The sequence below is a fragment of the Vibrio sp. bablab_jr001 genome (assembly GCF_016464285.1).
GTDB classification, from domain to species: domain Bacteria; phylum Pseudomonadota; class Gammaproteobacteria; order Enterobacterales; family Vibrionaceae; genus Vibrio; species Vibrio fluvialis.
Map to the genome: position 1 here is coordinate 1 of NZ_JACDWZ010000039.1, position 115,343 is coordinate 115,343.

Annotated in this window: 101 protein-coding genes, 3 pseudogenes and 1 riboswitch (1 of these 105 running past the window's edge); of the genes and pseudogenes, 57 read left to right on the plus strand and 47 right to left on the minus strand. The window is 49.8% G+C overall.

Annotated elements, in window-relative coordinates; all coding sequences use genetic code 11:
• A pseudogene (locus tag JIG40_RS02765) lies at positions 1 to 1,086 on the minus strand (cadherin repeat domain-containing protein); the annotation flags it as partial.
• 360 nt (positions 1,087 to 1,446) lie between these two features.
• Between JIG40_RS02765 and JIG40_RS02770 the strand changes: the two are divergent.
• Together JIG40_RS02770 and JIG40_RS02775 are read left to right on the plus strand one after the other, a co-directional pair.
• Positions 1,447 to 2,724, plus strand: a complete 1,278-nt coding sequence (locus tag JIG40_RS02770; RefSeq protein WP_020330348.1) for a TolC family outer membrane protein — start codon at positions 1,447 to 1,449, stop codon at positions 2,722 to 2,724.
• Position 2,725: 1 nt separating this feature from the next.
• Positions 2,726 to 3,337, plus strand: coding sequence for an OmpA family protein (locus tag JIG40_RS02775; protein WP_020330347.1), 612 nt, complete (start codon positions 2,726 to 2,728; stop codon positions 3,335 to 3,337).
• Between the two features lie 66 nt (positions 3,338 to 3,403).
• Here the strand turns inward: JIG40_RS02775 and nhaA are convergent, their stop codons facing one another.
• The 5 genes from nhaA to JIG40_RS02800 form a co-directional block, all read right to left on the minus strand.
• Complete coding sequence (gene nhaA / locus JIG40_RS02780) at positions 3,404 to 4,552, minus strand: Na+/H+ antiporter NhaA (RefSeq protein ID WP_020330345.1); 1,149 nt, start codon at positions 4,550 to 4,552, stop codon at positions 3,404 to 3,406.
• 263 nt (positions 4,553 to 4,815) lie between these two features.
• On the minus strand, positions 4,816 to 5,865 hold the full coding sequence (locus tag JIG40_RS02785; RefSeq protein WP_225869443.1) for a lipocalin-like domain-containing protein: 1,050 nt from the start codon (positions 5,863 to 5,865) through the stop codon (positions 4,816 to 4,818).
• An 80-nt stretch (positions 5,866 to 5,945) separates the two neighbouring features.
• Positions 5,946 to 8,399, minus strand: coding sequence for an FtsX-like permease family protein (locus JIG40_RS02790; RefSeq protein ID WP_020330342.1), 2,454 nt, complete (start codon positions 8,397 to 8,399; stop codon positions 5,946 to 5,948).
• The gene (locus JIG40_RS02795) at positions 8,380 to 9,051 is read right to left on the minus strand and encodes an ABC transporter ATP-binding protein (protein ID WP_020330341.1); all 672 of its coding nucleotides are present in this window, start codon (positions 9,049 to 9,051) and stop codon (positions 8,380 to 8,382) included. The genes JIG40_RS02790 and JIG40_RS02795 overlap by 20 nt, the downstream gene beginning before the upstream one ends.
• A 123-nt stretch (positions 9,052 to 9,174) precedes the next feature.
• Positions 9,175 to 10,551 (minus strand): MATE family efflux transporter, encoded by a 1,377-nt coding sequence (locus tag JIG40_RS02800; RefSeq protein ID WP_020428601.1) that lies wholly within the window; start codon positions 10,549 to 10,551, stop codon positions 9,175 to 9,177.
• 100 nt (positions 10,552 to 10,651) lie between these two features.
• On the opposite strand from JIG40_RS02800, the gene JIG40_RS02805 reads away from it, so the two are divergent.
• Positions 10,652 to 12,088, plus strand: coding sequence for a DUF2867 domain-containing protein (locus tag JIG40_RS02805; RefSeq protein ID WP_143683242.1), 1,437 nt, complete (start codon positions 10,652 to 10,654; stop codon positions 12,086 to 12,088).
• A 38-nt stretch (positions 12,089 to 12,126) separates the two neighbouring features.
• Here JIG40_RS02805 and JIG40_RS02810 read toward each other — a convergent pair whose 3' ends face one another.
• The 3 genes from JIG40_RS02810 to rsuA all read right to left on the minus strand — a co-directional run bounded on the left by JIG40_RS02810 (position 12,127) and on the right by rsuA (position 14,860).
• Complete coding sequence (locus tag JIG40_RS02810) at positions 12,127 to 12,786, minus strand: DUF2913 family protein (RefSeq protein ID WP_020428605.1); 660 nt, start codon at positions 12,784 to 12,786, stop codon at positions 12,127 to 12,129.
• On the minus strand, positions 12,786 to 13,994 hold the full coding sequence (locus JIG40_RS02815) for a Bcr/CflA family multidrug efflux MFS transporter (protein ID WP_020330337.1): 1,209 nt from the start codon (positions 13,992 to 13,994) through the stop codon (positions 12,786 to 12,788). Before JIG40_RS02815 ends, JIG40_RS02810 begins: the two co-directional genes overlap by 1 nt.
• Positions 13,995 to 14,158: 164 nt before the next feature.
• A complete protein-coding gene (gene rsuA / locus JIG40_RS02820; RefSeq protein ID WP_020330336.1) occupies positions 14,159 to 14,860 on the minus strand; it encodes a 16S rRNA pseudouridine(516) synthase RsuA in 702 nt (233 codons plus the stop codon).
• Positions 14,861 to 14,946: 86 nt separating this feature from the next.
• On the opposite strand from rsuA, the gene JIG40_RS02825 reads away from it, so the two are divergent.
• The 5 genes from JIG40_RS02825 to rplY all read left to right on the plus strand — a co-directional run bounded on the left by JIG40_RS02825 (position 14,947) and on the right by rplY (position 19,725).
• A complete protein-coding gene (locus JIG40_RS02825; protein ID WP_143683241.1) occupies positions 14,947 to 16,683 on the plus strand; it encodes a DEAD/DEAH box helicase in 1,737 nt (578 codons plus the stop codon).
• An 80-nt stretch (positions 16,684 to 16,763) separates the two neighbouring features.
• The gene (locus JIG40_RS02830) at positions 16,764 to 17,153 is read left to right on the plus strand and encodes a PepSY domain-containing protein (protein WP_020330334.1); all 390 of its coding nucleotides are present in this window, start codon (positions 16,764 to 16,766) and stop codon (positions 17,151 to 17,153) included.
• Between the two features lie 9 nt (positions 17,154 to 17,162).
• Positions 17,163 to 17,822 (plus strand): response regulator transcription factor, encoded by a 660-nt coding sequence (locus JIG40_RS02835; RefSeq protein ID WP_020330333.1) that lies wholly within the window; start codon positions 17,163 to 17,165, stop codon positions 17,820 to 17,822.
• Positions 17,812 to 19,158: an ATP-binding protein gene (locus JIG40_RS02840; protein ID WP_020428608.1), complete on the plus strand. Its 1,347-nt coding sequence runs from the start codon at positions 17,812 to 17,814 to the stop codon at positions 19,156 to 19,158. Before JIG40_RS02835 ends, JIG40_RS02840 begins: the two co-directional genes overlap by 11 nt.
• Positions 19,159 to 19,446: 288 nt before the next feature.
• Positions 19,447 to 19,725, plus strand: coding sequence for a 50S ribosomal protein L25 (gene rplY / locus JIG40_RS02845; protein WP_004725590.1), 279 nt, complete (start codon positions 19,447 to 19,449; stop codon positions 19,723 to 19,725).
• Between the two features lie 142 nt (positions 19,726 to 19,867).
• Here rplY and JIG40_RS22815 read toward each other — a convergent pair.
• Positions 19,868 to 19,969 (minus strand): annotated as a pseudogene (locus JIG40_RS22815) (haloacid dehalogenase-like hydrolase); the annotation flags it as partial.
• 4 nt (positions 19,970 to 19,973) lie between these two features.
• On the opposite strand from JIG40_RS22815, the pseudogene JIG40_RS22820 reads away from it, so the two are divergent.
• The 7 genes and pseudogenes from JIG40_RS22820 to JIG40_RS02875 all read left to right on the plus strand — a co-directional run.
• A pseudogene (locus JIG40_RS22820) lies at positions 19,974 to 20,192 on the plus strand (hypothetical protein); the annotation flags it as partial.
• 206 nt (positions 20,193 to 20,398) lie between these two features.
• Positions 20,399 to 22,042, plus strand: a complete 1,644-nt coding sequence (locus JIG40_RS02850) for a BCCT family transporter (protein ID WP_199464723.1) — start codon at positions 20,399 to 20,401, stop codon at positions 22,040 to 22,042.
• A gap of 96 nt (positions 22,043 to 22,138) precedes the next feature.
• Positions 22,139 to 22,471, plus strand: coding sequence for a hypothetical protein (locus JIG40_RS02855; protein WP_020330330.1), 333 nt, complete (start codon positions 22,139 to 22,141; stop codon positions 22,469 to 22,471).
• Between the two features lie 358 nt (positions 22,472 to 22,829).
• The gene (locus tag JIG40_RS02860) at positions 22,830 to 23,042 is read left to right on the plus strand and encodes a cold-shock protein (RefSeq protein WP_020330329.1); all 213 of its coding nucleotides are present in this window, start codon (positions 22,830 to 22,832) and stop codon (positions 23,040 to 23,042) included.
• Between the two features lie 1,563 nt (positions 23,043 to 24,605).
• Positions 24,606 to 24,911 carry a hypothetical protein gene (locus JIG40_RS02865; RefSeq protein WP_038128281.1) on the plus strand — a complete coding sequence of 102 codons (306 nt, stop codon included), beginning with the start codon at positions 24,606 to 24,608 and terminating at the stop codon, positions 24,909 to 24,911.
• A gap of 196 nt (positions 24,912 to 25,107) precedes the next feature.
• Positions 25,108 to 26,238, plus strand: coding sequence for a 5-methyltetrahydropteroyltriglutamate--homocysteine S-methyltransferase (locus JIG40_RS02870; RefSeq protein ID WP_020428613.1), 1,131 nt, complete (start codon positions 25,108 to 25,110; stop codon positions 26,236 to 26,238).
• Positions 26,239 to 26,741: 503 nt separating this feature from the next.
• On the plus strand, positions 26,742 to 27,800 hold the full coding sequence (locus JIG40_RS02875) for a sensor domain-containing diguanylate cyclase (protein WP_199464724.1): 1,059 nt from the start codon (positions 26,742 to 26,744) through the stop codon (positions 27,798 to 27,800).
• Positions 27,801 to 27,861: 61 nt separating this feature from the next.
• Here JIG40_RS02875 and JIG40_RS02880 read toward each other — a convergent pair whose 3' ends face one another.
• On the minus strand, positions 27,862 to 28,173 hold the full coding sequence (locus JIG40_RS02880) for a YdhR family protein (RefSeq protein ID WP_020428617.1): 312 nt from the start codon (positions 28,171 to 28,173) through the stop codon (positions 27,862 to 27,864).
• A gap of 189 nt (positions 28,174 to 28,362) precedes the next feature.
• On the minus strand, positions 28,363 to 29,223 hold the full coding sequence (locus tag JIG40_RS02885; protein ID WP_020330321.1) for a DMT family transporter: 861 nt from the start codon (positions 29,221 to 29,223) through the stop codon (positions 28,363 to 28,365).
• A 363-nt stretch (positions 29,224 to 29,586) separates the two neighbouring features.
• Here JIG40_RS02885 and JIG40_RS02890 point away from each other — a divergent pair, with 363 nt between their 5' ends.
• The 5 genes from JIG40_RS02890 (at position 29,587) to JIG40_RS02910 (ending at position 34,524) form a co-directional block, all read left to right on the plus strand.
• Complete coding sequence (locus tag JIG40_RS02890; protein WP_038156473.1) at positions 29,587 to 30,843, plus strand: aromatic amino acid transport family protein; 1,257 nt, start codon at positions 29,587 to 29,589, stop codon at positions 30,841 to 30,843.
• Between the two features lie 253 nt (positions 30,844 to 31,096).
• Entirely contained in the window at positions 31,097 to 32,041 is a 945-nt protein-coding gene (locus JIG40_RS02895) for an HlyD family efflux transporter periplasmic adaptor subunit (RefSeq protein WP_020428621.1), read from the plus strand.
• Between the two features lie 8 nt (positions 32,042 to 32,049).
• A complete protein-coding gene (locus tag JIG40_RS02900) occupies positions 32,050 to 32,976 on the plus strand; it encodes an ABC transporter ATP-binding protein (protein ID WP_020428623.1) in 927 nt (308 codons plus the stop codon).
• Complete coding sequence (locus JIG40_RS02905) at positions 32,973 to 34,070, plus strand: ABC transporter permease (protein ID WP_020330317.1); 1,098 nt, start codon at positions 32,973 to 32,975, stop codon at positions 34,068 to 34,070. The genes JIG40_RS02900 and JIG40_RS02905 overlap by 4 nt, the downstream gene beginning before the upstream one ends.
• A 235-nt stretch (positions 34,071 to 34,305) precedes the next feature.
• Positions 34,306 to 34,524, plus strand: a complete 219-nt coding sequence (locus tag JIG40_RS02910) for a hypothetical protein (RefSeq protein WP_020428625.1) — start codon at positions 34,306 to 34,308, stop codon at positions 34,522 to 34,524.
• A 53-nt stretch (positions 34,525 to 34,577) separates the two neighbouring features.
• Here JIG40_RS02910 and JIG40_RS02915 read toward each other — a convergent pair whose 3' ends face one another.
• Positions 34,578 to 34,826, minus strand: coding sequence for a DUF1289 domain-containing protein (locus tag JIG40_RS02915; RefSeq protein WP_038156396.1), 249 nt, complete (start codon positions 34,824 to 34,826; stop codon positions 34,578 to 34,580).
• Between the two features lie 157 nt (positions 34,827 to 34,983).
• On the opposite strand from JIG40_RS02915, the gene JIG40_RS02920 reads away from it, so the two are divergent.
• The 6 genes from JIG40_RS02920 (at position 34,984) to JIG40_RS02945 (ending at position 40,614) form a co-directional block, all read left to right on the plus strand.
• The gene (locus tag JIG40_RS02920; protein WP_020428628.1) at positions 34,984 to 35,427 is read left to right on the plus strand and encodes an META domain-containing protein; all 444 of its coding nucleotides are present in this window, start codon (positions 34,984 to 34,986) and stop codon (positions 35,425 to 35,427) included.
• Positions 35,428 to 35,605: 178 nt separating this feature from the next.
• On the plus strand, positions 35,606 to 36,751 hold the full coding sequence (locus JIG40_RS02925) for an ABC transporter substrate-binding protein (RefSeq protein ID WP_199464725.1): 1,146 nt from the start codon (positions 35,606 to 35,608) through the stop codon (positions 36,749 to 36,751).
• 15 nt (positions 36,752 to 36,766) lie between these two features.
• Positions 36,767 to 38,467: a thiamine ABC transporter permease gene (locus JIG40_RS02930; RefSeq protein WP_199464726.1), complete on the plus strand. Its 1,701-nt coding sequence runs from the start codon at positions 36,767 to 36,769 to the stop codon at positions 38,465 to 38,467.
• Entirely contained in the window at positions 38,433 to 39,080 is a 648-nt protein-coding gene (locus tag JIG40_RS02935) for an ATP-binding cassette domain-containing protein (RefSeq protein ID WP_020330307.1), read from the plus strand. Before JIG40_RS02930 ends, JIG40_RS02935 begins: the two co-directional genes overlap by 35 nt.
• Positions 39,073 to 39,699 (plus strand): CDP-alcohol phosphatidyltransferase family protein, encoded by a 627-nt coding sequence (locus tag JIG40_RS02940; protein ID WP_199464727.1) that lies wholly within the window; start codon positions 39,073 to 39,075, stop codon positions 39,697 to 39,699. Before JIG40_RS02935 ends, JIG40_RS02940 begins: the two co-directional genes overlap by 8 nt.
• A 21-nt stretch (positions 39,700 to 39,720) precedes the next feature.
• Entirely contained in the window at positions 39,721 to 40,614 is an 894-nt protein-coding gene (locus JIG40_RS02945; protein ID WP_199464728.1) for a dihydrodipicolinate synthase family protein, read from the plus strand.
• A 73-nt stretch (positions 40,615 to 40,687) separates the two neighbouring features.
• Here JIG40_RS02945 and JIG40_RS02950 read toward each other — a convergent pair whose 3' ends face one another.
• Both JIG40_RS02950 and JIG40_RS02955 read right to left on the minus strand, forming a co-directional pair.
• A complete protein-coding gene (locus tag JIG40_RS02950) occupies positions 40,688 to 41,620 on the minus strand; it encodes a class I SAM-dependent methyltransferase (RefSeq protein ID WP_020330304.1) in 933 nt (310 codons plus the stop codon).
• A gap of 8 nt (positions 41,621 to 41,628) precedes the next feature.
• On the minus strand, positions 41,629 to 42,324 hold the full coding sequence (locus tag JIG40_RS02955) for a TIGR01621 family pseudouridine synthase (protein WP_024374346.1): 696 nt from the start codon (positions 42,322 to 42,324) through the stop codon (positions 41,629 to 41,631).
• A 346-nt stretch (positions 42,325 to 42,670) separates the two neighbouring features.
• On the opposite strand from JIG40_RS02955, the gene JIG40_RS02960 reads away from it, so the two are divergent.
• Positions 42,671 to 43,807 (plus strand): efflux RND transporter periplasmic adaptor subunit, encoded by a 1,137-nt coding sequence (locus JIG40_RS02960; RefSeq protein ID WP_081094801.1) that lies wholly within the window; start codon positions 42,671 to 42,673, stop codon positions 43,805 to 43,807.
• Positions 43,804 to 46,887 (plus strand): efflux RND transporter permease subunit, encoded by a 3,084-nt coding sequence (locus tag JIG40_RS02965; protein WP_199464729.1) that lies wholly within the window; start codon positions 43,804 to 43,806, stop codon positions 46,885 to 46,887. The genes JIG40_RS02960 and JIG40_RS02965 overlap by 4 nt, the downstream gene beginning before the upstream one ends.
• A gap of 54 nt (positions 46,888 to 46,941) precedes the next feature.
• On the opposite strand, the gene JIG40_RS02970 is transcribed toward JIG40_RS02965, so the two are convergent.
• Together JIG40_RS02970 and JIG40_RS02975 are read right to left on the minus strand one after the other, a co-directional pair.
• Positions 46,942 to 48,324, minus strand: coding sequence for a class II fumarate hydratase (locus JIG40_RS02970; RefSeq protein ID WP_199464730.1), 1,383 nt, complete (start codon positions 48,322 to 48,324; stop codon positions 46,942 to 46,944).
• A 167-nt stretch (positions 48,325 to 48,491) separates the two neighbouring features.
• Entirely contained in the window at positions 48,492 to 49,826 is a 1,335-nt protein-coding gene (locus JIG40_RS02975; RefSeq protein WP_047457559.1) for a sodium-dependent transporter, read from the minus strand.
• A gap of 341 nt (positions 49,827 to 50,167) precedes the next feature.
• On the opposite strand from JIG40_RS02975, the gene cls reads away from it, so the two are divergent.
• Both cls and JIG40_RS02985 read left to right on the plus strand, forming a co-directional pair.
• The gene (cls, locus tag JIG40_RS02980; RefSeq protein WP_199464731.1) at positions 50,168 to 51,622 is read left to right on the plus strand and encodes a cardiolipin synthase; all 1,455 of its coding nucleotides are present in this window, start codon (positions 50,168 to 50,170) and stop codon (positions 51,620 to 51,622) included.
• 82 nt (positions 51,623 to 51,704) lie between these two features.
• Positions 51,705 to 52,910: a cystathionine beta-lyase gene (locus tag JIG40_RS02985; protein ID WP_047457556.1), complete on the plus strand. Its 1,206-nt coding sequence runs from the start codon at positions 51,705 to 51,707 to the stop codon at positions 52,908 to 52,910.
• Between the two features lie 71 nt (positions 52,911 to 52,981).
• Here JIG40_RS02985 and JIG40_RS02990 read toward each other — a convergent pair whose 3' ends face one another.
• Genes JIG40_RS02990 through JIG40_RS03005 form a run of 4 tightly spaced genes read right to left on the minus strand, consistent with a single transcriptional unit; the run spans position 52,982 to position 56,760 of the window.
• The gene (locus tag JIG40_RS02990; RefSeq protein ID WP_199464732.1) at positions 52,982 to 53,725 is read right to left on the minus strand and encodes a DsbA family protein; all 744 of its coding nucleotides are present in this window, start codon (positions 53,723 to 53,725) and stop codon (positions 52,982 to 52,984) included.
• 10 nt (positions 53,726 to 53,735) lie between these two features.
• Positions 53,736 to 54,221 (minus strand): protein disulfide oxidoreductase, encoded by a 486-nt coding sequence (locus JIG40_RS02995; RefSeq protein ID WP_244662625.1) that lies wholly within the window; start codon positions 54,219 to 54,221, stop codon positions 53,736 to 53,738.
• Positions 54,218 to 56,320: a protein-disulfide reductase DsbD domain-containing protein gene (locus JIG40_RS03000; protein ID WP_199464733.1), complete on the minus strand. Its 2,103-nt coding sequence runs from the start codon at positions 56,318 to 56,320 to the stop codon at positions 54,218 to 54,220. The genes JIG40_RS02995 and JIG40_RS03000 overlap by 4 nt, the downstream gene beginning before the upstream one ends.
• Before the next feature lie 53 nt (positions 56,321 to 56,373).
• The gene (locus JIG40_RS03005) at positions 56,374 to 56,760 is read right to left on the minus strand and encodes a hypothetical protein (RefSeq protein WP_075988470.1); all 387 of its coding nucleotides are present in this window, start codon (positions 56,758 to 56,760) and stop codon (positions 56,374 to 56,376) included.
• A gap of 174 nt (positions 56,761 to 56,934) precedes the next feature.
• Between JIG40_RS03005 and JIG40_RS03010 the strand changes: the two genes are divergently transcribed.
• Complete coding sequence (locus JIG40_RS03010; protein ID WP_020428650.1) at positions 56,935 to 57,282, plus strand: carboxymuconolactone decarboxylase family protein; 348 nt, start codon at positions 56,935 to 56,937, stop codon at positions 57,280 to 57,282.
• A 31-nt stretch (positions 57,283 to 57,313) separates the two neighbouring features.
• Here JIG40_RS03010 and JIG40_RS03015 read toward each other — a convergent pair whose 3' ends face one another.
• The 7 genes from JIG40_RS03015 to pspA form a co-directional block, all read right to left on the minus strand.
• Complete coding sequence (locus JIG40_RS03015) at positions 57,314 to 57,874, minus strand: DNA-3-methyladenine glycosylase I (RefSeq protein ID WP_199464734.1); 561 nt, start codon at positions 57,872 to 57,874, stop codon at positions 57,314 to 57,316.
• Between the two features lie 60 nt (positions 57,875 to 57,934).
• Positions 57,935 to 61,039, minus strand: a complete 3,105-nt coding sequence (locus JIG40_RS03020) for an efflux RND transporter permease subunit (protein ID WP_199464735.1) — start codon at positions 61,037 to 61,039, stop codon at positions 57,935 to 57,937.
• The gene (locus tag JIG40_RS03025; protein ID WP_158150873.1) at positions 61,032 to 62,108 is read right to left on the minus strand and encodes an efflux RND transporter periplasmic adaptor subunit; all 1,077 of its coding nucleotides are present in this window, start codon (positions 62,106 to 62,108) and stop codon (positions 61,032 to 61,034) included. Before JIG40_RS03025 ends, JIG40_RS03020 begins: the two co-directional genes overlap by 8 nt.
• A 1-nt stretch (position 62,109) precedes the next feature.
• The gene (locus tag JIG40_RS03030) at positions 62,110 to 63,150 is read right to left on the minus strand and encodes an efflux RND transporter periplasmic adaptor subunit (RefSeq protein WP_024373995.1); all 1,041 of its coding nucleotides are present in this window, start codon (positions 63,148 to 63,150) and stop codon (positions 62,110 to 62,112) included.
• A gap of 127 nt (positions 63,151 to 63,277) precedes the next feature.
• A complete protein-coding gene (gene pspC / locus JIG40_RS03035) occupies positions 63,278 to 63,667 on the minus strand; it encodes an envelope stress response membrane protein PspC (RefSeq protein ID WP_020428657.1) in 390 nt (129 codons plus the stop codon).
• Positions 63,660 to 63,893, minus strand: coding sequence for an envelope stress response membrane protein PspB (gene pspB / locus JIG40_RS03040; RefSeq protein ID WP_020330281.1), 234 nt, complete (start codon positions 63,891 to 63,893; stop codon positions 63,660 to 63,662). Before pspB ends, pspC begins: the two co-directional genes overlap by 8 nt.
• Positions 63,894 to 63,925: 32 nt before the next feature.
• A complete protein-coding gene (gene pspA, locus JIG40_RS03045) occupies positions 63,926 to 64,591 on the minus strand; it encodes a phage shock protein PspA (protein ID WP_158150871.1) in 666 nt (221 codons plus the stop codon).
• Between the two features lie 255 nt (positions 64,592 to 64,846).
• Here pspA and pspF point away from each other — a divergent pair, with 255 nt between their 5' ends.
• The 7 genes from pspF (at position 64,847) to JIG40_RS03080 (ending at position 71,986) form a co-directional block, all read left to right on the plus strand.
• Positions 64,847 to 65,845 carry a phage shock protein operon transcriptional activator gene (gene pspF / locus JIG40_RS03050; RefSeq protein ID WP_199464736.1) on the plus strand — a complete coding sequence of 333 codons (999 nt, stop codon included), beginning with the start codon at positions 64,847 to 64,849 and terminating at the stop codon, positions 65,843 to 65,845.
• A 135-nt stretch (positions 65,846 to 65,980) separates the two neighbouring features.
• Complete coding sequence (gene sapA, locus JIG40_RS03055; protein WP_158147395.1) at positions 65,981 to 67,603, plus strand: ABC transporter substrate-binding protein SapA; 1,623 nt, start codon at positions 65,981 to 65,983, stop codon at positions 67,601 to 67,603.
• On the plus strand, positions 67,603 to 68,565 hold the full coding sequence (locus JIG40_RS03060) for an ABC transporter permease subunit (RefSeq protein ID WP_020330276.1): 963 nt from the start codon (positions 67,603 to 67,605) through the stop codon (positions 68,563 to 68,565). The genes sapA and JIG40_RS03060 overlap by 1 nt, the downstream gene beginning before the upstream one ends.
• Positions 68,552 to 69,439 carry an ABC transporter permease subunit gene (locus JIG40_RS03065; protein ID WP_020428661.1) on the plus strand — a complete coding sequence of 296 codons (888 nt, stop codon included), beginning with the start codon at positions 68,552 to 68,554 and terminating at the stop codon, positions 69,437 to 69,439. Before JIG40_RS03060 ends, JIG40_RS03065 begins: the two co-directional genes overlap by 14 nt.
• Positions 69,439 to 70,431, plus strand: a complete 993-nt coding sequence (locus tag JIG40_RS03070; RefSeq protein WP_020330273.1) for an oligopeptide/dipeptide ABC transporter ATP-binding protein — start codon at positions 69,439 to 69,441, stop codon at positions 70,429 to 70,431. Before JIG40_RS03065 ends, JIG40_RS03070 begins: the two co-directional genes overlap by 1 nt.
• A complete protein-coding gene (locus JIG40_RS03075; protein ID WP_199464737.1) occupies positions 70,431 to 71,219 on the plus strand; it encodes an ATP-binding cassette domain-containing protein in 789 nt (262 codons plus the stop codon). The genes JIG40_RS03070 and JIG40_RS03075 overlap by 1 nt, the downstream gene beginning before the upstream one ends.
• A complete protein-coding gene (locus tag JIG40_RS03080; RefSeq protein WP_199464738.1) occupies positions 71,219 to 71,986 on the plus strand; it encodes a DUF2927 domain-containing protein in 768 nt (255 codons plus the stop codon). The genes JIG40_RS03075 and JIG40_RS03080 overlap by 1 nt, the downstream gene beginning before the upstream one ends.
• On the opposite strand, the gene JIG40_RS03085 is transcribed toward JIG40_RS03080, so the two are convergent.
• Together JIG40_RS03085 and JIG40_RS03090 are read right to left on the minus strand one after the other, a co-directional pair.
• Positions 71,987 to 72,376, minus strand: a complete 390-nt coding sequence (locus JIG40_RS03085; RefSeq protein WP_020330270.1) for a DUF2750 domain-containing protein — start codon at positions 72,374 to 72,376, stop codon at positions 71,987 to 71,989.
• 88 nt (positions 72,377 to 72,464) lie between these two features.
• Positions 72,465 to 73,370, minus strand: coding sequence for a manganese-dependent inorganic pyrophosphatase (locus tag JIG40_RS03090; RefSeq protein ID WP_020330269.1), 906 nt, complete (start codon positions 73,368 to 73,370; stop codon positions 72,465 to 72,467).
• A 183-nt stretch (positions 73,371 to 73,553) separates the two neighbouring features.
• Here JIG40_RS03090 and JIG40_RS03095 point away from each other — a divergent pair, with 183 nt between their 5' ends.
• Complete coding sequence (locus tag JIG40_RS03095) at positions 73,554 to 74,753, plus strand: putative manganese transporter (protein ID WP_199464739.1); 1,200 nt, start codon at positions 73,554 to 73,556, stop codon at positions 74,751 to 74,753.
• 26 nt (positions 74,754 to 74,779) lie between these two features.
• Here JIG40_RS03095 and JIG40_RS03100 read toward each other — a convergent pair whose 3' ends face one another.
• The gene (locus JIG40_RS03100) at positions 74,780 to 76,519 is read right to left on the minus strand and encodes an alpha-galactosidase (protein WP_199464740.1); all 1,740 of its coding nucleotides are present in this window, start codon (positions 76,517 to 76,519) and stop codon (positions 74,780 to 74,782) included.
• A 303-nt stretch (positions 76,520 to 76,822) separates the two neighbouring features.
• Between JIG40_RS03100 and JIG40_RS03105 the strand changes: the two genes are divergently transcribed.
• Positions 76,823 to 77,497, plus strand: coding sequence for a transporter substrate-binding domain-containing protein (locus JIG40_RS03105; protein ID WP_348541333.1), 675 nt, complete (start codon positions 76,823 to 76,825; stop codon positions 77,495 to 77,497).
• Positions 77,498 to 77,511: 14 nt separating this feature from the next.
• Here JIG40_RS03105 and torA read toward each other — a convergent pair whose 3' ends face one another.
• The 3 genes from torA to torE are packed head-to-tail and all read right to left on the minus strand — an operon-like array spanning position 77,512 to position 81,409.
• Complete coding sequence (torA, locus tag JIG40_RS03110) at positions 77,512 to 79,974, minus strand: trimethylamine-N-oxide reductase TorA (protein WP_199464741.1); 2,463 nt, start codon at positions 79,972 to 79,974, stop codon at positions 77,512 to 77,514.
• Between the two features lie 24 nt (positions 79,975 to 79,998).
• Positions 79,999 to 81,183, minus strand: a complete 1,185-nt coding sequence (torC, locus tag JIG40_RS03115) for a pentaheme c-type cytochrome TorC (protein WP_158147392.1) — start codon at positions 81,181 to 81,183, stop codon at positions 79,999 to 80,001.
• Between the two features lie 49 nt (positions 81,184 to 81,232).
• Entirely contained in the window at positions 81,233 to 81,409 is a 177-nt protein-coding gene (gene torE, locus JIG40_RS03120; protein ID WP_020330260.1) for a trimethylamine N-oxide reductase system protein TorE, read from the minus strand.
• A 420-nt stretch (positions 81,410 to 81,829) separates the two neighbouring features.
• On the opposite strand from torE, the gene JIG40_RS03125 reads away from it, so the two are divergent.
• Positions 81,830 to 82,630 (plus strand): ABC transporter permease, encoded by an 801-nt coding sequence (locus tag JIG40_RS03125; protein ID WP_158150860.1) that lies wholly within the window; start codon positions 81,830 to 81,832, stop codon positions 82,628 to 82,630.
• A gap of 212 nt (positions 82,631 to 82,842) precedes the next feature.
• Here JIG40_RS03125 and focA read toward each other — a convergent pair whose 3' ends face one another.
• Positions 82,843 to 83,685, minus strand: a complete 843-nt coding sequence (focA, locus tag JIG40_RS03130; protein ID WP_020330258.1) for a formate transporter FocA — start codon at positions 83,683 to 83,685, stop codon at positions 82,843 to 82,845.
• A gap of 410 nt (positions 83,686 to 84,095) precedes the next feature.
• Here focA and JIG40_RS03135 point away from each other — a divergent pair, with 410 nt between their 5' ends.
• On the plus strand, positions 84,096 to 84,329 hold the full coding sequence (locus JIG40_RS03135; RefSeq protein WP_020330257.1) for a TIGR02647 family protein: 234 nt from the start codon (positions 84,096 to 84,098) through the stop codon (positions 84,327 to 84,329).
• A gap of 34 nt (positions 84,330 to 84,363) precedes the next feature.
• On the opposite strand, the gene JIG40_RS03140 is transcribed toward JIG40_RS03135, so the two are convergent.
• Positions 84,364 to 84,792, minus strand: coding sequence for a PACE efflux transporter (locus JIG40_RS03140; protein WP_158150857.1), 429 nt, complete (start codon positions 84,790 to 84,792; stop codon positions 84,364 to 84,366).
• Positions 84,793 to 84,877: 85 nt separating this feature from the next.
• On the opposite strand from JIG40_RS03140, the gene JIG40_RS03145 reads away from it, so the two are divergent.
• Genes JIG40_RS03145 through JIG40_RS03155 form a run of 3 tightly spaced genes read left to right on the plus strand, consistent with a single transcriptional unit; the run spans position 84,878 to position 87,220 of the window.
• A complete protein-coding gene (locus JIG40_RS03145; protein WP_158150855.1) occupies positions 84,878 to 85,768 on the plus strand; it encodes a LysR family transcriptional regulator in 891 nt (296 codons plus the stop codon).
• Positions 85,765 to 86,595, plus strand: coding sequence for an NAD(P)H-binding protein (locus tag JIG40_RS03150; RefSeq protein ID WP_143683224.1), 831 nt, complete (start codon positions 85,765 to 85,767; stop codon positions 86,593 to 86,595). The genes JIG40_RS03145 and JIG40_RS03150 overlap by 4 nt, the downstream gene beginning before the upstream one ends.
• Positions 86,588 to 87,220 (plus strand): YdcF family protein, encoded by a 633-nt coding sequence (locus JIG40_RS03155; protein WP_032082008.1) that lies wholly within the window; start codon positions 86,588 to 86,590, stop codon positions 87,218 to 87,220. Before JIG40_RS03150 ends, JIG40_RS03155 begins: the two co-directional genes overlap by 8 nt.
• A 59-nt stretch (positions 87,221 to 87,279) precedes the next feature.
• On the opposite strand, the gene JIG40_RS03160 is transcribed toward JIG40_RS03155, so the two are convergent.
• The gene (locus JIG40_RS03160; RefSeq protein ID WP_020428687.1) at positions 87,280 to 87,858 is read right to left on the minus strand and encodes a thymidine kinase; all 579 of its coding nucleotides are present in this window, start codon (positions 87,856 to 87,858) and stop codon (positions 87,280 to 87,282) included.
• Positions 87,859 to 87,988: 130 nt separating this feature from the next.
• On the minus strand, positions 87,989 to 89,764 hold the full coding sequence (gene aspS / locus JIG40_RS03165; RefSeq protein ID WP_020330251.1) for an aspartate--tRNA ligase: 1,776 nt from the start codon (positions 89,762 to 89,764) through the stop codon (positions 87,989 to 87,991).
• A 324-nt stretch (positions 89,765 to 90,088) separates the two neighbouring features.
• On the opposite strand from aspS, the gene JIG40_RS03170 reads away from it, so the two are divergent.
• The 6 genes from JIG40_RS03170 (at position 90,089) to JIG40_RS03195 (ending at position 96,243) form a co-directional block, all read left to right on the plus strand.
• Positions 90,089 to 90,955: a DUF72 domain-containing protein gene (locus JIG40_RS03170; RefSeq protein ID WP_199464742.1), complete on the plus strand. Its 867-nt coding sequence runs from the start codon at positions 90,089 to 90,091 to the stop codon at positions 90,953 to 90,955.
• Positions 90,956 to 91,106: 151 nt separating this feature from the next.
• Positions 91,107 to 91,835 (plus strand): carboxy-S-adenosyl-L-methionine synthase CmoA, encoded by a 729-nt coding sequence (gene cmoA, locus JIG40_RS03175; RefSeq protein WP_020330249.1) that lies wholly within the window; start codon positions 91,107 to 91,109, stop codon positions 91,833 to 91,835.
• 93 nt (positions 91,836 to 91,928) lie between these two features.
• Positions 91,929 to 92,900, plus strand: coding sequence for a tRNA 5-methoxyuridine(34)/uridine 5-oxyacetic acid(34) synthase CmoB (gene cmoB / locus JIG40_RS03180; RefSeq protein WP_020330248.1), 972 nt, complete (start codon positions 91,929 to 91,931; stop codon positions 92,898 to 92,900).
• Positions 92,901 to 93,013: 113 nt separating this feature from the next.
• Positions 93,014 to 93,751, plus strand: a complete 738-nt coding sequence (locus JIG40_RS03185; RefSeq protein ID WP_020330246.1) for an ATP-dependent zinc protease — start codon at positions 93,014 to 93,016, stop codon at positions 93,749 to 93,751.
• Between the two features lie 16 nt (positions 93,752 to 93,767).
• A complete protein-coding gene (locus tag JIG40_RS03190) occupies positions 93,768 to 95,276 on the plus strand; it encodes an inactive transglutaminase family protein (RefSeq protein ID WP_020330245.1) in 1,509 nt (502 codons plus the stop codon).
• Complete coding sequence (locus tag JIG40_RS03195) at positions 95,272 to 96,243, plus strand: alpha-L-glutamate ligase-like protein (RefSeq protein ID WP_171934077.1); 972 nt, start codon at positions 95,272 to 95,274, stop codon at positions 96,241 to 96,243. Before JIG40_RS03190 ends, JIG40_RS03195 begins: the two co-directional genes overlap by 5 nt.
• 345 nt (positions 96,244 to 96,588) lie before the next feature.
• Here JIG40_RS03195 and mukB read toward each other — a convergent pair whose 3' ends face one another.
• Genes mukB through cmoM form a run of 4 tightly spaced genes read right to left on the minus strand, consistent with a single transcriptional unit; the run spans position 96,589 to position 103,895 of the window.
• Entirely contained in the window at positions 96,589 to 101,049 is a 4,461-nt protein-coding gene (gene mukB / locus JIG40_RS03200) for a chromosome partition protein MukB (RefSeq protein ID WP_199464954.1), read from the minus strand.
• A gap of 2 nt (positions 101,050 to 101,051) precedes the next feature.
• Complete coding sequence (mukE, locus tag JIG40_RS03205; RefSeq protein WP_020330241.1) at positions 101,052 to 101,783, minus strand: chromosome partition protein MukE; 732 nt, start codon at positions 101,781 to 101,783, stop codon at positions 101,052 to 101,054.
• Complete coding sequence (gene mukF, locus JIG40_RS03210) at positions 101,764 to 103,101, minus strand: chromosome partition protein MukF (protein WP_199464743.1); 1,338 nt, start codon at positions 103,099 to 103,101, stop codon at positions 101,764 to 101,766. The genes mukE and mukF overlap by 20 nt, the downstream gene beginning before the upstream one ends.
• An 11-nt stretch (positions 103,102 to 103,112) precedes the next feature.
• Positions 103,113 to 103,895, minus strand: coding sequence for a tRNA uridine 5-oxyacetic acid(34) methyltransferase CmoM (gene cmoM, locus JIG40_RS03215; RefSeq protein WP_199464955.1), 783 nt, complete (start codon positions 103,893 to 103,895; stop codon positions 103,113 to 103,115).
• Between the two features lie 114 nt (positions 103,896 to 104,009).
• Here cmoM and elyC point away from each other — a divergent pair, with 114 nt between their 5' ends.
• The gene (gene elyC, locus JIG40_RS03220) at positions 104,010 to 104,819 is read left to right on the plus strand and encodes an envelope biogenesis factor ElyC (protein WP_024374256.1); all 810 of its coding nucleotides are present in this window, start codon (positions 104,010 to 104,012) and stop codon (positions 104,817 to 104,819) included.
• A gap of 64 nt (positions 104,820 to 104,883) precedes the next feature.
• Here elyC and torR read toward each other — a convergent pair whose 3' ends face one another.
• Positions 104,884 to 105,591, minus strand: a complete 708-nt coding sequence (gene torR / locus JIG40_RS03225) for a two-component system response regulator TorR (protein ID WP_020330237.1) — start codon at positions 105,589 to 105,591, stop codon at positions 104,884 to 104,886.
• A 222-nt stretch (positions 105,592 to 105,813) separates the two neighbouring features.
• Between torR and torD the strand changes: the two genes are divergently transcribed.
• The 5 genes from torD to JIG40_RS03250 all read left to right on the plus strand — a co-directional run bounded on the left by torD (position 105,814) and on the right by JIG40_RS03250 (position 109,836).
• Entirely contained in the window at positions 105,814 to 106,461 is a 648-nt protein-coding gene (gene torD / locus JIG40_RS03230; protein WP_199464744.1) for a molecular chaperone TorD, read from the plus strand.
• Positions 106,462 to 106,736: 275 nt separating this feature from the next.
• Complete coding sequence (gene purR / locus JIG40_RS03235; RefSeq protein ID WP_020330234.1) at positions 106,737 to 107,747, plus strand: HTH-type transcriptional repressor PurR; 1,011 nt, start codon at positions 106,737 to 106,739, stop codon at positions 107,745 to 107,747.
• Positions 107,748 to 107,906: 159 nt separating this feature from the next.
• Positions 107,907 to 107,991: riboswitch (cyclic di-GMP riboswitch) on the plus strand.
• Between the two features lie 117 nt (positions 107,992 to 108,108).
• Positions 108,109 to 108,699, plus strand: a complete 591-nt coding sequence (locus tag JIG40_RS03240) for a TfoX/Sxy family DNA transformation protein (RefSeq protein ID WP_020330233.1) — start codon at positions 108,109 to 108,111, stop codon at positions 108,697 to 108,699.
• Positions 108,700 to 108,826: 127 nt separating this feature from the next.
• A complete protein-coding gene (locus JIG40_RS03245) occupies positions 108,827 to 109,516 on the plus strand; it encodes a TVP38/TMEM64 family protein (protein WP_020330232.1) in 690 nt (229 codons plus the stop codon).
• The gene (locus JIG40_RS03250) at positions 109,513 to 109,836 is read left to right on the plus strand and encodes a DUF2007 domain-containing protein (RefSeq protein WP_020330231.1); all 324 of its coding nucleotides are present in this window, start codon (positions 109,513 to 109,515) and stop codon (positions 109,834 to 109,836) included. The genes JIG40_RS03245 and JIG40_RS03250 overlap by 4 nt, the downstream gene beginning before the upstream one ends.
• Here the strand turns inward: JIG40_RS03250 and JIG40_RS03255 are convergent.
• The 4 genes from JIG40_RS03255 to JIG40_RS03270 all read right to left on the minus strand — a co-directional run.
• Positions 109,833 to 110,633, minus strand: a complete 801-nt coding sequence (locus tag JIG40_RS03255) for an alpha/beta hydrolase (RefSeq protein ID WP_020428713.1) — start codon at positions 110,631 to 110,633, stop codon at positions 109,833 to 109,835. The genes JIG40_RS03250 and JIG40_RS03255 overlap by 4 nt on opposite strands.
• A gap of 144 nt (positions 110,634 to 110,777) precedes the next feature.
• On the minus strand, positions 110,778 to 112,232 hold the full coding sequence (gene glgA / locus JIG40_RS03260; RefSeq protein WP_024374258.1) for a glycogen synthase GlgA: 1,455 nt from the start codon (positions 112,230 to 112,232) through the stop codon (positions 110,778 to 110,780).
• Between the two features lies 1 nt (position 112,233).
• Complete coding sequence (gene glgC, locus JIG40_RS03265; RefSeq protein WP_020428715.1) at positions 112,234 to 113,451, minus strand: glucose-1-phosphate adenylyltransferase; 1,218 nt, start codon at positions 113,449 to 113,451, stop codon at positions 112,234 to 112,236.
• 349 nt (positions 113,452 to 113,800) lie between these two features.
• Positions 113,801 to 115,343, minus strand: the 3' portion of a protein-coding gene (locus JIG40_RS03270; protein ID WP_199464745.1) for a GGDEF domain-containing protein. Its footprint extends 155 nt past the window's final position; 1,543 of the gene's 1,698 nt are visible here — the last part of the coding sequence; the start codon falls outside the window, past its right edge; its stop codon occupies positions 113,801 to 113,803.

The window sequence follows — 115,343 nt, forward strand, 5'->3', positions numbered from 1 at the left end:
CACATTGGGGGCGGTTTCGTAATCGTTTGAGAACGCGGTGACGCCCGCCGCCGTCAGACTGATCGCACCGCTGACTGCGTCGATCTCAAACAAGGCTTCATTGGCATCGTTGTACACGTTGGTGGTAATGGAATACGTCACTGCCTCGCCGTCACCATCGGTGGCCGACACCGTACCAATCACATACTCATCGCTGCTGTTCTCATCATACGAGAACACATAACGGGGGCCGTCTTCATTATCCGGGTCATTCGGATCGAATACCGGGCCAAACTCATCCAGATTCAGCTCACTCAGCTCAACTAAAATGCTGGTAGAATTCTGAACTCCAAGACCATCAACCTCAGTTGCCGTAACAATGATGTCGTGTACATTTGGGGCTTGCTCAAAATCATTCGAAAACGCAACGACCCCAGCGGGGGTCAAACTAATTTCACCAGTGACTTCATCAATTTCGAACAGTGTATTGCCATTTGAATCAAATACATTAGTCGTGATGGCGTAAGTAACACTCTCCCCCTCTGCATCAGTTGCCTGCACGACGCCGATGACATCGCCATCACTACGATTTTCATCATAGGAGAAGCTGTAGCGTGGACCATTTACGTTTTCTGGGTCATTCGGATTAAATGCAGGTGGCGTATCTACCACCGCGATTTCTGCAACAAAATCAGTCAACGCTAAACTTTGAGTTGACGACAGACCCAAGCCTTGTAGACCTTGAGTTTCGAAATTGGTGGCTGCCAAAACTTCGTCACCCGTACGATCAACGCTTCCTGTCGCTGTAGGACTTGAACCATTTTGTCCTCCGGCAGCAGTGGCGAGTTCAGGGTTTTGCGTCGGGTCAGCACCTTGTTGAATTTGTTGCAAAATTTGTGCAATTTCACCATCGAGATTAGTTGGTGCAGCATTGCCGGGATTGACCAGTTCCGCTGTCACCTGAGGTGATGCATCATCACTAACCTGTACAACCACTTCTCCCGGTCTTAAAGGGGTGCCTGCGGCTTGTTCTCTGAATTGGCCATTGCGGTCAATGACAAGCGTGACGTTAGCTAACATAAAGGGGGTCAGAGTGCGAGTGTCCATGAGCGTATGTCCTTATATACATACGAAGAGGCGTTGGACTCCCACTGAACCCAACACCCATTTCGCCTATTCTCATGCTTTAAAACTAGTGATCCTGATATTGACAATCAAATCAATATCTAGAGTAGCGACTCAAAAATTCACTAAGGTATCAATAAGTAAGGAAATTAATCATTAGCACTTTTTTGAACTAATCTCTCACATTGATGATTTATCAACTAAGCTGTCAATAAACTTATGTTTGCCTGTGAATGCTCCATCCATCCTCTTTTCGGAGGACGCGCCTGAAGCAACAGATCATTAAAAAACCATAGGAGCCACCCTGTGAAACGGAACATTCCACTTCTAGCAGGATGTTTGTTGTTATTACCTTTTCAAGCGTCAGCTCAAACTCTGGAACAGGCTGTCGCACTTGCTTTAGCAAACAATCCTCAAATCAAAGCGAGCTACAACCAATTCGTTAGCAATGTCAAAGACAGTGACGCCGCGGGCGGTGCGTATCTGCCAACGATCGATTTAGATGCCGGCATCGGTTACGAGGGTATTCGTCCGGCTGATTCAACGGGTAATGACGACACCGATCTGACCAGAAAAGAAGCCAGCATCATTCTTAATCAACTTTTATGGGACGGTAACGCTACGCTGAACGATATGGATCGTACAGCGGCCGACGCAGAATCCGTTCGCTTACAACTTCTGGACGATGCTTCCAACCTTGCTTTGGAAGTCACCAAAGTGTATCTGAATGCCGTCAAAGCCAAGGAAGTTCTGGCGCTGTCAGAGAGCAACCTCGCCGTACATAAAAAAATCTACCGCGACATCAAAAAGCGCGTAGATTCCGGTGTGGGGTCAACCGCAGACTTAACGCAAGTTGAGGCGCGGATCGCCAAAGCTCAGGGCAACTTACTTGCAGCGCAAAACAATTTGTTTGATACCCACACTCAGTTCCGTCGTCTGGTAGGTCAGGAACCGTTGGGTCTGCTCTACCCGCGTGCGGATGTGTCTAAAATTCCGCTCTCTCTGACCGATGCTTTAGTGGACGCATTCGATAATCACCCCGTGATTAAGATTGCTTCAGCGGATGTCGACTCAGCCCGTTTTCAATACAAACAATCCAAAGGCCCGAACTACCCGACGCTATCTTTAGAAGCACGACAAACCTGGCGGGATGATGCCGGTGGTGACGAAGGCAGTGCCAGCGAAACCGTGGCAATGCTGCGCCTGAAATACAATCTGTACAATGGTGGCAGCGACAGCGATCGCACTGAAAGTGCCGCTTATCAGCTAAACAAAGCCAAAGATCTCCGTGACAACGCGTATCGCGAAATCGAAGAAAGTCTGCGTTTATCGTGGAGTGCTTTGGATTTGACCTTGCAACAGAAAAACTTCCTTGCTGACCACGTAGACTCTGCATCACAAACCGTTATTGCCTACGAAAAGCAATACCGCATTGGTCAACGTACCCTGCTTGATTTGCTCAACACCGAAAATGAGCTATTCGAAGCGCGTAAAGATTATCTGGATGCCAACTACGCCGAACAGTATGCCAAGTACCGAGTCATGAACGCGATTGGGGTACTGATTGATGCGCTATTGGTTGATGTTCCTGAAGAATGGACGAAGAAAGTGGAGTACTGATATGAAAATGAAACTATATTCACTCTCCCTTTTGATGAGTTTGATGTCCTACTCTGCGGTGGCGAGTGACCAATATGATTACATCGAAACGCCTAAAGCTGATCAGATTGCCGACTTGCAAGACGACGACAATGATGGAGTGGTCAATGCCCGAGACATCTGCCCGGGTACGCCAGAGGGCGCTGAAATTGACAATGATGGTTGTGGCGAAGTGGTGCGCAATTCTGCGAAGCGCCAGTTGCACATCTTGTTCGCAAACGACTCCTATGAAATTAACCCAGTTTTCGCAGACCAGATTCAGTCGATGGCTGAATTTTTGAAAACCTATCAGAGTGCTTCAATTGAGATTCAGGGCTACACCAGTAAAGTGGGTACTAATGAATACAATCAGGAGCTGTCACAAAAGCGGGCTGAAGCCGTTGAGAAGAAACTGCTCTCTTATGGCATTTCACCCAAACGTGTTCGCATTGTGGGTTATGGCGAAACTCGCCTGATCGATAATGGCGATAGCAACTCTGCACACGCCGTGAACCGACGTGTGACGGCCACGGTGGTTGGCCTTAAAGAAAAAGTCGTCGAAGAGTGGACCATCTTCTCGACACTGAAAAAGTAAACTTCCTGATGGCTCTAAAGAAAAAGGCCCCATTCTGGGGCCTTTGTTTATTAAAATTGCAGCAGGTTACTTGGCGACTTTCGGCAGCGACAGCCTTAACAACACATAACCCAATATCGCCGCGGTAGTAGAACCCATCAGGATACCCAGTCGTGCATAGGTATCGTAATCAACATTCGCACTGCCAAACGCCAGTGAAGAGATGAAGATAGACATGGTAAAACCGATACCACACAGGACAGACACCGCGAAGATATGCTTGAAGTTAATACCTTCTGGTAGCTTTGCTACCCCGGCTTTCACCGCTATCACACTGAAGCTGAAAATACCCAGTGGCTTACCAATTAACAGACCCAACGCGACACCCAATGGTAAGGTTGACGCCAAGCTAGAGAACGATACACCTTCCAGTGAGATACCCGCGTTAGCGAAGGCAAACAATGGCAGAATACCGAACGCAACATATGGATGAAGTGCATGTTCCAGGTGCTTCAGCGGCGAGTGTTCGCCTTTGTTACCTTTTAGTGGGATCGCAAAGCCAATCACCACACCCGCCAGTGTTGCGTGTACGCCCGATTTCAACACCGCCACCCACAGAATCAAACCCACAATCAGATACGCACTGAGTTTGGTGACGTGTTTGGCGTTCAGCATGAACAGGACAGCGGTCATGATGAAGCCAACGGTCAGAGCAATCGTCGATAAATCACTGGTGTAGAACAAGGCGATAATTACCACTACACCCAAGTCATCAATAATCGCCAGTGCCAGCAAGAACACTTTCAGGCTCACCGGAACACGCTTACCCAATAGCGCCATGATACCCAAGGCAAACGCAATATCGGTTGCCGCCGGAATCGCCCACCCCTGAATTGCTTCCGCATCACCAGAGTTGAACAGTACATAAATCAGTGCCGGAGCCAACATACCGCCCACGGCCGCGATCGCCGGGAAGATCGCCGTTTCACGCGACTTAAGTGCGCCTTCTAATAGCTCACGCTTTACTTCCAAGCCAATCAACAGGAAGAACACCGCCATCAAACCATCGTTGATCCAGTGAGATACAGACATGCCAAACACATAGCTGTGCAGTGCGCCCTGATAAATTTCGTTTAATGGTGAGTTAGCAATAGTCATAGCAATCGCGGCTGCGATCACCAGAAGAATCCCCCCAGCCGACTCCAGCTTGAAGAAGTCGCGAATCATGTCAGTCATTCAATCGCCCTTATAATTATGTTAGTTAACGATAAACAGAAGAATACGAAAGAGTGTAGCCACTCGCAGAATGGTTGAAAAATCGCTTGTAATGAACCTTTAACTCGGAATATCCGAAGTATTCAGCAATTCACCACGTAATTTCTTTCACCATTAACCAAACCATAAGTATAGGAAATAAAACACAATATTTGGTAAAACATGCATAACAAAAACGGGAACCGCTAAGCGATTCCCGTTTAATATCTGTCAGTTAGTAAAAACTAATAGCCGGTCAACTGCATAAAACCTTCCGCATTATGCGAACCAACGGTATAGATAGGCCCCTCCCAGTACGGCAGGGCAAAAGGCAACCAGAGATGTTGATTTAAAACACTGGTCGTGAGGTTAATGTTTTTACTCGGAATGGAAATATGCCACTGCAACGGAACCATCTTACCGTTGGCTAAGGACGTCAGATGAACAGGTGTAATGTTGATATCCGATTCGCGCAGTGACATCACTTTGCCGTCATTGGTTGCCAGAGTGCCAAACACATAAGGCAACTGCTGCGCATGACGATAACGGCTAACCGTCAGCGTAGTCTGCTTGTCAAGCTTGAGAACAAACCAGTCCCAGCCCTGCTGACCTTCCGCCAACAGGCCACTGCCCCACTCTTTACTGACCCAGGCAGAGCCTTCAACTTTCACTGGCGCTGAGTTTTTACTGAGCTGCAGCTCGCCACGCACCTGAATAAACGGTGCCTGCACATTGTATGAAGCAACCGGTAACAGATCGTGTTTGGTTTGATAACCCTTGTCGCCGGGCAGCACATAAGGCCCGGACGCCGTCATTTGCAACGACACACCAAATGAGTCAGTGACCACACTTAACAATCCGGGTAACGGTCCGTTACCTAATGATCGCCAGTCCCAGTTATCAATCCAAAGACGAAACGGTTGATTACTCATACCAGCCTGACCTATGCCACCGCGAGCCATTCGTTGCTCTCGCCAAACGTGGTCGCGAGTGGAAATGACGGTATGCGACAAATACAGTTGCGGGCTTTGCCAGCCAATGGTGTTTCGATCATCATTGGCAATGCGGAAATAGCTCCACTGAACACCATATTGCTGACCGCTGGCATCCTTCACATTGGCAAAGAAGTGCCACCATTCATGCTGAAATTGTGGGTGGAAAGCGAAATCGTCTGGCAGAATCACCGCTTTATTGGGCAGAACTGGTTCATAAACCTGATGTTGCTGTGAAGACAACGCCGCATGAATTTCATCGCTGCTCGATTGTAACTGCGTCGACAGATAAATCTCACGCATCAAGTAGCCAACGAGAGAAAAGACTAACGCAAAAAACAGCGTCGCCAGAATTAACCTCATCCCTTTTTTCATCGTCATCATTACAGCGCATCCCTTAACGACTTCATTGCTGGCTGCCTAACCAAACGAATAACGGGCAGTGCTCCTGCGATGATCAGCGCAAACATCGACCACAAAGCCGTATGTGCATAGGCGGCAGGGATCAATTGCAGTTCAATTGTCCAACCAAATGATTGCCGAATCACTACGTCCACCACCAGTTTTGCCAAAGCAATTCCGAGCGGCATCGCGATCATGAGCGTGATGGCACCAAACACAAACAGCTGCAACGCACCAATCACTACCAACTCTTTACCAGACACCCCCAAGCAACGCAGCAAAGAGATATGTCGTTGGCGAGAAACTTCACCAGCCAGCGTGGCGAAGAAAATGCCGCACACTGCAATCAAGAGAGTGATATTGCCCAGCGTACCAGCAATCGCAAAGGTACGGTCAAAAACGCGCATCGCCTGATTGTGAATACCCGTGTTGTCGAACACACGTTCAGAATCCAAACGGAAAACGGTATCCAGACGTTTTTTCAACCCTTCACCATGAATACCTTCTTTCAGTTTGACGGCCAGTGCAACGTTGCCCGTTCCGGCAAAGGCATACAGCCAGTTGCGATGAGACATCAGCACCTGATTGTAAGGGTTTCCGTAGTCGTAGTAGACGCCAACCACCAGCCAGCCCTGCCCCAGAGGCATCGAGAGATCAATATAGTCACCGGGGCGAATTCCCAGTTTAATGGCCATTGACTCGCTGATCATCACCCCACGTGAATGATGTAAATGGTACCAATAGTTCGGTACGCCCAGCTTGACGGTCAGTGAATCAAGTTCACCATCCGAAGCGCCAGTACTGACGACTTGCAGTACACCTTTGTCGGTAGAGAAATCTTTTTCCCAACGCCACCAAACATCTTTGACTTCCGGTTGTTTGACCAGCCAATCACTCATTCTTGATGCCGAGCTGTTGGTTGGATAGAGATACACGTCAGCAGCCAGTCGCTGCGTCAACCATTTCTCTGTGGTGTCACGGAAGCTGCCAACCATGGTTTCGACGCCGATATTGGCCGCCATAGCCAGCATAAAGGCCATAGTCGCAACACCACGATAACTCATGCTCGCGGCCGCATCCGCAAAGAACCAGCGAACTTTGACCCAGCGCAGCGTGTACGAAAAACTGTTAAACACTTTCCAGATAAGGAACGGCGTAATCAGTGCCACACTCAACAGCATCAAGGCAATAATTGCAAAACCGGAAGACTGGGATTTTGGCGCCTGATAAACCGCCAGTGCCGCGATAAACAGGCCGCATGCTACCAGCGCTTGCAGAGTAAATTCCGATCCGGCAAAGCGTACCAGTGACAGACGTGTCGTCAGGCGGATCGGCTGAGATTTAAGCAAACGAATGAGTGGCCAGGCACATGAGGCAAAAGCCCCAAACGTGGCCAGAAACAGACTGTAGCTGCTCCATGACCAATCCCAACTAATTGAAAGGCCAACATTCGCGTCATAGAGATTGGCTAAACTGGCCGATACCGAAGGAATCAACTTATTTGCCAGAATCAGACCAAACGCATTGCCGCACAACCAGCTTAAAATCACCAGACCTAACAGCTCAAGAGACAGCGCTTTAGCCAGTTGCCAGCCAGAAACACCGGTCTGACGCAGTATGCCGACCAGTGGCTGGCGCTGAATCAGTGACAACGACATCGCCTGATAGAAGATGAATAACCCAACCAAAAACGACAGCATCGCCATCGCCGTCAGGTTCATGTGGAAGGCATTGGTTAACGATTCCAGTTCAGAGCGGCTGCTGCGAACCAGCGTCATGCCATTGGGTAATGCATTCTTTAGGGCTTCAAGCTTCTCAGCGGGCATCTCGCTGCACGCAATCACCGATAAACCCGAGCTCTTTTTCAGCATGCGAACCAACGACAAATCGGCAATCACTCGCGTGCCGTTGATCAGGTTGTCATTGTCAATCAGTACCGGGCCCAGCTTGGCGCCATCGTCCAATTCAATAAAGTCGCCATCAGACCAGCCCTGAATCGACGCAAAATCCTGACTGACCATGATCGGATACGGCGGTGACATCAAGGTTAGCGTATGCATTTCGCTGAGGGTTTTGCCATTGCCCAGAGGCAGCATCGCCACGGGGTCGATGCCAAGCAAGGTCATGTCAGCGCCGGATTTTGTTGTCAGACGGTAGCTATCGAAAGGAGCACACTGGTTAAAGCCATCACGGCGCAACTGGACATAAAAGCCCTGTGGGATTTTGTTGGCGATGTGTTTGGTTCGAATGCGATACGGAAGAGGATTTGAGAATAGTTTTTCACCATGCTCATAGCTTTGACGAGCATGCTGGTTAATCGCGGTTACACCAACTAATAAGGAGACACTGAGCGTAAGGCCCAGCCAAACTAAGAAAATTTGCAGTGGGTAGCGACGGTAATGCCCAAGTAGTGCTTTAACTACGGGCCATAACATGAAGTTGTCCTCCCTGGAGACGAATGCAACCTTCCATGTGTTGCGCCACTTTTTCACTGTGCGTCACCAGCAACAGAGTGCAATCCAGTTGCCTTGCCAACGTCGTCAGCAAACGCATCACTGCTTCTGCATTACGCTCATCCAGGCTACCTGTCGGTTCATCGGCGAGCAGCAACGTTGGCTCCATATACAGAGCGCGGGCGATCGCTGCGCGTTGCTGCTGACCACCGGAGACTTCTTCCGGATAACGTCCAAGCAGCGGCATTAAATCCAGCGCTGACAAAATCTGACGCCACAAGCCCGGATCTTCCGGTAAGCCTTTAAGTTGGCGGCAAAAACGAATATTGTCTGCGATATTCAGCGTTGGTAACAGGTTAAACTGTTGAAAGATATGACCAATATTATTGCGACGAAACGCGGTACGTTTGTGTTCAGCGTTATTGTGCATCGCGAAATCGGGGAACCAGATTTCACCAGAATCGACAGTATCCAGCCCCGCAATCAAATTGAGCAGTGTACTCTTACCCGAGCCACTTTCTCCCATCAATGCTAACTGATCGCCACGATTTAACGTCAACTGCGCCCCCTGTAAAACAGGGTGGAATTCATCACCATCCACATAGCCTTTGGACAGGTCTTTCAGTTGTAACATCAAATCACTCACTGTCGTTTCAAATTGGACTGAGAATCTACACTAATTCCCTTTCAGTAGGAAGTATTTTGGATATTAGATCACAAAATATGCACCTAAATGCATTATTAAACCGCCTTACGTCTAGTTTTCGATCAAATTCCGCATCCACATCTTGCTCTTCATGCGCCAGGAAGAGCCAAACCATTTGACGACTTCTTCGGTCAAAAACAGCAGATAAATCCACTCTGGTTTCACATTCAGGTAAATTGCTGCGAAAGCCGCCAGTGGAATACCGATTAGCCACTGGGCAATCATGTCCTGTCCAAGGCAGAATTTCACATCCCCGCCCGCACGCAGTACCCCGACGATCACCGTCATTGGGATCGAACGCAACACGATACCCAGACTCAGAATCATGATGAATTTCTCTGCCAGTTCGCGGGTTTCAACCGTTAGAGCACTAAACGAGTTCAGGATCGGAATCTGTATCACAAACAGCAGCATCGCCACAACAATGCCGACCACAAAGCTCAATATCGTAATGCCAATGGCCTGATAATAGACCGCATCGTAATTTTTCGCGCCCAGCTGGTTCCCGACCAGCACTGCGGCCGCATTAGACATACCGATCAACAGGCTGAGTGAGATGGACTCCACCGGCGTCATCACCGACAGTGCCGCGAGCCCCTGCACACCGGTTTGCCCCATGATCGCGTGGTAAGCAAACAGCCCTCCGGCCCAACTCAGGAAGTTAAATGTGGTCGGCAGAGACAACTTCAGAAAACGTGCGATAGTGTGCCAAACCAGAACCGCGCGCATATCACCCAGATGGAATGCCAGCAGATGATGCTTGCCGTACAGATAGCCATAAAGTGTCACAACTTCAATAAAACCACTGAGCAGAGTCGCAATCGCTGCCCCTTGAATTCCCATCGCCGGAAAGCCGAACTTACCGAAGATCAGAATCCAGTTGAGAAATACGTTCGATAAAATGCCGATGCCACTGAAGAAAGTGCTGATGCCTGGTTTGTGCATCGCACGCAGCCCCACAGCCATACTGCTCACACAGGCAACCGCGAACATACTGAATGAAGTAATCACCAGATACTCTGTACCCAACTCGTTGACCCGTGCTGAATCAGTTGTCAGCCCCATGATCTGCGTTGGGAAGAACAGAAACAGCGCCACCGTGAACATGGCAAAGAACATCGACACCAGCCAGGTCAGTGCGGTGCTTTCCCGAACCCCTTGTTTATTGGCGGCTCCCCAGTACTGCGCGGTAAGTAGCGCACCGCCCGTCGTGACCCCGACTAACATAATAGTGGTCACGAAGGTAGCGCGAGCCGCAACACCCACCGCCGCAATTTCGGCTTCCCCAAGTTGGCCTAACATCAACACATCCACCAGACCACGGCTGGAAAACATGATACTTTGCAGACTGATAGGCAGCGCAATCGCGACTAGGCGGCGGAGAAAATCACCCTTTGTGTAATGTAAAACTTGAGAGACAACAGACAACAGACCACCTCAAAGGCAAGAGTTTGATAGCAAGGGGAAAAGTGAGCAGCTATTATACGCGTATGCGCATAATCACACCACTCCATTCAAGGGACGACGAATGAAGAAAGTTCTAGTACTGGGAGCCTCTGGCTACGTTGGTTCTCAATTGCTTCCACAACTCCTTGATGAAGGTTACGAGGTCACGGCGGCATCGCGCCATACTGACTACCTCACTATGCGCACCGCGCCTCACCCGAATCTGACCATCACTCCCCTCGACTTGGCGGATGAAGCCGCTACACTGACGCTGGTACCACAGTTTGATCTGGTATTTTTTCTGGTCCATGGCATGGCTCAGGGGCACGACTTTGTTGATTACGAACTCTCCCTCGCCCACCACTTTAAAAACGCGCTCGATCAAAGTCAGGTTCAGCACGTTATTTATCTAAGTGCGCTTCAACCACAAACCGGTAACTCCGAGCACCTCAAAGCCCGACGTGAAACCGGTGATATTCTGCGTCAATCCAAGGTTCCGGTCACTGAACTGCGTGCGGGTGTGATCATCGGTCCCGGCTCAGCTGCTTTTGAAATCATGCGCGATTTCGTCTACAACCTTCCCGTATTGATCGCGCCGAAATGGGTTGATTCCAAAGCCAATCCGATTGCGCTGGCGAACCTCAATCACTATTTGCTTAAACTGGCACAGGAATCTCCCACGGGCCATCAACTGTTTGAAGCGGGAGGACCCGATACCCTTACCTATCGTGATCAGTTTCGCGTGATTTGCGAATTGGCAGGTAAACCCTTTCGTTTGTGGTCTACTTCCCTGCTGACTCCACGTATGGCTTCGTATTGGCTTGGTTTAGTCACGTCGGTGCCTTCGAGCATTGGCCGCGCACTTCTGGCAGGGTTAGAGCATGACTATGTAGCCAACTCGAGTGAGATTCAGCAACGCTATCCGCAACCGTTAATCCGCTACTTTGACGCGGCGAAACACTCTATTGAGCAAGAAGGCACCTTTGTACGCAGTGAAGTCTGGGGCTTTGATCCGGGCGCACTGAATCGTTGGCAGCCGGGGTTTGGCTATTATCCTAAACAGGCGGGCGCAACCATCACCACCGAGGTTAGCTCGCAGCAGTTGTGGGCCGTCATCCGCACCATCGGCAGCCGTGAAGAAGGTTACTTCTTTGCCAATGTACTATGGCGCACCCGTGAATGGCTCGATCTATTCTTTGGCGGCGGCAAACCCGTTCGTCGCAGCCCGCCGGGTCCAGAGCTGCAAGTGGGTGATTTCATTGACTCGTGGAAAGTCATCCGTAGCGAACCCAATCGTTTTTTGTCACTGTTCTTTGGTATGAAAGGCCCGGGGCTTGGCCGCCTGGAATTTACGATTAAGGAAATTGAAGGCAGACGCGAGCTGAATGTAACCGCATGGTGGCACCCGCAGGGATTCCTTGGCTTGTTGTATTGGTTCGCCATGATGCCCGCCCATCTGTTCATCTTTAACGGTATGGTGAAAGCCATCGTGAAAAAGGCGCAACAAAAAAGGCTCTGAACAGCAGAGCCTTATCAATACGATTTCACTGCCAGCGATCAGTCCGCTTTGAACGACAGCGGAATTTCTGCCACCTGCTGTCCCATGTTGCCTGGGTAAATCAGGTACTCACCATGATATTTGACGTTCGATTTGTAATCGGTACGCTTGTGAAGCATAAATCCGGCTGCCGCAGCTTTCTCGACAAATCCGGCATGGAAACCGCGCACAAACCAGCTCATCGGTTTAACCAGCAACTCACCGTCAAAGCACGATTCACATTGCACGGAACACAGTGCCAGTGAGTTCTGACCGTCAGTAAAGATCTGCACTTTACCGCAATCGACTAACGGCTCAGACGTCGAGATTTCCCATCCGTCCTGCTCCATGCTATCGAGAAACTGCTCAACTTTTTTATCAGTGATGGTGTTGTCACGTTCACTGCTAAAAAACGACGCGTAATAGCCAGAGATGCGTTTAAAGGTAAACAGCAATTCCGACTGATTGCCTTTTGAACGGCCCGCTTTCTGCCAGCGCGTTAAGTCATCGACCACACAGCGATGAAAACGTTGGCTTTTCAACGCCTTGGTAACCCAATGCACTAAAAAATGATTGTTGGCCACTGGTGCGTTCACCAGTTTGCCTGAACGATGTTCAGCGTCTAACTCTGCCAATGCCGAATTCACGACATTCTGAATTTCCAAGTAATAGTCTGACACTACGCTTTTCTTCCTAAGGTCCAATAAAAACCGACCGATAATACCGAACATCCGGCCATAACGAAAATCATTGGCCACGCAACGCCGCTTGGCATTGCGGCAACCACAGCGCCAATCACAGATCCGGTACCAAAACGCAGTGTACCCGCCAGTGACGATGCTGTCCCCGCCATACGAGGGTAGCCACTCAGCAGCAAACCCATCGAGTTACTACCAATGGTTGAGATTGTGCCGACAAACAGCACGACAAAAGGCACCGTGCCCCACAGACCAGCATCCAGCATCCAGCCGACAAACAGGCCAATACCGGCCAATAACTGAATGAACAGACCGAAACGTAGCATCGCATGCGAACCAACTTTCTTCACGAAGCGGCCATTTAAGCTCGTCATGGCGATCATCGCGACAATGTTCAGGCCAAACAGGTAACCAAACTCATTCGGTGTCACACCATACAGATCGATATAGACAAACGAACCTGCGGTTAGGAATGCAAACATACCAGCAAATGAAAACGCGCCCGAGAAGATCAGCCCCATCGCCTCACCGTTGCGACACAGCTGAAGGTAGTTTTTAATGGTACTTCTGAAATGCAGAGGTTGACGGTTGTCTGCCGACAATGTTTCCGGAATTTTCCAGAACACCATGGCAATCACGAGCGCAGAGAAAATCGCCAACGCCCAGAAAATGGAACGCCAACCGAACCACACCGCCAAATGCCCACCAATCATCGGGGCAACCAGTGGAGCCAACGTCACCACCAGAGTCACAAACGACATTGCTCGCGCAAAATCTTCTCGATCGAACATATCACGCACCACGGCCTGAATGACAACCGCCGCCGCCGCACCGGCAAAACCTTGCGCCGCACGAACGGTGGTTAAAGCATCAATACCATTGGTCGTCGCGCTGACCATTGAAGCCACCGCAAACAGGAAGACACCGCACAGCATGACAGGACGACGTCCGTAGCTATCAGCTAAAGGACCATGCAAAAGTTGGCCGATAGCAAAACCGGCGGTATAAGCCGTCAGCGTAATTTGAACCGCACCAGCACTGGCACCGAGATCTCGGGCGATCGCTGGCATCGCTGGCAGATACATGTCGATCGCTAAAGGGGTTAACGCACCTATCGCGCCAAGAACCACAAACAACAGAAAACCGATCTTCGAAGCATCGTGTTGGGGGGATGCAGTATTAGAGGTCATAAATCTCCGCTCTGATATAAATACGAAGTGCGACAACAAGGTGCCGCACTTAGGATAGTTTAGTAAACGCGCCACAGATTAGGGAAATACGCGCAAACTTCTAGTTCTTATTAGGAAACAAACTATTTCCTAAATTACATTTTATTTCCTGACAGAGTCGTCAATTACTTCCAGATAGACGCCACTTCTTCTTCGGTCAGATAGCGGTATTCGCCCGGTTCCAAGGCCTCATCCAATACGATGTCACCGACACGCTCACGGTGCAGACCCACAACTTTATTGCCCAGCGCGGCAAACATACGTTTCACCTGATGGTATTTACCTTCGTGAATGGTCAGCAGTACTTCATTTTCGTCCGCATTCACCAGTTCCATTTGCGCTGGCAGAGTCATTTCACGTTCGTTACGCAGCTCAATTCCATTCGCCAGTTTCTCGGCGTAATCAGCCTGCACAGGATCAGCCAGCCAAACGCGATAGGTTTTGTCGCACTTGTGTTTTGGTGACGTAATTCGATGTGACCACTGTCCATCATCGGTGATCAGCACCAGCCCCGTGGTATCCACGTCCAGACGCCCGGCAAAATGCAGGCCTCGCATATTCACTTCATCGAGCAAAACAAACGCCGTGTGATTAAAACCGTCTTCATGTGAGCAGACAAATCCTTCCGGCTTATACAACATAATGTAGCGCGGCCCTGTCAGCGAAAGCTCACGATCCTGCCATACCACCACGGAGTCGTCCGTCACTTGTACTGAACCGCTTTTCTGAACCTTACCATCGACGGTAACATCACCACTTTTCAGAATCTGAGTGGCTTCTTTTCGCGTGCTGCCCAGCGCATCACACAAGAATTTATCTAAACGCATGAATACCTCATCTGCTTCAAGTCGGGTATTATAGCGAGCTGACACTAAATAGTTGAGCTATTTCACAGAAATTATCGCCGGCCAGCATGTACACACTTCGTCCTTATCAAGCAGATTCCGTCAAAGCGGTCATCCACTACTTCCGCCAACACTCCACTCCTGCCGTCATCGTGCTTCCCACAGGCGCGGGCAAAAGTTTGGTGATCGCCGAATTAGCGCGCCTGGCAAAAGGTCGAGTTCTTGTGCTGGCACACGTTAAAGAACTGGTCGAGCAAAACCACGCGAAATACGAAGGTTATGGCCTCATAGGTGCCATCTTCTCGGCAGGCCTTGGCCGCAAAGAAACCGATCAGCAAGTGGTGTTTGCTTCGGTGCAGTCGGTCGTTCGCAACCTCGACGCATTCAAAAACCAGTTTTCATTGCTGGTCATCGACGAATGTCACCGCGTGCCGGATGACAAAAGCAGCAGCTATCAAAAAGTCATCACTCACCTGCTGGAACTCAATCCGGGAATGAAAGTATTAGGTCTGACTGCTACGCCATATCGATTGGGAATGGGTTGGATTTATCAGTATCACACCCGTGGTCTGGTGCGCAGCGAAGAGCCACGTTTTTTCCGCGATTGTATCTTTGAACTACCGATCCGCTACCTGTTGGATGAAGGATTCCTTACTCCAGCGCGCCTTATCGACGCCCCCGTGCTGAGTTACGACTTTTCGCAGCTCAAGCCTGCCAACACCGGTCGCTACAAAGAATCTGAAATGGATTTGGTGATTGAACAATCGAAACGCGCGACACCGCAGATTGTTCAGCAGATCATTCAGCTCGCCGCCGATAAACAGGGCGTGATGGTGTTTGCCGCTACCGTGCGCCATGCACAGGAAATATTGGGCTTACTGCCACAAGGCGAATCCGACATCGTGATTGGTGATACGCCGTCACCGGAACGTGACGCCATTATTCAGCGCTTTAAGCAGCGTGATTTGAAGTTTCTGGTTAACGTATCCGTACTGACCACTGGTTTTGACGCACCGCACGTCGATCTGATTGCTATTTTGCGCCCGACGGAATCGGTCAGCTTGTATCAACAAATTGTTGGCCGTGGCCTGCGCCTTTCTCCGGGGAAAACCGAATGTTTGGTGCTCGACTATGCGGGGAACACCTACGATCTGTATCAGCCGGAGGTAGGCGACCCCAAGCCGGATTCCGACAGCGAAATCATCACCATCCCCTGCCCGGCCTGCGGCTTTAACAATAACTTTTGGGGCAAGCTCGACAGTAACGGTTTTTTGATAGAACACTACGGCCGCCGCTGTCAGGGCTACTTTACTGATGAAGAGACTGGCGAACGCGAACACTGTGGGTACCGCTTTCGCGCCAAATACTGCGGCGAGTGCGGTGCAGACAACGACATCGCCGCACGAATTTGTCATGAATGCGATGCGACGCTGGTCGACCCGGACAAAAAGCTCAAAGAAGCACTCAATCTGAAAGACGCGCTGGTGTTTGAGTGCCTCGACATGGATCTGTCGGTATTGAAAGATGACAAAGGCAAATCCCAGCTCAAAGTGACCTATCGCGGTGACAACAACGCACAGGTGCACGAGTTCTGGTCTTTGACGACAGCGAAACAAAAAGCCACGTTCAAAGAGCGCTTTGTGCGCCCTCATCTGGCCGACAAACATCGTCCGTTTGATGAAGCATCGCCAAGCAAAGTGGTGAATAATCAACATCGCTTCCGCCCGCCCCAGTTCGTAATAGCCCGCAAAGTCGGTCGCTTCTGGAAAATGCGCGACAAAATCTTTGAGGATGAACTGAGTTAATCTGCGCAAAGTGGTTGATTCACTTTCTATTCATTTTCATTTTTATATACTGACGGCATGTGACTTAACAGGTAGCTAATATGTTGAATCAACACATGAAAGCATTCGCATGTCTTGCTCTTTTCAGTAGCCTCTCTCTGCCAGCACTCGCTGACCACGATGCCTCGCACGAACTGATTCAAGACGCCTATAAAGAAGGCGCCCACGTTAAAATCGATGAAGATCAGGACGAAGTGTATGAAGCGGTTCGTCAGGGTAAAATTCGCCCTTTTTCCGAACTCTACGCCACCATTGATAAGCAGTTAAATGGCCGCGTGATTAAAGTCGAACTGGATGAGGATGACGATGAATGGATCTACGAACTCAAACTGGTTTATGACAATAAAGTGATTCGTGTGGAATACAACGCCACCACCCTTGAGCTAATGTCTATTCGTGGACGTAACGTCCTCGATGTCATCAAAAAATAGAGAAACATCATGAAAATACTGGTAGTGGAAGACGACGCGCGTTTGGGTGAACAGATCATTGAGTCACTAGAGCAAACTGGCTGGGTACCCGAATTATCGCAGGATGGGATTGATGCTCTTTACCGCGCAACGTCTGAAGAGTGGGATGTGATCGTGCTCGACCTTGGTTTACCTAAGTTAGACGGGTTAACCGTTCTCAAAGGCATTCGAGATGAAAACATCAACACGCCAGTGGTGATTCTCAGTGCGCGCGATACCTTAACTCAGCGCGTTGAAGGTCTAAACGCAGGCGCCGACGATTACCTTACCAAACCGTTTGAAATGGTGGAACTCATCGCCCGCATTCGCGCACAACTGCGCCGCGCTTCAGGGAACGCTTCACCCGTAATGCAAATTGGCGATTTAAGTCTGGATACTCGCACATCGAAAGTGATGTGGCGCGGACAAGCCGTCAACCTCACCGCGTTGGAATATAAAGTGGTCGCCTATTTTATGCATAACCCAGAGAAAGTCATTTCCCGCACTGAGCTGGTTGAGCACATTTACAAGCAAGATTTTGATCGCGACTCAAATACCATTGAGGTTTTCATCGGCCGAATCCGCAAGAAAATCGCACCGAACATCATTAAAACCGTCCGTGGTTTAGGGTATCAGTTGTATGCCGAATAGAGAGTCGCCGTTCAAACGCCTCAGTCTGAAAAGTCGTCTGTTATTGGCGGCGACCTTATGGCTCGGCGCGATGATTCTCGCAGCAGGCTATATCATTCCAAGTCTGGTAAAAGAGTATTTGGTGTCTGACGTTCAGAACCAGCTTCGACTTTCCATGGATGAAATCACCGCCAACCTTGAGGCCAACGACCGCGGCGGCCTGAGCCTTGCCATCCGCTTATCCGATCCACGCTTTTACCAACCCTATAGCGGGCTTTACTGGACAGCCAGCGTCGGCGATCAGGAATTGCGTTCTCGTTCGTTGTGGGACAAATCGCTGACCAAACATGAGCATGGCCTCAAGACGACCTACCTGGGTGCAAAAGATGAACCCTTAGTGATCCTCACCCGCACCGTCTATCTGCCGGAGTTCTCAAACCCAATCACGATTTTTGTCGGTGTCGATGAAGCGCCCATCATGGATACCCTCAAACAGGTGGTCAGCCAACTTTGGGTCATCCTCGGTTTGTTGTTTGTCGGTGTACTGGTGCTGATTGCCGCTCAAATTTCCTGGTCGCTGTGGCCACTGGGCAAAATGCAAAAAGAGCTGGTCGCCCTACGAAAAGGCGAACAATCGGGATTGGACGAAGCTTATCCAAAAGAGATTTCACCGTTGGTGAACGACCTCAATGCGTTGTTGTTTCACTATCAGGAGCTTTTAGAAAGAGCTCGCAACCATGCCGGTAACCTGTCGCATGCGTTGAAAACGCCACTTTCCGTCCTGAAAAACGAGATAGAAACGCTGCCGCCTGATCAGCGTGAAAAGCTGCAACTGCCCATTGATCAAATTCAAAAGCAAATTGACTACCACCTCGGGCGCGCGCGAATGGCAGGTTCTGCAAACATTCTGGCGGTAAAAGCAAACCCCAGCGAACGTGTCGACGCCATTTCAATGGCTTTTGATAAAGTGTATGCCGAGCGTGAAATTGTCTTGGTAAACGAACTTGATTCTGAGCTGGAAGTCGCCGTCGACACCACCGACTTTGATGAAATGATCGGTAACCTGTTGGAAAACAGTTATAAGTGGGCCAATTCCCTGATTCGGGTCCACAGCCGAGTGATTGACAAGAAATGGGTCGAAATCTGTGTTGAAGACGATGGTCCAGGAATCAAAGATGAAGACTTAGACAACGCCGTCAAACGCGGAGTTCGGTTGGATGAAACTCAACCGGGTACCGGGCTTGGCCTCAATATCGTCAGTGAGATGTCGCACAGCTATCAGGGGAAACTCTCGCTTTCGCGCAGCCAGCTGGGCGGTTTAAAAGCGGTGCTCAAGTTAAAACAACCCGCTCTTTAGCTTTTTGGACAGTCGAATAACACCGCCCGAAGCGGGGCAGCATCCTCGTTTAGAATCACGTATTTTGACATCTTTGCGCAGGATTGATGGTTAATCCGCCAAACAGTGGTGAAATTCAGGCCCAACAGCCGTTAGAACCCTGTTTTTCTATTGCTCGAATCGTATTTGAATGATAGTATCCGCGCTCGTTTTGATGCTAACTCATCGTTGACATCGAAACTTTACCACGGCGACAAGGTCGCATTGTTGCTGTGACGTTACTAATTTACTAATTTGAGAGTAAATACCATGAAATTTGAAGCAGTAGTACGTACTGAGCTAGGTAAAGGTGCGAGCCGCCGCCTACGTAACACTGGCAACTTCCCTGCTATCGTTTACGGTGGTGAAGCTGCGCCAGTATCAATCACTCTGAACCACGATGACATCGTGAACCAGATGGACAAACCTGAATTCTACGAAGCAATCGTTCTTGTGATCGATGGCGCTGAAGTTAAGGTTAAGCCACAAGACGTTCAACGTCACGCGTTCAAGCCAAAAGTTGAGCACATGGACTTCATCCGTATCTAATTCCCTACCAAGGAATTAGTTGGATTAAATCCAACCTTTTGCATACATAAGACAATCGGCCTTACCATCCGAGAATCTAGAAATTCGAAAGCCCGATGCTACCAACATCGGGCTTTCACCGTTTTAGGGATTCTCTAAAACCTTAGTTAGGATAAATCACCTTCCAGTCAGTTTTCATATCGACAACTGGCCAGCCTTTCGCTTTCGCTTCATCCAAGCCTTTATCAAGTTTACCGACATGGGATTAGTCTGATTCACTCGGCGTCATTTCACACTCTTTTGCGAAAAAATGGGCTAAAACGCTCAATCTTCAAGTGTTGGAATGCCCAATCAACACCGCGTACATCCCCTATCATCTGGTTTACCATCGACGCGAATTAAAAAATCCAGCCCACAAAGCTCTGAGGGATAAAATCAAACGCCGTTTAGTTCAATTTCAACATAACTTGGGAACACTGGCCGCTTGAGAACGGCATGTTCGATGGCCTATATAACAAAGCGAAGCGACAGCACTTTTCTTTTTCACAACGCCTATCTGGTTCAGAAAAAAGACAATTTGTGCAAAGTCAGTACAAAGATTGAAGGAAGAGACAAAAATCACGGCTATAGTGTAACTAACCGCGAATCATCACTCACGGCGAACTTTGTTGACTCACAATGGACGGAATGAAAGATGGACAATGATGATAATGGCGGTGTTCCACGCCCAAGCGGAAAAGCAAATCCTATCGATACGGATTACACGGTAGGACAAGACAATGTGGTGTTATCCATCGGACCTTTCGGTCTGGACATTCATAACCGCGTGTTTGCGGTCTCTGGTCTGGCTGTTGTGACTTTCGTTTTCGCCACGCTGATATTCCGGGATCAAGTCGAGCCTCTGTTTGTCCATCTACGAGCCTGGTTGACATCCCATCTCGATTGGTTTTTCCTGCTCTCCGGCGATTTCTTCGTCATCGTCTGCATAGGCTTAGCCATTTCACCGCTCGGCAGAGTGCGCATTGGCGGCACGCATGCGACCCCGGATTATTCCTATGCGAGCTGGCTCGCGATGCTGTTCGCAGCAGGTATGGGGATTGGTTTGGTGTTCTTTGGTGTGTCCGAGCCTATGTCGCATTTCAGCTCGTCACTGGCAGGACCGATTGTCGACAATGGCGTGCGTACCGACTGGGCGCCGCTAGGCGGATCCATCGGTGATACAGAAGCGGCCCGCTCACTCGGCATGGCTGCAACCATCTATCACTGGGCTTTACATCCTTGGGCAATTTACGCACTACTGGCACTAGGCTTAGCGATTTTCTCGTTTAACAAAGGCCTGACGATGCGTTCGGTGTTCTATCCCATTTTTGGCGAACGAATCTGGGGCTGGACAGGCAATGTCATAGATATTCTTGCCGTGGTTGCCACCGTATTCGGCCTCGCCACTTCTCTCGGTTACGGTGCGTCTCAAGCAGCAACCGGATTGAATTTCCTTTTTGGTATTCCGCTGACCGACACGACGCAAATTGTGCTTATCATTGTTATTACCGCCTGCGCGCTATTTTCGGTCGTCGCCGGGTTAGACGGCGGCGTAAAACTGCTGTCTGAAGTCAACATGGCTTTGGCGGCTATACTGCTGCTATTTATTGTCATAGCCGGACCAACGGTCGGCATTCTGAGTGGCTTCTTTGAAAACATCGCGTCTTACGTAGAACATATTCCGGCTCTGTCGATGCCATTTGAACGCGAAGACATCAACTATTCACAAGGCTGGACGGCGTTTTACTGGGCGTGGTGGATTTCCTGGTCACCATTTGTCGGCATGTTTATCGCGCGAGTGTCTCGTGGCAGAACCGTTCGCGAGTTTATTGTTTGCGTCTTACTCATTCCTTCCACCGTGTGCATTTTTTGGATGACTGCTTTTGGTGGAACGGCGATCAGTCAATTTATTAATGATGGCTATGAAGCGGTGAAAAACGCCGATCTGCCGCTCAAACTGTTTGAAATGCTGGCAGTCATGCCGCTGACGTCCATTACTTCGTTCGTGGGTATTGTGCTGGTAATTGTGTTTTTTATTACGTCGTCAGACTCCGGTTCTTTGGTCATCGACACGATTTCTGCAGGTGGTAAAGTGGATGCTCCGACACCGCAGCGCGTATTCTGGTGTACATTCGAAGGGTTAGTCGCGATTGCACTGCTACTCGGGGGAGGATTAGCCGCGGCGCAAGCCATGGCTGTAACCACAGGGTTTCCATTCACTATTGTATTACTGGTGGCGACCATATCGTTGATACTTGGCCTGATGAGTGAACCAAGGCCAACAAAAACCAAACGGTAAGGCGCTGTGTTTTTGATGAGATATGTATCGTAGGTGCCCTTGGGGGCTGAAAACTTTAACCAACTGTGTAACCACCACATTGCTTGGAGAAACGCTATGGCTGATATCATTGATGACTCACTCAACGAAATTCGTCGAGAACTTAAAGAGCGCTTAACCACCTTGTTGGCAAAGTCTGAACTCGCCCAAAAGGCCTGTTTGCCCCGCCTGACTACTCTGCTCACCTACTATCTGGTCTATGAAGAAGGCGAATTGAGTTACGAACACTTTCTCTCGCAGCTCAGCAAGCCAGAAAACCAGTGGCGTTGCTTTCTGATTTTCGGTTCGTCTTTGCCTCAGAATGAGCTGGATGAAATTGTGCGAACCTCACACCAGTATCAAAATGAACTGGACGACATTCTACTTTCCATGGGTATACACCTTCAGTAAGTCACTAAACCATGAGTCTTAAAGAAAAGAGCTCAATATTCGGGCTCTTTCTCTTACACTCCACCACTACCGCGTCTGCATCATTCGGTACGCGGTTTGGTTTATAAACTAGCGTGGCGAGAGTGAAATAAATATTTACGCTTCTGGATAAAATAAAGCTGTTCATTGTTTGTTTAACCTGTATACTGCCCCTCAGCTCTTACCATTGAGCTATTAATGATACGTCTATAAAGTTCTCTCAGTTATCTTTCGATATTCTTCGTATAGCTCCTGCGACAGCTCCTCTCGATAGTCCATGTAATAGCTTTTGTTATCAGCACACTTATAACTCGTAAATATTGAAAATCTAGAGGTCTCTATGTCTAACAAATCGACTGGTTCTGTAAAATGGTTCAACGAAACTAAAGGTTTTGGTTTCATCACTCAAGACAACGGCGGCAAAGATGTATTCGTACACTTCGCTTCAATCGTTTCTGAAGGTTTCAAAACTCTGGCTGAAGGCCAGCGTGTAAGCTTCGACGTTGAGCAGGGCAAAAAAGGCCCACAAGCTGCAAACGTAGTAGCACTATAATTCCGTTAGCGCGGCACCCGTTGCCGCGCTATTCAATCCCTTTCAATTGCTTAATCTTCTGGTTTTCCCTCGATTTACATCTGTCTGATCTACAAATTAAATCTGGTCACTCCTAGAAATTCTCGATTTTAAACGCCTGCAACTTAACATTGCACACACCATTGTGGTATCGCGATGAAAGTTAGCTTTAAGTGTAAATTAGAATCTTCCAATCTTTGAAATGGAATAACGGCGTTAGAGTTTGTGCGTCACGTTTAAAGCGTGTGTACATTAACGTTTTGTTACCTGGAATTTTGAAAACAGCTGTTTTTAAACAACCTATTATTCTGGTTTGATAAAAATCGCAGACTATTCTAGAACAAGCATCACAAATTAGGCGAGATTTCTGTCCTTTAGAATTTATCCGTCTAGAATCATTTTATTCAACTCGACAGAAATAATCTTATGCCGAAAAAAGTTAAAGAGAAAACGGAAGAGAAAGCGAATCTTCCAGAAGAAAAGAAAGTATTAACAGAACACCAAACCAGAAAGCGAATTGAAGATATTCTGGAAAAGCGTAGGTTCGACGATTTGTTCGAATTGTAATTTTTACGCTTCACTTAACCTTTCTATTTCGAAGAGTTTCTGATATCTCATCAGCGTTGCCGTTCGTGCACAAGTCCAGTGCTTTGAATGCGGCAAAATAGTGCCTTACCCTGCGTTCAACAGCCAACCGTCATAGCTCGTATCCATATTGAGAGCAAAAATTGGTTTTGCATTGCCTGTGTTTTGTTTACGTAAACAAATAATGCAAAACGAATTGTTGCTTTTTATGGGCATTCAGGTGTAAGAATATGAACATTCGGTGACAAATAGGCACGGAACTTGATTGACATGTTAGTGTCATATGAAGCGGGTAATGTAATCCCGAATGAAGACGTAAGTCACCGACATGAAATTTGGTGAGTATATTTAAAACTCACTCAAGACGTTATGGGAAAACCCATAATTTGTAATACGCTCCCAACGAAAGGGAGCCATTAAGTAAACCTTAAACAATAAGCTCACTAAGAGCGTTACTTATAAAGGAGATTACTATGAAAAAAATGAGAAGAGCTCAGCTGCATCGTGTTCGCATCCAATATTGGAAAGACACAAAAGCAGAAAAGAAATCATAGTTAAACGCCGCTAGGCACCCGAGAACTGGCAATACTCCAAACCTCACATCATTGCCAGTTCAATATATCCCCTTCATTTCGAACTCCCCCGACTCTGGCACCTCACACAATACTCTGAACCGTCTAAATTCAGATACACTGCCCCTTGTCGGACGAGAGATCGAAATGAAGGAAATAACCCTCATGATCAAACACCTATTTCCACGTACCTTCGCGATACGCAACATCCTGTTTCTAAGCATTCCATTCAGTTACAACCACTCAAATAAATACAAACAATTGTTCTAAAAAAGATGCCTAGTGCTTCACTTAGCCAAGCGATGTCTACCTATACTTTGTGTGAAGTGGGCGCATCCACGCTGTTGACGGTTGCATGGACAGAAACACGTTTGAAATCGAGCATATTATGTACACTAAACATCGGTCATACACATTGGCAGGAAAGGGACATCATCATGCAAATGTAATGGTGAACCCGACTGGTTATTTGCATATTCATATTATGGAGGAAAAACGTAAGTTTAACGGTGAGTTTGAGTCACTCTGTTTTGAAACTCACGGCAAATGTACAGAACTAACCTGTAAGGATACTGGGCGAACTAACCAGATGCGTTGGCATTTAGATCTCTCGGGAGAAGATGCCACAGAGCTGGTAGGTTTGATAGAAGAGGCCAAAGAGGAATACGAGACGCTAATGCGCGATCTTTGCTAGTAAACGTTCCACACTCTTACCCAGTTTTATAGTAGCGACCAGCCTCTCCTTTCTTACGGTTGGTCGTTTTCATTTTTCTGCGATCCATCTAGTTGAATTTGTTTCATATTGATTATGAACAAAATCAGATTAACAAGACGTCTAGCCATCCATTACTCTGACCTCACAAACCCGACTCACAATAGAGGTAACTATCATGGCTTTACGTCCTCCTTTTCGCACTGACACCGTAGGCAGCTATCTGCGCCCGGCTTTTCTCCATCAGGCACGCCGTGATTACGCTCAAGGGAAAATAGACCGTTCTCAGCTCACTCAGGTTGAAGACGCAGCCATTCTCGAATTGGTAGCGCAACAAAAGGCAACAGGCATCCAGGCCATCACTGACGGTGAATTTCGCCGCGGTTTCTGGCACATCGACTTTTTGGAAAATCTGCACGGAATCGAAGGTTATACACCTGATGCCGGCTACAATCAGAAATTTCATGGCAAAGCCGCACCGGCTTACAATATTCGAGCGATCGGTCGTATCGCTTTTAACCCTGAGCATCCATTTCTGGAACACTTTGATTTCCTGCTCAATGCAGTAGGTGAAGATGAACACTACGTCGCCAAAGCAACCATTCCCAGTCCGACAATGATTCTCCGTCAGGAAATTCTCGCTAACGATGGTTCATCACGTATTCACAATATCTACCCGGATCTAGAGCTGTTCTACCAAGACTTAGCGCAAACGTATCGTGATGCCATTCAAGCGTTCTACGCCCGAGGTTGCCGCTATTTGCAATTCGATGATACGAATTGGGCGTTTTTGGTCGATGCAGAGAAACGCAGCGGCCTTGAAGCGAAAGGAATCAATCCAGATGAAATTGCTCAAATTTGTACACGAATCATCAATGAAGCTTTGCGCGATAAACCTGATGACTTGGTGGTTACTACACACATCTGCCGCGGCAATCACGCGTCGTCCTGGTTGTTTTCCGGTGGTTATGAACCTGTAGCTGAAGCTCTGTTTGCCACTCACTACGATGGCTTTTTCCTGGAATACGATTCCGAACGTTCTGGCGACTTTGCTCCCCTGCGTCATTGGTCCAATGTGCAAAGCCAAATTGTGCTCGGCTTGATTACCTCAAAATTCCCTGAACTGGAAGATGCCGCTCAAGTCAAAGCGCGGATTGACGAAGCATCGCAATACGTGCCGCTTGAAAACCTGTGTATCAGCCCACAATGCGGCTTCGCCTCCACTGAAGAAGGCAATAAGCTTACCGTTGAGGAGCAATGGGCCAAAGTCCAATTTCTCAAACAGATTGAGCGGCAAGTCTGGTCGTAAGCACTAATCTATAGATTTAAAGCCGGAGTCTTGCCCGGCTTTAAATCTCTTTCAATCCACACCAACTGGCATTCTCTGCATCGCGTCCTACTTAAATGAAAATAATTGTCATTATTTGACTGCTATGCAAAATACTAACTTTACCGAACGGTGAACATGTAACCAGTCGTATATTTACCAATCCTGTTATTTGTATCAACAGTGAGAATTGCTCAACTTTTGATTCACATCTTCCTCATATTCTCATCATTAACAACTAATTCAAAAGTAGTATTTTTGCAGGAACAACATGAATCAAAATGTATATAGATAACTGATATCTATGAATTAAATGGGATCCTTCCCAACACTTGTTTGACACTGGGACAGTTGATTTCACCGAGCTTGCATCTGATAAAAATACCAGTAATGTTTAAAGGGAAATCTATCCATATTTCATAACGAATGAGTTAATAAATATCGGTATCAAAAAAGAAAAATATAATAATTAAAGGGGTGTAGTTATGCCTGCCGAAAGAAAGTTTGCCCCTTTAACGCTGTCCGAATTTGAAAAAGGATACCACATCAATTTGCCTGCCGAATTTATTCACGCATTATCGGCGGCACCTTCACTTCAGGAAGTTCTCGATACCGTTTCGCAGTGGATACACAGATTATTTGACGCCGAGCGCGCCAGCATCACTTTGCAAGATGGCAGTGAATATTTAAAGCTCTACTCTATCAGTGGCAATAAAGCGATTCCGCTCGATTTTCCGGTGCCTATCGCGCAAACCTTCGTCGGTCGTGCGTTTTCTGAGAGAACACTGATCATCTGTGACGATTTGGCGCAATCCGATGAGTTAGATTGCATCATGCTCAGCCAGTTCGGGATGAAAACTTGTATGGATGCGCCATTACTGTGTGGAAATCAATGTTTAGGCACGTTGAATGTAGCACACAATCAAACCAGCTATTATTCCGAAACCGAGGCACTTGAACTGCAATGCTTGGCAAACTGGATTGCACTGAACATTAACCTGCGTCTGCAGGTCATGGAGCTTAACCAGTTAGCCTCTACGGACCATCTGACTGGTGCTCCTAACCGCCGCGTATTTACCAAAGAAATTCAGCACGCGTTAGCACAGTTCCACTCGGATGGTGCGTCCTTCTTTTTAGGATTGATGGATATTGATCATTTCAAGATACTCAACGATCAATATGGCCATAACGCCGGCGATTACGTACTCAAACAAGTGGTCGGAATATCATCAGCCTTACTGGGTTCAGACGGTCATCTATCACGCATTGGAGGCGAAGAATTCGCCCTGATACTGCACGATCAGAACAAACAAAGCGCATTGGCTATCTACAATGCGGTTCGTCATGCCATAGAACAGACCATGATGGAGTATGACAACATGACGATGTCTATCACTGTGAGTATTGGTATCACGCAGGTTCAAACCAGCGATCTCTATCCTGAGCAACTACTGAAAAGAGCGGACAAGGCGTTGTATGCGGCGAAATCAAATGGCCGTAACCTCATCAACTGCGACAGCGCAGGACAGAAACTGGTCGGATAGAGAAGAACACCCGAAACGCTGCTGATTATTCACATTCAGCAGCGTTTCGGGTTCAGAGTCATCATGAGTGACTAAAAGGGCCGCGCTCTTCATAAAGCGGGAACATAAGCTCATACACCTCCCTTCTCACGTCTAGCGCTTCATAAGCCGATGGGATGGTTTTTGCCAGTTCAGTCTCTTTGAAGGCTTGCATGGACGGCAGATCTTTGAAGAAATAGATACCACACACCTCGCCAGTTTGCGGGTCGCGACCATAAACCTTTTGTATCAATCCAGGGATTTCTTTAAACCGAGGTTTACGCTCAAGAGCCCTTCTTTCCAGCTCATCGGGATCCAATCCAGACTTAATCCGCACATATAAAATCACCGCCATGTTCTTCTCCTTATTCCTTGATTGCTAAGCAAGTATAAGAACACAAACGGAATGTCACTTAGTCACAGCCGTTCATATCAAGGCAGAATTTCGCGAGAAGGTGCCATCTAACCTAATGAAAGTAATTGAAATACATCGAAGAGTAGAAAAAAGAAAAGGCGCCTTAGCGCCCTTTCTACTCAAACCGGATTAGCGTCGAATGTTGCTCATACGGTATAGCAGCAATGAACCGAGCAACAACACACAACCGATAATTTTGTTCAGTGGCATTGATTCACTGTAAATCCAAACACTGAGCAATAGGGTCCAAACGGGTTCAAGCAGCATCAGAATGGCGGCGTTGGTTGGGTTAGCATGTTTTTGCCCGACCGTCTGCATCAGGTAGCGAAGACTGGTTGCCAGCAGAACACTGAGTACAAACCATTTCCAAGTTTCACCACTCACCTCTTGTGGCCAGGCTTCAACAAAATAGGACAGGAGCAACCCAAGACAACCTGTCGCGAAAAGCTGTAACGTGGTCAACAACATTGGTGGCAATTTAGCGGAGTATTGGCTATTGAAGTTGAAATGCAGCGCGAGTCCAACCGCAGCAAGTAGAAACCATAACTGGCTGGCGGCAACATTCCACTCACCGTTCCAAGCAAGTAAAAACAAACCGACCACAGCAATCGGCAATGACATCCAAAACGCCCGGCTGGGTTTGTTCCCGAACAACGGCCAAGCTACCAGCGGCACAAACAACATCGACAGGCTCATAATAAAGGCCCCTTCACCAAGAGTGTCACTGATGGAAATCGCGTAGATCCAGCAAAAGATAGATCCACCCAGAAATACACCTACCCCCATAGAACGGAGCATATCGCCTAGCGAGGCTTTGCGTAGTGCAGGCAAGCAAAAAGGCAATAGAATAAGTGACGCGGTCACGAATCGAAGACCGATAAAACCAAAAGGAGGCAGCCCTTGAATGGCTTGTTTAGAGAATACCCATCCCGCTGCGGCAAGCAGTGTAGTCAGGACGAGAATGATTTCGGCACGCAGGTTAGCAAACATGATGGATTGTTATAATTTTTAAACAGGCAGGTATCGATTGTGCGGCAAATTGCACAACAACTCCATAGGCAAAACTGCTTTTATTTCCGCACGTTAGAAATGAATGATGGAATAACCCACAACTCTAAATCAAACACTCTGTTAACATCTCAATCAAACCAAAAAATAGTTATTTTTTGGTTTTTAGTTTCAGTAATAAAGTGAAAAATTAGAATAAAAACCTATTAATTCGTTTTTTTCATAGTTTCATACATCAACGCTTCTTGTGTATGCCAGTGAATATGACCAGAGTCACAGTGTGATCACATCAACTAAAGGGAGTAGGATTCGCAACATTATTATTCTTATATGGACTTCAATTCAGTGAAAGAATCTCAAGAAGTTTTAGATTTTAGCGTTTCTAAAACCACAACATCCTGGAATAAACACGATACTCACTGGCTACTCAGCCTGTTTGGCACCGCGGTCGGGGCTGGTATTCTGTTCCTTCCAATCAATATCGGCTTAGGTGGATTCTGGCCATTGGTTTTGATGGCGGTGTTGGCTTTCCCTATGACTTACCTCGCGCATCGAGGATTGGCGCGCTTTGTTCTCTCTTCTGAGCGTTCAGACGCAGACTTTACCGATGTGGTCGAAGAACACTTCGGCGCCAAAGCTGGTCGCTTGATCTCCCTGCTCTACTTCTTATCTATTTTCCCAATTCTGCTGATTTACGGCGTCGGTCTCACTAACACGGTCGACAGTTTTCTCGTCAATCAGGCTCAAATGAGCAGTCCACCAAGAGAATTGCTGTCAGGTGCACTGGTATTCAGCCTGATCGCCATTATGCTTGGCGGAGAGAAGATCATGCTGCGCGCCTTTGCCGCCATGGTTTACCCGCTTGCCGCCATACTTGCAGCACTCTCTTTTTACCTCATTCCGTTTTGGACGATGCCATCTCTGGCAATGCCTGCGCTCAGCAATTTCACCCAAACGGTTTGGCTCGCAGTGCCAGTGGTCGTATTTTCATTCAGTCATGCGGCGGCGATTTCAAGCTTTGCCAACATTCAGCGCCGCCACTATAAAGACAACGCGGTTGTCAAATCTGAGCAAATCCTTAAACGCACCAGCATCATGTTGATCGCATTCGTATTGCTGTTTGTGTTTTCTTGCGTCCTGGCGTTGTCACCCGAGCAGTTGATTGAAGCTAAATCGCAGAATGTCTCGGTGTTGTCTTATTTGGCAAACGCAACCCACAATCCGTTTATTGCCACGCTCGGTCCTTTGGTCGCATTTGTTGCCATCACCTCGTCCTTTCTGGGACATTTCCTTGGCGCGCGTGAAAGCTTAAACGGGCTCATCATCAAACACAGTGGTCTCTCTGCACGCAGCGCTGACAAAATTGGCATTGCATTCATGTTTGTGGCGATTTGGTTTGCGGCGGTAATGAACCCAAGCATTCTCGGGATGATGGAAGCGCTATCCGGGCCCGTCATCGCGATGATTCTGTTTATCATGCCGATGATTGCTGTCTATCGAGTGAAAGCGCTACACGCCTACAAGCAGCGTTTAAGTACCTACTTTGTGCTGTTTGTCGGCGTTCTGGCGGTATCCGCTTTACTGTTTAGCCTGACGCGCTAAGCCCATCACCCTAACGGCCCACACTGTGGGCCGTTTTGTTATCCCTTCTCCTTTCGCTGTCACATCACCGTTTCCCCATTCTCCCCGCTATTCCACAACAACGCGTTTTTGATGAATAAATCTGGTTTGGTAATTCACAGAGTTCACCAATAATGAGTGCGACAAATGGCTTATCTAACATAAACTTGTTGTAACGATGAAACGAATTCCTTCGCACTTTGTGCCTCACGCTTATTTTATTAAGGAGCAGTTCATGAAACGGGGTTTAACACTGTCGCTTCTCATTCTGCTGCTCTCCGGCTGCAGTCAGGACTCAGAGAATCAAGCCCTTGGCACGCTAGAACGCGATCGGGTGACCTTCTCTGCCACCAGCAACGAAATCATTCGCCAACTACCTATTACAGAGGGCAGCGAAGTGCATGTTGGTGATGTGCTGGTAAAACTCGATGATGCCAGTCAGCAGGCCATGGTGGCGCAAGCCATCGCACAGCGTGCCAAAGCGGCCGCGTATCTGGCCAAACTCACCAATGGTGAACGTCCGGAAGATATCGCAGTAGCGCAAGCTCGCGTATCCCGTGCCACGGCGCAGCTCACGGAAGCAGAAAAAAGCTTTCGCCGCGTCTCGGAACTGGTATCAAAACGTTTAATCAGTCAGTCCGAAAAAGACAGTGCTGTGTCGGTAAGAGATTCTGCCCGCGCTGAGCTCGATTCGGCCAAAGAAGAATTTGCCAAGCTTACCGCTGGTGCACGTATTGAAGATATTGAGCAAGCGAAAGCCGAACTGGCCGCCGCAGAGGCGAACGTGACACTTCAGCAACAGAAACTCAGTGAGCTGACGATTGTGGCTACCCGTAACGGCATTCTCGACAACCTGCCCTACAACCTTGGCGAACGCGTCTCGGTAGGCAGCATCGTGGCCGTAGTGCAAGCCGACAGCGTGCCATACGCCCGAGTGTATGTCCCCGAGCGTTTTCGCGCTCAGTTTACCGCAGGCAAAACAGTGACGGTGCATGTCGATGGCGTTGCCGACAGCTATCAGGGCGCGGTTCGCTGGGTAGCTAACGAACCCTCGTTTACTCCATATTACGCGCTGACTGAAAACGAGCGTGCGCGCCTGATGTATCTTGCTGAAGTGGACCTGCCGAACTCGGCGCAGTCTCTGCCTTCCGGGATTCCGGCACAAGTTGATTTGCCGTAGGAGTTGGTATGAGCGATCTCGCCATTCACGCGCAGAACGTGATGAAAAAATTCGGTGACTTCACCGCCATCGAAGGCATTAATCTCAGTGTGCCGAAAGGCAGTATCTACGGCTTTCTGGGACCTAACGGCTGTGGTAAATCGACCACCATTCGAGTGCTGACCGGGCTATTGAGCCCAACGGAAGGTCAGGTAAACGTATTAGGGCTGGATATTCCCCGTCAATCTGAAGCTTTGCGGCTGAAGATTGGTTACATGACCCAGAAGTTTTCACTGTACGACGATCTTAGCGTGCAAGAAAACCTGCAATTCATTGGCCAGATTTTTGGTATGAACCGCAAGGAACTCAACGCCAGAACTGACGAACAATTGAAAACGTATGGATTGGATGAACGCCGTAAACAACGCGTCGGCGGAATGAGCGGCGGTCAGAAACAGCGTTTGGCGCTGGCGGCGGCGACCATGCATCGCCCTGAACTGCTGTTCCTTGATGAACCGACGTCAGCGGTCGACCCGGAAAACCGCCGCGAATTCTGGGAACAGTTGTTTGACCTCTCCTCACAAGGCACCACCATTCTGGTGACAACACACTACATGGATGAAGCCGAACGCTGTCATCGGCTCGCGATTATGGAAGCCGGTGAAATTCGTGCCGATGATGAACCAGAAAAACTGATGCAGCAAATGGGCGTAACGGTCGTGGAAGTGAAAGCGCCACATTTGCGTAAGCTCAAAGAAGTTTTGCTCACCAAGCCAGAAGTGCGCTCCGCCGCGCAACTGGGCATTCGTCTGCGTGTATTAATCCATCGTCAAGTTCAGGACCCGATTGCCTGGCTACGCCAAACCAATCCAGACTTAGCGCACGCCGAAATGACGATTGCGCGCCCGAGCCTGGAAGATGTTTTTGTTACCGTGACAGGGAAAGGCCGCCAATGAACTCGCTCTATCGCATTAAAGCCGTCATGGTGAAAGAGTTTCGCCAGTTGTCACGCGATCGCATCACTTTCGGTATGGTGGTGATGATTCCGCTCATCCAGCTGATTTTGTTTGGCTTTGCCATCAACACCGATGTTCGCAACATTCCGGTGGCAGTGGTTGATCAAAGCCAATCCACATTTGGCCGCCTGCTGACAGAATCGATTAAAGTGAGCCAAGTGGTCAATGTGACTCAGGCTTACACGACCGCAGATCAAGCGCAGCAAGCGATTGCCAGTGGCGAAGTCCGCGCCGCGCTGGTTCTGCCGAAAGATTTAACCCAGCGGGTGCAAGAAGGTCGTGAGCTTGGTCAATGGATTGTGGACGGTTCAGATACCATGATTGCGGGCGCTATTTCAGGTCTTAAAAACATGCCGTTGCAGGATTTCGATTTTAAAATCAAACCCGCAGCCACACCGACCTTTGAGATTACTCTGTTCTACAACCCCAGTCGGCGCGCGGCAGTTAATATCGTGCCTGGGCTGCTCGGCGTAATCCTGACCATGACCATGATTCTGTTTACCAGTGCAGCCATCGTACGTGAACGTGAACGTGGCAATCTGGAACTACTGATTACAACACCGGTGCATTCTATAGAACTGATGATAGCGAAAATCGTTCCGTATATTTTTGTCGGTCTGATTCAGGTGTTCATCATTCTGGGGTTGGGGCATGCAATTTTCGATGTACCGATTAATGGTTCGCTGAGTCAGATTCTGTTTGGCACTTTACTGTTTATTTCCGCCAGTCTGACGCTGGGCCTGATGATTTCGACAGTCGCCAGTACACAGTTGCAAGCGATGCAGATGACGGTGTTTATTCTGCTGCCATCCATTTTGCTGTCTGGCTTCATGTTTCCTTACGAAGGCATGCCCGTCGCGGCGCAGTGGATATCTGAAGTTCTGCCTGCTACGCACTTTATGCGCCTGATTCGCGGGATTGTGCTGCGCGGCGCTGATCTCGCCGACTTATGGAAAGATACAGTGTGGCTGGCGGGATTCACCGTATTGGGACTGTTTGTCGCCTCAATGCGCTTTAAAAAGTCACTCGACTAGCAATGCAACTCAATGTTATTCAACTATTTGAGCTGTCAAACTTCCCTTACATTTTCCAATCATCGTGATAGGAAAATCAGTGCTCTCTAATATATAAACCCTGTCGATGACTGGGTTTGCTGTTTAATAATCAACCAAAATGCATTAGAAAATATAGGGCATCGCTTGTGTTGACGATGAAGTGACCAAGATCTAACTTTTAAAATTAGTCGTCATCACAAATGGAGGTCCCCCAATGAAACGTGCCACTAAAAGTTTTCGTCTTCAAATGATCAAAGAAGTCGCATTACGAAAGCAATCTTCATGTACCGATCCGATGGCGAACTACATACGAACGATGCTCTCCGACAGCAAAAAAGCAAAACCACAACAAGAAGCGAAACGTAAATTCACCGGCGCTCACTTTGACGAGCATGCGGGTGGTTGGGTCAGTGACCTTTGGGCTTTAAAATAACAAGCCGCGAGAATGATGTTTAGGCTAGCGCATCCAGAGCCCTAGCCTAAGCGTTAAAACAATTCCTGTTGCGGATTATTGGGTTCAATCTCTGTTTCCGCCGCCTTCCTAGCCGCAAGTACTTTTCTTCGATACCGCTGGCGACACAACTGAATCACGTGCAACTGCTCAGCCGGCGTCATCTCCAGCCAGCGAAACCGCTCTTCCCTTTTGCGCATGCAGCCACGGCAATATCCCCTGTCGTCAACCGTACAAACGCCGACACACGGGCTCGGGACTTGGAAAAACTCAAGTTGCTCCATGAATATTCTGATGTCCTTATTGCGCTAACTATCTGTTACAACAGCAGATTCACACTATCCACCAACAAAGTTGCATATTAAACTATGACCGTATGCTGACAAAAACAGTGTTTTATTGACTATACTGACCGCGTTTTCCACATTTGGAGTGAATATTATGAAGCTTAGTTCAAAATCATTACTTGCCGCAATGGCGATGCCAGTTCTGTTAGCTGCCTGCGCAAGCAATGGTGACGATGTGCAAATTACCGCGACGGATCTGCAACATCATAACTGGCAGTTGACTCAAATTGATGGCCAAGACATCGTGAAAAATGAGCACTACGATGCGCCTCGCCTAGAAATTGGTGAGAAGATGATGGCAAGCGGCAACGCAGGCTGCAACAACTTCTTTGGTCAGGCTGAGCTGAAAGACAACCGTCTACGCATTGAAAAAATGGGTATGACCATGAAAATGTGTATCGGCGATGTAATGGACACCGAACAAGCGGTATCTCAATCACTGATGGATTGGAATGACGTCACTTTAACCAAAGATACATTAACGCTGAAGAACGACGTTCATACACTGACCTTTACTCTGCGTGAGTGGGTAAACTAATCTCAACGCACGCTTCAGATCAGGAAGGCAGCCATAAGGCTGCCTTTTGTTTTATTTGTCCCGCCATTTTCCTTATGAATCAGATCTTTTGCTTTTTTTAAGACATAATGAATGAAACCGCGAAGCTTTCCGGTCTCTAGCCTTAATGAACCCATATCAGCGATCTCAAAGGACAATTATGAAAAAGCTGCTTACCCTTCTTAGCGCCTGTGTACTGTCTGTCTCTGCCTACGCTCAATCTTGGCAAGAGATTACCGACAAAGCGCGCGGCCAGACTGTTTACTTTCACGCATGGGGCGGAAGCCAGGAAATCAATAACTACATTCGCTGGGCTGGCGATCAGTTGAAAGCAGAATATGGTGTTGAACTCAAGCAGGTAAAAGTCACCGATATCGCAGAGACCGCCACGCGTCTCATTGCCGAAAAAGCCGCAGGCAAAAACCAAGATGGCAGCGTCGATATGGTGTGGATTAACGGCGAAAACTTTAAGTCGATGAAAAATAACGGCCTGCTCTATGGCCCGTTCGTCGACACATTGCCAAGCTGGCAATACGTAAATCAATCGCTGCCTGTTGATAGCGACTTTTCTGAGCCGACGGAAGGACTTGAAGCCCCATGGGGTGTGGGTCAACTGGTGTTTATTTATGATCATCACAAACTGAACAATCCACCAGAGTCGTTTGCAGAGCTGCTCAGCTACGCCAAAGCGTACCCTAATCGTATTACTTACCCTCGCCCGCCGGAATTTCACGGCACCAGTTTTTTGAAAGCATTGCTGATCGAATTGACCAATAACGATGCTGCGCTTTCTAAACCGGTGGACCCAACATCGTTTCAAGCCATCACTGCGCCGCTGTGGCAATATCTGGATGAATTGCACGCCGTGGCTTGGCGCTCTGGTAAACAATTCCCTTCCGGTTCTTCGGAAATGATTCAATTACTGGATGACGACCAAATCGATTTGGCATTAACGTTTAACCCTAATGCGGTCTATTCAGCTCAGGCATCAGGCAAATTGGCTGACACGACTCGTAGCTATGCGATGAAAGCGGGCGCGCTGTCCAACATTCACTTCCTCGCCATTCCGTGGAATGCCAAAGCCAAAGAAGGCGCATTGGTGGCGATTAACTTCCTGATGAGTCCTGATGCGCAATCACGTAAAGGAGACATGAATATCTGGGGCGCCCCATCTGTACTAAAGAACGACGTGCTGAGTGGCACCGCAGCCAAAACCAAACTGTTTAAGTCGATTGCCGAACCGCACCCAAGTTGGCAAACCGCATTAGAAGCGGAATGGCAAAAGCGTTACGGCGCGGCAAAATAATACCTTGAGCTTACTATGATTCGTATCGGTTATAGCCTTCTGATCATCATCGGTATTGCGCCCATTCTGCCAGGCATGGTGGGCGCACTCCTCTCCTCACTCGGTTACATTCCGGCGGTAGGCTTATATCAGTTTTCATTCGATGCTTTTGCTCAGGTCTGGCATTGGGCTGGCATTACTCAATCGCTGTGGCTCTCTGCATTTTCCGCTTTAACCAGCACTTACCTCGCCCTGTTACTCTGTTTTGCCGTCTTGATGACGCTTTGGACCAGCAACCGCTGGAGTTGGGTTGAAAATAGTCTTTCCGGTTTGCTGGCTTTGCCGCACGTGGCTTTTGCGATTGGCTTTGCGTTTTTATTCGCGCCGACTGGTATGCTGGCCCGCACGTTAGCTGCGCTATTTGATTATCAAGTGTCTACGCAGGACTCCGCTTGGTTAATCCACGATCCTCATGCGCTCGGTCTTACGCTCGCGTTGGCACTGAAAGAGATCCCTTTTCTGCTGCTAATGAGCATTCCGGTTTTGCAGCAGCTGAATGTTGAAAAACTGCACACTGCAGGCGCTTCGATGGGTTACTCGCCAACGCAAATCTGGTGGAAAATCATCCTGCCGCAATGGCTACGCAAAATGCGCTTTGCACTGTTTGCGGTGATCGCTTATTCCGTTTCCGTGGTCGACGTCAGTCTGATTCTTGGCCCGACGACACCGCCAACTTTTGCCGTGTTGATTTGGCAATGGTTCAGCGACCCGGATTTACAACAGATACCGCGCGCCGCAGCTGGCGCAGTGACATTGCTCTGTCTGGCGGGACTCATGCTGCTGTGTGTGCTCGCGATTGAAACGCTCTTGCTACGCACCTTTCGCGGTTGGTTATCCAGCGGACGATATGGCATCACGCTGCCGGGTCGTTCCGCGATGATCGTGGTTATCGGCTGTGCTGCGGTGATATTTCCACTGATGCTCATTTGGAGTCTGGCGCAGCGCTGGCGTTTTCCCGATTTGCTCCCCAGCCAATTGAGTGCTCGATTCTGGCTCAATGAATGGCCGAACATGTTACCCACGCTTTATCAGAGCTTGTGGATTGCTCTGCTCAGCGGAACGCTGGCACTGATCCTTGGCATTATTGCTCAAGAATACCGCACCCGTTTTCGTCATGCATTGCCCGCCTGGGTTATCGTGTTACCCATGTTGCTGCCACAGCTTTCTCTGCTGTTTGGTTTGCAAATCGCCACCCTGTATATCGCCGCGGAACATTTCACTTTATGGGTCATCTGGTCGCATGTATTTTTTGCCTTCCCTTTGGTGTATCTGGCATTAGATGGCCCATGGAAAAGCTACAACCCTAACTTCACCTGCATCGCACTCAGCTTAGGTAAAAGTCCTTGGCAACTGTTCTGGCAAATCAAAGTTCCGTTGTTACTACCGGGTTTATTGTATGCCTGGGCGGTCGGAATCAGCGTCAGTCTGGCGCAGTATCTGCCTACTCTGATGCTTGGCGGCGGACGCATTGCAACCATCACCACCGAAGCAGTGGCACTTTCCAGCGGCTACGATCGTCGTGTGATGGCCATTTACGCCCTTTGGCAGGCGTTGTTGCCGTTTGTTTTCTTTTCTCTTGCGGTCATCATCAGTCGGGTGCAGATTCGACGTCACCGCAGCATTCAACCACAAGTGAATTTGCATGACCTTTTGTCTCAAAAACCTCACCATCCGTAAATCCGGCGGCGAGTCGTTACTGACCCACTTTGACCTGGCGATCACACCGGGGGAAATCGTGACACTAATGGGCCCCAGTGGCTGTGGAAAGTCGACTCTGCTGAGCGCAATTGCCGGCCACCTGACTCCGGACTTTGCATGCAGCGGCGACATCATGCTTGACGATCAGTCACTAAACCATGTCGCGCCGCACCTGCGTCAGGTCGGTATTCTGTTTCAGGACGATTTGTTGTTTCCGCACTTAACCGTGTGGGAAAACCTGGCATTTGCCCTACCCAACTCACTCAAGGGCGCGGAACGCAAAGCGGCGGCGCTAACAGCGCTTAAGCATATCTCGCTGACTGAACTGGCCGATTCGTTTCCTGATCAAATTTCCGGTGGGCAACGGGCGCGCGTCAGTTTGATCCGTATGCTTCTTGCACGCCCCAAACTGGCGTTATTGGATGAACCGTTCAGTAAGCTCGATAAGTCACTGCGCAGCCAGTTTCGCGATTGGGTATTCAATCAACTGACACAAGCGGCGGTGCCCACATTAATGGTCACGCACGATGAAGAAGACGCCCCCTTGGGCAGTCGTATCATTCGCTGGCCAACGGAGTTTTCCCATGCTTGATCGTTATGTGATTCCCGTCATTCGCTGGCCACTTTCGAAATCGGCCGACGTGCTCGATGCCATTGGCGTCAGCGCCAACCAAGTAACGCTGTTTGGTTTTGCGATGGGCTGTTTGGCGTTTCCTGCATTGGCGCTGGAGCAATATCTGCTCGCCTTACTGCTTATTGCCATTAACCGGCTTTGCGACGGGCTCGATGGTGCACTGGCGCGCATTCAAGGCTTAACCGATGCAGGCGGCTTTCTCGATATCAGTCTCGATTTTCTGTTTTATTCGCTGATACCGTTCGGCTTTGTGGTCGCTAACCCGGAAATGAACGCCGTAGCAGGCGCTTTTCTTATCTTCTCTTTCATCGGCACAGGCAGTAGTTTTCTCGCCTTTGCGGTCATGGCGGGCAAACGCGGTATTCAGAATCCGGTGTATCAGAATAAATCGTTGTATTACATGAGCGGACTAACGGAAGGCACTGAGACCATTGGTTGCTTCGTGCTGATTTGTCTGCTGCCTCAGCACTTTGCTCCGATTGCCTATTTGTTTGGCGCCGCCTGTTGGTTTACCACGCTGACTCGCATATATTCGGGGTATCACACCCTGCGTCAGGCAGAAAGTCAGTCGTTATAAACTATTACAAGGAGTCACTTTATGTTCTCAGGATTGAGCGCGTTTCCGTTAACCCCGATGAATGAAGATCGCATCGACGAGGCCGCGTTTGTAGGTCTGATTGAGCGTCTGACCGCAGCGGGCGTCGATTCGATTGGCGCCCTGGGTTCGACCGGTAGTTATGCCTATCTGACTCGTGAAGAACGCGCGCGCGTGGCCAAGATTGCTGTTGAGCATGCGGGAAACACGCCAGTCATCGTCGGTATTGGCGCGCTGAGAACCAGAGACGTACTGAACTTGGCTGACGACGCGCAAAAAGCAGGAGCCAGCGGGCTGCTGCTGGCACCGATGTCTTATCAGAAACTGAGCGATAAGGAAGTGTTCCAGCATTTCAAAGCCGTCTCAGCCGCAATTTCGATCCCCCTGTGTGTTTATGACAATCCGGGAACCACTCATTTTCACTTCAGCGACGAGCTGCATGGCCGCATTGCCGAGCTGCCTAATGTCACCTCGATTAAAATTCCCGGCGTACCCAACGACCCACAAGAAGCCAAAGCACGCGTCGAACGCCTACGCGCGCAGATTCCAAGTCATGTCTCGATTGGCGTCAGTGGCGATGCATTCGCCGCGACTGGTCTTAGTACGGGCTGCGACGTGTGGTATTCCGTGATAGCAGGACTGTTTCCTAACACCGCGCTGGAACTGACCCGAGCAGCACAATCCGGTAATCATGCACTGGCGCAGCAGCTCTCCAGCCGCTTGCAGGATTTGTGGGATATGTTTGGCCGTCACAATGGCAGCCTGCGCTGTATCGCGGCGGGTGCCGAGATTTTGAACCTGGTCGACAGCCCTTGCCTGCCTCTGCCGCTCGTGTCAGTTCAAGGTGAGGATCGTACGCGACTGGCGAGGCTGATTGAGCAGCTTGAACTTTCCTAAACAGACAAAAAAAGCCACTTTAAGTGGCTTTTTACTTACTCAATCATATCGATTAGTTGAACGAATCGAGTGGTTAACTGAAAACCAGCGCTTTCAACGCCGATTCATTGTCGATATCGGCAAATTCCGGTGGATTATCCAAACGGTATTGGAAATTCAGCGCTGGCGCTTCCACTTTCATGCCTTCAATCAGGAATTCACTCGTCACCATCGGTGAGTTAACGCACGCCAGTACTTCACCTTGTGGCGCCAACAGATCCGGCAGGCGACGCAGAATTTTGGCGTAATCTTTGGTCAGCGCAAAGCTACCCTTTTGAAATGACGGCGGGTCGATGATGATCAAATCGTATGGGCCTGCTTTCTTAATTTTGCCCCACGATTTAAAGATGTCGTGCCCCAGGAAACTCACTTGGTTGACGTTGTGCTCGTTCAGGATGTGGTTCTCACGCCCTTTCGACAGCGACGCTTTGGCCATGTCCACGTTCACCACATGATCAGCACCACCGGCAATCGCAGCCACTGAAAAGCCGCAAGTGTAAGCAAACAAGTTCAGCACATTTTTATGCTCCGCGTGTTCACGCACCCAGTCGCGGCCCAGACGCATATCCAGGAACAGACCGAAGTTCTGGTTTCTGCCGATATCCAGTTGGAACTTCAAACCGTTCTCTTCCACCACAGGGCGTGCGTTGAGTTCCCCCACCAGCACTTCTGATGGTGCGCCATCGGCGTAACGGTGTTGCAGCACAATGCACTGACCGTTTTTCTCTGTCCACAACGGGGAATCCGCCAACTGCTGCAAACCGTCGATCAGTTGCGCCAAAAAGGCCTCGTCGACGTCTTTGAACACGCTGACGATCAGTTGCCCTTGCAGCCAGTCACACGTCAGGTGCTCTAAACCTTCCCAGCGTTGGCCACGACCATGAAACAGGCGACGCACTTCATTCGGCGCTTGCGCCAGTTGTACCGTCATTTCAGAAAAGAATTGAGATAAAGCAGATGCTTGCATAGCTATGTTTACTTTTTCACTGAGGGCCAGCTAAGTGACCAGGGTTCTAGCCAGGATTCAATGCCCTGACTGACAATATCGCTGTTCCATTTTTCGCCCAGCGCCCCTTGATAGCGCGGATCGCACACCCATTGGTACGTTTCCCCGGCATACGAAAAGCGCAGCGCAAACGCGTGCAAATAGCCACGGTCGGCCTGATTCCCCGCATTGTAAATCGGGTCGCCGACAATGCCGGAACCAATAGATTTCAGCGCCACACGAATCTGATGGGTTTTTCCGGTGTATGGCTTACACAGAAACAGGCGCTCTCCCGGCTCGGCGGCCAAAGAAAAAAACTGCGTGACTGCCGGATTGGTTTGTGAGGCCAGAAGCTTCCACGACGCGCGACGTGAACGTTCCATATCGCCGCTAATCAGGCCCTGCTTCTTTTTCGGCTTTTTGCTACCCAACGCTAAATAGAACTTTTCGACCTGACGCTCGGCAAAGGCTTTCGACAGTTCACTGGCGGCTTGGGCATTACGCGCGAGCAGCAAAATGCCCGAGGTCATTTTGTCTAATCGGTGCACCAAATACAGCTGCGCATCACCGCTTTGCTTCGCCACCTCCTGCAACAACATAGTGTCACCATCATCTTTATGCACGGAGACATTGGGGTGCTTGTTGATCAGCAGAAAATCGGTGTGGGTTAAGAGAATATCGAACATACGACCTCGCAAAAATGGACCGCTATTATACTCAATTAATGACAAACGTCAGCCTAACTTGCCGGTTACGTGGTCGCAGGCAGGAAAGTCGCACAAAACGGAGTCGTGATGACCGATTTGGGGGGCAATTCAATAAAAATTAAACAAAACTAATTTAGTATTTCCTTATTAAAAAAGGATGATGATGACTATGGCTCGATACACTTGGAAACAACGCTCACTGTTTGTCCCACCTTTACTCTTGGGAGGCATATTACTTTTTCTCGCGCCGACGATGAAAGCTGTCCCACCCGCTACAGATGAAGCAACCGGAGCCAAAGTGGTTAGGGTGATCACGGCAAAGCCGATGGACATAAGCCCAACAGCAGTGGGGTATGGCTTTACCCGCCCGACCAGTGAATGGGTTGCACAAACAGAGGTCGAAGGACGAGTCGTCTGGGTAGCGAAAGAGTTTGAAGCCGGGATGCTGATCGCCAAAGGCACCCCACTCATACGCCTCGATAGCAGCCAGTACCAGCTCACCATCACGAAACTGGAGGCTGAACAGGATGTTGCTCAGCTCAAAAATCAAACATTGGGCGAAACGATTAAGATCGCCGAACAGAATTATCGTCTACAACAACAGGAGTTTGCTCGCACCGAACGCCTGATGAAAACCGGTCATATTTCACAAACCGAAAAAGACCGAGCACAACGCGAACTACTGAGCAATCAGCAACAGCTTCAAGGCCTAAAAAATGAATTGGCCATCACCCAGGCAGAGCAACAAGTCCTGAATGCTGAACTGGCCATGGCACGCCGGGATCTGGCGTTAACGGAAGTCTCGGCACCTTTCGATCTGCGTGTCACCGAGAAACTGGTTGACTTCGCCGACTACGTAACCAAAGGAAAAACGCTGCTCACCGCAGATGCCACCAACGCAGTGGAAATTCAGGCTCAGTTCCCACTTGGCAAAATGCGTCCTTTACGCCGCAACACCCCCTACGCCGCAACAGACAAACAATCACACAGCGATCTCACCGCTCAGGTCGAGCTCAACATTGATGATAAGGCGATAGTCTGGCAAGGCGAGGTGCAGCGCAGCGGCGGCAAAATCGATGCGCAGTCACAAAGCCAGAGCATCATCGTTCAGGTGAACAACCCGTATCAGCAAGCCAAACCCGGTCAGCGCCCTCCCTTGGTCAGAGATACCTTTGTCAAAGTGACGCTGATTGGCCCCCCCCTGAAAGAGCAGTTGGCCGTCCCGGTTACTGCCTTGCATGATGAGACTCTCTATCTGCTAAAAGACGGGAAACTGGCAATTCAACCAGTGAACGTCGACTTCATTCACAATCAGTTGGCAGTGATCAAAAGTGGTTTGAACAGTGGTGATGTGGTGGTGGTCAGTCAACTGCAACCAGCGGTCAAAGGCATGCCTCTGAAACCTCAACCAGACAAAGCGCTAGTGCAGTGGATCAAGCAACAAGCCGGAGGTCACCTATGATCGCCTACTTTACCCGGCATAAAACGGCCGCCAATGTCTTAATGTTGGTGATCCTGCTGCTGGGGGGCTTTGCGCTGCCCCAGTTGCAAAGAGACACCTTTCCGCTGACACCAACCCGTAATATTGAAGTTCGGGTCACTTATCCCGGAGCATCGCCATCAGAAGTCGCACAGGAGTTGTGTGTTCCGCTACAGGATGCCATCGATCAGCTGATCGGCGTGGAAGAGTTTGTGTGTGACGCCAGAGAAAACGTTGCGATAGGCAACGTCCGCATCCAGTCCGGGCAGAACATTGATATCCTCACTGCGGACGTTCAACAACAAGTAAACGCGATTGATGATCTTCCCGACCGGGCAGAGCGGCCGAAAGTCACCAAACTCGATCGCGTCGCATCCGTGGTCAGCGTGGCAATCACCGGCCCAATGCCTGAGCGGGATTTGTACCGCTATGCTCAACAACTCAAGCAACGTCTGAAAGCCCACTCCGGTATCGCTCAGGTCACACTCAGTGGTTTTTCCGATCAAGAAATTGAAGTATCTGTGTCGGATGCCAAGCTCAGACAACACGGGTTGAGTATCTCCGATCTGGTGAATCGCATTGCTCAGGAAAACGTGCGTGTACCCGCCGGTGTCGTGACCAGTGATCTTACTCAATGGAATATCCGTTTTGATCAGCAAGCCAATCTGGTCAGTCAGTTGCAGCAGCTAATCATCGACAGCAGCAGCCAGTTACGCTTAGGGGATATCGCCCAGATCCAGCAACTATTTGCCGTGGAAGAAGAAAAACGCCTGTTCAACGGCCAGCGGGCAGCATTCCTTCAGATATCCAAAAATCAGGAGCAGGACACTTTGCGCGTGCGAAATATCGTACAACAAGTCATTGATCACGAGCGATCACTCTTGCCTCCCGGTGTCGAACTTACACTGACTCAGGATATCAGTGTTAACATTCGTGAGCGGCTGCGGTTGCTGCTGAGTAACGGCCTGCAGGGGTTACTGCTTGCGTTTGCCGTCTTGTGGGCTTTTTTCAATCTCAGATTCAGTTTCTGGGTCACCCTCGGCCTGCCGGTGTCGTTCCTGGGCGCGGTGTTTGCCATGCATACGCTGGGCTACACGATCAATATGATGACTATGGTCGGGCTGATTGTCGCCACCGGTTTGCTGATGGATGATTCGCTGATTATCGCCGAAAATATTGCGGCAAAACGGGAAGCGGGTCTGGGGCCGGTTGATGCAGCCATACAAGGCACCCGGCAGGTTTTCCCCGGGGTGATCGCATCCTACATCACCACCATTATGGTCGTCGGACCGCTGATGTTTCTAAACGGTAACCTTGGTGATGTGTTACGCTATATTCCCATCGTGCTGATCCTGACCCTCACCGTCAGCCTGCTGGAGGCCATGCTGATCCTGCCGGCCCACCTGTCGCACAGCCATTTCGCCCAGCAAGATAAACCCATTCGTCAAGTGATTACCCGCAACTTTGAGTACGTCCGTGACAGGCTCTTTGTTCCGTTAACCGAGAAAGCCATACACTCACCCTACCTGAGTTTAAGTATCCTGATCATGCTGGTGATGATCTCCACAGCCACTTTCCCTGCTGGCTGGTTAAAATTCCGCGCCATGCCAACGCTGGAAAGCGATACTTTGCAAGCACGCATCCTGTTGCCGCAGGGGAGCCTGCTGTCTCAGACCGATGCCGTGGTGACCAGAGTAACCGATGCCCTGAAAACCATCGACGCTGCGTATCAGGAAAAGTATGCTGAGCCGCTGATCATCAGCACTACGGTTATGTACAACACCAATGTTGATGCCTTTGAATCCGGCCCGCACGTAGCCACCGTGAGCGCCGACTTACTGCCCGCGCAGTTCCGGCAGGAAAGCATTAAGTCACTGATTCAGCAGTGGAAAAAAAATGTCGGACCGTTCGCCGACGTCTTGTCACTCAAATTTACCGACAAAGAGCGTGGTGTTGCCGGCAACGGCATCGACATCCGTATTCAGGGCCCCAACCCAGAAACACTCTATGCAGTGAGCCTAAACTTAGGTAAATGGCTCAAACAATTTGACGGCGTGTTTAACCTTTCCTCCGATTTACGCTATGGCCGGGAAGAAATTGTCGTTTCTCTCAAAGATCAGGCTGGGGTACTCGGTGTCACCGCCAGTACAGTGGCTCAAACACTGCGCAATGCATTTAAAGGCAACAATGAGTTGAATGTCTATCAGAACGGTGAAATTCTCGACATCCGCGTTCGTCAGCGCGATTTTCAACACCACGCGACGCTGGAAGAGATGAAGGATCTGATGATCACCGCCAGCAACGGCCGGCTGATACCGCTGGTCAGTGTGGCCAATTTTACCCAGCACCGCACATTTTCCCGCCTGAACCTGGTGAATGGCCTGCCGACTGTAACCGTACAAGGCAATATCAACACCCAAGTTGCGAATGCCTTTGACATCATGCAGCAGTTCTACAAAGTCTACGTTCCAGAGCTGAACAAGAAGTACCCGGATGTGACGTTTGTTTCCCAAGGCCAGGATAAAGAAAGCGCAGATACCGGTGCATCGCTGCTGCACTATTTTCTGATGGGCGTTATCGGCGTGTATCTGGTACTGGTATTGTTGTTTCGTAGTTTCACTCAGCCGCTGGCCGTATTGATTGCGATCCCGATGGCGTGGATTGGCGTGGTATGGGGACATTTGGCACTCAACCTAGATCTGACCATTCCAAGCCTGGTCGGCTTTGCCACACTGGCCGGGATCGTGGTCAACGATAACATCCTATTGGTCACATTCATCAAAGAGAAAGTGGCCGGCGGAGCGGATCTGAAACAAGCCTGTACGTTGGCAGTTCGCGACCGTTTCCGCGCGATAATGATTACCTCACTCACCACGTTCGCCGGCCTGCTACCGCTGCTGACTGAAACCAGCACGCAGGCACAGTTTCTGATCCCGTTAATCGCCAGCATCGCGTTTGGATTAATCAGTGCCACTTTGCTCGCCGCTGTGGTCGTCGCCTGCGTATTGCTGATCCTGAATGATATCAATCCGGCACTGTGCGGAGAAAAGTTAAACGCTTGATGTCGTGCTTTTCACCCCTGTAAAAGTCGCCGCACGGCGACTTTTTATTGCCCTTTAGCCTATCCCGCCCTTGACGAGGGTTGCAGGGTTAAGAATACGTTCCAGCTCAGCGCGGCTGAGTGCGGTGTTCTCCAGCGCAACATCAATTATCGGTCGCCCCTGTTGATAAGCCAGTTTGGCAATTTCCGCCGCTTTGAGATAGCCAATCACCGGATTGAGCGCAGTGACCAGAATCGGATTCTTGCCCAGCGCAATATTGATATGATCTTCACGTACGATGAATCCCGTGATCGCTTTGTCCGCCAATGCTCTTGCGCTGTTGGCGAGCAACTCAATGCTCTCCAGAATGTTATGCGCAATCACGGGCAACATCACGTTAAGCTGAAAATTCCCCGCCTGCCCGGCCACGGTGATGGTGGTGTCATTACCGATGACCTGCGCGCACGCCATCGCAGCCGCTTCCGGGATCACCGGATTCACTTTCCCCGGCATGATGGAGCTGCCTGGTTGCAATGCTGGCAATTCAATGTCTCCAATACCCGCCAGCGGGCCAGAGTTCATCCAGCGCAGATCGTTGGCGATTTTCATCATCGCCACCGCCGCGGTTTTCAATTGGCCAGACAACGCCACAATCGCATCCTGACTGCTGAGGTTAAAAAAGAAGTTCTCACTTGGCACAAACGATAAACGCGTGGCCTGAGATAAATTGTCTGCAAACGCTGCGGCGAAACGCGGATCCGCATTGATGCCAGTCCCCACCGCCGTGCCGCCCTGTGCGAGCGCTTTCACCGCTTTCATTGCGTGAACAATACTGTTTCTCGCGTGGTCAATCTGCGCCTGCCATCCCCCCAATTCTTGCTCAAAGGTAATCGGCATCGCATCCATCAAGTGCGTGCGCCCTGTTTTCACCACGTTCGCTAAACTCTGTTTTTTTGCGGCCAGTTGTGTGCTGAGATGTTCCAGCGCGGGCAATAAGCGCTGCTCCACTTCCAGAGTGCAGCTCACCTGAATGGCGGTGGGCACCACATCGTTGCTGCTTTGCCCCATATTGACGTGATCATTTGGACTTACCGTGCTGTGCAAATGCTGGGAAGCCAATGTCGCAATCACTTCGTTAGCGTTCATATTGGAACTGGTGCCAGAACCAGTCTGGAATACATCAATGGGAAACTGGTCTAGATGCTGCCCATCAATGATGCTTTGAGCGGCCTCATCGATCGCCGATGCGATATCCCCTTCGAGTAAACCCAACTGGGCATTGGTCACCGCCGCGGCTTGCTTAATATACGCCAGTGCCTGAACGAATGGCTGCGGCATGCTGTAACGGCTGATGGCGAAATTATCCACCGCCCGCTGCGTTTGCGCCTGATACAGGGCATCTTTAGGAACCAGCACCTCGCCCATGCTGTCTTTTTCGGTCCGAAATTCTCGTGTCATGTCAGATTCCTTAACTTCTCGTGAAGGCGATTTATCGTCATTTAATGATAATAGCTATCATTTAAATAAAATAAGAGCAAGCACTTAGAATCTGTATCCATTCGGTTTGTAAAGCAAAAAAGCCACTGGGCTTCCCCAAGTGGCTTTTCATTGAAATCTCGTCGTGTTTACGCGAAGAACACCAGGAGCATCAGCACCGGACATACCAGGCGCACGTACACTGGCCAGATTTTCCAGAACCAGCTGTTTTCGATTTCCGGACAGCCTTGTTTCAGCTCATTCAGAATCTGGTTGCGGTTCCAAATCCAACCAACGATCAGAGTAATCAGCAGTGCAATGATCGGTTGCGAGTAAACGGTTGTGAACTGAATCACCAGGCCAAACAGGCTTGAGAAGTTCATGACGATGACAGCGGATACAATCGTAACCAGGCCACCGATCCACAACACGGCTGTCGTGCGACTCTGTTTTAGCTCTTCTGTTGCACACGCAACAGGCACTTCAAGCATTGAGATGGACGACGTCAGCGCCGCAATAATCATCAGCAGGAAGAACACCAGGCCAATCACCGCACCCATGGCACCCATGGTATCAAACATCGCCGGCAGTACTGTAAACACCAGCGTGTCAGAGTTCAGCAGTTCACCGCTGTCAGAGAAGATCTCAACGCCATTGTGTTTAGCAACAAACATAGCTGGCAGAATCATCAGGCCTGCAATAAACGCAACACCCGTGTCGATCAGTGCGACCTGAGCTGCAGTTTTAGGCAGGTTGGTATCTTTCTTCAGGTAAGAACCGTACGTCGTCATTACGCACACACCCAGAGACAGAGAGAAGAACGCTTGCCCCATTGCACTGACGATAAGTTTTGGTGTCAGGTGAGAAATATCCGGGATCAGATACATCTTCAGGCCTTCCCATGCACCTTCTTGAGTGAATATGTACACCGTCAGCAGGCCAAACAGCACGAACAGTAACGGCATCAAACGGGTTGACCACTTCTCGATGCCGTTCGCTACGCCATTGCGCACCACGAACATTGTCAGTGCCATGAAAGCAATCATCAGCACGAGGTTACGTTCAGTACCGAACGTTGTCAGCCAGTGGCCTGCACTATTTAAGCCAAGCAGATCCAGACCGCTACTAAAGAAGGAGCCGACCAACCAGCCAGCAACAATCGCGTAGAAGCTCAGGATCAGTGACACCACGATCATACCGACCACGCCAAGCAGAATCGCACCCGCTTTACCTTTTGGCCATGCTGCATGGAATGAGCGGATTGGGTTTGACTGCCCATAACGGCCGATCGTCAGTTCCGCCACCAGCATTGGAAATGCCAGCAGGAACACCATCAGCAGATAAACGATCAAAAAGACTGCACCACCGTTACTAGCAGCCTGAGTTGGGAAACCCCAAACGTTACCAAGACCTACAGCGGAACCCGCTGCTGCCATAATAAAGCCAAATCGGGACGTGAATTGACTTCGTGAACTACTCGCCATGTTACTTATACCAATATGTTGTGTTTACCTGAGTGGCGTCCAAAAGTGAGTGTAAATTAATTTGTACACACATTAAAAATTAGAGTGACACCAAGAGTGTGGCAAGTAGACCAGTTTGAGAATAAAATTGGAAGCCCGAACAGTCCATTTTGCGGCTATAAATCTATTTTTGTAGATTATCTGATGCTTTTTTAAGCTCACCATCACCATAAACCCCCACATTTACACTTAATTAACAACTATTCTGCGGTTTTTGTTTCATATTATTTTCTGCCGTTCCCTTTCTTCCCTTATGCTTTCGATTTACTATCCCAAAAGATGTTTTCTACTGTAGTTGGCGCATGGATAAGGTTTATCACTTCTTAACGCTCGCGAGCATCGCGATCTATTGGTTCTTGGTAGCAGGTGTGACACTTCGCGTCGTATTGAAGCGACGTGCAGTCAGTGTTTCTCTCGCCTGGCTGATGGTTATCTATATTCTTCCCATTGTTGGCGTCATTTGTTACTTCCTGTTTGGCGAGCTCAACTTAGGTCGCAAACGCGCCGAACGTGCCAAAGAGATGTTTAAACCCTTCGGTACTTGGTTCCGCTCACTCAATGATTGCCAGGCACACATGCCAGAAGGTATGGGCGCGCACATCTACAAAATTGATGAACTGTGCAACCATCGCATGGGCATTCCCGCATTAAGCGGCAATACCCTGTCGCTGCAAAACTCACCAAATGAAATTCTGCACTCGATCATCGAAGACATCGAACAGGCGCAGGAAAGCATTCGCATGGTGTTCTACATCTGGCATCCGGGTGGGCTGGCCGATTCCGTCGCGTCCGCACTAATTCAGGCGGCAAAGCGTGGTCTTGATGTGAAACTGCTGCTCGATTCAGCGGGTAGCCCGAGATTCTTTCGCAGCCACTGGCTAAAGATGATGCAAGACGCAGGTATTCATGTGGTTCAGGCACTGGAAGTGAGTCCGTGGCGTATTTTCCTACGTCGCCTCGATCTGCGTCAGCATCGAAAGATTATCGTAATTGATGATGCGATTGCGTATACCGGTTCGATGAACATGGTCGATCCCGCCTACTTCAAGCAAGATTCCGGGGTCGGTCAGTGGATTGATATTATGGTGCGTATTACCGGTCCGTCGGTCAACGTGCTGTCGGCAATTCACTGCTGGGACTGGGAGTTTGAAACCGGAGAGCGTCAGATGCCGACCGTGCCAGAATGCCGTTTGGATGCAAACGCGCCGCAGCATCCGATTCAGGTGGTCCCATCTGGCCCTGGCATGCCGGAAAACCTAATCTCACAGGTACTGACGCTGGCTATCAACCAAGCCAATGAGTCAGTTCGCATAACCACGCCGTATTTTGTGCCAAGTGCCGATCTGCTGGCGACGCTTAAAATGACCGCGCAACGGGGTATCAATGTTGAGCTGATCATCCCGCAGAAGAACGATTCCTTTATGGTGCAATGGGCTTCCCGGGCGTTCTATGGTGAACTGCTTGAGGCGGGTGTGAAGATTCACGAATTTTATGGCGGCCTTTTGCATACTAAATCGGTCGTAATCGACCGACAATTCTGTCTGGTGGGTACCGTCAACCTCGACATGCGCAGCCTGTGGCTCAACTTCGAAGTGACGCTTGCGGTTGACGATCAGGAGTTCACCCAACAGCTTTACTGGCAGCAGCAGAACTACATCGAACAGTCACGCTCTGTTGATTATGACATCTGGGAAACGCGCTCGCTCGGTCATCGTTTTATGGAACGCTTGTTCTACCTTTTCAATCCGCTTCTGTAATCTTTTTGTGACCATGGGGTTGCATTTAAATGCAGCTCCATGTTTTAAATAGGGCATTCGTATTTCCAGACAAGGATCGCAAATGTCAGAAGGCAAAAAGACCAAACTCATTACCGCCGGCCGCAACAAAAAATGGACGAACGGCGTGGTCAACCCGCCCGTGCAACGGGCTTCAACCGTCGTATTTGATACGGTAGCGCAAAAAAATCACGCTGCTGTTAACCGCGCAAACAAGACGCTGTTCTACGGACGTCGCGGCACAACGACTCACTTTGCCTTTCAGGAAGCCATGGTTGAGATTGAAGGTGGTGCTGGTTGCGCGCTCTACCCATGTGGTACCGCTGCCATCAGTAACGCAATTCTTTCATTCGTTGAATCAGGCGATCACCTGTTAATGGTCGATACCTGTTATGAACCTACCCGCGACTTTTGTGACAAAATTCTGAAGAAATTTGGCGTTGAGACGACGTATTACGACCCGATGATCGGTGAAGATATCCGCTCGTTAATCAAACCCAATACCAAGATACTGTTTACCGAATCTCCCGGCTCGATCACAATGGAAGTGCAGGATGTGCCGACGCTGGCACGCATCGCCCATGAACACGACATCATTGTGATGCTGGATAACACCTGGGGTGCGGGGGTGAACTTCTCTCCATTTGAGCACGGTGTGGATATTTCGATTCAGGCTGCGACCAAATATATCGTCGGCCACTCTGATGTCATGCTGGGTACTGCTGTCGCCAGTGAGAAATACTGGGATCAACTGCGTGAGCAAAGCTATCTGATGGGTCAGTGTGTATCGCCGGATGATGCTTATCTGGGTCTGCGTGGTATTCGTACACTCGACGTGCGCCTGCGTCAGCACGCTGAAAACAGCCTCAAAGTGGCCCAGTGGCTGGCAACACGTCCTGAGGTGGATCATGTTCGCCACCCTGCTCTGCCAACCTGCCCGGGCCACGAAATCTTCAAACGTGATTTCACCGGCGGTAACGGCCTGTTCTCATTCGTGTTAAAAAGCAGCTATCCGAAAGCAACCACGGCACTGCTCGATGGCATGCAGCATTTCAGTATGGGTTACTCTTGGGGAGGGTTTGAAAGCCTGATCCTGGCCAATGAACCAAAGAGTTTTAACAGCCTGCGTACCATCGCTAATCCAAATTTTGAAGGTACACTGATTCGCCTCCACATTGGTCTTGAAGACGCCAACGACCTGATTGCCGACTTGGAAGCTGGCCTTGCGCGCTACAACGCGGTCATTCTGGAACACGAAGCAACGGCGTAATACGGCGCTGTAACATTGCTTTAGCATACGAAAAAGCCCTGAATAATCAGGGCTTCTTTATTACTTCTAAGCTAGGAACCCAATTTGGCTTTGATCAGCTCTTCGAGCTGTTCGAGCGGCAGATAACCGGGAATGACATCATCACCAATCAGCATCGCGGGTGTTCCACGCATTCCCAATTCACTAAACAGCAGATAGTTTTTCTCTATCTGTGCCGCGCTTTTCGGCTGGGCGTTCACCGCATTTAAGGTGTTCGTTTTCTTCGCTACCTGCACCAGAGACATAGGATTATGCGCCCCCGGTTTGGCAACCAATAGTGACTCGACTTGGGTAAATTTATCCGGTGCAGAATGCCACACATTGAGGGCAAAACTGGCCGAGTTACTCTCCGCAGCTAACTCTTTGAGTGGAACCAAAACAGAAACCACTTTGATTTGTGGATACTTCTCACTCAGTTGGCGCAGTACCGGATCCAATTTCTTACACCACGGACAGCTGTAATCAGTGAAAAATACGATCGTCAGTGCAGGTTTATCGGCCCCAAAACTCGGATGATCTGGGTTGAAATACAAATATTGTTGGTTCTCACTCAGGACACGGTCAAAACGCGTCTGCTGCTGCTCATAGCGCAGCAAAGTGGCATAGAGATTCTCAATCAACTGCGGGTTGTTCTTCAGCATAGTATTGATTTCATCGAGCTGTTGGACCTGCCCGGCATTCAGTTGTGCTTGTGCACTCCCCGCCACGATAAGTAGTACCAGGATAAACCTGTGTACAGTGTGTTTGATACCTTGTAGTACATTCTTCATAGTCATCGAAATTTCCTTATGCCAGCCACAGGCGGGCCAGCAGTCCCCACGGCGTAGTAAAGCCACTGGTCACTGATTGAATTTGCCCGTTGCGGACAATCATGAAAGTCGGGGTGTAGCGAATCTGCCAATCTCGCCCCAGTTGATTACGTTCGTCGTTCACGGTACGAAACGTGATGTCGTGTGCTGTCATATAGCGCTGCACTCGATCATTGTTGCTAGAAGTGAGCGCGATGCTAAGCACGGTATGGTCGCCACTCACCCATTCAACGATCGGTGTCGTCACCCGGCAGACGCCGCACCAAGTGGCCCAGACATACACCAGAACGGGCTTATCCTGACTCATCTCAACCAAATCGACCGCCTGCCCCTGCAGGTCATACAGCGTCGGTGTAAAAACTTGGCTCTTCAGCGCTTCGGGTTGGCGCCACCAATCAAGAGCGGTAGCAATTACAAGCATCAGCAATGCGAATACCACGCCTTCTTTCAACCCTCTTGTCATCCTTGCTCTCCCCTTGCCTGTTGTATGGCTTCCATGACCGCGCGATCGCTTAAAATTACTGGTAATGCAATGCCATCCGGCGCTCCCGGTCCGTAAACGATATTAAACGGAACACCAAATCGACCGTTCTGTTGCAGATATTGCGTCACACTGACATTTGGTAAGCTCCAGTCTCCCCGTACACGTACCACATCGTCATCCTGCAACGCTTGATAGACGGGTGGCTGTAGCAACACACCAATTTTGTTGGCTTTACAGGTAATGCACCACTCGGCAGTGACATCGACAAACACCACGTTTCCCTGCGCAGCGCTCTCATCGATGATTGTTGCGTTCAGTGGCTGCCAGCTCAGCTCTTGCGGCAACGGTGTCGACCATTTCTCCGCCGTCAGACTACCCACAACTAACACAGCCGAAAGCCCCAAGAGACTGACACAGGCCACTATCCCTATCTGACGTCCTCCATAAACACGGGCGCCACGCCACAACAGCAGGAGTGCTGCCATCAGCAGATAAGCGAAAATACCCCACGTCGGCCAGTGCGCGGTCAACAATGTTGCAAGCCAAACCGTGGTTGCCAGCATCATTGCACCAAACAACAACTTAGTCCGATTCATCCATTGCCCGGGAGCCGGCAGTTTGGTCGCTAAACTCGGAAACAGAGCGATGATTAGCCAAGGCAGCGCAAATCCGACACCCAACCCGCTGAAAATCACCCACAACGTAACGTTATCGGCGGCCAGTGCAAAGGCCACAGCAGTACCAAGAAACGGGGCCGAACATGGGGTGGCCAGCAGAGTGGCAAACAGGCCTTGTACATAATGCCCGGCGTAACCATTACCGCCGCGCGCAGCTAACCAAGTATTGAGAGTTGAGGGCAAACGCAACTCAAACAGCCCGAGCATGTTGGCGCCAAAAAGCGTCGTTACCAACACCATAAGCGCGAGAAATCCGCCGCTTTGAAACTGAATGCCCCATCCCACTGCTTCGCCACTCGCTTTGAGAATCATCAAGCCCAGCGCGATCATCCAAAACGCGCTGATAATCCCAGCACTCGATGCGAGAAACTGCGCTCGGACTTTGCGCCGCTCTCGATGTGGTGTGTTCACGATTGAGGCGAGCTTCATCCCCAGAACAGGCAACACGCACGGCATCAGATTCAGTATCAATCCGCCAATAAGCGCCATCAGCAACATCGTCACCAACGGCCACTGGGCTTGGGGCGAAATGGTACCGTCGGTAACGTTCAGCGAAATTTGACTCAGATAGTTCTGATCGGAGATAGTGACGTCTACACGTTCTCCACTCAGATCGGCTGGCCCCAACCAATGAGTGACGTCATAAGTCGCGCGCAGCATTTGGCCATCGACCTGAGTTTTAGGGTGAATAAAACTGCTGTCGGCGACGGCCGTCGATTGTCCGTCTACCAGAACCACGGGCGATGACCATCCTGTAGAACGGTTTAACGTCAGCTCAAGTTGCTGCGCCGAACTATCCCACACCGCAGACACGTCCGTCATAGACGCATCCGCTTGCGGCACTCGACTCATGGCTTCGGCAAAGCGACGCATTGCGTCAGGCTCAGGAGAGAGCTCCGTTGGGGTAAACGCCAACGTGAACGGATAGTCGTTAATGACACACACAGTTGAACAACTCGACAGGCTGAGATTGGCCTTCAGTTCAACGGGAGCCGTTAGGTCATGTACGCGCAAGGTTATCGGAAAGATGGTATCCCCGCGGTAACCCAGCGTTTCGATTCCCAGCACAGAGAAACGTTGCGGAAATGGCCAATGCCAATCGACAGTGTCCAGATTTGTCGAACCTTGCCAGTTGATCTCCGGTGCTAACCCCCCTTCTCCGGGAGAACGCCAATAGGTTTTCCATGGCTGTTCAAGTTTGACGTCTAAATAGCCGGCAAGTTGCTGAGTGTCAGAGTCTATTTGTCCCGTCAGCACAAAACGCACAGACACGGGAAGATGGCTCGAATCAGTCATCCAAGAGGTTGAGATTGGCTGGGCTGCTGTGGTGAATGAGAGCATCGCCAAAAGCGCCCATGGCCTGAATAGCCATTGAGCCAATGTTTGTAATAATCGGTACATATTTTTCCTTTCAACAAGTTAAAAACGGTCACAAACGGATGTGAACGTTCAACTCATTCTCGGAAAACGCACAATTGCAAATGAGGGCGCCGTTTCGGCACCTTGGGATCTCTGAATCTGGGGATCAATGACCAAGACAATGGCTTTGCTGCGAGTACGAGCAGAACCAGCGTGATCAGGGGGATAAACAGGTCAATCAGGTGATTGAGATGATGTTGCAGCAACTTACCGGAGAGATGGCAGGCAGAACTGGTTTGCTTGAGTTGTTCGGTATCGGTTGGCGCTGGCTGGGCTGCCTGCCACTCAACAGAGCGTTCGCTTACTTGGGCATAAGGACAGGCAAAAGTCAGCCCCATATTTTTCGTCGCACACAGCACCACGACCCAGACGATCAACATCAGGGCAAACGGCGCAAGTTGTCGGCGACGTAAACAATGCAACAGAACGAACCTCATGAGTAGCGTTTAATGAAACGGATAGTTTTGCTGAAAACAAGCCATGTTCATAGTGCGCAACAGCTTAACCGTCTAAAAAATAAAAGGAAACAATTCGGCTTGATATTTTAATTCGAATCATTATATTAGCAATGACTACTTTAGTTTATGGTTAATAATATGAAATCCTACAGCGACATTCTCAAAGATCAGAACACTCTTGGCCGCAGCTTTAAACAACAAAGTCCGGATACCCTCTCCGCCTTCATGCAGCTGCATAAAGCCGCGATGTCTCCGGGCGAACTGGATGTAAAAACCAAAGAGATGATTGCGTTGGCAATTGGCATTGCTGCTCGCTGCGATGGTTGTATCGCCGCTCACGTCGCCGCTTCACTCAAAGCTGGCGCCACCAAAGCTCAATTGGTTGAAGTCATCAACGTCGCCGTTCTGATGGGGGGCGGCCCATCTTTTACCTATGGCACACTTGCATTAGGCGCCATTGAAGAGTTTGAGGCGCAAAACCGCTAACCACATAAGAGAATGAGGGAGCAAAACTCCCTCATTTTTTTGGACATCCTTGCAGATGGTCGTTCACCAGCCCCATCGCCTGCATGAATGAATAACAGATAGTTTCACCCACAAACTTAAAGCCGCGCTTTTTCAAAAACTTGCTCATCGCTTTGGATTCTTCTGTCGACACCGGTACCTGGCTCATTTCTGCCCAGTGATTAACTTGGGGTTTACCATCAACAAACTGCCACAACGCGGCACCCAAAGAACCAAACTCCTCTTGCAGTGCTAACGTTGCCCGAGCGTTAGAAAACACCGATGCAATTTTGCCGCGATGTTTAACCACATCATAACCAGCGATGATAGCTTCCACTCGCGCTTCGTCGTACTGCGCCAGTTTGGCAATATCATAATCTTCAAACGCCTGACGGTAGCCTTCTCGCTTACGCAAAATGGTTATCCAACTGAGCCCGGCTTGCGCCCCTTCCAAAGTGAGAAATTCAAACAGCGTTTTATCGTCGTGCACTGGCTTGCCCCATTCTGCATCGTGATATTCACGTTCCAGTGGATGGTTCATCGCCCACGCGCAGGTAGTATCTTGTGTTGTCATTGTTATCCTTCTGCCACTGACAAAAACGGCCTCCGAAGAGGCCGTTTGGATTACCTTTCATCAAGCAGGTACTTTGACATGGTGGAACAATCTGTACAACACCGGAACCACGATCAGTGTCAATACGGTCGCAAAACCAAGACCAAACATGATGGTGACGGCCATCGGGCGGAAGAAGATATCCGGCAATAACGGAATCATACCCAAAATCGTGGTGATGGCCGCCATGCATACCGGACGCACACGACTGAGCGACGCATCAACCACCGCCAGATACGGGTCTTTGCCCGAGTGCATTTCAATCTCAATCTGGTCCAGCAGCACGATGCCGTTTTTCAGCAGCATTCCTGACAAGCTGAGAAAGCCCAGCAGTGCCATAAAGCCAAACGGCGTGTTGAGGGCCAGCAACCCTGTGGTTACCCCGATCACCGCCAGCGGCACCGTCAGCCACACAATCAGCGGCTCTTTGACAGAATTGAACAGGAAAACGGTGATTAAGAACATGAACAGATAACCCATCGGCATAGTCTGAAACAGCGATTCCTGTGCATCGTGAGACGATTCATATTCCCCGCCCCATTCCAGCGAATAGCCCGGTGGCAGTGCAATCGCCTCAATCTGTGGTTGCAGACGTTTTTGCAAAGTAGCGGCAGTCTCTTCACCCAGCAGATCCGGATCCGCCATCACGGTCAAAATGCGCTTACGATTTTTACGCACCACCAGCGGATCTTCCCACAACATTTCATAGCCCAAGGTGACCTGTTGCAGCGGAATGTACTCACTCAGCGCCGGGCTCCAGATCTTCATCCCTTCGATATTACGAATATCGATGCGCTCGGCTTCCGGCAGGCGCGCGACAATCGGCATAAGCGTCGTACCATCGCGATAAACACCAATGGCTTTGCCCGAAAACGACATCGCCAGAAACTCATCCACATCCGATTTGGTAATGCCGTAACGTCTGGCCTGACTTTCGTTAAACTGCGGCTCCAGCACTTTGGTGCGTTCACGCCAGTCGTGACGAACGTTGTACGCACCAGGATCGGCGTACATGATGTCCATGACTTGCGCCGCGATACCTCGCAACACCGTCGGATCAGAGCCGACCAAACGCGCTTCAATCTTAGCGCCACCGCCAGGGCCCAATTCAATCTGTTTCAGCTTGTAGTTAATTTCTGGATAACTGGCATCCAGATGCTCGCGAAAACGCTCCATCAACGGCGCTAAACTGTCGTAGCTTTTCGCCCGCGTGGTGATCTCACCGTAGGCGGCATAACTTTTTTCCGGAGAATAAGTCAGCATGAAACGCTGCAACCCTTTACCGGCAGTTGTGGTAACCGTGTCCGCTTCCTCCTGTTTCGCCAGCCAATGCTCCAATTCCTGTAACTTATCGTTGGTCGCGCGAATGTCCGTCCCTTCCGGCATCCACACATCCACCATAAACATAGGTGTGGTTGATGACGGGAAAAACGCCTGTTTTACCTTAGTAAAGCCGTAGAGACTCACCACCAGACCAATCACCAGCACAATCATGGTCATCCAGGCGCGTTTCATACAAAACTCAAGAAATGATTTGTAGACGACAAACAGCATACCTTTATAGGGATCCGTTTCTTCGCCGCTATCACTTTGCGCGACTTTCTGACCACGGAAAAAAATGTCAGCAAACAATGGGGTCAGTGAGATCGCAGTAAACCAGCTGAGCATGAGTGAGATAAGCAGTACAGTAAACAGCGTGCCACAATACTCACCGGTCGAATCTTGTGACAAACCAATCGGAGCAAAGGCGGTAACGGCGATCACCGTCGCACCAAGCAGCGGCCACTTGGTTTGCGTCACGATGTCGGTGGCAGCCTGCAATCGCGTTCGGCCTTTTTGGGTGCCAATCAATATGCCTTCCACCACCACTATCGCATTATCCACCAGCATCCCGAGTGCAATAACCAACGCCCCCAACGAGATTCGTTGGAGGTCGATTTTGAAATACTGCATAAAGATAAAGGTACCCAGCACCGTCAGCAGCAATATCAAGCCGATCAGGAGTCCGGAACGCAGTCCCATGAAGAACAACAACACAATGATAACGATAGCCACCGCCTGACCAAGGCTGACCACAAACCCGCTGACGGATTTATCCACTTCTTGCGGCTGGCTATAGATGGCAGAAATGTCGATGCCGACGGGTTGCTGATACTTGAGTTCCGCCAAGCGACGATCAAAGCGCTCACCCACTTCAACAACGTTGACCCCCTGGGCAAACGACAGCCCGACGTTGAGCGCCAGTTTGCCGTTGAAGTTGATGATATTGCTCGGCACTTCCACATAACCGCGTTTCACTTCGGCGACATCACGCAGGTAAATCAGCCCCTTCGAACCACCTTCATTGAGGATCAGATCGCCCAGTTTATCCACATCGTCAAACTCGCCTGTTGGATGAATACGAATATACTCGCTGCCAATACGGATTGCCCCGGCATCCGACACTACATTCTGCGTCGACAGCAGATTGAATACCGTCTGCGGTGAAATTCCCAGCGCGCTGATGCGTTTCATGGAAATTTCAATGAATACCTGTTGTTGCTGCTGCCCGGAGACTGAGACTTTGCTGACACCATCAATCAGTTCCAGCTCTCGGCGCAGATAATCGACGTAATCCAGCAGCTCCTTGTAGCTGTAACCATCCCCAGTCACGGCGAGCAAGATGCCGTACACATCGCCAAAATCATCAATAACCTGAGGCATATTTACGCCGGGGGGAAACGAACCATTCAGATCGTTGACCTTGCGGCGCAGTTCGTCCCAGATTTGCGGCAGGTCGTCCGGGCCATATTTGTTTTTCATCGTCACGGTGATTTGTGACAGGCCACGGCTGGATATCGAATTCACCTCATCAACATACGTTAATTGTTGAATCGCTTTTTCCAGCGGATAGGTTACCTCTTCTTCGACCTGCTGCGGTGTTGCCCCCGGATAGGACGTCACCACCATCGCATCTTTGATGGTGAATGCCGGGTCTTCGAGTCTGCCAAGATTGAAGAATGCAGCGGTGCCGCCAATCAGAAAAATCAGCGACACCATCCAACTGATCACCCGATTTCTGATGAAGTAAGCGGCCACGCCTTGAATTTCATCATCGGTTTGCGGCTTGTTATTTTGCTCACTCATGGGCCATCTCCTTCACCACACTCACAGTCATTCCGTCACGCAATCGGGAAATCCCCGCCACCACTACCGAATCCTCAGCCGTAATCCCTTCAACAATTTGTACCTGAGTTTTAGAAGCGTTACCCAGGCGTACTAAATGCTTCGACACGCTGTTGTCTGCATTCAGAACCCAGACAAATTTTTGCGTGCGATTCAGCTCATCTCCGTCCCCATTAAAAACGGCTTCCACCGGCACCACTGCGGTGCCGGTCGGATTTAGATGTTCAACCCCTTGCTTTGCCGTGACTTCTACCGCCATTCCATCCAGAATCAACTCCTTTTCTGGCATCGGCATTGTCAACGTGACTGTGAACGTGCCCGTCGCCGGATCAGGCTCAGTGGTAAACTCTTTTACTCGCGCTTCATATTCGTTACCGCTTGGTACTCTGACCAGCGCCCGGATCTTTGACAGTTCTTTAGTAGTCGGTTGAGTCGCATGGTAACGATCAGGCAGTTGAATCAGCACTTCGATATTGTCGAGACTGTGGATATTGACCACTTGCTGACCCACCTGAACGTTTTCGAACTGATCGACATTGACGCGAGAAATGATCCCTTCCACTGGTGCTTTGAGTTGAGTAAACGACAAACGCAGTTTGGCCAGTTCGAGCTCTGCCATCGCAATTTGGCGCTGAGCCGCAATTTCATCAAACTGCGACTTGGCGAGTAAGCCCTTCTCCACCAACGGACTGGAACGGCGATACTGACTGTCAATCACCGAATAGCGCGCTTGGGCGTTATCCACATTCAGCTGGTAATCAGTCGGATCCAACTCAGCAATCACATCGCCCGCCTTCACTCGGTCCCCTTCCTTAACAGTGATTTTACGAATTTCACCATTCACCCGAAAACTGAGATGGGAACGTTCTGATGCATTCGCAATTGCGGGAAAATAAATACTGTCTTTAGTGCTGTTTCCGAGATTGGTGACTTTGACTTTAGGAGTCATGTCGCGCGGCGAAGAGTCAGGATGACCACATCCAGCGAGTAACACCAGCGAAGTCATAAGATAGGTTTGCCACTGTTTCATGTTATAGCCCCCGCTCTTTGACCCATTCGCGAACTTTGATGCCCGCCTGAATGCTGCTCACACCTGAAATGACAATGCGATCGCCATCGTTGAGTCCGCTTAATACCTGACGTTTATCGTTCAGCTCCACTGGCACCTGACTGACAATGCCCTCGTTATCCACGCGCCAGACAAACTGTTTTCCGTCTTGTTCAAACAGCGCAGTCAGCGGCACGGTTGAAGCGCTACCTTTTGCGACCGACGCTCTGACCGAGCCTGCCATCCCCGGTAAAATACCGACATCGGCGGGACGCTCCATTACCATAGTCACTTTGTAGGACCCCGTTTGAGGGTCGGCTTCGGTATCGATTTCCTGAAACTGGAGTGGAAAAGTCATATCGGGGAAGGAATCGAATACCATGGTTGCCTGCACATCGTTGCCATCACCTCGCGCAAAACGGTTGAGCAAGTGGTCTGGCAACAGGAAAATCACTTTCAGAATCTGATTGGTCTGAATGTTCATCACGCCTTGTTTTGCCGCAACGTACTCGAAATTTTCCGCAGGAATGATGGAGATAGTGCCGTCATAGGGTGCCTGCAACTGGGTGTAACTGAGATTAGCTTTAGCTTGTTCCCAGGTTGCTTTGGCAGAATTGTGGTTGGCTTGCGCCTGATCGAAATCCTGCTCTGATACCACCTTATCCTCACGCAGCTTCTGATATCGCTTGTACTGCACATCCGCCAACAAAAAGTTGGCTTTGGCTTGCTTTTCTAGCAATGCATATTCATCAGGATTGATTTGCGCCAGCACATCACCCTTTTTAACCGCTTGCCCGGCATTGACGTCGATTGACTGCAGCTGTCCGGGGACACGAAACGCAAGTACAGCGCGATCGCCAGCTTCACTGGTAGCAGGAAATTGACGGGAAAATTCATTGTTGCCGACTGACACGGTGGTTAATTTAGCTGGTCGGGAATCCGGCTCAGGCACAGGAGGGAGCTCTCTGCTGCATCCATGAAGAAAGGCAGAAGAAACCAATAAAAAAGTTATCGTTTTTCGCATATTCATCACCCATGATGATTAATAGATCAACCATAGGCGAATCAGCGAGTTATCGCTATGTAAAACACACAGAAAATTCATGGAAATGAGAGCGGCATCCAGTACCGCTCAGAAGTGAGAATATCACTTACAGTTTGCTGAATTCCCGATTGACCTTAAACGCCTCGGAGGTCACGTACGCCTCCATTTTTCGGACGCGGGATTCCGCGTTGGTCAGGTCTTGGTCCAGCGTTTGTAGCAGCGCCTGAGCCGTCTGCCCCTGCTCCCAAGGCTTGCTCTTCAGCGTATGAGATTGCTGGCTGCGTAACGAATCGCGATATTGTTCGGGCTGTTTTTCCAGCATCAGTGACAGCGCAAGGTAGGCAATGATGACCAGCGCAAAGCCACCAAGCAGGGCCACTGTAATCACCAGAATGCGTACCAGCCACACTTCCAGTCCAAAGTAATTCGCCAGACCCGCACACACCCCCGTTAACTTACCGTTGACCGGATCGCGATATAACTCTCGGCTACTCATAGTTGCGTCTCCAGTTTGGTGATTCCGCATCCAGAATACGCTCTAGTGTGTCAATTCGTGCTTCGAGGCCTTTGGCTTTTTGTGACAGCGACTGCAGCGCATCGAAATCTTCCTGCGACAGACCGTTTTCCATTTTGCGTTTGTTGCGGTAATGCAGCAGCAGCCAGAGTGGCGCCACAAATATTAAAAAGACAACCAAAGGTCCTGCAATGAAAAATGAGGCCATAGCTCGCTCCTAAATTCTTGAACTGGTGTTTATTAGTCTTGTTTCATCTGTTCTTTGAGCGTTGCCAACTCTTGTTCAATTTCGTCCTGCGCTTGCAGTTCGGCAAACTCTTGCTCTAATGACTTCCCTTTGCCGGATTGCGCATACAAATCCGCTTCCGCTTCAAGCTCATCCACCTTGCGTGAATATTGCTCAAACTTAGCCATTGCTTCATCCGTGCGACTGGTGTGCAGATGGCGTTGCACGTCACGGCGATTACTGGCAGCTTGACTGCGAATCGCCAGCGCTTGTTGTTTAGCGCGCGTTTCGGTGATTTTGCTTTCCAGCTTGGCAATTTCGCCAGTGAGTTTATCAATGGTCTCTTCCACCAAAGTCTGCTCAGTATGCAAACCTTTGAGTAGGTTTTGCAATTTTTGTTTCTCAATCAACGCTGCTCGTGCCAGATCTTCACGTTGTTTGTTCAGCGCCAATGTGGCCTTGGCCTGCCAATCTTCGATTTGTTGGTCAATGGCATCCACCTTGCGCGCCAGCTCTTTCTTATCAGCAATGGCTTTCGCGGAATTGGTGCGTACTTCCACCAATGTGTCTTCCATTTCCTGAATGATCAGACGAATCAATTTTTCCGGGTCTTCTGCCTTATCGAGCAGAGCACTGATGTTGGAATTCACAATATCGGCAAAACGAGAAAAAATACCCATGGTGATGCTCCTTCTAATGACTGTAGATTCGCGACGCGGCAAAGTGGTTTACACACAAGGCTAACTTTCCGAATTGCCTGTCGCGGTTCATCGTGGTTATCTGTCGATAGTTTTCCAATAATCGTGCCAATTCTTCGTTCTTTATTTTTCAGTCACTTAGATTGCTAATGGATTGAAGCTTCACTATGCTAATAACGATTTCGCTAACTGTTGGCAAATTTCGCCAAGTCGATAACTGAACGCGAGGAGCGCATCATGCAGCATAATTTAATCGGTGAATCTCCGGCTTTTCTCGCCGTACTGGATAAGGTGTCGCGCCTGGCGCCGATAGAAAGGCCTGTGCTGGTGATTGGTGAACGCGGAACCGGTAAAGAGCTGATCGCCCAACGATTGCACTATTTATCCAAACGTTGGGATCAGCCGTTGGTGGCGTTGAACTGCTCGACTCTCAGCGAGGGACTGATTGACTCTGAGCTGTTTGGTCATGAATCAGGATCCTTTACCGGCTCAAAAGGTCGACATCAGGGACGTTTTGAGCGTGCAGAAGGCGGCACACTGTTTCTCGATGAGCTGGCGACCGCTCCGCTTGCGGTGCAGGAGAAGCTGTTACGGGTCATTGAATATGGTCAGTACGAACGTGTTGGCGGAAGCCAGGTTTTAAATGCCAACGTGCGTTTGGTGTGCGCCACTAATGCAAATTTGCCTCAACTGGCAGAACAAGGCGAGTTTCGCGCTGACCTGCTCGACCGTTTAGCGTTTGACGTCATTCATCTGCCACCGCTGCGTGAACGCCGCGAAGATATTTTTCTGCTGGCCGAATATTTTGCGATCCGCATGTGCCGTGAACTGTCGTTACCGATGTTTGTCGGGTTTACCGAGCACGCGGTGAGTGCATTACTCGACTACGCCTGGCCGGGTAACGTGCGTGAACTGAAAAACGTCATTGAGCGGGCGGTCTATCAACACGGCAATGAAGAGTTCCCCATCGATCAACTGGTGTTTAACCCGTTTGGCCGCTCAAGCTCAATCGCTCAGACAGGTGAATCTGATTCAACCGATATCAGAGCGACGGAGTTTTCTCTACCGATGGATTACAAGCAGTGGCAGGAAGAGCAGGACAAGGCATTGTTGAATCATGCGCTTAACAGTGCAAAGTTTAACCAACGCCAGGCCGCACAGCTGTTGGGTTTGAGCTATCATCAATTTCGAGGCATGGTAAGAAAATACCAGTTGCTGAACGATCAACAGGAATGAGCGCAACTTCCTTGGCTATTTAGCTAGTTAGATCAACCTTTTCACTTGGTTTCAAACCTCAAAGAATGGTAAATTAGCGGGATTTTGAGGCACAAATGCGCTGAATTTGCCTCGTTTCTCACACTCATTTTCAATATGAAAACTTTATTACGACTCACGCTGGGATTATGCGGCCTCAGCCTGCTTGCAGGTTGTGGAGAGAAAATCGATCATAGCAAAATTCGCCAGAGCGGATTCGTTTACTGTGGTCAGGGAAGCCCGAGCACGTTTAACCCTCAGCTCGTCGATAGCGGCATCACCTCTGAGGCTCTCAGCCCACAGATTTACGACACGCTGCTCAAACTCGATCCTGAAACTCATCTGCCGATTGCCAATCTGGCCACCGAATGGACGGTAAACAGCAGCGGAACGGAATACATATTCAAGCTGCGTAAAGGGGTTCAGTTCCAGACAACCCAATGGTTTACGCCGACTCGTGCAATGAATGCGCAGGATGTGGTGTTCAGTTTCCGCCGCATTATCGACACCACCAACCCTTACCACTACGTGAGCAACGGCAGCTACCCTTGGTTTGCCGGCATTGATTTCTCCAACCTTCTGGTTGATGTGCAGGCACTGGACGATGACATCGTAAAATTCACTCTGAGCCGTGCTGACAACAGTTTCCTCTCCAACATATCCACCACCCACGCAGTGATTTTATCCGACGAGTATGCCCAGAAGCTCGCGTCACGTGACGAAAAGTCACTGATTGATACTCACCCGGTCGGGACGGGGCCGTTTTATCTCGATGAATTCCAGATTCGCGACTTAATCCGCCTGCGCCGTCATCCGGCCTATTGGAATGGTCCGGCGAAGATGCAGCAGGTGGTGTTTGATATTTCCCAACGCGGGACAGGCACGCTGGCGAAATTGCTGCGAAACGAATGTGACGTGCTGAGCTCACCTATTTCGAGTCAGATTCCAATCATCGAAAAACAGCCAAATATTATCCTCAACGCGAAGCCAGCAATGAACGTAGCGTTTATTGCAGTGAACACCTCGCACCCGGCACTGAACGATGTACGCGTGCGCAAAGCGCTTAACTTTGCCATCAACCGACAGAACATTCTTGATTCGGTTTACTACGGCACGGGGAGTATTGCTTACAACATTCTGCCACCAACATCCTGGGCGTATCAGAAAGACAGCATTCAGGTTCGTTACGATCGTAACTACGCGATGGCGTTGCTGCGCGATGCGGGTTTTGAATCAGGGCTGGAACTGAGTATGTCCGTACCACTGGAGCCACGCGCTTATAACCCGAGTCCGCGTAAAACGGCCGAGCTGATTCAATCCAATCTGGCTGATATTGGCGTGACTCTGCATTTGATTCCGGAAGACCGACTGGATCGCACCGAGCTGTCCGAACGTTCGCACATCGATCTCTTCCTGACGGGCTGGACAGGCGATACCGGGGATCCGGATAACTTCCTGCGCCCGTTATTGTCGTGTGATTCCAACCGCGCCGGACTGAACGTGGCGATGTGGTGTAACAGTGATTTTGACTTCCTGCTTGATCTGGCGCTGGAAGTGGAACGTCCGCGCTATCGTCTCAACCTGTATAAACAGGCACAGAACATTTTGAATCAGGAGTTTCCTGTGATTCCTTTGGCTCACGGTATGCAGTTTAAAGCGTACAACAAAACGCTGACTGGTTTTCGTCTCAGCCCGTTTAATGTTGAACCATTCAATACCGTTGAGAGGGTGACGGAATAATGCTGAATTACACCATCCGCCGCTTTAACCTGTTCGTGATCACCCTGCTGATCCTGACCATGGTTGGCTACAGTCTGCTGCGCCTTGATCCCCAGTCTCCCTGGGCAATTCAGGACTTCTGGCAGGGCTGGCTGGAATACATTACCGAGCTGATGCAATTCAACTTCGGCGTGAACAAAAACGGGGTACCGATTGCCCATGAACTGGTTCTCGTCTTCCCGGCCACACTTGAGCTGTGTTTGATTGCGTTCATTTTGTCATTGTTGGTGGGTATTCCGATTGGCACCGTCGCAGGCATGAAGCAGGGTAAATGGCTGGATACCATCATTTCGTTCACTTCGATGTCCGGCTATTCGGCTCCGCTGTTCTGGGTAGCAATGATGATGATTATGGTCTTCTCGCTGCACTACGAAATGCTACCGGTTTCCGGCCGTTACGATCTGCTTTACCAAGTGGAACACGTGACAGGTTTTGCTCTGATTGACGCGTTTCTGGCAGAAGGCGCTTACCGTAGTTACGCGCTGCAGAGCGTGATTGAGCACATGATTCTGCCGTGTCTGGTTCTCGCTCTCGCACCTACCACACAAGTTATTCGCCTGATGCGCGCTTCGGTCGCTGACATCATGGGCCAGAACTACATACGCGCCGCGCGGATCAAAGGTCTCTCCTACTACGAGATCGTGATTCAACACGTGCTGCGTAATGCCATTCCCCCCATCATTCCTAAATTCGGGGTGCAGTTATCCAGCATGCTGACGCTCGCCATCATTACCGAGTCGATTTTTAACTGGCCGGGGATTGGTCGCTGGCTGTTGGACGCATTGTCCAATCAGGATTACGTTTCGATTCAAGCGGGTGTGATCGCGGTCGGCGCACTGGTGCTTACCGCCAATATTCTCTCAGATCTGATCGGCGCAATGATCAACCCGCTGGTAAGGAAGGAATGGTATGCTAACAAATAACGTTTATCAGGAAGAGCATATCCCGACTCAGTTCGAGCGCTTCTGGCGCAGTTACAAAGCGAACAATCTGGCGATGTTTGGCTTATGGTGCCTGATTCTGATTCTGGTGGTCACTCTCACCTCGTACTGGATTACTCCACACGATCCGCACATGCAATCGGGCGAATTGCTGATTCCACCATCATGGGATCCATCCGGCACCGTTGAATACTTCCTTGGTACGGACGATTTGGGACGCGACATTCTGTCACGTCTGATTGATGGTTCGCGCCTCACTTTCGGCGCGGCAATCATCATTACCGTGATTGCGACGGTGATTGGTTGCGGCATCGGCATTCTGGCAGGCATGACCCGAGGTTTGCTGTCGAGTACTTTGAACCACCTGCTGGATACCGTGATGTCTATTCCGTCACTGCTGCTAGCGATTATATTCGTCGCTTTCCTCGGCTTTGGTGAATTCAACGTTTTATTGGCTATTTGCCTGGCATTAATTCCAAGATTCATCCGTTCTCTCTACATTGCCGTACATAATGAAGTAGAGAAAGATTACGTGATGGCCGCACGTCTCGACGGTGCAAATGACTCGTATCTGTTGTGGCATTCCATTTTACCTAACGTGCTGCCGGTCATTGCATCTGAAGTGACCATGGCACTGTCCATCGCGATTCTGGATATCACGGCTCTGGGCTTTCTCGGTCTGGGTGCCCAAGCACCGAGCACCGAATGGGGCGCTATTCTGGGTGACTCAGTCGAACTGATTTATCTGGCGCCGTGGACAGTAACACTGCCGGGTATCGCAATTATGTATACCGTGGTAATGATTAACCTGGTGGGCGAAGGTGTCCGTCAGGCGTTAAATGCAGGAGTCGAATAATGCCGTTACTCGATATTCGTCACCTCACGATTGAGATTGATACGCCTCAGGGTCTGGTGAAAGCGGTTGACCGCATGAGCATGACCATGAACGAAGGCGAAATCCGTGGTCTGGTGGGTGAATCAGGCTCGGGTAAGAGTTTGGTCGCCAAGGCCATTGTTGGCGTGGGCAAAGAGAACTGGCGTATTACCGCTGACCGTATGCGTCTTGGTAATATAGACCTGCTGCAACTCACACCACGTGAACGTCGCCGGGTCATTGCCCGCGATGTTGCGATGATTTTCCAGGAACCGTCAACCTGTCTTGATCCATCGGAAGAGGTAGGTAAACAGCTGATTGAGTCAATCCCGTTCCGGACATTTGAAGGCCGCTGGTGGGAGCGCTTTACCTGGCGTAAACGCCAAGCCATTGCCCTACTTCACAAAGTCGGCATCAAAGATCACCGCCGCGTGATGGGCAGCTATCCGTATGAACTGACCGACGGCGAGTGTCAGAAAATCATGATTGCCATGGCGATTGCCGCCAAGCCAAAACTATTGATTGCCGATGAACCGACCAACGACCTTGACCCTATTACTCAGTCACAAATTCTGCGTCTGTTGAGTCGCATGAATCAGGTCAACAACACGTCGATTCTGCTGATCGGACACGACCTGACCACCATCACTCAGTGGGCTAACCGCATCACGGTGATGTACTGTGGTCAGTCGGTTGAATCGGCCGATACGCAGAAAATCATGACCGAGCCGAAACACCCATATACCGTGGCGCTGCTGCGTGCTATGCCGGACTTCAGCGACTGGATTCCACACAAAGAAAAATTGCAGTCCCTGCCGGGTTCGATTCCTCCGCTGCAGCACTTGCCGATCGGGTGTCGCTTAGGCCCTCGTTGCCCTTACGCACAGCGTCAATGTGTTGAAGTTCCGCAAACCCGCTGGGTGAAAACTCATAAGTTTGCCTGCCACTTCCCGCTGAACATGGAGCAGCAGTAATGAGTGATTCACTGTTAGACGTCAGAGACTTATCCAAAGACTTCATTACCCGATCCGGTCTGTTCCGCAGAAAGGTCCAGCACGCCGTTAAACCGGTCAGCTTCACGCTGGAACCCGGCCAAACCATTGGTTTTATCGGTCAGAACGGCTCGGGTAAATCGACACTGGCACGCATGCTGGCAGGCATGGTTGAGCCCACCAGCGGCGAGATTCGCGTCAACGGTGAACTCCTTGAACATGAAGATTACGCGACTCGTTGTAAGCTGATTCGAATGATTTTTCAGGATCCGAATACGTCGCTGAACCCGCGAATTCAGATTGGCCGCATTCTGGAAGGCCCACTGAAACGAAACACCAACATGACGCCGGAAGCGCGCATGAAGCGGGTCAAAGATACTCTGCTGCGTGTCGGCCTGTTGCCAGAGCATGCCTATTTCTATCCGCAAATGCTGGCAACTGGTCAAAAACAACGTGTCTGTCTGGCGCGCGCGCTGATTCTTCAGCCGTCGATTATTATTGCAGACGAAGCGTTGAATGGTCTGGATATGGCGATGCGCTCGCAGATCATCAACTTGTTTCTGGAATTGCAGGAAGAGATGGGCGTCTCGTTCATCTACGTGTCGCAGCACATCGGCGTGATCAAGCACATTACCGATAAAGTGATGGTGATGCACGAAGGTGAAGTCGTGGAATTTGGTGATACGCTGGAAGTCCTTTCTGAGCCGCAACATCCCATCACGCAACGTATGGTAGAAAGTCACTTCAACAAAGCGCCGTGCTTTAAATAATGCGCATCTGGCCTGTTCTTACTGCCCTGCTGTTTTCCCCGCTGGCGCAAAGCGCCAATAACTGGGAAAACCCGGCATTTGTAGAGCAGGCTTTTGTGCAGGTTGCGCTGCGCAACGAATATTCAGCAGGTTCAAAACCGCTGGTTAAATGGAACAAGCCCGTCAAAGTCTGGATCGAGCACAAAGTCTCGGATAGTGATCTTCATGAAGCGCTCGCGTTAGCGCAACTTAATCATCTGGCCGCAATGACGGGCCACACCATCACGCGTGTTGCCAAGCGTGAAGAGGCCAATCTGATTTGGGTCTTCACTCAGCAATCCGATTGGAAAAACGATGTGCGACGTGAAATGGGCGCCGCGGCTGCAAAGCACATCTATGGTGCGGTGTGTCTCGGCAACTATCGAATCAGTAGCAGCACTCATGAGATCGTGTCTGCGTCTGTCGTTATTCCGGTGGATCAGGCACGCAGTCACGGCAAATTGCTCGCGTGTGTGGTCGAAGAAGTGACGCAGGTAATGGGGTTACCCAACGATTCTGAAAAGGCTTACCCATCGATATTCAATGACAAAACACCGGACGATCTGCTGTCGCCGCTGGATGTCATTCTGCTCAAACTGCTTTATGAGCCTGAACTCAAAACGGGTATGAGTGAGCAGCAGGTACGCCCTATCGTGAAAACGATATTAAAACGGTACAAAAAAGACGGCGTGCTTGCGCAGGCCGTCCGAATGTCACATTCATCAGAATTGTATGACTGGATGCCGTAATCAGCGGCGAGCGTTTTGTTTTTCCAGTTCCATATCAAATTCGTCAGGAAACAGTACTACGCCTTCCTCATTGTCGTTTGGAAACACCACAACAGAAAGATCGTCTTGCTCCAGACCGCTGGTCCAGCGGCTGCGCCATTTATTCAGTGAAATCGCTTCCGCTTCGCATTCAGCCCAGTCACCTGTAGCCCATGCTTCAGCAAACTCGCGGTTTGGCCATACAGGCACGCAGTCGTCATCTTCGGTATTGAGCATCACACAGCCGTGTTCATCTTTGAGAATCCACACCTGTTGATTAGCTACGATTTCTTTGATGCAGTACGTAAAACGCTGCTCTTGATCGTACTGATTAATGGTCGCGATTTGTTCCGCGCTCAATGCATTGGCCATGTTGGTCTCCAAATAAAAACGCTCCCAGCAACAGGCTGCGAGCGTTCAAACCGTCAATTTACCCGGGCATGATACCCGAATTGAACAATTAAGCCAGTTCGCCTTGCAGCCAAGGCCAACCCTGTTTCTTGCGGCTAAGGGTGTTTTCCATCATCAGCTCGCCGTCAACCAAGTGTTTTTCCAGCTTCTCAGCCCATTCGCCTTTAAACAGTAGGCGAGTTTGCGCTGTGGTGATGTCAGTCAGCATCAGCGCTGCCAACGCCAGATGCTCTTCATCACAGCGACGCTGCAAATCCGCTTCCAGCGCATCAATCATGCCATTAACCTGATCCAGGGTTGCCAGTTCAACCTGACCGACCACCAGATCGCGGCCATTAAAAGGATAGGCTTTCAGATCTTTTTCGACCAGTTCAGCAGCGCTCAGGCCGTCAATATCCGTCTTGGCAATCAGCAGCGCACGAATAAAACCATCGAGATCCTCAACACCCGCCAGCGGAGCCAGTTCAGCGACGGCGTCTTTGTCTTTCTGGGTGCAGGTTGGCGATGCAAAGCCGACAGTGTCTGACAAAATCGCTGACATCATCAGTACCGCCATTGGCTGGCTGATCGTCGCGTCTTCCATCTTAAACAGGTTAAACAAAATTGTACTGGTGCAACCAACCGGCCAAATCCATGCTTCCAGTGGATTAACGGTCATCACATCACCCAGACGATGGTGATCGACGATACCCAGAATTTCAGCTTCGTTTAAGTCGTCGGGAGCCTGCGCAAGATCGGTGTAATCCACCAGCCAGACTTTTTCACCCGCAACACGGGTGCGCAGTTCCGGTTGTTCCACCCCCGCAGAGGCAAGTATGTGCTGGGTTTCGCGGTTAATGTCACCCTGGCGAATCGCTTTCGCGTCCAGACCACGAGCTTTCAACAACTCAGCGGCAACCAAAGCACTACAAATACTGTCACTGTCCGGGTTCTTATGACCTACTACTAAAATCATTGTCTTTCCTATTATTTTTCCCGTATTGAGGGCATCACTCACAAAGGCAGTCACTCTACTCAACTCAATGATTTGTGCATGGAGCTAAATCAAAAAAGATGGAGTTTCATCGCAACCCACCCTATTGCGAATCATTCTTATTTGCATATAATGAGAATTGTTCGCATTTTCATGGTGGCTATGATGTTTTCAATTAAACTGCCCGACTTCTCTTCCGCTTCCCAGCAATGGATTCCACTGCGCTTGGGTTATAAACGCCTGTTGCTGCCCGTCGCCTTAATGATGTTGCTGCTGAGTAATAACACCCGTGAACTGGCCGTCCAGACACTGTCAGACTCCTTCTGGGCCGTCTCCACCTATGTCGCACTGACGCTGGCGATTTACCACTATCTTTCCCGATGGGTGAACGGCACTAACCGCTTCGTCGTGGCATTTCATCAGTCACGTAACCTTCAGGTAGTGATTGCGTCATTACTCGGCGCATTGCCCGGGTGCGGTGGCGCGATTGTCGTCACCACACAGTTCGTCAGCGGTAAAGTCGGTTTTGGTTCACTGGTCGCGGTGCTGACGGCAACCATGGGGGATGCCGCGTTTCTGCTATTGGCGAGTAAGCCTCTGACCGGGCTTGGTGTGATTGGCATAGGTATCGTCACTGGCTGTATCACTGGTCTGATTGTCAATGCGCTGCACAGTGATGATTTCATGCGCCCAGCGGCAAACCAAGATCAGGTAGAGAGAACCAGAACACCAGACGCCCCCCTGTCACAAACTGCACTGAATTTACAAGGTGCATTCTGGAAATGGGTGTTGCTGCCCGCTTCTGTGGTGGCATTCGCTCAGTCGTTTCAGATAGATATTAACGCGCAGCTTGGCCTGCCAGCGCTGACGATCGAATGGCTCGGGGCGTTGTTGGCGGTGGTGAGCATGCTTTTGTGGGCACTAACCCGCGAGTTGGATACGTATCAGGATGCGGTGAGTGAGGATTGCAAAACCTGTCAGGCACACCCGCTACAAAAAGCCGCGCAGGACACCAATTTTGTCAGTGCGTGGGTGATCCTGGCTTTTCTGGCGTTTGAACTGGCCCACCATTTTACCGGCTGGGAAGTAAGCCAGGAGTGGCAGCACTGGGGCATCTGGATGCCGGCAATCGGCATTGTTGTTGGCATGTTGCCCGGCTGTGGTCCACAGATTTTAATCACCAGTTTATATCTGGCTGGCAGCGTGCCGCTGTCGACTCAACTTGCGAATGCGATATCCAACGACGGCGACGCATTATTCCCTGCCATCGCACTGGCTCCCAAAGCGGCGCTGTTCGCCACGCTCTACACCTCAGTACCAGCCATCGTGGTTGGCTACGGCTATTACTGGCTGTTCGAGCTGTAAAAAAGGGAGCCGAGCTCCCCTTTTCTTCAGCATGCGGTCACAATTGCCCGGCTGCATAATCCACCGGGCAGAGTCACCATCAACACTTGAGAAGGCTCTTCACTCAGCGGCTCGCCGCTCCAGAAGTCATACCAATGCACTGGTGTGTCGGCAATCAATGTAAATTCACATTCATCCCCGCCATAGTTAAACAGGCAGTGCAGGTCATTGACTTCGTTGAGTTTTAAAAAAGCACGATTCAGCGATAACGACGTCATTTTCGCCGCTTCCTGTGTCTGCCTGTGACGAGCCAGCAGTTTGTGCAGACTGTTCTTAGTGAAAGCCGTCAGTTCAGGCAGCGGGTCGCCGGATAACAGCAAGCCACCGCTGGCAAGAATCACATTGCGATGAAACTCATACGCACTGCGGTCAGTCGCTTGATTCGGCAGTGAGGTGAGGGTCAGACAATCGGGATCAATCTGCCACAGCTGGCGATGCTGCCAACTGCGATAAAAGGTCTCACGTGCGATCTGATTAAAGCGATGGGGATGACGTTCCACGTCATCAGACACGCGCATGGCATCCACCAATCCGAGCGATGGCCACATCGGCGCGTTGCACCCCAAGAGCCAAGCGTCCTGAGCGCCTTCAGCGATTGCCTGCATGCCCATGCGATACGCTTCCACACCCGTTACGCCTTGTTGATAGCGTCTGCCCTTGAGCGTGCCCCAGTAGTTCGCATCGAGCTTAAACAGCTCAATTCCCCACTCTTCACGCATGGTGCGAACCACACGCGTCAGATGTTCCTGCACATGCGGATTAGAACAGTCGAGAACGTACCAAGGGGTACAACGCCAGCCACCATAAGTGACATCTTCCGCTTTGAGCAGAGTGCCGTCCGTGTGACGGACAAACCATTCCGGATGTTCACGAAACAGCTGAGATCCCGGCTCGGCGATGAATGGCGCCATCCAGATTGCCGGCTTCTTGCCACGGCGACGTATTTCGGTCACCAAGGACTGCACTCCGGTACTAAACTTGGCCGACGGGGTCAGCCAATCTCCCATAAACGCCTGATAACCATCATCGAGCAGTACCCATTCAAGGTGTTCCAGCTCATCCTGCATCACATCGACATTATCGAGAATATTCTGTTCACTCACGTCAGCATAGTAGGCATACCAAGAACACCAGCCCACGGGTGCCTCTGACTGACAATGTGGACGGTTTTCGTGATGCAGATGGATGTATTCGACGTAATCGTGATACAGCTTCGACAGCGATTCACCTTCCAGCATCACCAACGATTCAAGGCGGTTGGACGACCAGGATTGAGGCTCGCTCAGTTCACCATCCACAAACGCGGTGACAATGTAACGTCCATCAAACTCGCTTAGCTCAAAATACCCGGCAAAACGGTGACAAGAAGAAAAGCCAAACAGCAGATAGCCATTCGAGCTTTCCACCACCAGATAGTTATAAAAGCGCTTTGGCGCATTCGCATCGTAAATTCGATAGCTGAGATTATTGTCCGGGCAGCGGCCTACGTCACTCAGTTGACTGAGCGTACCCGCCGTTTGCGCCAACATTTGAAAACCATCGCCAAGAATTCGGGCATCCGGTTCTACATCAAGTTGAGTGCGACACAGCGGAAAGTGTTCACTGAGCGGCGTATTGTGCAGACCAATGTAATCGAACCGGAGCTCATCGTGGTGTACGGACACACCGACATCCAGTGGTTGCAGGAGCTCGACATCTCTCAGATTACGGAGTGTTAGCCGGGTCATGTCATCCTCAAGTATTTATCTGTTTAACGTATTGAGTATCTTATTATCAGCTTACGCCATAAGTTAGCTAAGTCACGAATTGCAGACCGCTCTGACTCGTTTGCTTAAAAAGCAGGCGGTGATTGCAATCACAATCCGATACGGGAAATACGCCGCCGTCAGAGCAAATGAGCTACACTCTGCTTCATATATTTCGATTGGGAATATGTCTTGTCACTCTTTACTCGTTTCTTATTCTCCGGTGTCTGGATTTTCGCAACTTGCAACGCGCTCGCCTCCCCCGTTATTCATGCGGTTCAGGACGTGTGGCCACCATACATTATCGACACCTCAGACTATCCCGGCATCTCGGTTGAAATTGCGCAGCGCGCATACGCCAGCCAAGGTTATCAGTTGGAAATGGACATTCGCCCGTGGTCGCGCGCTTTTAAAGAGATTCAGCACGGACGGGATCAAATAGTGATCGCGGCCTGGTATTCCGCCAGCCGGGAACCCCAATTGCGCTTTTCCAATCCTTATCTGTACACCGAGATCAGTCTGATTTCGCGTAAAGACCATCCGGTACCGTTCGGCAATTTTGAAGATCTGAAGGGCAAAACAGTCGGCATCGTGGAGCACTATGCCTACGACGACGACTTTATGGCCAGTAAATGGTTTCAGCGCGTTCCGGCCAGCGATCTCATCACCAACATCCGCAAGGTTCTTGTCGGTCGCGTCGATCTGTTTATTGAGGATGCGCGAGTGGCACGATGGACGATGGTGGAAAACAGCATTTCTCCCGAGGAGTTTACCTACATCCACCCACCCGTCTCGATAAGTCCGCTTTACGTGATGGTGGCGAGAGACAATCCTAAAGCGCAGGTGTATCTGGAGGCGTTCAATCGTGGGTTGGAAGCGATCAAAGCCAATGGTGAATATGACGCCATCTTGCACAAATACGATAGCGGTTTACCAATGGTAAAAAAGCCAGCTCAATGAGCTGGCTTTCATCTTTAGGCGACTTCGATTGGCCCGCCGAATGACGTCACAGGCGGCACCTTGCCAGTGAACTTCTCAAAGTCCACGATACAAGTATTGGCTGAAGTTGCCTGCGCCAACTCTGACGTACCGAGGTCAAGCGTTAACGTATTCGGGTCACCGTAAGTACAGATCGCACCTTCTTTCTCAGATAACGGGCCGTACCAAGCCCCCTCTTCAATGCGAATCACGCCGCGTGGGTAACTGTCCGACAACACCGCGCCCGCCAGTAGCTGACCGCGACCATTGAACACGCGCACTAAGTCGCCCTCTTTGATGCCTTTGGCTTTGGCATCCATCGGGTTGATGTAAACCGGCTCACGACCTTGCACCGCGTAGGTGGCACGGAACGCTTCCGATTCACACATCTGCGAGTGCAGGCGTTTATCCGGGTGGCAAGATTGCAGCCAGAACGGATACTTGTCTGAACCCGGGCCACCGTGTGAACGTTCGGTTTTCTCAAACCACATCGGGTGTTCCTGACAGTGCTCGTAACCGTAGCGACCAATCTTGCGTGAGGTGATTTCGATAAAGCCAGACGGCGTACCCAACGCGTTGATCTCTGGGTCTTTACGGAAATCAGCATGGCGAACCCACGGTTTGCCTTCGCCAAATTCCAGAACGCTTTGTTCCCAGAACTCATCGAATTCTGGCATCTCAAACTTGCCTTCGTTGGCTTTTTTACAGTCGTTGTAGAGCGAGCGTACCCACTCCATTTCGTCCATACCACGCGTAAACTCTTCATGGCGGCCGAAACGACGTGTCAGCTCGGTCATGATTTCAAAGTCGGTACGCGACTGGAACATCGGATCCACCAAGCGGTGCATCGCAATCAGACCTTTGCCGGAATAAGAACCATACGAGTCAATGTCGTTTCGCTCCCACTGCGTACAGGCTGGCAGCACGATGTCGGAGAAGCGACAAGTCGCCGTCCAGTTGAAATCAATCGTGACCACGGTTTCCAGTTTCTGGAACGCGCGTTTCATCTTGTTGCGATCTTGATGGTGATGCCACGGGTTATTGCCCGAAATCACCATCATTTTGAAACCAGGCAGCGTCACGGTATTGCCGTTGTGATTGATTTTCTTACCCGGTTCGAGAATCGCATCAATCCAGCGCGCGACCGGAATCGTGCGGCTGTAACCGTTGAAATCGTTGTTGTCCCATTTCGGTTTTGCGCCTTGATCCAAGTTGCGCGGGAACCCGCCCGGGCCAGCAAAACCGGTCGAAGGTACGCCGATGCCCGAATAGTGGTGACCGTACGAAATACCGCCGCCCGGCAGGCCGATCTGACCAATCATCGCCGCCAGCACCGCACCCATCCAGTATGGCTGCTCACCGTGTTCCTGACGCTGAATACACCAGCCAAACAGCAACTGCGTGCGACCTTTCACCAACATACGGGCGAAATCGCGAATGGACTCTGGCGTCACGCCACAAATCTTCGCCGCCCATTCCGGCGTGCGTTCAATCTTGTCTTTGGTGTTCCCCAACACGTATTGAATGAAGTCATCAAAACCCAGACAGTAAGTGCTGATGAACTTCTTGTCGTAGAGATCTTCGGTGTACAGCACATGCGCGACCGCCAACATAAACGCCACATCAGTCTGTGGGTTGATGTACAGGTGATCGTTCTTTAGGAAACGCTGAGTTTTGTTCTTCACCGGATCGACAGAAACCACATTCACTTCACCCTTGGCGATTTTTTCTTTCAGTTGATCGAGATAGCCAAAGGATTGGTGCGTCTCACAGTTCCAACCCACTTGCAGGTTTTTCACCGGGTCGTTCGCCCACAAAATGATGTTGTCGGAATGCTCAAGGATTTCCGTCCATGAGGTACCCTGCGCATACACTTCGGTCGAACCCAGCACGTAAGGCATGATGGTTTGGCCGGCACCCGTCGAGTAGTCGCCCACTTTAGTGATGTAGTTGCCGTGCATGCCTACCGCGCGCTGCATCATCGCCGTACAGTTGTGGAACGCGCCGGTTTGGTTCCAACCGGTTTGACCCGCGTGCAATGCCCAAGGCCCATATTGCTTCTGTACGCGTTCCAACTCGCGGTAGAACAAGTCAATCGCTTCATCCCAAGTGACACGGATGAAACGGTTATTGCCACGCGTTTCAGCGCTGTATTTATGTTTTTTCAGCCAGTCAAGACGCACCATGGGGTAACGTACACGAGACGGGCTGTAAATAATGCCTTTGATGCCGTTGAGCATATCGGTCGGATGTTTGTCGGTCTCCAGCGGTTTAATTGCCTGAACCTTGCCACCGTAGATCTGGGCGCGAAACGCGCCCCAGTGTGAACCCGACACTTTCCAGGTACCGGTGGTTTCGGCTGCCTGAGCCGTGATTGGTGCCAGCAAGCTTGGGCCAATAATCGACGCCGCACTGGTGGTTGCCACACCTTTTAGAAAACTTCTTCGTGTAATCGCCATCGTGTTTACTCCGTAAAACGCAGATTAATGGTGGCCTTCAGCAAAATCTGAAGAGTGTTTTTGCAGATACTTCAGTACCAGGGCTTCACTGTCGGTATCGAAGTTAACGAATGCCAGCATACCGTCGAACATGCCCGGCCAAGTGTTGGCATCGAAGTGCGCTTCATCCGGTTGCGTGTGACATACCGAACAGTTGGTTTTGTAGGCTTCGCGCGCTTTTTCCCACACGGGCTGCACATCGTTGAGCATGGCTTCTTTCTTCATCCACACTTTGGCCGTCACTTGTTCCCAAGGCAGGCCTGTCAGGTCATCGACTTTCTTCTCGCCCACGGTCACAATTTGATCCGACAGCGCGGCGTCTTTCAGCAGTGAACCGACAGCGATGTTCATACCGAAATCTTCCTGAATCACGCGGCCAAAGCCTTTCGCTTTACGCCAGCCAGAGATTTCGACCTGCATCATGTCGCCTTGCTCAGCCAACACCTTCACTTCCGATGCCGGGTTGAGCAGACCCGCTTCAACTTGGGCTTGCGCATCTTCATACAGTGGCAGATGACGCACGCTGACCAGCGTTTCGCCGTCGGCATAATCGGTATTCGATGCCATGCCTTCCAGTTCACCAATCAGACCACCGGAGCTGTCCATATTTTTCGGCAGGTTGTGCGCGATACCTTTGTGACAGTCGATACAGCTTTGATCCCGCTCCGCCGCTTGCTTCATCTGAATGCGAGCCGTTGGCGACATTTGCTCAAAGTCCATCGAGTCGTAGTTGTGACAGTTTTTACATTCAAGGGATTTGTTGGCCGAGAAGCGATCCCATTCATGCTTGGCTAGCTCAATGCGACGCTCTTCGAATTTCTCAGGCGTGCCCAGATCGCCAAAGACTTGAGCAAACACCTCTTTAGAAGCCTGCATCTTACGGGCGATTTTAGAGGTCCAGTCGTGTGGTACGTGACAATCCGGACAAGTGGCGCGTACGCCGGAATGGTTCTTCCAGTGCACGGTCTCTTGCAGCTCAACATACACGTTGTCACGCATGGTATGGCAGCTAATACAAAACTCCTCGGTGTTGGTGGCTTCCAGCGCGGTATTGAAACCACCCCAGAAAATCACCCCGGCAATAAAACCACCCATGGTCAGTACACCCAAACTGATGTGTACTGCTGGTCGCGTCATGGTACGCCACATTTTCACTATCAAAGATTTCATGTTTCGTTCTCTTAAAATGTCGTTGAGCAGAGGAGAGGGTGAACGACCATTAGCCGTGCGCACCTGGTGGTCCAAAGACGAACATCTGAAGCATCCAAACGATGAATCCATATCCGCCGACAAACGCGACACTTAAAATCGGAAACAGAACTACAGTGATGAAGAGGAATGACTTCCACTCCAGAGAGCGTTTTTCGACGCCCTCAATTTTATTAACATCACTCATACATTTGCCTATTTAAATTGAAGGTATTTTGACCAAGTGAAATTATTTCTTTCCACTCGCTCGTTATTAATTAGGCAAAATGCTAAACCATAAAATTAGTAAGGTTCAATCGAATTACTGCTTTCAACCCTTGTTATTCAATACTTTTTTGAGTTAGAACGGAGATGTGTTCAATTAAAAAATCGTGTTAAAGAATATGAACAGTTATGAAAAAATAATATTATTTCCAATATGTGAAAATCGATCATAAAAATTAACTTTCCACATATTTAAATGGCTAAAAGTAATTAGAATAATTCTCTTCTCACTCGAAATATCGAGACATTTGTTAGCAACTCTTTGCCGTTATGTTTCAAAAACATCACTGATAAACCGAACCATTTCCTGCTAAATTAAACAGAAAAAATTGAGGAGAAAAATATGAGCAGTGTCGTCGATATTTCATGGTGGCAATTAGGGCTATTCAGCATGTTGCTGGCCATCCCGCTGGCTGTGAACGCCCACCACCAACTGGATATCGGTAAAGAGATGTTGTGGTCAGTTGCCAGAATGGCGCTACAACTGCTTCTGGTCGGGATCTATCTGGAATATCTGTTTGCCCATAACAATCTGTGGGTCAACTTAGCGTGGCTGATGGTAATGATTGGCGTCGGCGCAAGCTCGATTGTGTCGAAAGCCAAGCTGCCCGTTAAACTGCTCATCGGGCCGATTATTGCGGGTTTAGCCGTCGGGTTGTTTCCTCTCATTATCCTGCTGTGTGTGGCTGTAGTGCAGCCCACGCCATGGTACAGCGCGCAATATATGATTCCCCTTGCGGGGATGCTACTGGGCAACAGTCTGAGTGGCAACATCGTCGCCTTACAGAACCTGTTTACGGCGTATAAAGAGCGGCGTAGCGAATATGAAGGAGCCCTGTCACTGGGCGCATCGCCTATTTATGCTTCGCGCGGTTTTGTACGCAGTGCACTGCGTAAAGCCAGTGCACCACTGCTGGCGTCGATGGCGGCAACGGGCTTGGTCACCCTCCCCGGAATGATGACTGGTCAAATTTTAGGCGGCACTTCACCTCTCATTGCCATTAAGTATCAATTGCTGATCATGATCGCCATTTTCGTGATGATGAATATTTCTCTGACTTTATCGGTTCATCTCACGCTACGCGTGGCCTTGAGCAAAGAAGGACGGGTAAAAGTCCGTTTTACTGACGAAAACAGTGAATAAAGTCTTGTTGGCATGGAGGCCACGGCACGCGCCAATCCAGTGCAGTTGTCGCACGATGTTTGTGCGCCTTTTGCAACAAAAATCATTCATTTAAGGTTACTCACTCCCTTTGAAACAAGTTATCCACAGAAAATGTGGATAACCGTGAAAAACAAAAAACGCCACAAAGTGGCGTTTTCAGTGAAAATTGCAGTTAACACGCGATTATCGCATCAGTCTTTCAGGTAAATCAGCCAGTACCACATACCGACAAATACCCCGCCGCCAACGATGTTGCCCAGCGTCACCGGAATCAGGTTGTTCACGAAGAAGGTCATAAAGTTCAGATCCGCGTAATGCGCGATATCAGCACCTGTCATTTGCCAGAACGATTCCGGAGCGAAGTATTTGATACCAATCGCCATCGGCACCTGGAACATGTTGGCAATGCAGTGCTCAAAACCTGAAGAAACAAACATCGCTACAGGCAGAATCATTACCATGACTTTGTCTGTCAGAGAGCGGGCACTGAACGTCATCCACACCGCCAGACACACCAGAATGTTACACATCAGGCCAAGAGAAAACGCCTGAATAAAGGTGTGATGCAACTTATGCTGAGAAATCGCCATCGCATTCAGACCAAGCTGACCACCGTCTTCCATATACTGCTTGGTCGACAGCATGATGATCACCAACAGAATGGATCCCGCCATATTACCGAAATAGACTACTATCCAGTTTTTGACCAACTGCATCCAGGAGATCTTACCACTGGCTTTAGCCACCAGCGTCAGCACCGTGCTGGTAAACAGTTCACCACCTGTGATAACCACCAGAATTAGGCCCAGACTGAAGGCAAGACCGCCAAGCAGTTTGGTCACACCGTAAGGCATATCGTGTGCACCGGTCGTGACGACGGTGTAAAAGACAAAGGCGATACCGATATGAATGCCAGCCGAGATAGCAAGAAGAAAAGATTTGTAAGCCGGCTTAGTGGCTTTGCTGACACCAGTGTCTGCGGCGCGTTCTGCCATTTGCGGCGGCAGCAGTGAGTCGAATTGGTTGAGGTCCATAGTCGTTGTTACATTTCGATACAAATACAAAGAGTGGCGGATAATCGCTCTATTTCCCCGTTAATTCAAGGGCTATTTCTTATGTTTACCAAATTTGTTTTTATCGTGACATGAAACGGTCAAATTGATAAACATCTGATTTCGTATTATTTACAAATCAGCAAAAGAGCGACACGGTTTATAGCATTGATATTAAAGATAATTCATTACAGCCGGAAAACAATGTCGTCGTTTGGATTTTGTTATGAATAATATTCATAAGTTTGAATATTTTTATTTCGAAATCCTCTATTAACCTGCTGAAAAAATCATCATAACAGTTCGATATAACACTTCTGTTTCTATGGGATTGCATGATTGAATTTGCCCGCCTATTGTGAACCTAAATCAACCATTAATAAGGGCTTACGATGAAATTTTCTCAACAGCATCTCGACGAACTGAATCTGCTTCTCCAGTTCGATATCGGCAGTGCCGCGACGGGAATCAAAGTTCACACCGATGCCTCTGAAGCGGCACAAGGTGCCGTTCAGCGTTTATATGATAAAGGACTGTGCACCCTGCCCGATGGTGGTTATCTGACCAATGAAGGGATTGAGATGGCCGAGCAGGCCGACCGACTGTTACGCGTGCTGAGCGCATAACTGACAAGAGCGCCAATCGGCGCTCTTTTTGTTTCTACTGCATTTTGGTGGCAACCACCCAGCGCTGATAAGGCTGAAGTTTGTCGTAACACCAGTTGAACGCAATCGTATAGAAGAAGAAAAAAGTCAGAAATCCGGCTTCCAGCAGCAGCGCGGTAGCCCACGAGACTTGTAAGAACCATGCGATCACAGGCACGGTGACAAACACCAGGCTCCCTTCAAAACCCACCGCATGTAACACTCGGATTTTTGCCCCACGCTGACTGCGATCGGCCCCAAACAGGCGATCAAACCCTACGTTGTAGACATAATTCCACAGCACAGTGAATAAGCTCAAGCCAACACCAATTAATGCCAAGCTACCGCTGCTTTTACCTGACAGTAACGCGCCAAGCGGCACCACAAATAGCAAGGCAATCAGCTCAAAACTTACCGCATGAAATAAACGTTCTTTGTTCGACATTATCCGTTGCTCCACATCTGGACATGGAACTATTTTCATCTAGTATTACGATAGATATAAGTTAGATACCATCAGTAAAAACGATATGTTTAGTATTGAACAACTCGAAGCCTTTATCGCTACCGTGGAATGCGGATCATTTTCCAGTGCCGCACGCAAATTAGGCAAGGTGCAGTCGGCGATAAGCCAACATGTGATGAATCTGGAAATTGACTGTAACAGCCAGTTGTTTGAACGCCAGAGACGTTACCCCGTGCTTACTCCCGCAGGTCATAAGTTACTGCCTTACGCGCAAGCCACCGTTCAGCAGCATAAGCGCCTCATCCAACAAGCGACAGGTCTCTCGAACGAAGGCAATCAGCAACTGACACTGGCTCTCGATGAAGGTATTTTGCTCTCCGGACTGACATCCTTGCTGGCCAAACTCGAAGTGGAATTTCCACTCATTGAGCTGGAGTGTCTGAGCGCCTCCAGTAAAGATGTGATAGAGATGATTGAAAGTGGCCGTGCGACATGTGGGCTAATCTTCAGTGAACTGGTGCTGCCGGACACGTTGGATTTTGAGTCCATCGGCTCAATTAAATTTGATGTGTACGTCTCCAGTCAACATGCCCTCGCCCAGTCCGTCGCCCCACACATTGATGCGCTGCGGCTGCACAGGCAACTTGCGATTCGTTCCCGCAACCACACCGCCAGCAGCTTTCATCAGCCACACAGCCCGGATGTATGGTACGCTGACAATTATTATTTATTGCTGGATTTAGCTATCCATGGTTTTGGCTGGTGTTTGCTGCCTACCCATCTTGCTCACGCAGAAGTGCACAGCGGCAGACTCGTGCGGGTTCCGGTCGCTTTCGAACAACTGGCCTGGTACACCAACGTCGATGTCATTCAACATCATCAATACGCTCAGGATTCGATTCATCGGCGCACTCGTGAACTGCTGCGCCAACTGTTTAAAGGACAATCACAATGAAGCATATCGCCATCATCGGCGCTGGTTGGCTTGGTCTGCCACTGGCAAAGCATCTTCAGTCGCTTGGTTATCAGGTCAGTGCCAGCCGGACTTCGCAGCAAGGTGTCGACGAACTCAAACAGCACGACATAGACGGTTTCATCTGCGATCTCAGCCAATCGGATCATTTCGCTGACACATTAGCGTCATTGCATTGCGATACTGTAGTCGGTAGCTTTCCACCCGGTTTTCGACGCGGACAAGGTGCAGAATACGCCACACAATGGCAACAACTGGTGAATGCAGCCAAAGCGGCGCACTGCAAGAAAGTGGTGATGGTCAGTTCGACCACCGTATACCCGGACAGAGCAGAAACCATGGACGAAACAAAAGCGACACTTGCGTTGGCCCTCTCTCAGCCCGATTTCTCAGCCAACGCAAAAGTGATGTTGCAAGCCGAGCAAAGCGTCATAGACTCAGGGCTGGCGTATGCGATCGTCCGTTGCAGCGGCCTGATTGGCCCAAGCCGTCACCCGGCCCGTTTTGCCGCAAGGTTGAAACAAGTCAGCACTCTGGCGCCAGCCAACATGCTGCATCAGGCAGACGCCGTTGGTGCCGTCGCTTTTGCGGTTGAACATTTTGATCATGATGTGGTCAACGCGACGACGCCGCATACTGTCAGCAAAGCCGAATTCTATCAAGCCGCGTTGCAAGCTGTTTCTTCCGACGAGGCTCTACCGCCAGTCGTCGAGATTGCCGACAAGTTGATTGTCAGTGATAAATTGGCGAAGGCGGGATATCAGTTTCACTATTCACACACTCTGGAGGCCTTAAATGGCGATGAGTAAACATCTATACCAGCATCTCGAAACGCTTTGGCAGTACATGCAAATGGGACATCAGCTCAACGCCGCAGATGTCATTTTCGTCCCGGGCAGTAATGATACCCGAGTCGCTGAAGTTGCGGCCGCGCTGTATCACAAAGGTCTGGCCCCGCTGATTGTGTTCTCTGGTGGTCATGGTCGTTTTACCGACGGTATTTTCGAACACAGTGAAGCGGTCACGTTCGCTCAGGTCGCCAAAGATTGCGGCGTGCCTTCGGACGCATTGTTGCTGGAGCCACGTTCAACCAACAGTGGTGAGAACGTGCAGTTCACATATGAACTGCTGAAGAAAAAAGGCATTGAGGTACGCAAAGTCATTCTGGTGCAAAAGCCATATATGGAGCGCCGAGCTTACGCCACATTTATGAAACAGTGGCCGGGTGAAATTGAATCGCTTCAGGTTACCTCAACCGGTGACAACTTCTTCGATTACCTGACCGAAGATCTCACACTGGATTTCGTGCTGGGCGCTCTGATTGGCGATTTCGAGCGTATCCAACACTACCCGGAAAAAGGTTACCAAATCGAGCAACCGATCCCGCCAGAAGTGGAAGCCGCATATCAGGCGCTGAAACCACTCGCCGCTTAAACTTCAAGAAAAAAGGATGGGTTGCCCCATCCTTTTATGTTTCATTTTTAAACGCAGTCTTAACGCCCCAGCGCTTCTTTATAATGCTGGCGGCACACCGACACATATTTGTCATTGCCACCAATAGCAACCTGATCGCCCTCTGAAATCGCATTGCCGTGCTCGTCAGTGCGAATCACCATATTTGCTTTGCGACCACAATGACAGATGGTTTTCAGCTCAATCAGCTTATCGGCCCACGACAACAGGTACTTACTGCCTTCAAACAGCTCCCCCAGAAAGTCGGTGCGCAAACCGTAACACAGAACCGGAATATCCAATTTATCGACGACTTCCGTCAGTTGGTAAACTTGCTCTTTAGAGAGAAACTGGCACTCATCCACCAGCACACAGTGGCGTTTTTCATTCTGATGCAGCTGTTTAATGCTATCAAACAGATTGGTATCCGAGGTGAACAGGTGTGCGTCCGCTTCAAGGCCAATTCGCGAACTGACTTTGCCAACGCCAAAACGATCGTCGATCGCCGCCGTGAAGATCACAGGCGTCATGCCGCGTTCCTGATAGTTAAACGATGATTGAAGCAGTGTGGTCGACTTACCCGCATTCATTGCCGAGTAATAAAAATACATCTGAGCCAAAAGTGCTGTTTCCTGTCTAAAACTAAAATTCGCGCAATTATAAGCGGCTTGGCGTAGTGATTGCCTTAACTCGCTTCGCAATTGCGCGATAAGAAATAAAAAAGGGTGGCTAAGCCACCCTGTAAAACGCTTATTCTGCTTTTTCTTTTGCCACAGTAACCGCAATCGCCAGCTCTTCCAGAGCCGCTGGGTTTGCCAGGCTCGGCGCGTCGGTGAGCAGACACGCAGCCGCTGTGGTTTTCGGGAATGCGATAACATCACGGATGTTTTCGGTGCCACACAACAGCATCACCAGACGGTCTAGACCGAACGCCAGACCCGCATGAGGAGGCGTACCGAACTTCAGCGCATCCAGCAGGAAGCCAAACTTAAGTTGTTGTTCTTCAGCTTCAATGCCCAGCAGGTCAAAGACTGCTGCCTGCATTTTCGCATCGTGAATACGCACAGAACCACCGCCCACTTCGTAGCCGTTCAACACCATGTCGTAAGCATTCGATAGCGCGCCTTCTGGGTTCGCTTTCAGCTCTTCCGGAGTCATGTTCAGAGGAGAAGTGAATGGGTGGTGCATCGCTGCTACATTACCTTCGTCATCCGATTCAAACATTGGGAAATCAACCACCCATAGTGGTGCCCATGTTGAGTCGTTGGTGATGCCCAGATCTTTACCCACTTTCAGACGTAGTGCGCCAATAGCTTCCGCCACTACGTTGGCTTTGTCTGCGCCAAACAGAATGATGTCGCCAGATTGTGCACCAGTGCGTTCGATAATCGCAGTAACGATCTCTTCAGTCAGGAACTTCGCCACTGGAGACTGAATGCCTTCCATACCGGCAGCCAGGTCGTTAACTTTCAGCCATGCCAGACCTTTCGCGCCGTAAATTGCAACAAACGACGTGTATTCGTCGATTTGTTTACGAGTCAGAGCCGCACCACCAGGAACGCGCAGCGCCGCAACGCGACCTTTTTCATCGTTCGCCGGGCCAGAGAAGACTTTGAAATCCACCTCTTTCAGCAGGTCAGCCACATCAACCAGTTCCATTGGGTTACGCAGATCTGGTTTGTCGCTACCGAAACGACGCATCGCTTCGCTGTATGGCATCACAGGGAAGTCCCCCAGATCCACGTCCAGCAGCTCCAGCCACATTTCGCGAATCATTTTTTCGGTGATGGCACGCACTTCATCAGACGTCATGAATGACGTTTCAATATCGATCTGAGTAAATTCAGGCTGACGGTCAGCACGCAGGTCTTCGTCGCGGAAACATTTTACGATTTGGTAGTAACGGTCAAAGCCAGACATCATCAGCAGCTGTTTAAACAGCTGAGGTGATTGTGGCAGTGCGTAGAAGCTGCCTTTGTGTACGCGGCTTGGTACCAGGTAGTCACGCGCGCCTTCTGGCGTTGCTTTGGTCAGTACCGGTGTTTCGATATCCAGGAAGCCGTTAGTATCTAAGAAACGACGAACGAAGCTTGATGCTTTTGCGCGCAGTTTAATGCGGTCACTCATTTCCGGACGACGCAGGTCCAGGTAACGGTATTTCAGACGTTGCTCTTCTGAGTTCTTCTGGTTGAAGTCCAGTGGCAATACGTCAGAACGGTTAATGATCTGCAGGCCTTTTGCCAGTACTTCTACTTCACCGGTTGCCATATCTTTGTTGATTTGGCTCTCTGGACGAGTGCGTACTTCGCCAGTCAGTTTGATACAGAATTCATTGCGAAGCTGGTTTGCCACTTCAAAAACGTCTGCCATATCGGGATCAACAACCACCTGAACGACGCCTTCACGATCTCGCATATCAATGAAGATCAGTCCGCCTAAATCACGACGGCGGTTTACCCAGCCGCAAAGCTCTACAGTTTGTCCTGCGAGGGACTTGTTCAGGTGACCACAATAATGGCTACGCATAATGAAATTCCCAATCTCTAATTAGTCATCAAATTCTAAGCTGCAGATTCGTGCTCCGACCTGCAGCGCAAAGTTCCATTTATACGCTGAAAGGCGCTTAAGATCGACCTTCCAGAATACAATTTGTTGTGTTTTATCAAGCGCCGCTGTTTTTTAGTACAATAATCCGCCAAATCAGCGATTAAAGCGCCTTCAGCCCGCAAAATTGGCGCTGATTATATACCCAAGTGTTCGCAAAATGCGAGGTCACTTGGGTCAAGAGATAATCTGTCGTATCCTGCCTTTTTCAAATCACCGAAAAATGGAAAAGTTGAGTACTTCGCAATGACCCACCTTCCTCTTCGATTGGGGCTGACCATGTGGTCTCATCCGGCATGGCAAAGCAGCTTTTATGGCAGTGGCACACAAGCCGCGGAACGTTTAGCCAAATACGCTCAAGTCTTTCATACCGTGGAAGGCAACACCACTTTTTACGCTTCCCCTTCTCCGTCCACCGTGCAGAACTGGAAGTCAGCCACGCACGATGCGTTTCGCTTCACGTTTAAATTGCCCAAAAGCATTACCCATCAAAACCTGCTGGTGGGCTGTCAGGATGAGTTAAAGGCGTTTATGACACTGATGGAGCCGCTGCACGACCGGGTCGGGATGTGGACAATTCAACTGCCAGCCGCTTTTGGGCCGGAACATCTCGAACAGCTGAAAAAATTTCGTGCTTATTTCCCTTCAGAGTTCCCACTTGGGGTCGAAGTGCGCCACCTGGCCTACTTTGCCAAAGGCGAAGCCGAACGTGCACTCAATCAGTGGTTAATCGAGGAACGCATCGATCGCATCATCATGGATAGCCGTCCCGTGTTTGCGGCCGAACCGTGCAATGAAGTGATCATCGATGCGCAGATGAAAAAACCCAAAGTGCCGGTGCACGCGATTGCGACAGCAGAGAAGCCGATGATTCGCTTTATCGGCCATCCGGATATGGATGCCAACCTGCCCTTTTTTACGCCCTGGTTGCATAAGCTGCCACAGTGGATAAATGAAGGAAGGCAACCTTACGTGATGATTCATACCCCCGACAATAACTTCGCACCAGAACTGGCGGTCAAGCTCTATCAATCTTTGCAGGCATCCCTGACCCTGCCTGACCTGGCGCCGTTTCCGGCTCAGGATGGTAACAATCAACTGGCCATGTTTTAGGCATTGATTCCAGCCTTCACCGCGGCTTAAGAATTTACCGGGAGGAAAGGCCGCCTGTTTAATGACAGAAGGCGAAATTTTTCATAAAATACGCGCCTTTTCTTGAGCCTGATGCATTGTTCAGGCTGACGCTAACCGCCGTGAGGTTACCATGAGCAACAAAGACACTATCTTCTCAGCCCCTATCGACAAGATCGGAGACTTTACGTTTGATGAACGTGTGGTCGAAGTCTTTCCGGATATGATTCAGCGATCGGTACCCGGTTACGCCAATATCATTTCCGCCATTGGCATGCTGGCTGAGCGCTTTGCCAAGCCTCACAGTAACTTGTACGACCTGGGCTGTTCGTTGGGAGCGGCAACCCTTTCGATGCGTCGCAACATCAAGCAGGAAGGCTGTAAAATTATCGGCGTCGATAACTCTGCGGCCATGGTTGAGCGTTGCAAGTTGCACGTCAACGCTTACCGTTCAGATACGCCAGTTGAGATTATCGAAGCGGACATTCGAAACATCGACATCAAAAATGCTTCCGTGGTGGTGCTGAACTTCACGCTGCAATTTCTGTCACCGGAAGATCGCTATACGCTGCTGGAAAAAATCTATGCCGGGCTGCGTCCGGGTGGCATTTTGATCCTGTCTGAAAAGTTTGTCTTTGAAAATCAGGTAGCCAACGAGTTGCTGATTGATCTGCACCACGACTTTAAACGTGCCAACGGCTACAGCGAGCTGGAAATCAGCCAGAAACGCAGTGCGATTGAAAACGTGATGCGTCCGGATTCTGTCGAAACACACAAAGCTCGCTTTGAGCAACTGGGCTTTTCCAGCTATGAAGTCTGGTTCCAGTGCTTTAACTTCGGCTCGATGTTCGCCATTAAATAATTGGTTTTAGCAACGCGTTCCCTGCCCTGACGGAACTCATGTTGCCTTTTTGATGATGTCAGGGCGCAGATGTCGCTATTTAGGAAACCCGCCATGTTTGACTTTGGTAACGTTTATTCACTGCTGGCCCAGGACACCCGTCTTCAGCCTTGGCTCAAAATTCTGCCGCAGCAACTGTCTGACTGGCAAGAACAAAGCCACGGAGATATGGACCGCTGGTTACGTGCCTTAAAGAAGATCCCCGATTTCAAACCAGACAATATTGACCTGAAAGATTCGGTGAGCGTGAGCAACAGCGAACCGCTGCCATTGGGCGAGCAGAAGAAGCTGGAAAGCCTGCTGAAAATGTTCCACCCGTGGCGTAAAGGTCCTTATCACCTACACGGCATTCATATTGACACGGAATGGCGTTCAGACTGGAAATGGGACCGATTGTTGCCACACATCTCACCTCTGAAAGGCCGTAGTGTGCTGGATGTCGGCTGCGGCAACGGTTACCACATGTGGCGTATGCTGGGTGAAGGCGCGCATCAGGTCATTGGTATCGACCCTTCTGAACTGTTTTTGATCCAGTTCGAAGCGGTGCGCAAATTAATGGGCAACAATCAGAACATTCACCTGCTCCCATTGGGCATTGAACAGCTTCCGGAACTGGAAGCCTTTGACACCGTATTCAGCATGGGCGTACTGTATCACCGTCGCTCTCCACTCGACCATCTTATCCAGTTGAAAAATCAACTGATTTCTGGTGGCGAACTGATTCTGGAAACGCTCGTCATCGAAGGGGATGAAAACGCTGTGCTGGTACCGTTCGACCGATACGCACAAATGCGCAATGTGTACTTCTTCCCTTCGGCTCTCGCTCTGAAAGTGTGGTTGGAAAAAGTCGGTTTTGAAGACGTTCGTATTGTCGATGAAAACGTGACATCGCTGGGTGAACAACGTACGACGGAATGGATGACTCATAATTCACTGCCAGACTACATTGACCCGAATGATCCAACGAAGACAGTGGAAGGCTACCCGGCACCGCGCCGCGCGATTTTGGTCGCTAAAAAGCCATAATTGACACAGTTTTAACTCGCCTTTAGGCCGATAAGACTACCCTAGCACGGGATGCTTGCTGCATCCTTTGCTAAATTTGATAAATCAACTGATAACCAAGAATAAGGTCGCAAATGTTTAAGCGAATCGCACCCGTTGTTGCACTTAGCATGCTTTCCGGTTGCACATTATTGAAGGGTGATGAATACCATCAAGCTACGCTGGACGCGATTCAACAGTCCGAATCCAACCTTGCCAACAAATTCACCAATCTTGAACTTCAAATCAGTAATCAGCTCGATTACATCGATAGCCTGGAAAGTCAGGTCGTTTCCCTCAAATCTGAAGTAAAAGAACTCAAAGTTATTGCAGCAAAACCCCAGCCTGCGACTCAAGCACAACCTAAAGCCGCTCCGCCGATCATCGTAGAAGCCACGCCTCGTCACGAAGTGGTACTCGGTGAGATTGAAAAAGTCACCATTGATGCCATTAAGAAAGGTTTTGATGCCCGTATTGATACTGGCGCGGCAACCTCTTCGTTGAATGCGGTCGACATCGAAGAGTTCGAGCGCAACGGCAAGAACTGGGTTCGTTTCCATCTTACTGATGAAACCGGTGCCAAGGACGAGAACAGTTGGATTGAAGCTCCGATCCTACGCTACGTGCGTATTCGCCAATCCACCAGTGAGCAAACCGAACGCCGGGCCGTGGTGGAATTGTGGGTAAAATTGGGCTCTATCCACGAAAAAACACAGTTCACGCTAGCAGACCGCTCACAGATGAGCCATCCTATTCTTCTTGGCCGCGAGTTTATCCGCGACATCGCGGTTGTTGATGTAAGTCGCAAGTATATTCAGACAGAAACCAAATAAAATAATAAGGCCACTTATGACGTCACGAGTTCCGTTTTATCTATCTATATTTTTGTTGGTAGCGGCTGGCATTACTTTGAGTGTCATGCGCCACCAAAGCTATGGAGTACCTTGGACGCCGGGTGAAACGCGTCAGGTTTGGGATGTAGAGGCTCGCATTGAGTTCATCGCCCAGGGTAAAGAAGCCAAAGTCTCTCTCGCCGCTCCTCATACCCAAGATGGTTACACGCTGGTCGGTGAAAACGCCTCTTCTCCGGGTTACGGCATCTCTTACGTCACCACCGAATCCGGCCGCCGCGCCGAATGGTCAATCCGTCACGCCAGTGGTCCTCAGACAATCTATTACAAAGCGCAATTTTTGGTAGACCCACAGGCTAAGAGCACACCGATTCCACCGAATGGTGAAATTGTTAAGCCAACGTTTGATGGGCCGGAAGAAGCCGCCGCCGTCGCTGTCATTGAACGCGCCAATCGCCTGTCTGCCGATCACGTAACCTTTGCCCGCGAACTGATCAAAACGTTGAACGATTCTGAAAGCCAGAATGCGTCACTGCTGCTGAACAACAAATCCAAAGTGGATACCGCTCAGAAACTGCTGTCTTACGCGCAGGTTCCGAACAAAGTTGTCGGTGTTATTCAACTGGAAGACGGCCGTCGTCGTCAAACGATTCAACACATGAACGAAGTGTGGAACGGCAAGAAATGGGTACTGTTTAACCCGGAAACTGGCACTCAGCCGACGCATCCAAACCTGCTGGTGTGGGATGAATCAAATGTGTCTCTGTTGGATGTCGTGGGCGGTCAGAACAGCCAGGTGCACTTCAGCATGATTGCTCAGGATGTCACACCACAGCAGGCAACCAACAGTAAAGTAGAATCGGATGGACTGCTGAACCTGTCCATTCACAGCCTGCCTCTTGAAGAACAGGCGATGTTCAAAACCATCATGTTGATCCCAATTGGCGCGCTCATCGTCGTATTCCTGCGCGTGATTATCGGTTTGAAAACATCCGGTACCTTTATGCCAGTGCTGATTGCGGTCGCGTTTGTACAAACTCAGTTAACCACGGGTATTGTCGGCTTCCTGCTGATTGTCGGTACTGGTTTGATCATTCGCAGCTACCTGTCGAAGCTCAACTTATTGCTGGTCGCCCGGATTTCGGCGGTAATCATCTCGGTTATCCTGATCATTTCTATTTTCACCGTTGTCGCGTTTAAAGTCGGTCTGACGGAAGGCCTGACCATCACATTCTTCCCGATGATCATTCTGTCTTGGACCATCGAACGCATGTCGATTCTGTGGGAAGAAGAAGGCGCAAAAGAAGTCATTCTTCAGGGTGGTGGTTCGCTGTTCACCGCAATACTGATTTACCTGGCGATGACAAACTCTTACGTTCAGCATCTGACCTTTAACTTTATCGGCCTGCAACTGATCGTTCTGGCAGCTATTCTGCTTCTGGGTACTTACACCGGATACCGCATTACAGAGCTGCGTCGCTTCAAACCACTAGCAGACGGAGATTAATATGTTTTTCTCTCTTTCTGAGTACACCTCCCCTTTTAAGCTACGCCATAAGGGGATCATGGGCATGAACAAGCGCAACCATAGCTACATTGGCCGCTACAATGATCGTTCCAAATTTCCGCTGGTGGATGACAAGCTCAAAACCAAACTGATCGCCCAGCGGGCCGGATGTACCGTCCCTCAACTGATCGGCGTGATCAGCAACCAAGGTGACGTGAAGCGCATCCACGACATGGTCAAAGAGTGGCCGGGCTTCGTCATCAAGCCGGCTCGTGGCAGTGGTGGTAAAGGTATTCTGGTGGTGGTTTCACACAAAGATGGTGTCTACACCAAACCTTCCGGTTCGACAATCGGCAAAGAGGATGTCGAACGCCACATCAGTAATGCGCTGGCCGGGCTTTTCTCTCTTGGCGGCAAAAACGATGTGGCCGTGGTGGAAAACCTGATTAAGTTTGATGACTGCTTTGATGGCTTCAGCTACGAAGGTGTGCCTGACGTACGTATCATTGTGTTTAAAGGTTATCCGGTCATGGCGATGATGCGCTTATCAACGTCGGCATCAGACGGTAAAGCAAACCTTCACCAAGGCGCTGTCGGTGTCGGGATTGATATCGCGACCGGTAAAGCTGTGCGCGCTGTACAGTTCAACCGTCCGGTCACGCATCACCCAGATACCGGTAAAGAACTCAACACGCTGCAGGTTCCTCACTGGGAACGCTTACTGACTCTGGCGGCCAGTGCCTGGGAAATGACAGGTCTTGGCTACATCGGCACTGATATGGTGCTGGATAAAGAAGAAGGTCCTATGGTGCTGGAACTCAATGCGCGTCCGGGCTTGGCGATTCAAATTGCCAACGGTGCGGGCTTGCTGCCACGTTTGCATCATATTGAAAGTTTGGGCACACCATTGATCGCGCCAACGCCAGCGGAGCGCGTGGCCTATGCCGCTAAGCAGTTCGGACTGTGAGACAACGAATCGGGGCGCGCAAAGCGCCCTTTTTTATCTCGTCATCAAAATTCAGCGCTTCAGGTATCCCAGATTCAACAGCGTCAATCCAACAACAAAACAGACAAGTTGGAAAGTCGGTAGCACACCCGCCACTGCGACAAGTTTGTACATCCTGACCTCCTCAATTCAATCGCTGCATTTGAAATATCAACCGCTTGAAAAGCAAACACCGTGACATTGGTTGCGAGTCAATTCTCAGCGCATGACGAAGCCGGCATCTGTCGCTAACCGATGGCAGGCACAAAAAAACGCCTTCACAAGGAAGGCGCTTTATCACGGGTTCACAGTCAACCAGTTCGAATGTTAGCTTAGCTCTTCAGCCAATAACTGCTCATCCGTTTTAGGCTTATCAGTCTGACCAAAGCCACGCAGACCCACGACGTGTACGTGCTCGTGATCTTTGAACACTTTACGCACCAGTTTGTAGGTGGTGCCTTTTTCCGGGCTGATGTTCTCTGGTGCCGCAATCAAAAGCTGCATATCCAGACGTTCACACAGCTCGAACAACGTGGCGATGGATTTGGCATCCAGACGCGCAGCTTCATCGAGGAACAACAGACGACATGGCATAATGTCTTTACTACGCAGACGGCGGGATTCTTCTTCCCAGCTCTGCACCACCATCAGCAGAATCGACTGACCCGTACCGATCGCTTCACCAGTCGACAGTGCGCCTGATTCAGCTTGCAGCCAACCGTCTGAGCCACGGTTCACTTCCACACTCAGTTCCAGGTAGTTGCGGTAATCCAGCAGCTCTTCACCGAGTACTTGCGGCGAACGCTGCCCCATGTCGATGTGTGGGTTCACGCGTTGGAACAGTTTTGCCATCGCTTCTGAGAAGGTGTAGCGCGCAGTTTCGAACAAGTCTTTATGCTGAGCTTGATGCTCAGACAGGCCAGCCAGCAGAATCTCATGGCTTTCACGCACTTTGACGTTCAAACGCACGCCTTTCACCTGACCAAAAGCGATGTTCGACAAGCCTTGGTTCAACATGCGAATGCGGTTCTGCTCACGCTGAATGGTTTTGCGAATGATGCTCGCCACTGAATCAGAACTGATCGCCAAGCGGTTTTCACGTTGTGTCAGCTCTTCCGTCAGACGCGCCAGTTCCACTTCCATCTCTTCAATCGCTTCAACCGGATCGTCGGTACGAATGATGTCTTGGCGGATACGTTCACGCAGGTGCTGATACACTGCGATGTAGAACAGTACTTTGCGCTCTGGGCGCGAGTTATCTTCAGACTGGCGCAGCGAATCACGCAGATCTTCGTTGTTTGCCACTGCAAGACGCAGCGCACCCAAGGATTTATCCGACATGGAACGTAGTTCATCGGCCGACAAATACGCCAGTTCACGTTTGTGCAGGCGACGTTCGACATCGTTTTCACGCGCCAGACGCAGTACCGAGCACCAACCCGCTTTCGCATTGACGACAAACGTGCGCAGATCTTTATAGTCTTTCTCGACTTTCTTCATGCGCTTCGCCAGCGCTTTCATTTCAAGCTCTGTCGAGGTAATGGTGCGCTCATATTCGCTCTTACGGCCACGAGAGGCATGCAAACGCTCTTGCAGTTCATCACGTCGACGTTGAGCACGCTCCAGCGCGCCTTCATCGGCGTGAACACCAAAATCTTGCAGCTCTTGTTTGAACTCTTGAACCGTTTCCAGCTTCGCTTGGTGTGAACTCTTCAGCGACGCCAACACTTGATTGTATTGGTTCATCTGCGCCTGAGCTTGTTTGAGCTCTTCACGGCTGCGGTTACGCAGGTTTTCTGCCTGCACCAGCTTCGCTTTGAGCTGTTCGCTCAGTTCACTGCTCTGGCTCAACAGATCGACAGAATCGGAATACGCGAAGTGGTGACGACGCTCAACCAGATCCGACAAGGCAAAGATCTGTTTCTTCAGTTGCTGCAGCGCGGTATCCGCTTGCTGGTATTGTGCTTCCAGTGCATCAAACTGCTCTGGATCGGCTTCCAGTGCGGATGCAATTTTTTCCAGCTGTTCAATTGCTTTACCGTGCGCCGCCACGAACGATTTAGCTTCTGACAGTTGGGCAATCTTGGCTTCAATCTCTTCAAAGCGAGCCTGAAGCGAATCGTCTTCAAGCAGCAGCATGTTTGGCGCTATCTTATCCAGCGAAGAAATCGCCTGCTTGCTCAGTTGCAGTTGGCTGCGCTGTTGTTGCTCCTGACCGTCCAGTTCTGCCAGCGTGCGGCTGAGCTGGTTGCGTTTATCGCGGACTTGCTGCAGTGCTTGTTCTGGATCGGCGTCAAACGCGACTTGCAGATGCTGCGCCACAAACTGGTTAAAGTTGCTGTACAAGCGTTGCAGTTTTTGTGAATCGAATGCCGCTTTCGCGTGCTCTTCAACCACTTCTTCGCGTTCATTGCGCAGCAGTTCCAGACGCTGTTCACGCGCTGCGCGGCCAAACAGTGGGATTTTCGGAAAACGCGAATAGCGCATCTGGCGATCATTAAGCTGAACGCACACCGCCCCTTCCAACTCTTCGGCATTGATGGAGCTGTCATCGAACGCGTCGATGTCGCCTTCGATCAGGTACAAGTCTTCCGGACAGTCGTCCAGTTCAACCAACTTCTCTTTGATGCCAGACAGATCCGATACCACAATCGCATGACGTGCCGGACCGTACATCGCACTGAAGTAAGGCGCATCGTCGATGGTAATGTCATCGTAGATTTCCGACAGCAAAACGCCGCCCAGTGTATCCGCCAGACCTTTCAGACGCGGGTCGTTTGAACCACCCGGAGAAGCCAGACGCTCAATCTCACCTTCCAATTTTGCTCGGCGTTCAGCCAGCTTATCTTTGGCGATTGACTGCGCTTTCTCTTCTTCCAGCACCTGCTGCATTTGCGACATCACGGACTGGCTGTCGGCCAGTTCTGCGCTACTTTGCTCACGCAGTACTTCCAGTGCGTCGTTGGCTTTGATCCACGCGGGCGCAATGGCTTCCAGACGCGCGATTTCGGCCTGATAATCCCGCTCACTGCGGCGTTGCTGACTGCGTTTTTCACGCAGATCTTCCTGGCTCATTTCCAGACTTTCAATCAGCGCTTCGTGGCGCTCACGCTCTTGCTCCAGCGTGATGTCATCTGCCAGCGTAACCTGATGCTGTTTTTGGTAGCTGTCAGCCAGCTGGCGCACGTTGCGTTTCTGCTCGATGCGACGTTCCAGATCGCGCTGCTGCGCGTACCATTGGTGTTCGTTTTGCGTGATTTGCTCTGCATCGCGCGCCTGACGAATCAGTTGCTGTGCTTTGTTGGCGGCATCGCTGCGCTCAACATCAGCCAGCACACTTTTCACCAAAGCAAACGCGTTATCGAACTGCTCGGCAGCCGCGGAGGACATGTCCAGTTTGTGTTTCAGTGCCAGCAGTTCAGAAGTGCGTTCGTCCTGCTGATCTTTAAGCTGCGCCACCAAAGCTTGCGCGCTGTCAGCGCTAATAGTGTCATCGCCCAACAGTTGCTGCGCTTTTGTAAGCGCGTTCAGAGCCTGTTGGTATTGAAGTGCGCGAGTTTGCTGCACGTCGAGTGCTTGCTGATAATCGGCCAACTGCGTTTTCAGGCTGTCGACTTCTTCTTCCGCTATCGTCGCCTGCTCTTCAGCCATCATCACGCGCTCTTGCGCTTCTTCGACGACCATCATCTGCTCTTCGAGACGAACACTCAGCTCTTCCAAATCATCTTGGTAGCGTTCAATCTTCTCCTGCTGACGCAGTGCATTCTGCACCAGTTGCAGGTGGTCAGACGCGCCTTGGTAATCCTGCTCCAGCGCCGCTTCTGTCTCAGCCAGCATTTCCAGCTCTTCGTGAACACGGTTCAGTAAGCTGTTTTGCTCAATCAAGGTTTCACGCGCGCTGAACAGCTCACTGCGCAGCGCCAGCGTTTGACCCATTTTATTGCGACGATCGTTGGCGTGACGCATGTAGTCCGCCGCCACGTAGTTGGTCGATTCGGTGATCAAATGTTTGAACAGATCACGGTCAGCCTGAGTGGTTTTGATCGCTTCCAGCGTCATGCGGTTTTCACGCAGCGCCGATTCCATATCCTGGAACGCTTTCTTCACGCCGCCATTTTGTGGCAGCAGGTAGTCACGCAATGAACGGGTGATGGCACTAGAGATACCGCCGTACAACGACGCTTCGATCAGGCGGTAGAATTTTGAGCGGTCGCTGCTGTTGCGCAGTTTCTTCGGAATGACACCGAATTCAAACATTTGGTTGTGGTAATCCACGATGGACGGAAACGCTTTAAAGTGCGCCCCTTCGATGGCTGCCACAGAATCTTTAACTTCATTGATTTGACGTACGCGCGCATGTTTATCCGAGACGCTTTCAATCAACACATCGGTTGGTTTGATGTAGCTTGGCAAGCCCTGAATCACAAACGGTTTGATGTCGACTTTTTTGTCACGGCCAGCCACTTGCTGCAGCTTCACCACAAACAGCAAACGCTGCTTACGCGAGTTGACCACATCCAGCGCGGCATAACATGCGCCCGGCTGTAGCTTACCGTACAGGCCTTTATCGCGTGATGCCTGCGAGCTGCCCGCTTCCGTCGTGTTACGGAAATGCAGTAGCGTTTGGTCCGGGATCAGCGCGGTAATAAACGCAGCCATCGTGGTCGATTTACCAGCGCCGTTACCACCAGAAAGCGTAGTCACCAAATTATCGATATCAAAAGTACGCGCAAAGAAGCCGTTCCAATTGATCATGGTCAGCGATTGATATTTACCTCTTTCAATCATGCTCATGCTTCACCTTCCAGCTCTGTTTGCTCGTCATAATCGTGTTGTTCTGTGTCTTCGTCGTTGTCGAGCAGGCTTTGCTGACTTGGCTCCTGAGTATGCACCACGGCCTCACCATCGCGGATCAAACGCAGCTGCGCTTCACGCATATCGTCACCCACACGCACATCGGCACCAAAACGGAAAACCGCTTCAGTAATGCGGAATTTTGCAGTTTCACCAATGTTGATGATCATGCCAAGGCGGCGCAGGCGGCGCAGCGAAGTCCGCACTTTTTCAAACAGCTTCTCTTTGTCGAGGTCTGAACCATTGGCACGGTTCGTCACCAGCTTCATCAGCTTTTTCTCGTCCGACAGGGTCAGCAGCTCGTCGTACAGTTCCTGATTGGTAAAAATACCTTCATGCGCCAGACGTTCCGGGCTCAGATAAAGGAAACACAGCACTTTGCCCACCAGCATGTCGAGTTCCGACAGTACACTGCGGTTTATGAGGGATGTCGAGCGCGGACGCAGGTAGAAGAAACCTTCCGGTGCACGCACCAGTTCCGTGTTGTAACGCTGATAAAACAGAGCCAGTTCCGGCTCAAAATCAGACAAAAATGCATGGTTGTCCATGTCGTCGCTCGAGATATGACGACCTGCGCGCAGCAGGCTATCGAGCGCCGGAAAAAGCGGGTTTACAATCGCTTTGGCCAGATTCTCTGGCATGTATTCATTAATATCGGTCGATGACATTTGCTTGTACCTTTGCGCCAAAATCGTTAATCGCTTGCCAGTCTGGCTGAATGGCTCGGTAATCCGAGTCTGAGTAACCCAGACGCACGGCCTGGTCGACAACGATTCGGGCTAAATCGAAATGATGAGTTCGCGGATGGGTCGCGAGGTAATCACGCAGCACGCTGCCAAGGTCTATCGGTTGACCTTGATCTTTATGCACTTTCAGCATGTTACCGATGCGCTCTGCCAACTCATCATTGACCTGTTTAAATTCCTCGTACTCGACTTCGGCCGGAACATGACCGGTAACTTCATCATCACGCAGCACCAATGCTTCATCACGCAAATCGCTCAGACGTTCTGCATCGGCGTACGTCAGGTACCAGGGTTGGTCGAAGTAATCGTTCACCGATTGACGCAGACGCTGGCTGAAAGCGCGGTTCTGGTCCATATCGATGGCGGTACGAATGAATTTGTGTACGTGACGGTCGTAGCCAATCCACAGGTCAATAGCCTGTTGGCCCCAACTGGTAATGCGGTCAAGCTTCATCTGCAACGCAAACAGCGTCTCTTCAATGAATTCCAGTTCCGCATCACCGTACACAATTTCCTGAATATCGAGAATTTGAGTCTGCAACTCATCACCCGCTGCCTGCAAGGTATCCTGCAGTTCACGCAGCGTCGAAGAGGTCTCAGAAAGCAGAGCTTCACAGTTGTTGATCGCATCGCGCCAGTCTTTGTTCAGCAGCTCTGCAATTTGCTGCTTCACCGACTGTTGCTGTTCGTCCATCACACGTTGGTTGAGGTCGATGCGGTCAAAAATTTCGCTCACAGAGTATTTCAGCACGCCATAAACGTTCTTTTTCCAGTGGCCTGGGGTTCCGCCCTGCTGAGCAGATTCCACGGCTTTGGCCATTTCATCCGCCACCATGGATAGCTGAATAGAAAGTTTAAGCTTGGAAAACTCACGGTGGCGCACGTAGTAGTCGGTAATGCCGACTGCCAGTGGCGATAATCGGTAAATACTAGCACCGTCCGTGACTTCGCTGGTGAAGCGGCTAATCAAGCGTTGCTTCACCAGTTCGTTAATCGCGTTATTAGCACGGAATGCAGACGCTTCGCCCGTGTCTTCAAACATTCGAGTCACGATGATAAATGCATCGTGCAACTCTCCTTCACCTAGCTCTTCGTCGAACCGTTCGTTGCTCAGCACCGCGATAGCGATAAGAAACGCGAGTCGCTCAGTCGTCAGGTTCAATGAGAAATCATGCTGCTTGATCCAGCTGACCAATTCATCGATTGGCTGCTCTGCAGCGTTCTGAGTTAACTCACTCATTGTTATTCCTGTTATTGTTTCTTCTTGGCCCATACGTGAATGTATCGGCCTAATGAGAGGTACGGCTCTTGGCGACAGAATTTTTGTTCTAAAGCCAGTACATCTTCATATTGGTATTCGCCCATATTTTTCATGTTACCAATGTAATCACTGAAACAACGAATACCTGACTTACCACAGATTTCAAAACCGGCGTCTTCTATCCATTGATAAACATCCGTCGGAATTAAGCCTTTCTGCGGTTGAAGTTTAAAACGTTTACGGTGAGGCATGCCTTCCAGAACGTGAGGAATGTTACCGCAAACCGCATTCTTATAAACCAGACCGTGATAGTTATAGAACATCACCGACACCATACCGCCTGGGCGAACTTGCGCCAGCAAGTTATCCAGCGCGGGTCTCGGATCCGCCAACCATTCCATTACGGCGTGGAACATGACAATATCCACCGGGTCTGACAGGTGTTCCTGAATGGACTGGACCGGTGAATGAACCAAGCGATACTGCTCAAGCAGACCGTGATTTGCAATATCCTTTTCTGCCAGCTGCAACATTTCAGAAGACAGATCACACAGGGTGACACGGTGCCCTAGCTTGGCCAGTTTTTGTGACATTTGGGCCAGACCGCCGCCTGCATCTAAAACGTGCAAAGGCTTGCTTGCTTCGCCAAAATGCGATAGCAATTGCAGTAAATCTTCCCAAACAATGACTTGGCGGATTTCGCCTTTGTCAGAACCGTATATATTTTTTGCAAATTTGTGGGCAATATCGTCGAAATTGCGATCTTCTGTCACAGTGGCTTGAGTTATGATAATCAATCGTGCTGCTATTCTGTCATAGGAATGGCAGGAATAAAGAGGCTTTAGCCCTTTTTATTATCAAGTGCTGTTTTTTCGGACTATTTGTTTATGTTTGAGCTGAAAAAAATTGTTTCCTCTTTACTGATGCCACTTCCGGCGTTGTTGATTATTGGATTTGTGGGCCTGATGCTGATCATGTTCACCGCCAAACGCAAAACCGGATGTCTTGTTGTTTTATTTTCTCTGTTTGGCATTTTCTTAATTTCATTCCAGCCTGTGTCCAGTCGTCTCTTGATGCCTTTAGAGCGTCAGTATACAGCCTTCCTGCCAGTTGACGGCACGATTGATTACGTGATGGTGCTGGGTAACGGGCATGTCGTCGATGACCAAATTCCACCGACATCGGAACTGAGTCGCGCGGCATTAATGCGTCTGACCGAGGGTATCCGCATTATGCGTTTGTATCCGGGTTCGAAACTGATCCTGTCAGGTTACGCAGGTGGTAGTGAATTCAGTCATGCCCGCATGCTGGCTCGAGTCGCGCTGGCGCTGGGCGTTGCAAAATCCGATATCATTTTGCTGGAAACAGCAAAAGATACCTGGGAAGAGGCACGTCAGGCCGCGGCATTCGTGCAGCAACGTAAACTGGTGCTGGTGACGTCAGCCAGTCACATGCAACGCGCGTTAAATGAGTTCCACTCTGCGGGCTTACAGCCTATTCCAGCCCCGACCAACTTTCTGGCTCAAACCAATATCAGTCAGCCTTGGGATAAATACACCCCCAAAGCACTGTATTTGGAGCAGACAGAGCGTTATTGGTACGAAAGTATGGGCTTAATTTGGCAGTCACTGCGTGACTGGGTAGCCGGTCATGAACAGACCGCGCCGATCAATAACGCCGAAACCACGTTGCAGTGAGCACTGCATGGGAAGAAACAAAAAAGACCCGCTGAAGCGGGTCTTTTTCTTTCTGCGTCAACGCTTAATCACCTGCAAACATGTAACCTTCACCATGCACAGTCACAAAGATCTGCGGGTTCTTTGGATCAAACTCCATCTTGGCACGCATACGACGAATCAACACATCAATGGTGCGATCATTCGGCGCATCGACCCGATGACTGATCATATTGAGAATACGCTCGCGGCTGAGCACCTGATTAGGGTACGCCGACAAAGCAACCAACAGCTCATACTCCGCCTTCGTTAAACGCACAGGTTCGCCATTACGAGTTAATGAACGGCGCTGGATATCAAACGTCCATTCGCCAAAACGCACGAGCTTGTCGTCGTCCGGCTCGAGTTCGTGATTGCAGTGGCAAGCAGTGGAAATACGCCACAATAAATTTTTCACGCGAACCAACAGCTCACGTAGTTCAAGCGGTTTGGTGACATAATCGTCAGCACCCATTTCGAGGCCAATAATTCTGTCGATGCTATCCGTGCGTCCAGTAACCAGAATGATTCCAATATCTGATTGCCCGCGAAGTTCTCGCGTCAGTAACAAACCATCTTCACCTGGCAAGTTGATGTCCAGCATCACCAGGTCAATGTCATGTTCACTGAGCGCCTGACGCATCTCTACCCCATTTTCAGCCTCTGTTACCTGATAACCCTCTTTCTGAAAGTAACCAGCCAGCTTACTGCGGGTAACGATGTCGTCTTCAACAACTAATATGTGATAGCTCATTGACACCACTTTATGCTCATTCGAAATACTCCGTAATTCTATTCATAAACAGTCATAATTCTAGTCTGCAATCCAAAAACCTCAGGGTTTATTGATTCAAAGCAATCTCTGAGCAAGCTATTAATTTGCTGACGTATTTGTTCATATTTTTTCATGGTTTGCGTTATTGCTATTCATGTTTATTGTTTAGACTTATAGGGAGAAAGTATCCGGAGTCTAACCATGCAAGAAGTAAAAGCATTTAACGAAAAGCGCGCCGAAATTTATTGGTGGTTGTCGAGTTTGTTCAGTAAAGAGCTCAGTGATAAAGAGATCGAACAATATCATTCACCCGAAATTCGTGCCTTTCTGACTGGCTTGAGTGAAAACGCCGGACTGAAAGCGGCGGTGACGCATCTGGTGGAAGCACTGAACCGCTTGCTCGACCGTGACGATGCCCGCCTTGAATTGGCGGCCGACTTTTGCGACCTGTTTTTAAAATCAGACAAGGATTCAGCCCTGCCCTACACCTCCGTTTACCTTGGTAAAACAGGCCTGTTGAACGATACTCCGGCACAAGAAATGGCTGACTTGATGAAACAGCACGGCGTTGCGATTCACGACTCACTGAACGAACCAGCGGATCATTTGGCTGTCGAGTTGGATTTCTTGGGACATATGATTATTCGCTCCAACGAACTGGAAAAACAGTCACATATGGAACAAGCCTTTTCTGAACAGGCCGAATTTATCCAATCTCATCTCTTGAGTTGGGTACCAACTTTCGCGACCCGTTGCCAGTCGCTTGATCAATTTGGTTTTTACGCCGCAGTCAGCGAGCTTCTGGTCGCTTTCCTGAAACTAGATCAGGCTTATCTGACTGACGAATAGTTCGCTATCATGCTCACAAATTGAAGAATATCGCGCGAACTTTGTGACGATCATTTGATCTCATCCGATGAATTTCGTTGCGAGTTCACGCGTTGCGGACTACTATATTGGCCGCAAACGATAAAATATGAATTTAAGATGCAAACCGCTGTTTTCGAGCGGTTTTTGTGTTTTTACTACTTTTAGGCTTCACTTGCAGTACAAGCCTAACCGCTGCTGAATCTGATAGCACGACGCATTTTGTTGCGCTCAGCAGTCATCGACAGGACAAACCTATGGCTACGATTAAAGACGTTGCACGCCTGGCTGGCGTTTCAACAACAACCGTATCTCACGTAATTAATAAAACTCGATTTGTTGCAGAAGCCACACAAGAAAAAGTGATGGATGCTGTTAAAGAGCTGAACTATGCACCGAGCGCTGTAGCTCGAAGCCTAAAGTGCAACACCACACGAACGATTGGTATGTTGGTCACTCAGTCCACCAACCTCTTCTTCTCCGAAGTGATCGATGGTGTGGAAAGCTACTGTTACCGTCAGGGTTACACGCTGATCCTGTGTAACACCGGTGGTATTTACGAAAAGCAACGCGACTACATCCGCATGCTGGCGGAAAAGCGCGTAGACGGTATTTTGGTTATGTGTTCTGACCTGACCGAAGAACTGCTGGAAATGTTGGAAAGCCATTCTGACATTCCTAAGGTGATCATGGATTGGGGGCCAGAGACCTCTCAGGCTGATAAGATCATCGATAACTCCGAAGAAGGGGGTTATCTGGCAACTAAATACCTGACTGACCGCGGTCACACTGATATCGCTTGCCTGAGTGGCCATTTCGTTAAAGCCGCCTGTCAGGAACGTATTGCTGGTTTCCGCCGTGCGATGGCAGAAGCAAACCTGCCTGTCCGCGAAGACTGGATTCTGGAAGGTAACTTCGAGTGTGACACCGCCGTACTGGCCGCAGATAAAATCATCGCCATGGACAAACGTCCAACCGCTGTATTCTGTTTTAACGATACAATGGCGCTTGGCTTAATGAGCCGCCTGCAACAACGTGGGATCCGTGTTCCGGAAGATATGTCGGTTATCGGTTATGACAACATTGAGCTGGCAGAGTATTTCTCTCCACCGCTAACCACTATCCACCAACCTAAACGTCGTGTAGGTAAAAACGCATTCGAAATATTACTCGAACGAATCAAAGATAAAGAGCACGATCGCCGTATCTTCGAGATGCATCCGGAGATTGTAGAGCGCGACACAGTAAAAGACTTGACAAAACAATAACTTTGCAGAAAATCAACATGTCTGAATTGTCTATTTAGATTCAAAATCAATGAATCAAGTTGCAATGGTTGGACATATATATTTGAATAACATCACATTTGCACAAGGTAAATGTGATGTTTATCCAAATTTTTGATTATCCTTTTTTTGAAGGAAATGTCACGCACAGGGCAAACCATCTGAAAAGGTGGGACGCAAAGCCTCCGGCCTAAACCCAATTCGGGTAGGTAGCGGGGTTACCGATGGCAAAAATGCATACACTAAGAAGTTGACTCCTAACTGACATACTCTCTGCATTCTTTTGCTATTTTCTCGGACCTGACTTTGGTGGCGTATTAATTAATACACCGAGACTTACAGCATGGATAAACCAATACTAAAAGATTCAATGCGGCTCTTTGAGCAATTTGGACGCGTTAAATCTCGTTCAATGTTTGGTGGCTTTGGGATTTTTGTTGATGACACAATGTTCGCATTGGTGGTTAACGACAGACTTCACATTCGCGCCGACGATGCTTCAACAGCCAAGTTCAAACAACAAGGCTACGAGCCTTATGTTTATAAAAAGCGCGGATTTCCCGTTGTAACCAAGTATTTCGCTTTGCCGGAAGACTGTTGGTTAGACACCGCAAAAATTCTGGAAGACGCGAAAGCGGCATTAGCAGTGGCCAAAGATGAGCGTGAGACTCAAGCCCAAGCGAAGCCGGATCGTCTTAAAGATCTCCCTAACCTGCGCCTTGCAACCGAACGAATGCTGAAAAAAGCCGGCATCGAAACGGTGGAAGATCTGCAGGAGAAAGGTGCCGTAGAAGCTTACAAAGCCGTTAGGCAATCACATTCTTCAGATGTCGGCTTGGAGCTTCTGTGGGCACTTGAAGGCGCCATTGAGGGCAAGCACTGGTCAGTTATCCCTCAAACGCGTCGCGACGAGTTGTTACAGCGTTTGTCGTAAACCTTTTTGAGAGCAACTTCATTAAAAGCATCCGTTCACGGATGCTTTTTTCTTTGGGTGAAAGAAAATATCGCTTTTCCCTGTCTGGTTACGTATACCTTAGATAACCGTATAACGAGAAACATCGATGAGTAAGAAGTTAGTTCTAGGCTTAATTTTGCTGGCCGTGATCATTGGATTAGGGCTCACGTTCAGTCAATACCTCACTCTGGACAATGCCAAAGCTCAGCAAGCGCTGTTGTCGGACTATATCGCCGAACATTTGCTTGCTGCTGCCCTGATTTACTTTGTCAGCTACGTCTTGATTACGGCGTTCTCGATACCCGGCGCAGCCGTTGTCACATTGCTTGGAGCAGCATTGTTCGGCTTTTGGCTCAGTCTTTTGCTGGTCTCTTTCGCCAGTACCATCGGTGCAACACTAGCCTTTCTGAGCAGCCGTTATCTGCTTCGAGACTGGGTTCAACAACGATTTGGTGACAAACTGAACGCAATCAACCAAGGCGTTGAGCGTGATGGCGCGTTTTATTTGCTGTCATTACGGCTGATCCCTGTATTCCCGTTCTTTCTGATAAACCTCTTGATGGGCCTAAGTCCCATTAACGTTGCCCGCTACTATTGGGTCAGCCAGTTGGGTATGCTGCCTGGCACTGCGGTGTATCTCAACGCCGGCACACAACTGGCACAAATTGATTCATTATCCGGCATTGTCTCGCCATCGGTGTTGCTGTCATTCGCCTTACTTGGGGTGTTTCCACTGCTCATGAAATGGGTGATGAACCGGCTGGTCAGACGCTCTGCCAACACGGTACAACGATGAAAATATTCATAGCCGCCAATCCGACGGAAGCACACTTGCTGTGCGAACTGCTAAAACAAGCCAATATTGCCTGTGAGGTGCGTGGAGAAGGTTTGTTTGGTCTGCGCGGTGAGTTGCCGATGAATGATGAAACTGCGCCTTACATCTGGTTGTATGACGTGACTCAGCATGAGCGGGCGCAAGCTATCATTGAAGATTATCAAAGCCCGTCCAGCAGTTCCCGTTCAACACCATGGCAGTGTGCACATTGTGGTGAGCTTAATGAACGTCAGTTTGCCGTATGCTGGAATTGCGGAAAAGCCGATGACTTGGCAGATTAAGAGCGAATCTGCTGCTGAATAAACTCAATAGACACCTGATTAAAGACATCGGGCTGCTCTACGTTGCAGACGTGGCCACAATCAGGAATTTCATGCAGTTCACTCTGCTGGTGAGCAGCGACCATTTCTTTGACCGGTTGGATAAACATGTAGTCCCGCTCGCCCATCAGATACAGCGTCGGGATTGCCAGCTCACGCTCCTTGAAGTAACGCATCAACGGATTCACTTCCGCTGTCAGGGTATACCAGCGTTTGAATTCTTTCTGGCACAATTTACGCGCTTCATGGATAAAAAGATGGCGGGACTCTTTCTGACTGCGTTGTGGCATCACAATATAGGCAAATAGGCGATACAGCCACATGTAAGGGATAAAGTGCTGACTGAAATGGCCAAGTTTCACTAATACCTGTGAGCGGATGTTAAGCCGAGTAATCGCTCCACCAAGCACCATCGAGCGTACGCGCCCGGCAGATATCTCAGCCACATTCCGCACAATAATGGTACCCAGCGACATACCCACAAAATGAGCCGAGTGAATTTTCAGGTGATCGAGAACCCGCAACACATCCTGAGTAACCGACTGAAACGTATAACGTTTGGACATCAAGCCTTTAATCAGCTCACCGGATTTACCGTGCCCGCGCAGGTCAATAAGTAATAAGTTGAAATGCTGTTTATAGGCTTTGATTTGTTTGAACCAAATCGACGAACTGCCACCTGCACCATGCACAAAGACCACCCACTCCTGACTGGTGGGATGTACGAAGGTTTTGTGAAACAGCAGACTGTCAGACATGAATACCACTGAGCTAGGAGTTGATAACGTGGCAAAGACTACCACAAAGCCAGACGCGAATAGCACCCTAGTTGTAAAAATCTGTTTGGTGGATCGTTTACGTCGCTAAAAAAACGGAGCGCTTATGCGCCCCGTTGTATCGAATCAATCAAATATCGCCAGTCGGTACATTTTGATGTAATCCAGCGCCGATTCTCGCCAACTGAAATCTCTCTGCATCGCTCTCTGCTGCACTTTTAGCATTTCATCCGGATGTTGCAGATAAAACAGCAACGCACGTTGCATGGTGATAAGCAGCGCTTCTGGAGACGGTTCCTGGAAGCCAAAACCAGTGGCTTCGTTCGGGTACTTATCGTAATCCAGCACCGTATCTTTTAACCCACCGACTTCACGCACAATCGGCAAGGTGCCATAGGCCATGCTGTAGATTTGGTTCAGACCACATGCTTCGAACTCGGATGGCATCAGGAAAAAATCGGAGCCTGCTTCAACTAAGTGCGCAAAGCGATTGCTATAGGCCTCAACAAAGGCAAATTTGTCCGAGTGCGCTGCAGCAATCTTATGCAGTTTCGCGGCAACTTCGGGTTCACCTGTTCCTACAATGACCAGTTGCACGTCGTTGCGTAGGAAATGTTCCAAGATAGGTAAAATGTAGTGGAAGCCTTTCTGGTGAGTCAGGCGGCACACCATGCCAAACAGAGGAATGTCGCGTTTCGGCAGTTGCAATTCTTCCTGCAGCAGCGCTTTACTCGCCGCCTTGCCCTGTTTTAGCGAAACCGCTTCATCACTGTATGTTTTGGGTAGGTAACTGTCTGTTTTCGGGTTCCACTCGGTATAGTCACAACCGTTAATAATGCCATGCAGATCTCTGGCGCGTCGGACAAAATCATCCACCAAACCGTGAGAACCCAGTGGCGTTAACAGCTCCGATGCATAGTTCGGGCTGACCGCATTAATTTTGTCGGCGAAAGCAATCCCCGCACGAAGCATGCTGATGTGGTCATGCCCGTATTGCAAAAACTCCATACCAGACAGATTCAGTTCCGGAATCACTTCCAGTTGATGGTAGGAGAATATGCCTTTAAACATCGCGTTATGAATCGTAATAACGCTCTTTACACCGTCAAAGTAGTGGTCTTCACGGTAGCGGGTTTTGAGCAAAAATGGCACCAATCCCGTGTGCCAATCGTTGGCGTGAATAATATCGGGTTTGATATTGAGTTTTGGTAACACATCCAGACAGGCGGCGGAAAAGAAACCAAAACGTTCGCCATTATCGGGATAAGCCTGATTGCTTTCCGCATACAGCTCAGGACGGTCAAAATACGGGTCGCAGTCGATGAGATAGACAGGCACTCCATCCAGTTCGCGCTGACGAACCTGGTAACGAATATGAGGCCAGTGAGTCAGTTCCGTTTCCAGAATCACAGGAGCAGAATTTTTATCTGCGATGGAGCGATAACCAGGCAGCACAAGCGCTACCTGATGACCAAGTTCTACCAGAGCTTTTGGCAGTGCCTTGGCTACATCCGCCAAGCCACCACTTTTAACCAGTCCTTCAGCTTCTGAAACGACAAACCAAACATTAAGATGATCAATGTTAGAATCCAACTTTTGTTCCTTTTGCTATGACAACAATTCCCTCGTCGGATACATGGAAGCGTTGTCTATCTAGTTCTAAATCTTCGCCAATAATCGTACCCGGAGCGATTTCAACATTTTTGTCGATAATTGCGCGCTTTATTGTGCATCCTGCACCAATTTTCACATCACCCAAGATAACAGATTCACTTATCAAAGAGCCAGCAGCAATATTGCTGCGAAATCCCAGAATTGATTTATAAATTTTAGCACCTTGAATGTAGCTACCACCGGAAACCAAGCTGTCGGTTATCGTCACTTTTTTATCGCCGACATCAATAAATGTTGCTGGCGGCAATGGCGGATAGTAAGTGTGCAAAGGCCAACTGCGGTTGTACAACGAGAATGGCGGCTCTTTTTCCAGCAAGTCCATGTGGGCAGCCCAGTAAGACTCGATCGTACCGACATCGCGCCAATAGGTAGACTCCTTCTCGCCTTTGATTTTATTGGTTGAGAAGTCATACACATACACGCCACCTTGCGGGAACATCTTCGGAATGATGTCTTTACCAAAGTCGTGGCTGGAGTTTTCTAAAGCGGCATCCTCACGCAATTCTTCACACAGCGTTTCCGTTTCGAAAATGTAGTTGCCCATCGACACCAGCGCCCACTCAGGATCGCCCGGAATCGCTTTAGGATTTTTCGGCTTTTCTTCAAAACCGACCATACGACCTTCATCGTCCACTTCGATCACGCCGAATTGAGACGCTTGCGACAAGGGCATACGCAACGCGGATACCGTCAGGCGTGCTTCCTTGCGACGGTGATAATCAAGCATCTGGCGAATATCCATTTTGTAAATATGGTCAGAACCAAAGATACAGACTTGATCTGCTTCTGAAATTTCGACAAATCTCAGGTTTTGATAGATGGCATCCGCAGTGCCTTCATACCAACGCTTACCATCACGCATCTGCGCTGGAATACAGTCGATAAAACGGTCACGGATACTGGAGACATTCCACCCTTTCTTCATATGAAGATAGAGCGACTGGGATTTAAATTGGGTTAATACGTAAATGCGCATCAAATCAGCATTCACAAAGTTGTTCAGTGCAAAGTCTATCAACCGATAGCTACCACCAAACGGGACCGCAGGTTTGGTTCTGGACTCCGTCAACGGCATCAGCCTAGAACCTTCACCGCCAGCCAAGATCATTCCTAATACACCAGTCATTGTTATTCTCCATTATTGTCATATATCCGTTCGCCACATTGAGGGATGGGGGGATGGCGACACGTTCCTTTCTCACTGACCGCAACTGCTAGCAGCAAGCACAATGTCATACTCAAAATGCAATCAGTTGGTTATTACTTTATCCAAACACACAGGGAATACAATTTCAGAATAAGTATTCTCTAATAGAAATGCCTGTTACGTTGCTAACTCCTAATCCCGCTCACAGATTAGGGGCTTCTTAATACATAAAACCTAACAATTCCTTCACCCTTTTGGCTTAAAGTGACGAAAATTCCATCAGCATTGTAGTAACGAAATGTGACAGAAGGAGGCAGAGTGAGAAAATTTATGCGACATCCGTGTCACACGCTTGCCAGATGTGAATATTCTGCTTTGGGTCTTGCTTAGCAAAGTAGAGTGCGCCGTCCGCCCGCGCCAGCGCTTCTTTAATATCAGTATCTTCTGCCACTAAAGTGGCGCCGATTGAAAGGGAAATTAACAGCACTTGGTTCTGACAAGTCAGTTGAAGTGGTTGCTCACACTGCTGAGATAATCGCTCAGCCAGCGCGCGCAGACTCTGTTCACTATCGTTACGAACCAGAATAAGGAATTCGTTTTCTCCCCAACGACATGCGGCGTCATATTCGCGAATGCTGAGTTGGATGGAATGCGCGACGTGGCGTAACACTTCCTCAACGCCTTTGCTGCCTAACGATGCCTGTAACGTCTGGTAATGACTAATATCAACCCACACTAAGCCAAACGCGCCCTGCTCTCGACGAGCCCGGGCTGATTCAGCGCGCAGCTCCGCTTCCATCCCTCGCTTATTAAGCAGCAAAGTCAACGGATCAGAAGTAGAAAGCTGATCCAATACCGAAGTACGCTCTGCAACCTGATGTTCCACTTGTCTGCCCGCCTCGAGTATCGCTTGGGAGTACTGCTCAGCTGACGTCATCAACTGGCCTATTTCCGTATTGGGTTTATCAACGAAGTGAAGCGCTTGCGACGACCGACGTTGCCAGAATCGCTGCATAGCGCCATTAAGCTCGGCAAGCGGACGATTAACCAAACGCTCGTTGCTCAGACAGACCAGGAAGCAAAAGCTCCAGACGACGCCAATAAGGAGCCAATAGAACGGATAAAGCCGCTGCAACGCCGGAAATTGGCTCGAGTTTATAACGTTGATTTGATGCCAGTCCAAATCGGCAATGTAATTGAGAGCCACTAACGCAGCAGGTTGTTGGTAATGCAGCAACAGCGATGAAGGCTCCTGGCCATTGCGTTGCTTCTCCATCACCTGCCTCATCTGCGCTATCGACTCGCGGTTCATACCAGCCGCCAACAACACTCTCGGGAAGTTATTGAGCCGATTAGTTATTTGAGTACGCTCTTGGTTGTGGCGAATCGAATTTTGATTATCCACCCACAACGTGGTTACTCCGTTGACGTTTTTCTCAGGGCTCATGCCTGTTAACGTAGCCAGATTAGTTTGCGTTTCAACAAATCCCACGGGCTGCTTGCCTGCTTGTATCACGCTTCGCACACGAAGCAACGCGGTATCAGACTCGATATTTGTTATCAGATGAGCAGATGCAGGTTCATTCTGTCCGGCAAGCAGATACGGGCGATCCTGAGCTTGCAGCGGCGCCAGTGAGGCGTGGTGAAAAGAGACGTTTTGCACCAATGGGAAGGTAGTAGATGTCACCATGCTGGCGTCGAGTACCAGATGCAGACGAGTTTCCGCCATTGTGGAGCGATAGCGAGTCAACAGCTGAGAGACATGCTGCTGGAGTGCCTGGTTCTCGCTGTCCTTTGCCCACATCATCAATGCAGGTTCCTGAGACAACTGACGCACGGAACGTACTTGTTCGAGAACTGGGGCCAGTTCC

Bases quoted from the DNA above. Each gene is read 5' to 3' on its own strand.
- cmoB (WP_020330248.1), top strand. From the start codon at position 91,929: ATGTTTGACTTTGGTAACGTTTATTCACTGCTGGCCCAGGACACCCGT.
- JIG40_RS02865 (WP_038128281.1), top strand. From the start codon at position 24,606: ATGTACACTAAACATCGGTCATACACATTGGCAGGAAAGGGACATCAT.
- JIG40_RS03090 (WP_020330269.1), bottom strand. From the start codon at position 73,370: ATGATTTTAGTAGTAGGTCATAAGAACCCGGACAGTGACAGTATTTGT.
- glgC (WP_020428715.1), bottom strand. From the start codon at position 113,451: ATGACTGGTGTATTAGGAATGATCTTGGCTGGCGGTGAAGGTTCTAGG.
- JIG40_RS03085 (WP_020330270.1), bottom strand. From the start codon at position 72,376: ATGGCCAATGCATTGAGCGCGGAACAAATCGCGACCATTAATCAGTAC.
- JIG40_RS02965 (WP_199464729.1), top strand. From the start codon at position 43,804: ATGATCGCCTACTTTACCCGGCATAAAACGGCCGCCAATGTCTTAATG.
- JIG40_RS03150 (WP_143683224.1), top strand. From the start codon at position 85,765: ATGAAGCATATCGCCATCATCGGCGCTGGTTGGCTTGGTCTGCCACTG.
- pspF (WP_199464736.1), top strand. From the start codon at position 64,847: ATGCAGCATAATTTAATCGGTGAATCTCCGGCTTTTCTCGCCGTACTG.
- JIG40_RS02835 (WP_020330333.1), top strand. From the start codon at position 17,163: ATGAAAATACTGGTAGTGGAAGACGACGCGCGTTTGGGTGAACAGATC.
- JIG40_RS03080 (WP_199464738.1), top strand. From the start codon at position 71,219: ATGCGCATCTGGCCTGTTCTTACTGCCCTGCTGTTTTCCCCGCTGGCG.
- torD (WP_199464744.1), top strand. From the start codon at position 105,814: ATGCAAGAAGTAAAAGCATTTAACGAAAAGCGCGCCGAAATTTATTGG.
- elyC (WP_024374256.1), top strand. From the start codon at position 104,010: ATGTTTGAGCTGAAAAAAATTGTTTCCTCTTTACTGATGCCACTTCCG.
- JIG40_RS02840 (WP_020428608.1), top strand. From the start codon at position 17,812: ATGCCGAATAGAGAGTCGCCGTTCAAACGCCTCAGTCTGAAAAGTCGT.
- JIG40_RS03100 (WP_199464740.1), bottom strand. From the start codon at position 76,519: ATGACCCGGCTAACACTCCGTAATCTGAGAGATGTCGAGCTCCTGCAA.
- JIG40_RS02925 (WP_199464725.1), top strand. From the start codon at position 35,606: ATGAAAAAGCTGCTTACCCTTCTTAGCGCCTGTGTACTGTCTGTCTCT.
- JIG40_RS03075 (WP_199464737.1), top strand. From the start codon at position 70,431: ATGAGTGATTCACTGTTAGACGTCAGAGACTTATCCAAAGACTTCATT.
- JIG40_RS02945 (WP_199464728.1), top strand. From the start codon at position 39,721: ATGTTCTCAGGATTGAGCGCGTTTCCGTTAACCCCGATGAATGAAGAT.
- JIG40_RS03170 (WP_199464742.1), top strand. From the start codon at position 90,089: ATGACCCACCTTCCTCTTCGATTGGGGCTGACCATGTGGTCTCATCCG.
- JIG40_RS02985 (WP_047457556.1), top strand. From the start codon at position 51,705: ATGTCAGAAGGCAAAAAGACCAAACTCATTACCGCCGGCCGCAACAAA.
- JIG40_RS02860 (WP_020330329.1), top strand. From the start codon at position 22,830: ATGTCTAACAAATCGACTGGTTCTGTAAAATGGTTCAACGAAACTAAA.
- JIG40_RS02815 (WP_020330337.1), bottom strand. From the start codon at position 13,994: ATGACCTCTAATACTGCATCCCCCCAACACGATGCTTCGAAGATCGGT.
- JIG40_RS02935 (WP_020330307.1), top strand. From the start codon at position 38,433: ATGACCTTTTGTCTCAAAAACCTCACCATCCGTAAATCCGGCGGCGAG.
- JIG40_RS03070 (WP_020330273.1), top strand. From the start codon at position 69,439: ATGCCGTTACTCGATATTCGTCACCTCACGATTGAGATTGATACGCCT.
- torE (WP_020330260.1), bottom strand. From the start codon at position 81,409: ATGAGTGATGTTAATAAAATTGAGGGCGTCGAAAAACGCTCTCTGGAG.
- focA (WP_020330258.1), bottom strand. From the start codon at position 83,685: ATGGACCTCAACCAATTCGACTCACTGCTGCCGCCGCAAATGGCAGAA.
- JIG40_RS03065 (WP_020428661.1), top strand. From the start codon at position 68,552: ATGCTAACAAATAACGTTTATCAGGAAGAGCATATCCCGACTCAGTTC.
- sapA (WP_158147395.1), top strand. From the start codon at position 65,981: ATGAAAACTTTATTACGACTCACGCTGGGATTATGCGGCCTCAGCCTG.
- JIG40_RS03240 (WP_020330233.1), top strand. From the start codon at position 108,109: ATGGATAAACCAATACTAAAAGATTCAATGCGGCTCTTTGAGCAATTT.
- JIG40_RS02990 (WP_199464732.1), bottom strand. From the start codon at position 53,725: ATGACTATGAAGAATGTACTACAAGGTATCAAACACACTGTACACAGG.
- JIG40_RS02905 (WP_020330317.1), top strand. From the start codon at position 32,973: ATGAACTCGCTCTATCGCATTAAAGCCGTCATGGTGAAAGAGTTTCGC.
- aspS (WP_020330251.1), bottom strand. From the start codon at position 89,764: ATGCGTAGCCATTATTGTGGTCACCTGAACAAGTCCCTCGCAGGACAA.
- JIG40_RS03255 (WP_020428713.1), bottom strand. From the start codon at position 110,633: ATGTCTGACAGTCTGCTGTTTCACAAAACCTTCGTACATCCCACCAGT.
- torC (WP_158147392.1), bottom strand. From the start codon at position 81,183: ATGAAATCTTTGATAGTGAAAATGTGGCGTACCATGACGCGACCAGCA.
- JIG40_RS03190 (WP_020330245.1), top strand. From the start codon at position 93,768: ATGACGTCACGAGTTCCGTTTTATCTATCTATATTTTTGTTGGTAGCG.
- JIG40_RS02975 (WP_047457559.1), bottom strand. From the start codon at position 49,826: ATGGCGAGTAGTTCACGAAGTCAATTCACGTCCCGATTTGGCTTTATT.
- rplY (WP_004725590.1), top strand. From the start codon at position 19,447: ATGAAATTTGAAGCAGTAGTACGTACTGAGCTAGGTAAAGGTGCGAGC.
- JIG40_RS02950 (WP_020330304.1), bottom strand. From the start codon at position 41,620: ATGCAAGCATCTGCTTTATCTCAATTCTTTTCTGAAATGACGGTACAA.
- JIG40_RS02955 (WP_024374346.1), bottom strand. From the start codon at position 42,324: ATGTTCGATATTCTCTTAACCCACACCGATTTTCTGCTGATCAACAAG.
- JIG40_RS02855 (WP_020330330.1), top strand. From the start codon at position 22,139: ATGGCTGATATCATTGATGACTCACTCAACGAAATTCGTCGAGAACTT.
- cmoA (WP_020330249.1), top strand. From the start codon at position 91,107: ATGAGCAACAAAGACACTATCTTCTCAGCCCCTATCGACAAGATCGGA.
- JIG40_RS03010 (WP_020428650.1), top strand. From the start codon at position 56,935: ATGAAATCCTACAGCGACATTCTCAAAGATCAGAACACTCTTGGCCGC.
- JIG40_RS02995 (WP_244662625.1), bottom strand. From the start codon at position 54,221: ATGACAAGAGGGTTGAAAGAAGGCGTGGTATTCGCATTGCTGATGCTT.
- JIG40_RS03145 (WP_158150855.1), top strand. From the start codon at position 84,878: ATGTTTAGTATTGAACAACTCGAAGCCTTTATCGCTACCGTGGAATGC.
- JIG40_RS03250 (WP_020330231.1), top strand. From the start codon at position 109,513: ATGAAAATATTCATAGCCGCCAATCCGACGGAAGCACACTTGCTGTGC.
- JIG40_RS03015 (WP_199464734.1), bottom strand. From the start codon at position 57,874: ATGACAACACAAGATACTACCTGCGCGTGGGCGATGAACCATCCACTG.
- JIG40_RS02870 (WP_020428613.1), top strand. From the start codon at position 25,108: ATGGCTTTACGTCCTCCTTTTCGCACTGACACCGTAGGCAGCTATCTG.
- JIG40_RS02880 (WP_020428617.1), bottom strand. From the start codon at position 28,173: ATGGCGGTGATTTTATATGTGCGGATTAAGTCTGGATTGGATCCCGAT.
- JIG40_RS02930 (WP_199464726.1), top strand. From the start codon at position 36,767: ATGATTCGTATCGGTTATAGCCTTCTGATCATCATCGGTATTGCGCCC.
- JIG40_RS02940 (WP_199464727.1), top strand. From the start codon at position 39,073: ATGCTTGATCGTTATGTGATTCCCGTCATTCGCTGGCCACTTTCGAAA.
- mukF (WP_199464743.1), bottom strand. From the start codon at position 103,101: ATGAGTGAGTTAACTCAGAACGCTGCAGAGCAGCCAATCGATGAATTG.
- JIG40_RS02830 (WP_020330334.1), top strand. From the start codon at position 16,764: ATGTTGAATCAACACATGAAAGCATTCGCATGTCTTGCTCTTTTCAGT.
- pspB (WP_020330281.1), bottom strand. From the start codon at position 63,893: ATGGCCTCATTTTTCATTGCAGGACCTTTGGTTGTCTTTTTAATATTT.
- JIG40_RS03095 (WP_199464739.1), top strand. From the start codon at position 73,554: ATGTTTTCAATTAAACTGCCCGACTTCTCTTCCGCTTCCCAGCAATGG.
- JIG40_RS02805 (WP_143683242.1), top strand. From the start codon at position 10,652: ATGAAGAAAGTTCTAGTACTGGGAGCCTCTGGCTACGTTGGTTCTCAA.
- pspC (WP_020428657.1), bottom strand. From the start codon at position 63,667: ATGAGTAGCCGAGAGTTATATCGCGATCCGGTCAACGGTAAGTTAACG.
- torR (WP_020330237.1), bottom strand. From the start codon at position 105,591: ATGAGCTATCACATATTAGTTGTTGAAGACGACATCGTTACCCGCAGT.
- JIG40_RS02885 (WP_020330321.1), bottom strand. From the start codon at position 29,223: ATGTTTGCTAACCTGCGTGCCGAAATCATTCTCGTCCTGACTACACTG.
- pspA (WP_158150871.1), bottom strand. From the start codon at position 64,591: ATGGGTATTTTTTCTCGTTTTGCCGATATTGTGAATTCCAACATCAGT.
- JIG40_RS02910 (WP_020428625.1), top strand. From the start codon at position 34,306: ATGAAACGTGCCACTAAAAGTTTTCGTCTTCAAATGATCAAAGAAGTC.
- JIG40_RS02785 (WP_225869443.1), bottom strand. From the start codon at position 5,865: ATGCGTGAGATTTATCTGTCGACGCAGTTACAATCGAGCAGCGATGAA.
- JIG40_RS02875 (WP_199464724.1), top strand. From the start codon at position 26,742: ATGCCTGCCGAAAGAAAGTTTGCCCCTTTAACGCTGTCCGAATTTGAA.
- torA (WP_199464741.1), bottom strand. From the start codon at position 79,974: ATGGCGATTACACGAAGAAGTTTTCTAAAAGGTGTGGCAACCACCAGT.
- JIG40_RS03000 (WP_199464733.1), bottom strand. From the start codon at position 56,320: ATGTACCGATTATTACAAACATTGGCTCAATGGCTATTCAGGCCATGG.
- JIG40_RS02795 (WP_020330341.1), bottom strand. From the start codon at position 9,051: ATGTTACAACTGAAAGACCTGTCCAAAGGCTATGTGGATGGTGATGAA.
- JIG40_RS02960 (WP_081094801.1), top strand. From the start codon at position 42,671: ATGGACATAAGCCCAACAGCAGTGGGGTATGGCTTTACCCGCCCGACC.
- mukB (WP_199464954.1), bottom strand. From the start codon at position 101,049: ATGATTGAAAGAGGTAAATATCAATCGCTGACCATGATCAATTGGAAC.
- JIG40_RS02790 (WP_020330342.1), bottom strand. From the start codon at position 8,399: ATGTTATGGCCCGTAGTTAAAGCACTACTTGGGCATTACCGTCGCTAC.
- mukE (WP_020330241.1), bottom strand. From the start codon at position 101,783: ATGTCATCGACCGATATTAATGAATACATGCCAGAGAATCTGGCCAAA.
- cls (WP_199464731.1), top strand. From the start codon at position 50,168: ATGGATAAGGTTTATCACTTCTTAACGCTCGCGAGCATCGCGATCTAT.
- JIG40_RS03020 (WP_199464735.1), bottom strand. From the start codon at position 61,039: ATGAGTGAGCAAAATAACAAGCCGCAAACCGATGATGAAATTCAAGGC.
- JIG40_RS02775 (WP_020330347.1), top strand. From the start codon at position 2,726: ATGAAAATGAAACTATATTCACTCTCCCTTTTGATGAGTTTGATGTCC.
- JIG40_RS03155 (WP_032082008.1), top strand. From the start codon at position 86,588: ATGAGTAAACATCTATACCAGCATCTCGAAACGCTTTGGCAGTACATG.
- JIG40_RS02895 (WP_020428621.1), top strand. From the start codon at position 31,097: ATGAAACGGGGTTTAACACTGTCGCTTCTCATTCTGCTGCTCTCCGGC.
- JIG40_RS03060 (WP_020330276.1), top strand. From the start codon at position 67,603: ATGCTGAATTACACCATCCGCCGCTTTAACCTGTTCGTGATCACCCTG.
- rsuA (WP_020330336.1), bottom strand. From the start codon at position 14,860: ATGCGTTTAGATAAATTCTTGTGTGATGCGCTGGGCAGCACGCGAAAA.
- JIG40_RS02920 (WP_020428628.1), top strand. From the start codon at position 34,984: ATGAAGCTTAGTTCAAAATCATTACTTGCCGCAATGGCGATGCCAGTT.
- JIG40_RS02900 (WP_020428623.1), top strand. From the start codon at position 32,050: ATGAGCGATCTCGCCATTCACGCGCAGAACGTGATGAAAAAATTCGGT.
- JIG40_RS03245 (WP_020330232.1), top strand. From the start codon at position 108,827: ATGAGTAAGAAGTTAGTTCTAGGCTTAATTTTGCTGGCCGTGATCATT.
- nhaA (WP_020330345.1), bottom strand. From the start codon at position 4,552: ATGACTGACATGATTCGCGACTTCTTCAAGCTGGAGTCGGCTGGGGGG.
- purR (WP_020330234.1), top strand. From the start codon at position 106,737: ATGGCTACGATTAAAGACGTTGCACGCCTGGCTGGCGTTTCAACAACA.
- JIG40_RS02850 (WP_199464723.1), top strand. From the start codon at position 20,399: ATGGACAATGATGATAATGGCGGTGTTCCACGCCCAAGCGGAAAAGCA.
- JIG40_RS03025 (WP_158150873.1), bottom strand. From the start codon at position 62,108: ATGAAACAGTGGCAAACCTATCTTATGACTTCGCTGGTGTTACTCGCT.
- JIG40_RS02970 (WP_199464730.1), bottom strand. From the start codon at position 48,324: ATGACACGAGAATTTCGGACCGAAAAAGACAGCATGGGCGAGGTGCTG.
- JIG40_RS03135 (WP_020330257.1), top strand. From the start codon at position 84,096: ATGAAATTTTCTCAACAGCATCTCGACGAACTGAATCTGCTTCTCCAG.
- JIG40_RS02825 (WP_143683241.1), top strand. From the start codon at position 14,947: ATGTACACACTTCGTCCTTATCAAGCAGATTCCGTCAAAGCGGTCATC.
- JIG40_RS03140 (WP_158150857.1), bottom strand. From the start codon at position 84,792: ATGTCGAACAAAGAACGTTTATTTCATGCGGTAAGTTTTGAGCTGATT.
- JIG40_RS03030 (WP_024373995.1), bottom strand. From the start codon at position 63,150: ATGCGAAAAACGATAACTTTTTTATTGGTTTCTTCTGCCTTTCTTCAT.
- JIG40_RS03125 (WP_158150860.1), top strand. From the start codon at position 81,830: ATGAGCAGTGTCGTCGATATTTCATGGTGGCAATTAGGGCTATTCAGC.
- JIG40_RS02915 (WP_038156396.1), bottom strand. From the start codon at position 34,826: ATGGAGCAACTTGAGTTTTTCCAAGTCCCGAGCCCGTGTGTCGGCGTT.
- JIG40_RS03185 (WP_020330246.1), top strand. From the start codon at position 93,014: ATGTTTAAGCGAATCGCACCCGTTGTTGCACTTAGCATGCTTTCCGGT.